This is a genomic window from Ruegeria sp. C12, assembly GCF_056537745.1.
Genome location: NZ_JBQFSA010000006.1, coordinates 173,014 through 288,356, shown reverse-complemented (window position 1 = coordinate 288,356; position 115,343 = coordinate 173,014). Strand labels below are relative to the sequence as shown.

The window sequence follows — 115,343 nt, the reverse complement described above, 5'->3', positions numbered from 1 at the left end:
CTTTGGCTCACAGGTCGAAATCACCGAAAGCGTGGCCCCGGTGATCATGTGGCGGCGCGAGTTGCTGCCGGATTCGGGCGGTGCGGGCAAATATCGCGGCGGGCTGGGGCAGAGGATCGAGATGACCTCGTCCAACGACGCGCCCTTCATCGTGTTCCTGTCGGTCGAGCGGCTGAAATTCCCCGCCTTGGGCCGGATGGGCGGGCAGTCCGGCGCGCCGGGGCGGATACGGTTTCGGGACGGGGTCAGCGACATTCCCGGCAAGGGCGAGTTGCGGGTCGAAGGCGGGGACTACCTGATCTTCGACACGCCCGGCGGTGGCGGGTTTGGTGACCCGGCAGATCGGGACCCGGATGCGCTGGCGCTGGATCTGAGGCGCGGGTTGGTGACGCCCGAAGGGGCCAAGGCCTATGGGGGCAAACCATGATCCGGGCGGTCGATCACATCCGTTCCATGGCCGCCTATGCGCTGGCCGATCTTGGGCATGCGGGCACCGTTTCGCTGGCACAGAACGAAAGCGCCTTTCCAGCCAGCCCAAAGGCGATTGCGGCGGGGCAGGCGGTGATGGGGCAGATGCCGCTCTACCCGGACCCGGACTGGCCCGAGTTGCGCGCGGCGATTGCCGAGGTCCACAAGCTTGACCCCAACACGGTCCTGTGCGGTGCAGGGTCGATGGAACTGATCGGCTGTCTGATCCGCACCTTTGCAGGGTCGGGGGACCGGGTGCTGGGTACGGATTACGGCTATGCCTATGTGGCGTCGGCCACAGCGCAGGTGCAGGCGGATTACGTGCAAGCGCGTGAGGTCGATCTGACCGTTTCCGTCGATGATATTCTGGCCGCCGTCACGCCCCAAACGAGGATCGTTTTTGTCTGCAATCCGGGAAATCCGACGGGGACGCTGATCCCTAATGCCGAGATCATCCGTCTTCGTGACGACTTGCCCAAGGATGTGCTGCTGGTTGTCGATCAGGCTTATGCGGAATTTGCGGATGATGGCCAGAACCCGGCCGAGGTTTTTGATTTGATCGAACGTGGAGACACTGTCGTCATGCGCACCTTCTCCAAGGCCTATGGGCTGGCGGGTGCGCGTGTGGGGTGGGGCGTGTTCCCGCCCGCGATTGCGGCTGAGATGCGGAAAGTGCTGAACCCGAACAATGTGTCGATCCCGTCGCAAGCCATGGCAACTTCGGCGATCCGGGATCAGGCGCATATGCGGGAAACGGTGAACCAAACGGCTGCGATCCGGGATCGCTTTGCCGAAGGGTGCCGGGCGCTTGGTCTGTCGGTTCCGCCCAGCCATACCAACTTTGTGCTGATCCGGTTCGCAGATTTTGAAACCGCCCGGAAAGCCGATCAGGCTCTGCGGGCCGAGGGCTTGCTGATGCGCGGTATGGGCGGATACGGCTTAGCTGATTGCCTGCGGGCCACGATCTGCCGGGAAGCGATCATGGATCGCTGTCTGGCCGGGCTGCGAAAGGTGACGTCATGACCCATGAAACCCGCAGGCGCGCGAAAATCGGCGTTTTGGTGCCTTTCACCAACACCAACCTCGAAGCGGATATGATGCTGATGCGCTGCCCGGATACGACGGTGCATTTTCAGCGCATGGGTGGCTATGACGTGGATGAGATTCCGGGCTCGGACCAGATGGCCGGGCTGGGGGCCTCGGATATCAGCCATGATCTGCGGATGATCGCGGGCGTCCGGCCCGATGTGGTTCTGTACGGCTGCACCTCGGCCACGCTGACCCATGGCCCCGGCTTTGACGCGCAACTGGCACAGGATATCAAGGCCGCCTCGGGTGCGATCACCTTTACCGCCGCCGGTGCGTTGGTGCAGGCGATCAAGGCGCTGGGTGTGTCGAATGTGGGTTTCTCTTCGCCCTATCTGGGCGAGATCAACACGCAGGCCATGGGTTTTCTGGCTCAGAACGGGATCGAGACGGTGCGCTGCGCAGACATAGGGCGCGAACTGGGCAATTACGGTCAGGGAGAGCTGACGCCAGAGGAGGTTTTTGACCTTGCCTGCCGGGCCGACGATCCCAAGGCCGAAGCCATTGTCCTGAGTTGCACCGATATGCGCGCGGTCGAGGCGGTTGAGCGGATCGAGGATGCGCTTGGCAAACCGGTCGTGACCTCGAACCAGGCGATGATGTTTGCGTTGGTCCAGCAGCTTGGGCTGCCACCACATGCCGGGCTTCCGGGTCGGCTGTTCGACCGATTGTAAGGAAGGTTCTGATTTGTCGACATTCGGATGCCAGCTAAACCCTTTGTGCAGAAGGATTGCCGTGAGATGACCCTATGGATCAACCCCTTGCCGCCATCGCTGACATTGACGATGGTTTCCTTTGAGATACGGATCCCACACGGGCGCAGGCCATCGCGGCCCCGACACTTGGACGCAGTGACAGGAAGTACAACATGATCAAAGACAACCCCGGTCTGATCGCGGCGATCCGCGATCGTTTTGCCCATGTGGATAGCTGCCCGTTTCAGGGCGAGCGTGTTTTCTTTGAAAACGCAGGCGGCGCGCTGACGCTGAAGAAGGTGGCCGAGACCTCGGCTTTCTATGCGGCGATCCCGGACAATCCGGGGCGGATCAATCCGGCGGGGCAGGGCACCCAAAATGTGATCAACAAGGCCAAGGCCGATCTGGGCGTGTTCATGAACGCCTCATCGGGCCAGTTCTTTGCCGGGGAAAGCGGGACTGAGTTGCTGTTCCGGCTGATCCGCACGGCCTGTCTGGTTGCGCCGAAAGGGGCGAAGGTGATCGGGTCCTCAATCGAACACCCGGCGACCCGCAGTGCTGCGCGTCGCTGGGCTTGGATTGCCGGGCTGGACTACGTGAACGTGCAGCATGACGACGAAACCGGGCTGGTCACGGCTGAGGATTATGCCGCGCGGATGACTCCGGACGTGGCGGTGGCGACAATCCTGCATGCCTCACCCGTGACGGGGATGGGCATGGATGTGGCCGCGATCTCAGCCGCGATCCGGGCTGTCTCACCCGACTGTCTGATCATCGTTGATGGTATTCAGCACGCGGCACACGGGCAGTTGGATCTGGATGCCTACAACGTCGATGGCTATGCGATCTCACCTTACAAAGTGTTCTCGCGCCACGGCTATGGCATCGCATGGATTTCCGACAAGCTGAGCGCGCTGCCCCATGACATGCTGATCGATGCGCCGGCAACAGGGTGGGAGTTCGGAACCCGCGACACCGGGTCCTACGCCACCATGTCCGACGTGATCGACTATTTCATCTGGCTGGGCGGCGAGGTGTCCGACGAAACCGATCCGCGCAAACGGATCGAGGCTGCGGGTCGCGCCATTCACGGCTACGAGACGCATCTGACGAACGCGATGATCAACGGGGTCGGAAACCTGCCGGGGCTGCGGGATATGGACCACATTCGCATTCTGGCCGGGGCGGACAACGCTGCGCGTGAGGGGTTGGTGTCGATTGTGGTGGATGGCATCCCGTCGGAACAGGTGGTCGAAACGCTCAATCAGCAGGGTATCCGCACCCATACCCGCAAGGCAGATCATTACTCGGGCAATGTGCTGACGCCGCTGGGACTGTCGGATTGCATCCGCATTTCGCTGTGCCACTACAATACCGAGCAGGAGGTGGCGCAGTTGCTGACTGCCGTGAAGGACATGACCGCCTGAACAAAAAAGCCCGGCCAGAAGGCCGGGCTTTTGGTTTGATCGGATCGCGGCTTTAGAAGTGGACCGATTTCGTTCCGGCGGGCGCTTGCACCGGCGGGGCGAATTTGGTCAGGTCGATGCCTTCGACAGCCGCCTTGTATTCGTCCAGTGTCGGGGTCCGGCCAAGGATGGCGGACAGTACGACAACCGGAGTCGAGCCCAACAACGACTCACCCTTCTTGTCGGGCGCATCCGCCACGACGCGGCCCTGGAACAGGCGGGTCGAGGTGGCCAGAACCGTGTCACCTTTGGCCGCTTTCTCCTGGTTGCCCATGCAGAGGTTACAACCCGGACGTTCGAGGTACAGGATATTCTCGTACTCGGTGCGCGCCTGGGTTTTGGGGAACAGATCGTCGAATTCAAATCCTGAATAGCGTTGGAGAATCTCCCAGTCGCCTTCCTCTTTCAACTCGTCGATGATGTTGTAGGTCGGTGCGGCCACAACCAGCGGCGCGTTGAATTCAACTTTCCCCGAGGCTTTTTCGAGGTTGCGCAGCATCTGCGCCACGATCTTCATGTCGCCCTTGTGCACCATGCACGAGCCGACAAAACCCAGATCCACATGCTTTTCAGCATTGTAGTACGAGATCGGGCGGATCGTGTCGTGGGTGTAGCGCTTGGAAACATCGGCGTTGTTGACATCCGGGTCGGCGATCATCGGCTCGACGATCTGGTCCAGATCGACGACAACTTCGGCGAAGTATTTCGCATTGTCATCGGGGCGCAGGGCAGGCTTTTCACCCGACCTGATCTGAGCAATGCGCGCATCGGCGATGTTGACCAGCTTTTGCAGCATGCCGTTTTCATGCTCCATGCCTTTTTCGATCATGATCAGAATGCGCGACTTGGCCAGTTCCAGCGAGCCGATCAGCGTCTCATCATCCGAGATACAGACCGAGGCTTTGGCCTTCATCTCGGCGGTCCAGTCGGTGAAGGTGAAGGCCTGATCCGCCAGCAACGTGCCGATATGCACTTCGATCACACGGCCCTGGAAAACGTTGTCGCCATGCTGTTCCAGCATCTGCGCCTGCGTCGCATGCACCACGTCGCGGAAATCCATGTGCTCGGCCATTTGGCCCTTGAAGGTCACCTTGACCGATTCCGGGATCGGCATCGAAGCTTCACCGGTGGCCAGCGCTAGTGCCACGGTGCCCGAGTCCGCGCCAAAGGCGACGCCTTTGGACATACGGGTGTGGCTGTCGCCGCCGATAATGACCGACCAGTCGTCCACGGTGATGTCGTTCAGCACCTTGTGGATCACGTCGGTCATCGAATGATAGACGCCTTTCGGGTCACGCCCGGTGATGAGGCCGAAATCATTCATGAACTTCATCAGACGTGGCGTGTTGGCCTGCGCCTTGGCGTCCCAGACCGATGCAGTGTGACAGCCCGACTGATAGGCACCATCGACGCTGGGGGCCACGACGGTTGCGGCCATCGCCTCAAGTTCCTGCATGGTCATCAGGCCGGTGGTGTCCTGCGAGCCGACGATGTTGACCTTCACCCGCACATCCGAACCGGCGTGCAGGGTCTTGCCCGGCGTCGCGCCCACGGCGTTTTTGTTGAAGATCTTCTCAACCGCGGTCAGGCCCTGACCCTCGTGGCTGATTTCCTTGGACAAGGCAAAGACCAAAGGTGCCTCGATGCCAAGCGTTTCGGCCGCAAATGTCTGAAGTTTCTTGCCGAAAACTATGGCGTAGGAACCGCCCGCCTTCATGAATTCCATCTTTTGCGGTGTGAAGGACGACGAGACGTCGACCAGTTCGTCACCATCCTCACTCAGCAGCTTGTGGCTTTTGGTGTCGATTTTCAGAACCGTACCGGTCGCAACCGAATATTTCTGTTCCAGAACCGGGTTGCCGTCGTTGTTGAGGATGGCGTTGCCGTCCTCGTCCACCTTCTTGACCCAGTTTTTCAGGTCGATCCCGATGCCGCCGGTGACGCCAACGGTGGTCAAAAAGATCGGCGAGATGCCATTGGTGCCCGCCACGATCGGGGCGAAGTTGACGAAGGGCACGTAGGGGCTGGCCTGCTTGCCAGTCCACAGCGCCACGTTGTTGACGCCAGACATGCGGGACGAGCCCACGCCCATGGTGCCTTTCTCGGCAATCAGCATCACGCGCGCGTCGGGGTGCTGGAGTTTCAGCGCCTCGATCTCTTGCTGCGCCTTCTCGGAAATCAGGCATTTGCCGTGCAATTCCCGGTCAGCTCGCGAATGCGCCTGATTGCCCGGCGACAGCAGGTCGGTCGAGATATCGCCTTCGGCAGCGACATAGGTGACGACCTTGATCTCTTCGTCGATGTCGGGAAGCTTGGTGAAGAACTCGGCCTTGGCATAGCTTTCCAGGATGTCCTTCGCGACCGGGTTGCCAGCCTCGAACGCGGCTTTCAGACGGTCGGTGTCGGCATCATACAGGAAGACTTGTGTTTTCAGCACCTCAGCCGCTTTGCCAGCGATCGAGGCGTCCTGACCCAGGGCCAGATCCAGCAGAACCTTGACCGAGGGGCCGCCTTTCATGTGCGACAACAGCTCGAACGCAAAATCCTGCGAAATCTCTTCGACGGCGGCTTCGCCCAGAATGATCTCTTTCAGAAAGCCTGCCTTTTCACCGGCGGCGCTGGTTGTGCCCGGCAGGGTGTTGTAGATGAAATAATGCAGCGAATCCGCGCGATATTCGTTCTGCGGATCGCGGATCTGATCAATGATTTCTTTCGTCAAAGCCCCATCATCGATGGGTTTGGGGCTGAGGCCCTGTTCTTTGCGGGTTTCGATTTCGGCAAGGTAATCTGTATAAAGGCTCATGGCGTGTTCCGACGGTTTGGGCGAGAGCGCGAGGTGCGTTTGGCACCTGGCCATTTAGTTTGTATGCCGCGGTATACGAAATGCCAGCCGGTTGCAAGCACAACTCCTGTGGCGCGTTGTCTCTGCCCTGAAATCAGCGGATGATCGAAATCCAGACATCGCCAACGCGGAACCGGCTGTTCATGCCCAGACGCGTCGGTTTTTCCGGCCTGATCTGCCGTCCACCGATGAATGTTCCGTTCGACGAGCCCAGATCGCGCAGGTAGAGCTGATTGCCCTTGGCGATCTGGATCACGCAATGCTGCCCGGACGCCTTCTTGCTACGCTCCAGCGAAAGATCGGCCCAACCGGAATCGCGCCCGATCTTGATCTGATGGGTGGATGCGATTCCCGGCACATCGCGGAAGACGATGGATTTGCCCTGATCCGGGCCGGACGAAACCGCCAGACGCCACATCTTGATCGGGCGCGGCGCCATCGGGCTGAACCAGCGCACCTCGGCGGCCCGGTCATAGCGCGCGGCCGAGTTCGGGTTCAGGCCGGTCAGGCCAAGGGTCATGATTTTTTTCATCGCCCGCGACGACCGGCGCATTGCCGAAACCGGCTTGCCGCTTTTGTCACGCATGTTCAGGCGCATGACAAACCGACCGATGGTTGCGCCGCTCAGGATGCCTTCGCAGATCAGCCAGTAGATCAGCACCAGCACCAGAAACAGGCCAATCGGCAGGGCAAGGCCCGCCTGATGCAATCGAAGCTCTTGCCGCAGTACGGGTTCAAGCGTGGCAACGACAAAGCCCAGAAACATGAAATCCAGCAGGGCCGCCGCGCTAAGCAGGCGCGCGGCGTTCTTGTCGTCCAAAGGTCCGCCGATCATCATTATCGTGTCCCCAGCAATGTCAGAACCAGAAACAGGGCCGCGCCGATTGAAAACAACAGCAGCGCGTCACAACGCAACCTCAGCGTATGTCTGCCCCCGGCGTTGGAACTGCGAAAATGGAAACCCGCCACCCAAAGCGCCAGACCCATGCCCGCGACGGTGAACAGCAGGGTTTCGGACAGGATCTGCTGTCTGAGCGATACCGCCAGCCACTCGGCCGCGCCGACGATCATTCCGCCCCACAGAATGGCCACGACATAGGCCGCGAAGCTGAGGGATTCATTGTTGGACCGGCTTAGCCACGCGACCAGAGCGCCCAGCCCCCAGCCCAGTGCCGCCGCAATCAGAATCAGCAGCGTCATGCGAACTGGCAACGAGAGGCTGGCGACTTCAACATTAAAGACCACACTGGTGGTATTGTTCGCGAAATTCGAGCTAATGCCCAAAAGCGCAAACAGCGCGCCAATTCCTGCGGCAATGTGTCCGGCAAATGCAAAAATCTCGTTTGCCAGATTCATCTTGTCCCGAATACCAAGGGGTATTTTCATCTTTAAACTCTACCTATGAACGAATCTTCGAAAGTGTTTGGTCGAAAGTGTCCCGAATCAGTATCCTGTAATCACAAGACATTCGCGAATCGTTGATTGAAAATAAAAAACATGTGAGTTCATAATCAACTACGAAGAAAAATTTGTATTACGGAGTAACGAGATGCGTACAGCCGCAGTGTCCCTTTTTGCTGCTATTTCCCTTTTCATTTCAGCCTGTACCGAAGAGACGATCCAATCCGCGTCATCATCGTCGGTGGCCGGCAAGACCCAGCAGGAAAAGCAACTTGAAAAGCAAGTCCGCAGCCTGGATCAGGTCTCGAAGGACATCATCGTGAACAACACGGTTCAGGGTGCCGTTGCGGGTGCCATTGTCGGCTGCGGACTTGGACTGCTGCTGGGTGGTGACGCCGGTGATTGCGCTGCGGGTGCCGCCGCAGGGGGGTTGATCGGCGGTGTTGGCGGCAATCAGGTCGGCAAGCAGGCCGCAGCCAAAAACGTCGAGATTGTAAACAGTAAGGCGGTTCTGGCCAATCTGTCGAATGTCAGCAAACAGCTGAACTCGGTCGAAGCGAACTTGCGTTCGGTTCTGGCCTCGCAGAACGCAGAACTGAAGTCGCTGCGTCGTCAGCTGGATGGCGGGCAATTGTCGCAATCCGCGTATAACCAGCGGGTCAAGGCGATCAAATCCAACCGTCAGGTGGTCTCGACCGAGCTCAAGCGCAGCGAACAGAATATGGACAACACCATTTCCGAACTTCGGACGGCCTCAAGCAAAGGTCAGCCCGGTTTGGGCGGTGCGACCAATGCGGCGGTCAGCAATAAAAACCGTCTGGCCCGGACCCGCGCATCCATTAATCTGCTTTAATTTCCTTTGACCCGCGTCTGTCTTTCAGGCGCGGGTTTTCCAATAGTAAGTGTGGTAAAATGACGTGTGATCTTTTCCGTTTCTCAAAACCAGTAGCTTTTGTTTCCTTGATTGCGATTGCCGGTTGTACCGGATCGACCGATCCGACAACGGCCACATTGTTCGACAATATCGCAAACCTGAATTCGGGCGAATATGACCGCCAGATCGCCAATAACAAGGCGCAGGCGGATGCCATTATTGCGCAAAACCGGGCAGCCGAGCAGCGCAACGCGCAATTGGCCGCACAACGGGATGCCAACAGTTCCGAAATCGCGTCGCTGCGTCAGCAGATTGCCGAAGTGAAGGCGCAAGGTGCGCAGGCGCGTGCGGCCTCGGCCTCGGACCCGGTGAAGCTGCAGCAGGTGCAGGCGCTGGATAACCAGCTGAGCGCGGTCGAGCGTGACGTGAACAGTGGCGCAAGTGCGTCGGTCGTGTCGTCCGAACTGAACCGGATCAAAGCGGCCTATCGCGCGTTGTCGATTTAATACCAATCACGTCAGGTCGGCGCTTGTCGACGCATGCGACGACCGGGACGTCTTGCCTGAGGGGGGTCTTGGGATCGTGACCTACGGATTTTCACGCAGATTTCTGGCGCTTGCCGCCGCTTTGGTCATTTCGGGCGCAGCCCACGCGCAAGAGGGGAAGACCCGCGCACCAGCCACCGGGCTGGCCATTTTGGATTGCGCCCCGGAAGCCCCCGCGCCCGAGGACAGTTGTCTTGTGCGCGTCCCGTCCGGCAATGAACGCGGCGGTATGAGCTTTCGGTCACTGGGCGATGCACAGGCCGATTTCGAGTTCGTCAAATCTGTGGACGATTTGCCCGGCAATCTGACGCTGTCGGCCACGATGGTTCTGATCGACCTGTCGGTGGGCGACGGCAGTGGCCGCCTGCGCAGCTGGAACCGCGAACGCGAGTTGATCTCGCGCGTTGTCAGCAACCTGCCGACGGATGAGAAAGTGGCGATCTATGGGTTTGGCAACGACATTGTCGAACTGTCGCCCTTTTCGACCAGCCGTGCCCGGGCCGAGGATGTGATCGAAGACCTTGAGATCAAGGAACAGAACACCCGCCTTGTCGCCAACGCCACCCGCGCCATCGAATTGCTGAGCCAGCAGGACGATGTGCTGCTGAAAAACCTGATCTTGATCACCGACGGTGATGAGGAAGGTTTGGCCACAGTCGAAGAAATCTCGGAAGCGGCCGAGCGTGAGGGTGTTTCGGTCTCGGCCCTTGGCATGTTCTGGCGGGCGCAGGGCAATGCGCGCACAACGCGCGGCATCGATGTTCTGAAACGCTTGACCGACCCGCAAAACGGGTTGATGGAGGAGGTGTTCCTGCAGAACCAATCCAATGCGACCTCGGTCGTGGCGGATTTCATCCGGTCTTATGGCAACGCGGTCAAAGGCTCGGGCCTGATCGTTCCCGTTGGCGATCCCGCGCCTGCGCGGATCACCATCGACATGATCCAACCGGTTGTGGGCCAGCCTGGACAGACGGAAACCAAAAGCTACTCGGCCGAATTCCAGCCCGTGGTCGATCCCACGCCGACGCCGGATCCAGTGGTCGACCCGGTTGAAGAGGATCTGATTTTCGGCCTGCCGGCGCTGTATGTGTATATCGGGGCCGGGGTTCTGTTGCTGTTGCTGATCCTGTTGATCGTGCTGCTGACCCGGCGCGGATCGGGCGATGACGGCGATGATCTGGAAGCGGGAGAGTTCGACGATGGCGACATCACCGGCATGCGCCCGCCGCAGGATGACGCGCGCACCGTGGCCACCGCTCCGCCGCCGATTGCCTATCTGGTGCGGGTCGATAACGGACATCGGTTCCCGGTGCCGTCTGGCCGCTCGACCCTTGGGCGCAGCAGTACGAACGGCGTGGTGATCCCGGATGGCGGTATCTCGCGGGTGCATGCAGAGCTTAGCGGCTCACCCGATGGGCGGTTCACGCTCAGCGATCTGGACAGCCTGAACGGGACGCTGGTCAACGAGCGCAAGATCAAGGGCGCACAAAGAGTGAATGTGGGTGACACGTTGGGCCTTGGGTCCGTTCGCCTGAAACTGGTCCGGGCATAACCCAGCGGCCAAACACACAGGAAAGGTGAAGAACATGGGCAACGACAACAAGACAAGCTGGCTGTTCGACAAGGACGAAGAAGACCTGAACGACGATATGGACTTCGGTTCGGATGACGGGTTTACCGAAAGCATTTCTCCGTCGGATGACGAGGCGACGCATGCGATGCCAAGCGGGTCGTCCTTCAGCGAAGCGCCGACGGAATATGTCGAGGATGACAAGACGCAGATCTATCACGGTGGCATGTCCAAGAATTTCTCGGACAAGGCCGAGTTCGACCCGATGGTGGATCCGATCACCGGCTGGCTGGTCGTGGTCAAGGGGCCGGGGCTGGGGCAATCGGTCAATCTGGGCTCGGGCATGAACACGCTGGGCCGCGACGGTGCTGAGCGTGTGTCGTTGGATTTCGGCGACAAGATGATTTCCGGCAATGATCACCTTCGGATCATTTTCGACGATGCCAACCGGGTGTTCTTTGCCGCCCCCGGCACGGGCCGCAATATCAGCCGGATCAATGGTCAGATCGTGGCGACGACCATGCCACTGGAAAACTACGCGTTGATCGAACTGTCCAAGCAGACGCATGTGCGGTTCGTCGCCTTCTGTAACGAGGATTTTGACTGGTCGGAACTGGCCGAAAGCTCTGACGACTGATCCAGATGACAATCATCAGCGGCAAACAGAGCCTGGGCCAGCGCGACAATCAGGAGGATGCGTTCGATCTTGTCTATCAGAACGAGCGTGATCCCAAGTCCGACATCCTGATGCTGGTCGCCGATGGGATGGGCGGCCATGCCGGGGGTGAGGTTGCATCCAACCTGGCCCTGTCGGCGTTCAAAAAGCACTTTGTCGGGGGCTCGGACGCGCCGCGCCCGCGCGACCGGCTGCAAGAGTCGCTGACGGCGGCAAACGAGGCCCTGCGCCAGCGCATCGCCACGCAGCCTGACCTTAAGGGGATGGGCTGTACCTTGGTGGCGGCGCTCAAGCTGGGGGACCGGCTGATCTGGGTGTCGGTGGGCGACAGCAGCCTGTTTCTGCTGCGGGACGGGCGGCTGAAAAAGCTGAATGCGGATCATTCGCTTTATGGTGAATTGCTGCAGATGGTGGCAGCCGGAAAACTGTCGCAGGAAGAGGCCGACAGCCATCCGCGCCGCAACGCGCTGCGCTCGGCCCTGATGGGCGACCGGATTTCGCTGACGGATGTCAACGCGATCAGCCTGAAACCGGGGGATGTGGTTCTGTCCTGCTCGGACGGGCTGGATACCCTGTCACAGGCCGAGATTCGCGAAATCCTTCAGAATGGCAAAAGCCGCGATATGCGCGGTGTTGCATCCGATCTGCTGAACGCGGTCGAGGCGAAGGGAAAGCCGAAGCAGGACAACACCACGGTTGTCGTCTACGCCCATGTTCAGGACGGCATGAGCAGCCTTTTGCGAGGTAGCCAATGGGCGTTCCACAATTCGGACAGGAATAACAAATCCCTGAAATACGCGGCGATTGGACTGGGGGCGCTGGCCGTTGTCGCAACGGCAGGGGCGTTGATTTTCAGCCAGGGCGGCGAACCCGAGGTCACGCAGGAGGAAGAGCCCGCGCCAACCCCGCCCGTGCAGCAGGAAGAACGGCGAATCGGTGACAGTTCGGTCGACGAAGATCCGGCAGTGTCAGACCCGGACGGCGATGGTCAGCCGCTGACGGAACCCGAGCCGGAGGGTCAGGAGGACCCGGATACAGGGCCCGCGACACGCTCGCCGGATGAAGCCGAGCCCGAAGCACCGGCCCCGGAAGCGCCGCAAGAGTCGGAAACCCCGCAAGTGGAAGAGGAACCAGCATCCGAACCCGTCCCGAACGAGGATGCGGCAGAGGATGGTGAACCCCTTGGTGAAGGAAGGTAGACCCAACAGTGTCCGTGCATCTGCCAAAGGGAGAAACCTTTGCCGGTTACGTTCTTGGCGACGTGCTGGGGCAGGGGGGGTTTGGCATCACCTACCGCTCGCGCAATCGCGAAACCGGCGAGCGGTTCGCGATCAAAGAGTACTTTCCGGCGGATTATGCGGATCGCGGCCCCAACAATGCGGTGTCGCCCACATCCGAGGGGCGGCAGCTGTTTCACATGGGGCTGGAAGCCTTCCTGCAAGAAGCCAACCTGCTGCGCGATCTGCCCCAGCAGCAGGGCCTGATGCGGGTGCGTGCTGCGTTTCGCAAGCACGGTACGGCCTATTGCGTGATGGAATATATCCACGGCGATCCGCTGGACCGGATGATGGCGCGCATGATCGACGCGCGGGGGTCGGTGCCGCAGGACCTGGTGATGACCTTCCTGAGGTCGATGCTGGGCGCGTTGGACGCGGTGCATGAAGTTGGCGTGGTGCACCGGGATATGAAGCCCGCGAATGTCATGATCCGCAAAGACGGTCAGCCGATCCTGATCGACTTTGGCGCGGCGCGGCTGATGGGGAAATCCAGCGGGTTGGCCTCGATGTTCACACGGAAATATGCGGCGATTGAGCAATTCCCCGCGGAAAAGACCGGTCTGGCCGGAGGCGTTCATGAAGGCCCGTGGAGCGACCTGTTCGCCTTGTCCGTGATCCTGTACGAGATGGTCTCGCAAAGCCTGCCGCCCAATGCCGAAGAGCGTTGGAAAGAAATGCGGGCCAGCGGGCGGGACCCTTATGTCCCGGTGCGTCAGAACCTGAAACGCAACCGCGTTCAGGCGCAATATGACGACGCGCTGCTGAATGCCATCGACATGGGCTGCAAGCTGCTGCCACGGGATCGCATCCGCACTGCCCGCGACTATGCGCGCGTTGTTGGTATCGACCTGCACGCGCCCCAAGCAGTCCCGCGCAATTCCGCGCCCGAACCGCGCAAAAAAGGGACCAACCGCCCAACACCGAAACCTCGAAAACGGGGTGGATCGCGGGCGGCGTCGGTACTGGTCTTGCTGTTGATCCTGGTCGTGGCTGCGGCCGTCATTGCATATGGAATCCTGATGTGAGTGTCGTGAAAGTTATCCGTTCCCTTGGCTTCGCTGCCGCCTGTTTGATCGCCATGGCTAGTGCGGCCCCGGCCCAGATCGTTCCGGAAATTGTTGCTGAGGCCGATAAGGCGATGGGGCGGACCCTGGTGGATCGGGGCGGTGGCCGGGGTGGCACCGGATCGGGCTTTGTTCTGTCGGAACTGCCCGAAGGCAACGGGTATTACTATATCACCAACCATCACGTCATTGATGGCGGCCAGTATATTCAGGTCGGGTTCAAACAGGGTGATCGGGTATTCTTTTACGACGCGCAGGTGCTGCATGCCTCGCGCGAGTTGGACTTGGCGGTTTTGCGGATCGTCCCGCAGGAAAACGGCGGGCATCGGCCCGGCATCCTGTCGCTGCGCGAAGGCAAGGCGCTGAAGGGCGAACAGGTTGCCGCCATCGGCTATCCGGGATCGTCAGATCAGATCAACGCGGGCGGCGATATGCTGCCGTTTCTGGAACCAACTCTGACCCAAGGCGCGATCAGCAAGGTGGCACCGGGATCGTTTAACGAAACCGGCCGGACGCTGGAGATTGTGCAGCACACCGCATCGGTCAATCCGGGCAATTCGGGCGGGCCGCTGATCGACTATTGCGGTTCGGTTCTGGGCATCAACACGGTGATCTCAGTCTGGAGCTCGGATGGCGTTACACCCACGAACAACACGTTCTGGGCCTCGTCCGCGAACCCCATTGCCGGGTTTTTGCGGGATACGGGTATCCCGTTCACGTCCCATCAACAGGAATGCGATCCGGAAAACCCGGAAATGGTGAACCCCGCCGGGGGTGACAACAGCCTGCTGATCATTCTGGCGGTTCTTTGCGGGGCCGGGGCCCTGGTGATCGGCGGGATCTACTATGTTGCGTCGCAAAACAAGGGCGATGACGGGTCAAAATCCTTGCGTGGCGGGGGTGTTAAATCCTCGGGCCGGGCGATTCTGGCTGTCAGCATGGACGGGCAATCGGCCAAATTCAGCGCGTCGCAGTTGCAATCCGGCGTCACCATCGGGCGGGCCAGTGAAAACACGCTGACCATTACCGATCGCAACCTAAGCCGGCGTCATGCCAGCCTGTCCTTGCAGGGGCGCAAGATGATGCTGACCGATCTGGGCTCGTCCAACGGCACCAAGGTCGATGGCCGGCGTCTGAAGCCGAATGAACCGGTGCAGATCAACACCAAGTCCAAGGTTGAACTCGGGGGGGTAGCGCTTGTCCTCAGACGTCCCTGATACGGTTCTGTCGATCCGCAACCTTGGGATCGAACGTGCGCCCGGTTTCTTCGTGGTGATCGAAGAGTTGGAGCTGAACGCGGGCGAAACCATCGTTCTGGACGCGGTTAGCGGTGCGGGCAAAAGCACCGCGCTTGGGCTGATTGCCGGGGCGTTGCCTCTGACCGACCTGCCGGACAGGCGGCATGTGATTGACGGGGTTCAGGTCACGCCCGACACCCCAAGGGCCGCGTTTGCCGGGCCGGACAAGCTGGGCTTTGTGCTGCAAACCAATACTCTGGTGCCGTATCTCAGCTTGCAGGAAAACATCGAACTGCCGGTGCGTGTTGCCGGGCAGGTACCGGATGCCGAATGGCAGGATCACCTGATCCGCGCCATGGGGCTGCGGGATCTGACCACGCGCAAGCCGGGTCAGTTGTCCGTGGGCCAACGCCAACGCGCCTCGGTCGCCCGGGCGTTGCTGGGGCAACCTGCGCTGCTGTTGCTGGATGAGCCTGTCTCGGCCCTTGATCCCGCCAATGTGGCCGAGGTCGAAGGGTTGATTGTGCATCTGGCGGCCGAGGCCGGATCGGCGGTGGTTCTGGCCAGCCATCAGGCGCAAACCGGTGAATTTGCGGACACCCCCCGCGCCGATCACCGCATATTGGATCATCAGGGGCAGTCCTACTCGATCTTCTCAACCGCAAGCCGCGCGGCGGCGAGGGTGGCGTGATGGTGCGGATACCGACCCTATTGGCCTTGCGCGAATTGCGCCATGACTGGCAATCGGCTTTGTGTTTCGTGGCCGCTTTGGCCGGCGTATTGGGCCCGCTGCTGATCATTCTGGCCCTGAAAAACGGGATCATCGGCACCATGGTGGGCCGGTTGATCGAGGATCCGTCGAACCGCGAAATTCTGGCCATCGGGGCCGAACAGCACGACGCGGCTTTCTTCGCGGCCTTAGGCGCGCGGCAGGATGTGGGGTTCATTGTGCCTGCCACCCGTTCGATCAACACATCGGCCAATGCGGTGCGGCATGAAGCACAGCGCAAGTTGGAGCGCGCGGTGCCGCTGATCCCCTCAGCCGCTGGCGATCCGCTGATCGACGGCGAAGCGGTTGCGCCGGGGCGTGTATGGATCTCAGACAAGCTGGCGCAGGATCTGTCGGTATCGGCGGGCGATACGCTGGACATGATCATCGGGCGCGAGGTGGACGGCCAGCGCGAAAACGCGCGCCGCGATCTGCAGGTCATCGGCGTGCTGCCGCCCGAGATCTGGCCCCGCCCGGCCATCTTTCTGTCGCTGCCCGATCTTCTGGCGGTCGAGCGGTTCCGGGACGATCTGACCTCGACCCCCGCGAACTGGACGGACCCTGTGGCCGAGCCCAAGACCTATGCCAGTTTCCGCCTTTATGCGCGCTCGCTTGAGGATATCGGAACCCTGTCCGCGCATCTGTCCGAGATGGGGCTGCAATCGCGCCCACGGGCAGAAAACGCGGCCCTGTTGCTGTCCTTCCGGCGCAACCTGAACATTCTGTTCACCGCGATTGCGGCGCTGGCGATGTTTGGCTTCTGGGCGGCGATGTCGGCCAATCTGCGCGGCATGGTCGAGCGGCAGCGGGTGATCTTCAGCCTGTTTTCCATGCTGACCATGCCCGACCGGCAACGCTGTGTGATCCCGGTGGTGCAAAGCCTGACGCTGGTGCTGGGCGGTGTGATTGCCACGCTGATCATCATCCTGCCCTTCCTGCTGGCCATCAACGCAACGTTTGAAACCGCCCCGGGTGAATCCGTGGCGCGCCTTTATGTGGGAAACATTCTGGCGACGCTGGTTCTGGGGGCCGTGACAGCGGTGACCGCAGCGGTCTGGGCGGTGTTTGCCGTGCGCAAAGTCGAACCTCAGGAGGTGTTGACCCATGCCTAAACTGACCCGCCTTGCCCTGGCCCCGCTGATCGGTCTGCTGACCTTCTCCGCAACCGCGCAGGCGCAGGACATCACATGGCGCGAGAAATACTATAACCCGCAGCCTGCAGATGGAGACTTGTCCCTGCCCATGCCTTGCGGCGGGGCCATGACCTTTCGAAAGGTGGCGACGCCCAATACCGATGGTGTGATCGGCGATGTTTCGGTCGTGCTGGGACAGGAAGGCAGCGATCAGCCCTATCTGAACGGTCTGCGCCGGGCCTTTGTCTCAGGCGCGTTTGCCGACCCCGAAGGCGCGGCCAAGGGCTATTTCTACATGGCCAAGTATGAGTTGGCGCAGGCGCAATGGGATGTGGTCATGGAAGGCTGCCCCGACAAGGAACCCCGCCGCCGAGGCTTTGTTCCGGCGGTTGGGCAGACCAAGCTGGACTATCAGCGCTTTGCCGAAGCCTACACCCTGTGGCTGATGGAAAACGCGCCGGACTCGCTGCCCAGAGTGGGTGATACCCGCGCCTATCTGCGCCTGCCGACCGAAGAGGAATGGGAATATTCCGCCCGTGGCGGTCTGGAAGTCGATCAGGCCCTGTTCCGGGCCCCTTTGCCGCCTGTGCCCGAAGGCACGCCGCAGGATGAATACATTGCCCATGGCGGCACAGCTTCAGCCGGGGGGAAATTGCAGGTCGTGGGATCTCTGCGCCCCAATCCGCTGGGTCTGCACGACATGTTGGGCAACGCGTCCGAGATTGTGGGCGATCCCTTTGCGCTGGTGCGTCACGGGCGTTTGCATGGTCAGGCGGGTGGCTTCGTGAAGCGCGGTGGCGACGCGCGGACGCCTTTGGCTGACATCACATCCTCGACCCGGTTCGAAGTGCCGCCCTTTGACATCCTGTCCAACACAGCCTCGGCGGACCGGTTCACCGGCACCCGGCTGGTGTTGCAGGGTCTGGCGATTACCTCGGCCGATCAGGATCAGGCGCTGAAGGACGGGCTGGACCAGTTGGCGCGCCCCGATGAAGGGCTGGCGGTGGCGGCCAGCGAGCAAGAGGCGATGGACCTCTTGGACGAAATCTCGGCAGAGACCCTGTCGGATCGTACCAAAACGCAGCTTGCGGTGATCAAGGACACGCTGAACCGGGGCCGGGTCGAGCGCAACGCGCAGCGGGACCAGTCGATCCGCCTGATCCTGACCTCGGGCGTGCTGGTCTGTGGTCAGGGCATCCGGCGCTACTTGAACGCGCTGATCTCATCCCTGACCATCGCGCCGGAACTGGACGCGCTGGAGGCGGAAGCGCGGCAAAGCGGGGATCAGGCTTTCCTTGATGAAGTGCTGGCCGCCAAGGAAGACGCCGCCGCCAAACTGGCCGAGCTGGAGGCCAAGGCCAAGGCGGATATCGTCGAATACGCCAACCTGATCGAGGGTCTTGTCGATCAGTACTCGCCCGTCCTGCTCCGCAAACAGATCGATTTCATCTACCCCACCGAGGCCGAGCGTGGCCGCGAACGGGCGACCTGTCTGGCGATGGTGCAGGATCACATCGGTGCCCGCACTGTGGCGGGTTATTCGGATTTGGATCAGATCGCAGATGACTTTCAGGCCGTTGCTCTGGGCTTTGTCGAAGAATGAATTGGAAAGGTTGAAGAATGCGGGATGTATTGAACAAATCGCTTGAAGTGCTGGTCTGGATCACCACCGGCATATCCATCGTTTTTTTTTGTTTTATCGCGGTGAACATGCTGCGCCTGTCGCCTTTGGGACCGGATACAACGACCATTATCGCGGCGTTTCTGACCGTGGTGTTCGGGATCACATCCTCGCTGGTGTTTGCGGGCATCTGCTTTCAGATCATGGATATCCGCACCTTTAGCAAACACAGCGCCATCAGCCTGAAAAACCGGAGGTAAGGACGACCATGGAACATTCGGTACTTGGCCTGAAACCCGGCAGCGTTCTGCAGGACACCTACGAGATCAAGTCCCTGCTGGGCGAAGGCGGCATGGGGGCCACCTTTCGCGGGTTGAACCGGGCCAGCGGGCATGAGGTGGCGATCAAGGTCATGACGCCCAGCTTTGCCAGAAACAAAAAAGCGGTCGACCTGTTCCGGCGTGAGGCGAACCTGCTGCGCACCGTACGCAGCGATGCGGTTGTGCGGTTCGAAACCTCGATGCTGGACAAGGATGGCCGTCTGTTTCTGGTGATGGAGTTTGTGCCGGGTCACCCTTTGGCGCACTACCTGAAGAAGGGCGCGCGGCTGTCCTCGGACGATGTTCTGAAACTGGGTTTGCGCCTGTCGCAGGGGCTTGAGGCCATTCACAAGCTGGGCATCGTGCATCGTGACGTGGCCCCGGACAACGTCATGATCTCGCACGAGGATATCAATCAGGCCAAATTCATCGATTTCGGTCTCGCCTCGGACAGTGTGGGTACGGACAAGTCGATTATCGGCGACAGTTTTGCCGGCAAGCTGCGCTATTGCGCGCCCGAGCAATTGGGCCTGTTTGGCAATGAGGTCTCAGCCGCCACCGACGCCTATGCGCTGGGGCTGGTCCTGATGCGGACATCGGGGCTGAAACTGCCGGGTGAAGGTAAGGGGTTTGCCGCCGTCGAAGATCGCAAGACGGACGTAAAGATCACCGATCCCAAGGTCGAGCCGGGCCTGAAATGGGCGTTGGAGCAGTTGTTGAAAGCCAACCCCAAGGACCGCCCCACCGATTTGCCCGGCCTGTTCCGCAAGGCGCTGAGTGGCGGGGCCAAGAAATCCGCCTCGGCTGGTGCGGCACCTGAAAAACAACCCGCCGCGACCCCCGAGGCGTCGGGTAGCAGCAAACTGCCCCTTGTTGCGGCTGCTGTTGTTGGATTGGCCGTGATTGTAGGCGGCGCGTGGTATGTTCTGAACGGCGCAGGTGGCCCCTCGGCTGAAGTCAACGAATCTGTGGGCATCGCTCAGGATGCAGTCGCTGCCGACAACCCTCTGACTGCGGCTCGTGACCTATTGGCCGCGGGCGGGTCACAGAATCTGGATGCCGCGCTTGGGGCGTTGATCGCGATCAGCAATGATCAGGAACTGCCGCAGCAGGACAGGGCTGACGCCAATATCCTGATCGCCGAGATGTACGATCCCAAGACCCATAGCACAGTGACTTCACCCTTCCCGCGCCCCGACCCTTCTGCGGCGCGGCGCTATTATCAGCGTGCGGCTGATCTGGGCTCGGACCCTGCACGCGACGCCCTGAACCGCTTGGGCGAGTGAGGAGACGGATATGATGTTGAAACGGATAGCCCTTCTTGCAACTGCCTTGATGCTGGCCGGGCCGGTGCTGGCGCAATCGAAATCGCCGTTGCCGATCGAGGGCAAAACCAGCCTGTTCCAAAGGGTGCTGATCCGCGAACGCATCGACGCGCGGGTTGAACCTGATAGTGAAGAAACGGCCACCGCCCTGTCGCCTTTGCAGGTGTTCTTTGTTTACGAACGGGACGGCGACTGGATGCAGATTGGCGCCACCGATCAGGGTGACGATCTGATGTGGGTGCCGCAGACGGCGACAGTTGACTGGAACCAGAACATCGTCGCGACGCTGGAAGGCAGCGACAATGTGGGGCGGGTTCTGTTCTTCAACGACATCGATCCGATCTACGACATCATCGAAAGCGAAAATCCAGCCGGGTTGGCCAAGGATGCCCGGGATGAGGCACTGGCGGCGGAACAGGGCGGCACGCCGTCGGAAACCGTGATCGCCCTTGGCCCGCGTGAGACGATTGACCAGCGGCAGAACCTCTATGTCATGCCGATCTTGTCCACCGAAGAGGCGGTGTTCGATATCGGCCCCTTCGTCAATCTGTTGCAGGTTGCCGTGGCCAGCGCCAACGCGCCGAACCTGCCGGACGTGACCAGCCCCGACGCGACGGGTGATCTGAAAACAGCGGTGGTGTTTGTCGTCGATACAACAATTTCGATGGAGCCCTATATCCGCGCCACACGGGATGCGCTGCAGGAAGTATATCGTCAGGCGGCATCCTCGGACGCGGCTAATGCGCTTAGCTTTGGGCTTGTGGGCTATCGCGACAGCCTGCAGGCGGCTCCGGGGCTGGGGTATGACGTCAAAACCTTTGTCGATCTGGAACAGGGCCTGAATGTCGAGAATTTTCTGGCCGGTATCGACCAGATGCAGGAGGCCGAATCCAGCAGCAAGAACTTCCGCGAAGACAGCTATCGTGGCATCGAACATGCGTTGCAGGATATGGACTGGGGTGAGTTCGGCAGCCGGTTTATCGTGCTGGTCACCGATGCCGGGCCTCGTGAGTTCGATGACGAATACTCGTCCACCGGCCTCAGCGCGGAAAGCCTGAACCGGCTGATCCGTGAACGCATTGGCGGGGCCATGGCGGTCATGCACTTGCGGACCGAGCGCGGGGCAAAAGATCACCCCTCGGCCGAGGCAGCCTATAAGCAACTGACCGCTTTCCCGAACTCCGCGCCGTTGTATTTCCCGATCGAAAACGGCGATCCGGCCATCTACAAGGACACCGCCCGTCAGCTGGGACAGTTCGTGGCGCAGCAGGCGTCATCCTATCGGCGCAGCGGTGGCGATGAGCTGCTGAACGAGGACGCGATCATCGACGAAAGTGAAGGCGGGCTGTTCAGCGGTCTGAACACCGCCAGCCGCACCATGCAACTGGCTTATCTGGGCCGGACCGAGGGCGCGAAAGCGCCCGATCTGTTCGAGGCTTACGTGGCCGACCGTGATTTTGACCGCACGGGCCTGAAACCGCTGTCGATCCGGCTGCTGATCTCCAAGGCCGATCTGAGCAATCTGGAAGAGGCCCTGCGTATCATCGTGGATCAGGCCGAACGCAACGTAGTGAACCCCGATCAGTTCTTTACGCAGGTTCTGGGTGTGGCCGCGGATATGAGCCGCCGACCCGATCAGGTGTCGCGCCAGTCCGATCCCAGCCTGGCCGAGGCGGTGGCGCTGGACGAATATCTGGCCGATCTGCCCTACAAATCGCAGATCATGGCGATTACCGAGGATGACTGGGTGCGCCTGCCGATCTCGGAACAGCAGACCATCGTGAACGGTCTATACGACAAGATCGAACGTTATCGCCGCTATAATGAGTCGACGGATCAATGGGTCGATTATCTGGGAGCCGGGCCACAGGCGGGCAATCTGCTTTATCCGATGTTGCTGGACGATCTGCCCTAGTGCCCTGCGACCAGCGTTAGTGTTCCGGGCCTCGGGAACAGACCGAGGCCCGGATACTCACCCGGCAATCGCCGCTTTTTCGTTGCCCTTCTTGAACTGCTGGTCAAACAGCTTGCGGAAGCTGCCGTCGCGGGCCATCAGCTCGTCCAGATTGCCCTGTTCGACAACCGAGCCATCCTGAACCACCATGATCTTGTCCGCCTCCAGAACCGTCGACAGACGGTGCGCAATGACGATCACGGTCATGTCTTTGGTCAGGGAATCCAACGCTTCGCGCACAAGGTTTTCGGATTCGGCATCAAGTGCGCTGGTCGCCTCGTCCAGAAGTAGAATTTCCGCTTTGCGCAGGATGGCGCGGGCAATTGCCAATCGCTGTTTTTGACCGCCAGACAGGAATGCACCGTTCTCACCCACCATCGTGTCGTAGCCATCCGGCAGTTCCGAGATGAAGTCATGCGCATAGGCGGCGCGGGCGGCGTCATAGATCTCCTCATCTGTCGCATCCGGCGCCGCGAAGCGCAGGTTTTGCATGACGGTGGTCGAGAACAGGAACGTGTCCTGGCCCACATAGGAGATCTTCTTGCGCAGAGAGTCGAAGCTTGCGAGGCGCACATCGTGGCCGTCGATCTCCACGGTACCCTCCTGCGGGTCATAGAAGCGCATGATAAGACCGAAAATCGTGGATTTCCCGCCGCCGGACTGACCGACCAGAGCCGTGGTCTTGCGGGCTTCGAAGGTCACATTCATGTCGTCGATCACCGAGATCGAGCCCTGGTAGCCAAACTTCACGTTCTTTAGCGCGATCTCACCCGGCCCGTCAGGCAGATCCTCGGCATCGGGGCTTTCGATCATGGTATCCTTCTGGTCAAGCAGGCCGAACAGGAGGCCTACGCCGACCATGGCTGCCTCGATCTGGACACGCATTTTCGACAGGCGTTTTGCGGGTTCATAGGCCATCAGCAAGGCGGTGATGAAGGACATCAGTTGGCCGGCCGTGGGCTGCTCGGTTCCGGCAATGCCGAGGGTGCTGACAATCAGAATGCCTGCAATCGCCAAGCCCGCGAGGAATTCCATCAGCGGGCTTGCAATGGCCTGCAGACGGGCAATGTCATTGGCGCGTTTTTCAACTTTTCGAACGGCGGTATCCATCCGCTCGGTCATGCGATCTTCCAGTGAAAGCACCTTGATGACCCGGATCCCGGCGGAGGTTTCCTGCAGCACGCGGATGATTTCGGCCATCGATTTGAATTCGGCCTTCATAATCGTCCGGACACTTTTCAGAAGGTACCGGACACCCAGCAAGGCAACGGGGCCCACGATCAGGAACATGACGGACAACAGCGGTTGCTGATAGACCATGACGATAACCAGCCCCAACAACGTAAGGGCATCGCGAATGAAGCCGGTCACCAGAACGTCGATCAGTTTACGGGCGGCCTGAGCGCCATTTGTCGTTCGCATCAGAAGTCCGGAGGATTCATTCTTGCCAAAGAAACCAACGCCATGGCGGATCAATTTCCGGTACACTTTTTGCTGCTGCGACGCGACGATCCGGTTCCCCGCCCGCGCAAGGTAAACCGCTTGCACGAACGAAGCCACCGCCTTGGCTAGGAACAACCCGATGACGCCAAGCGCAATCAATGGGGCCCATTCGCGCATCTCGGGGCTGGTCATGGCATCTACGATGTATTCCATCATATAGGCCGACCCGGCAGTGGTGGCTGCCACGATGATCATCGCAACAATTGCGACAGCGTACATCCAGCCCTGAGCCCGCAAACTTTCGCCCATCAGGCGGCCCATATAGCCGGATCGCCATTCATTCCAGGCGCGCTTAATCATTGCATTCTCCAGATCATGAAACCATGCGCTCGCTCAGATAACCTATAATCATTTCTGCCTAAAGGGCAGATTGTATCACGTGACAGAGTGACCGTTTTCGATGGACGAGCTTATGACGGCAATATTCGCCGCGTAGGGATGCTCAGCTAGGAATGATCCAGCAGAGTTGCAAGAGGTCGGCACATTGCCGTCTACCCCGTATGCGCAGCATATGAATGCGCAAGGGATCAGTTGGTCATCCGGTATTATGTGTCTTATCGGTCACGCCGATCACCCAATATTACAAGGTAAAGCCGTTGCCGGACGCTATGTGGGGCGGTCTGATTAAGCCTCCGTTCAGCGCAAGTATTATTGCATCTCACCAAGCGTAATTCGAAATTTGAATAAGCAGTTTCAGTGTGATAGCCTGAGATTGGCCTATCGCGGTGCATCTTTGGGGGACGGGCTTCTGAGTATTTACGCCGGGCTTGTTGTTCAGCGGAAAACCGCCATTGGGCTCAGCGCACCCAACGGCGCATGCAGGTGCCGTTTTAACGCTTGTGAATGTCATGTATGGCCCTTAGAACCCCGGCAAATTTGATTAGGTGAAAGCAAGTGTCGATCAAAGCCGTAATTCTTAGTCTGCCAAAAGACGTAGACCGGCGACGCTCCTGCGAAGACGAACTTGCGCGCCTGGGTTTGCAGTATGAATTTTCGGACGCCCTTGCCGGTGATCAGCTGAACGAAACCGACCTGGGTCGTTACTATGACGCGGACATGAACCGAAGCAAGTTCAAACGTCCCCTCAGCGCAAACGAAGTGGCCTGTGCGCTTGGGCATCGGCAAATCTGGCAAGCTATAGCAGAGTCCGAAGATCACGTTGTTCTGGTGCTGGAGGACGATGCGACTTTTGTGCAGGACCCGACGGCCTTTCTGAGTGCATTGTCAAAATGTTCCGAATGCTTTGAAGATGTCATGATCAAACTGGATGGCGTTTCTGGCCGCAATAATCAGATACTGAAACCCTTTGCGGATCAGAACCTTGTCTTGTCGGATTGTCTGCCGCCCAGAACCACGGGTTATATTCTGGGGCGCCGAGCTGCGGCACAATTGCTTCGGGTACACGCGCCGTTTGCGCGACCTGTGGACATCGATCTCAAATTCTATTGGGAACACAAAGTCCCGATCCTGACCCTGGCGGAGCAGATGGTGGCCGAGCGTGGGGTGTTTGACAGCAACATTGAAGCCTGCCGCACCAGCAAGAAAAGCGAGTCGTCTATCGGCCGGTTCGTGCGGAACCTGTTGTACCAGATCAAGTACACCTACGGGCGGCTCAGCCATCCTCTGAAGCCAGAGATGATTGAAGGGCTGGGCCCCTTGCTGCGCACGGATAACACGCTTCGGAACCGTATATGAAAAAGAACCTTGTCGTCGTCCGTGCGGGCGGCAAATCCCTCCACACCCGTTGGACGGAGATTCCCTATGAAGACCGGAACTATGACCTTCTGATCAGTTTTTTCTCGGACGAGGCTTTTGCGGCGTTCCAGCCGGAGCCTGGGGTCGAGGCGGTTCTGATCAAGGGCGGGAAGTGGGACGGGCTGTTCGCAACCCTGTCAGACCGGGATTTGGATGCGTATGATTTCTACTGGCTGCCCGATGACGATCTGGACATCAGCGCGCAGGATGTGAACGCGTTGTTTGATGCGATGAACACGCATGGTCTGAGGATCGCGCAGCCTTCGCTCAGCCCCGAAAGCTACTTCTCGCATTTCGTATTCAGCCAATGCCCCGGATTTGTGCTGCGATACACCAACTACATCGAGATCATGGCCCCCTGTCTGCATCGAGATGTTCTCAGGAAGGCCCTGCCTTTGTTCCGCGGTACGATGAGCGGCTATGGTCTGGACTATATCTGGTGCCGCTGGGACGAGGCCGGAGCATATCGCACTGCCATTCTGGACGGGATTGCAATGCATCATACCCGACCCATCGGCAAGAACCTGAAGGCGGTGATGGCTGAGACGGGCAACCTGAGCTCGGAAGAGGAAGAGGCGGTCTTGAAAGAGATGTTCGATCTGTCTCGCCGCACGGTCCCGATTGTCTTTGCCGGGATATTGCAGGGCGGTCAGCCAATCTCGGGCCGGGTACAGGTGGGCTGGCGCATGTGCCGGGGCTGGATGTCGGTTCTGCCGCGTTTTCGCAGCGCCAGCGAGGCCCGCGCCGGGATATTCAAAATCGCGCGGCGACAGCTGAGCAAACCGTTGGATATGACGACAATTTCCAAAAAGACCTGAGCGGGAACAGCAATGCGAGGGCAGAGTGCATCGGTGGAAGGGGCCCAACAAGACTCTGGTTGCAAGATATTCTGCAATCAAATATCGACACATACCGCCAACAGAAACCGAGAAGGCCGGGAATGTCTGGAAAATACTTGATGGTGGGCGCGGGCTTGTCCGGCGCTGTAATCGGTCGGCACCTGGCAGAGGCGGGCCACGACGTCACCGTCGTCGACTCGCGGGATCACATTGGCGGAAACTGCCACACGGCCCGCGATGAAAAAACCGGTGTGCTGCTGCATGTCTACGGGCCCCATATCTTTCACACAGACGACGCCGAGGTGTGGGATTACGTAAATCGGTTCGAGACCTTCCTGCCTTACAAGAACCGCGTCAAAACCACGTCGCGCGACGCGGACGGCAAACGCGGCGTATTCTCGCTGCCGATCAACTTGCACACGATCAACCAGTTCTTCGGCAAAACCCTGCGCCCGGATGAGGCTGAAGCTTTCATCACCCAAGAACAGGCAGACACCAGTATCGACGACCCCCGGACATTCGAGGAACAGGCCCTGCGCTTTGTCGGCAAGGATTTGTACGAAGCGTTTTTCAAGGGTTACACGAAAAAGCAATGGGGCCTTCATCCGTCGGAATTACCGGCATCCATCCTGAAAAGATTGCCGGTCCGGTTTAATTACGACGACAATTATTTCTTTCATCGCTTTCAGGGGATGCCGGAAAACGGTTACAGCGCGATGATCGGGGCCATTCTGGACCATCCCGGGATCACCGTGCATCTGAACACCCATTTCACCAAGGATATGGGCGCAGACTACGATCATGTGTTCTATTCGGGGCCGCTTGACGGGTATTTCGACTACCAGTTGGGGCGCCTTGGCTATCGCACGCTTGATTTCGAACGGTTTGACTATGATGGGGATTACCAAGGCTGTGCGGTCATGAATTATGGTGACGAGGACGTGCCCTATACCCGTATCACCGAGCACAAGCATTTTGCCCCATGGGAACAGCACGAAAGCTCGGTCTGCTATCGCGAGTTCTCTCGATTGGCAGAACCCGGTGACACGCCTTACTATCCAATCCGTCAGGTGAAGGAAAAGGAGTTGCTCGGATCCTACGTTGATCTTGCTCGTTCAACGGACGGAGTGACGTTCGTAGGCCGGTTGGGAACCTATCGCTACCTCGATATGGACGTGACAATCCGCGAAGCCCTCGACACCGCCCGCGCATTTGAGGCGAGTCTTAGCAAAGGCGAGAAAGCCCCTGCGTTCTTTGTTGCGCCGCTCTAAACGCCCGTTTTACAAAGCACAAAAATAAGGCTTCGGCTGCGTCCGCAAAGCTGTCGAAACATCTTGCACTGCGCTCTTGCTACTGCGTCAAAGCAGTCGGCATCGAACTCTTTTATGTGTGCCAGGTCACGGCGGACCACTTGCGAAGGGGGCTGGCGGACAAGGAGCATAGGACTCAAGCACCACTGAAACACGCAACGGCAGCTCTGCAAGCAGAATGATTGCGTAATTAGGGGACAACTTTGATTTTGGTCGGAGTGAGAGGATTCGAACCTCCGACCCCTGCCTCCCGAAGACAGTGCTCTACCAGGCTGAGCTACACTCCGACCGTGGCGGCGGGTCTATACCCGGTGTTTGGGATGTGCAAGAGGGATATTTCTATATCTCGCGGGCAACTGGAATAGGCAGGCGCGCGGGTCAAGCGCAGCTATGCGGGCCTTTAGGGCAGCGGGCCGGATTGGTAGAGTTTGATTTTCGTGCCGCCGTGATCGACCACTGGCCCGGCGGACAAATCAGGCAAGCGGGTGGATCGGGCGAGAGAAGGATTGCTGGTCACGATCCCGACGCGCCAGCCGGAAAAGCGCGCCAGCAGGGTCTTGCCGAGGCTGCCGTAAAGCGATCTGAGGCGTTTTTCATCGCCGATGCGGGCTCCGTAAGGCGGGTTGACGATGACCAGCCCGGCGGGGCCTTCGGGTGGTTTTATGTCGCTGACCGCGCGTTGGGTGAAATGGGCCACGTCCGAAACACCGGCCTGATCTGCGTTTGCGGTGGCGGCTTCGATGGCGCCTGCATTCCGGTCCGAGCCGTAGAACCTGATGGACGTCTGTACCTCAGGCCCGGTTACGCGCAGCGCGTCAAACGCTTGTGCGTCAAAGCAGGCGAGGTCTTCGAACGCAAACCGGCGCGAGCGGCCGGGGGGCAGGCTAAGGGCGATCTCGGCGGCTTCGATCACGAAAGTGCCCGAGCCGCACATGGGGTCCAGCACCGGCTCGGTCCCGTCAAAGCCGCAATTGCGCAGGAACATGGCAGCCATGGTCTCGCGCATTGGCGCTTTGGCGATGGCGGGTTTGTGGCCGCGTTTGTGCAAAGGCTCGCCCGAGGTATCCAGCGACAGGGTGCAGACGTCTTTGTCGATGCGCAGCATGACGCGCAGGTCTGCCTCGGATGAAATCGGCGCGCCCAGCGTTTCCGAGATGGCGCGTTCCACGCGTTGGCGCGCAGCTCCGGCATGATAGATGCGCGATTTGCGGCTGGTGGCCTCGACCTTCACGGGGATGCCGGGGCGCAGGAATGTGGCCCATGGAAATTTGCGGGCGCGTTTGTCCAGTTGTGCCAGATGAACAGCGGGGAAACTGCCGATCCGGACCAGAACCTTGTTTGCCCCGCGCAGGCACAGATTGGCGCGCCAGACCTCGGACCAGTCGCCCCGGCAACTGACGCCGCCGGCCACGCGATGGGCGTTTGCGAATCCGTTCTGAACGGCTTCGTCGCAGAGCGGCGCCTCGAGGCCCGGGGTCGCCGCCAAAAAGATCTCGAACTGGTCAGATGTTGTCATTTCCGTTGCTTACACCGGATAGAAACCGGGCGCGACACGGTTTTTTTTATGCTAGATTGCTGCCATTGTGCCTGTTCACACAGAAAGTGATAGGGTTTCCGCATTTTCGGCGGTAACAGGTTTGCGTTTCGCGACAGGCGCGCGTAAAGGGTCCGTGATCGAAAGAACGCCAGCGGATTTTGGCAGGGAAATGGCGCTTTTGCCCTCCCTTGGATGAGACAATTCGCGCTATCTCGGGCCATGACCCGATGGCAGAGATGGTCGGCGCAGGTAAAGAGGCTTGGAAGACAGTAGCGACATGCAAACTTTCAAACTGAAGAAGGGGATGGAATTGCCGGTTCAGGGTGCGCCTGAACAGAAAATCCATCCGGGGCCGGAATTCAAAACCGTAGCGGCGTTGGGCGCAGACTATCTGGGGCTCAAACCACGCATGCTGGTGCAGGAAGGGGATGCGGTTCAACGTGGCACGCCCTTGTTCTGTCACAAGGATGCGCCCGATGCGATGATGGTGGCCCCGCTGACCGGCAAGGTCGTGGCCATCAATCGCGGTGCCCGCCGTGTGCTGCAAAGTGTGGTGATCGAGGTATCGGACCCCAATGATACGGGCGTCGATTTCTCGGGTGTTGGCAATGCCGACAGTGCCGAAGGCGTGACCGAAAAGCTGTGCGCCGCCGGTCTGTGGACCGCGTTCCGTACGCGGCCCTATTCGAAAATGCCCGAACCCGGTACCAAACCCGCTGCAATCTTCGTGACGGCGATGGATTCCGAACCTCTGGCCGCAGATGCCGCTGTGATCATTGCGGATGCGGGGGATGCGTTTGCTGCGGGTCTTGGGGCCATTGCAAAACTGACCGAGGGCAAGACATATCTGTGCCACAAGGACGGCGACAGCGTTCCCGGTGCGGATATGCCCGGTGTTGAAGCCGCCGCCTTCGCGGGCCCGCACCCGGCAGGTCTGGCTGGTACGCATATCCACTTCCTTGAACCTCTGGCAGGCGACAAACAGGTCTGGACGATCGGCTATCAGGACGTGATCGCCATCGGTCGTCTGGTGCAGACCGGTCATCTGGACCCGAATATCGTCATCGCGATCAGCGGCCCCGGCGCGCGGCAACCGCGCCTGATCCGTACCGTCATGGGTGCCTCGACCGACGATCTGACCCGGGACGAGGTCAATGTCGACGGCACGCCCCGGATCATCTCGGGCTCGATCCTGTCGGGAACGCAGGCCGATGGACCGACCGCTTATCTGGGGCGCTTTGCCCGCCAGATCTCGATCATTCGCGAAGATCACGACCAGCATACGCTGGGCTGGATCCTTCCGATGCCGTCGAAATTCGCGGTGCAGCCGGTTCTGGGGTCTGCCCTTGCCAAGAAGCTGTTTCCGCTGACCTCGAACCTGAATGGCGGACGCCGCGCGATGGTTCCGACCGGCACGTTCGAGCAGTTGATGCCGCAGGACTACCTGCCGACACAGCTGCTGCGCGCGCTGCTGGTGATGGACACCGATACCGCGCAGGCGCTGGGTGCTTTGGAGCTGGACGAAGAGGATCTGGGCCTTGTCGGCTTTGCCTGTCCGGCGAAATATGAATACGGGCTGGCGCTGCGCGACTGCCTGACCAAGATTGAAAAGGAGGGCTGAGCCAAATGGGTTTGCGCAGCTTCTTTGATCGGATCGAGCCGAACTTTACCAAGGGCGGCAAGTACGAGAAGTACTTCCCCATCTACGAGATGGTGGAAAGCTTTATCTACACTCCGAAAACCGTAACCACCGTCGCGCCGCATGCGCGGTCGTATATCGATATGAAGCGGATCATGACCTATGTCGTGTTCGCGACAATCCCCTGTATCCTGTGGGGGATGTATAACACCGGTTATCAGGCGAACTCGGCCATTGCTGCGCTGGGGCCTGACTCGGCGACCGGATGGCGGATTGCGCTGTTGCAGATGTTTGGGATTTCGCTGGACCCCTCCAGCGTCTTTGCCAATGTGATGCACGGGCTGATGTATTTCCTGCCGATCTACATCGTGACGCTGGTTGCAGGCGGTATCTTCGAGGTCATCTTTGCCACCGTGCGTGGACATGAGGTAAACGAAGGTTTCCTTGTCACCTCAATGCTTTACACGCTGATCATGCCAGCTACTGCGCCCTTGTGGCAGGTGGCGCTGGGGATCATCTTCGGCGTTGTGATCGGGAAAGAGGTGTTTGGCGGCACCGGCAAGAACTTCCTCAACCCTGCTCTGGTGGGCCGGGCGTTCCTGTATTTCGCTTATCCAGCCAGCATGTCCGGTGACACGGTCTGGACACCGGTTGACGGGTTCTCGGGCGCCACTGCTCTGTCCGTCTCGGCCTCGCAGGGCTTTCAGGCGCTGGCCGCTGATGGCATCACCTGGTGGAATGCGTTCTTTGGCTCGATTCAGGGCAGCTTTGGCGAAACCTCGACGCTGGCCTGTATGATCGGTCTGGCCTTCCTGCTGGCCACGCGGATAGCCAACTATCGCCTGATCATCGGCTGTCTGGCGGGCACCATTGGCTTTACCCTGCTGCTGAACCTGATCGGTTCCGACACCAACCCGATGTTTGCGGTGCCATGGTATTGGCACATCGTCATCGGCGGCTACGCCTTCGGTCTGGCCTTCATGGTGACCGAGCCGGTCTCGGCCAGCCACACCAACATGGGCCGCTATATCTACGGTGCGCTGATCGGTGTCATGGTTGTGATGATCCGTGTCATCAACCCGGCTTTCCCCGAAGGCATGATGCTGGCCATTCTGTTCGGCAACGTCTTTGCACCGCTGATCGACTATTTCGTCGTTCAGGCCAACATCAAACGGAGGGCGCGTCGCCATGTCTGATACGCAATCCCCAGAACCCAAAGGCGCGATTGCCAAGTTTCTGGCGGCCTCGCCGGATTCGGTCGGCAAGACGATCTTCATCGCGGTCGCCGTCTGTCTTGTCGCCTCGATGGTTGTCTCAGCCGCGGCGGTCAGCCTGCGCCCGGTGCAAGAGGTCAACCGCCTGAAGGACAAGCAGATCAACGTGTTGCAGGTGGCAGGCGTTTATGAGCCGGGCACCGACGTGACCGAAGCTTTCGCCGCGTTCGAGCCGCATGTTGTGGAACTGTCCACCGGCGATTTCGTCGATGACCAGTTCGACCCGGCCACCTTCGACGACATTGCCGCCGCCAGCGATCCTGAGCTGAGCGTTGCGCTGGACGATGACCCGGCTGGTATTGGCCGCAAGTCGAAGTATCGCGTAATCTACCTGCTGCGCGACGATGCGGGCGATCTGGACAAGGTGATCCTGCCGCTGCACGGCTATGGCCTGTGGTCCACGCTCTATGGCTTTATCGCGCTGGAAAATAACGGCAACGATATCTACGGTCTGCAATTCTATCAGCATGGCGAAACCCCGGGCCTTGGGGCCGAGGTGGACAACCCCCGCTGGAAGGCGCTGTGGAACGGTAAAAAGCTGCGCGATGACAATGGCGATCTGCAGATCACCGTGTCGAAATCCCAGCCTGCGGCCGGACCTGATTTCTATATCGACGCGCTGGCGGGGGCGACCCTGACCTCGGTGGGTGTCGATAACCTGGTGAAATTCTGGATGGGCGACGCGGGCTACGCTCCGTTCCTGGCCAAGCTGCAAGCAGGAGAGTTCTAATGTCTCAGACCAAGAAAGAGATGCTGGTCGACCCGCTTGTCGACAACAACCCGATCACCTTGCAGGTGCTGGGCATCTGTTCCGCGCTGGCGGTGACCTCGTCGCTGCAGGTGTCGATGGTGATGGCGCTGGCGGTGATCTTCGTGACTTCGTTCTCGTCCTTCTTCATCTCGTGCCTGCGCAACCAGATCCCGGGCTCGATCCGGATCATCGTGCAGATGGTGATCATCGCCTCGCTGGTGATCCTGGTGGACCAGATCCTCAAGGCTTACGCGTTTGAGATCTCGAAAACCCTGTCGGTTTTCGTTGGCCTGATCATCACCAACTGTATCGTGATGGGCCGCGCCGAGGCGTTTGCGATGAAGAACCCCCCGGTCGCGTCCTTCATCGACGGGATGGGCAACGGCATGGGCTATGGTCTGATCCTGCTGCTGGTCGGCTTCATTCGCGAGCTGTTTGGGGCGGGTTCGCTGTTTGGCATCACCATTCTGGAGACCGTCAACAACGGCGGCTGGTACGTGCCCAACGGCATGTTGCTGCTGCCCCCGTCGGCGTTCTTCATTATCGGTCTGATCATCTGGGCCTTCCGCACATGGAAGCCGAACCAGGTGGAAGAGCGTGAATACAAAATTCAGCAGGTAGAGGCCCACTGATGGAAGGTCTGATCTCACTGGCCGTAAAGGCCATCTTTGTCGAAAACCTTGCGCTCAGCTTCTTTCTGGGGATGTGTACCTTCATCGCCGTTTCGAAGAAGATCTCGACAGCGCTGGGTCTGGGGATTTCGGTGATGCTGGTTCAGGCGATCACCGTGCCTGCCAACAACCTGCTGCTGAACTACCTGCTGAAACCGGGCGCGCTGGCCTGGGCCGGGTTCCCGGATGTGGACCTGACCTTTCTTGGCCTGATCTCGTATATCGGCGTGATCGCGGCGATGGTGCAGATTCTCGAGATGATCCTGGATAAGTATTTCCCGCCGCTCTACAACGCGCTGGGGATCTTCCTGCCGCTGATCACGGTGAACTGCGCCATCCTGGGTGGTTCGCTGTTCATGGTCGAACGCGACTATAACTTTGCCGAGGCGGCGACCTATGGTCTGTCTTCAGGCTTTGGCTGGGCGCTGGCGATCACCGCGATGGCGGGTGTGCGCGAAAAGCTGAAATATTCGGATATTCCGGACGGCTTGCGGGGTCTTGGCATCACCTTCATCACCGCGGGACTGATGGCCATGGCCTTCATGTCCTTCTCGGGCGTGAAACTGTAAGGAGGGCGCAATGGAAACCTTTAGCTTAGGCGTCATCCTATTCACTCTGATCGTTCTGGGTCTGGTTGCCATCATCATGGCCGCCCGCTCGCGTCTGGTGTCGACGGGCAACGTCAACATCACGATCAACGGTGAGAAAACCGTATCCGTTCCGGCGGGCGGCAAGCTGCTGCAAACGCTGGCGGCCGAGAAACTGTTCGTTCCTTCCGCTTGCGGCGGCGGCGGTACTTGTGCGCAATGCCGGGTGAAGGTGCATTCTGGTGGCGGGTCGATCCTGCCGACCGAGGAAAGCCACATCACCAAGCGTGAGGCATCCTGCGGCGACCGCCTGTCCTGTCAGGTTGCGGTCAAGCAGGACATGGAAATCGAAGTCCCGGAAGAGGTCTTTGGCGTCAAGAAATGGGAATGCACTGTTCGCTCGAACGAGAACGTGGCGACCTTCATCAAGGCGCTGACACTGGACCTGCCAGAAGGTGAAGATGTGAACTTCCGCGCCGGTGGCTACATCCAGATCGAGGCCCCCGCGCACCAGTTGAAATACACTGATTTCGACGTTGAGGAAGAGTATCGCGAGGATTGGGACAAGTTCAATCTGTGGCAATACGAGTCCGTCGTGAACGAGCCAATCGAACGTGCCTATTCCATGGCCAACTATCCGGACGAAAAGGGCATGATCATGCTGAACGTCCGGGTTGCTTCGCCGCCTCCGGGCTCCGAAGGGATCCCCGCCGGTCAGATGTCATCCTACATCTTCAACCTGAAACCGGGTGACAAGGTAACGATCTCGGGTCCGTTTGGTGAGTTCTTCGCCCGCGAGACGGAAAAAGAGATGGTCTTCATCGGCGGTGGTGCCGGTATGGCGCCCATGCGCAGCCATATCTTCGACCAGCTCAAGCGTCTTGAGAACCGCAACCGCAAGATCACCTTCTGGTACGGTGCGCGTTCGAAGAAAGAGATGTTCTTTGTCGAGGATTTCGATCAGCTGGCCGAGGAGTTCGACAATTTCGAATGGCACGTGGCGCTTTCGGATGCTCAGCCCGAGGACGATTGGAAAGGCTACACCGGCTTTATCCACAATGTTCTGTTCGACGAATACCTCAAGAACCATCCCGCGCCCGAGGATTGCGAGTTCTACATGTGTGGCCCGCCAATCATGAACCAGTCGGTCATCAACATGCTGCTGGATCTGGGCGTGGATCGCGAAGACATCATGCTCGACGATTTCGGCGGGTAAGATTAACGCAGGACCAAGATAGAAAAGCCCCGCTCATTCGCAGCGGGGCTTTGCTCTTTGGTGGTCTTGAGCAATTGCCGAGACGGCTTAGATCTGCGTCCAGCCAGCCTTCAGCCAGGCCGCAAATTCCGCCTCGTCAACCTGTCCTGCTGCAAGGTCCTCCATCATCTGGACACCTTTGACCGGGTCAGGCAGAAAGGCATATCCATTGAGCCTCAGAAAGGTCAGGGCGGTGACGAAAGCCGTGCGTTTGTTGCCGTCGATGAACGCATGGGCCTTGGCGATGCCGAACGCATAGGCCGCTGCGATTGCCGCCAGATCGGCGTCCTCATAGGCCGCCAGATTCATCGCCCTTGCGCAGCCCATCTCCAACAGCGCCCGGTCGCGCATACCGGGCGCACCGCCATGGCGCGAGATTTGTCGGTCGTGAATGGCGATGACTGCGGCCAGCGGAACCCAGATCCGCGGCTTCAAGCCAAGGCCTGCAGAAGGTCGCGGTTTTCATCCATGACGACCTCGGCCGCGGCCAGCGCCTCGGCCACCGAAGGGTCATGCGCCATGACTTTCAACGTGCCATCATCCCCGCGCAGCACAAAAAGGGTGTCCCCTTCCTTGGCATCAAGGATAGTCAGCATTTCGGTCGACAATGTCATAACGGCCGAGTTTCCGACCTTGCGGATCTTGGTTTCGATCATTTGGACCTCCGGTATATATGGATGTATATACTGAAAGCGGCCCCATTTTGCAAGCTTGGGGGCTTGAGGCCCCCAAGGCTTGTCGGATCTAGGCCTAAAGCCTCAGATCGCTGGCCTCACGCGGCAGGCAGGATTTGATGTCATAAACGATGCTTTGCGATTTGCCATAGGCGCGGAATTGGGCCGGATCGAGCGTTTTGTATTCCTCATGCGCGACGGCCAGAATGACGCCATCATAGGCCCCGTCCTGTGGCGCTTCGATCAGGGACAGACCATATTCCACCTGCGCCGCTGCCGGGTCGGCATGCGGGTCGTGCACATCGACGCTGACGCCATAGCTTTGCAGTTCCTCAATAATATCAACCACGCGTGTGTTGCGCAGATCCGGGCAGTTTTCCTTGAAGGTCAGCCCCAGCACCAGAACCCGCGCCGCGCCGACATTGATACCATCGCGGGTCATGCGCTTGATCAGCTGCGAGACGACATAGCCGCCCATCCCGTCATTCAGGCGCCGCCCGGCGAGGATGATCTGAGGGTGGTGCCCCACCGCCTCGGCCTTGTGGGTCAGGTAATAGGGGTCGATGCCGATGCAATGCCCGCCGACCAGACCAGGGCGGAAGGGCAGAAAGTTCCACTTGGTGCCTGCGGCGCGCAGAACGGCCTCGGTATCGATTTCCATCCGGCCGAAGATCATCGCAAGTTCGTTCACCAAGGCAATGTTCAGGTCTCGTTGCGTGTTCTCGATGACCTTTGCGGCCTCGGCGACGCGGATGCTCTCGGCCTTGTGGGTTCCGGCGGTGATGATCCGCGCGTAAAGCGCATCGACCAGATCTGCCACGTCGGGGTTCGAGCCCGAGGTGACTTTGCAGATATCCGCAATCCGGTGGGTCTTGTCACCGGGATTGATCCGTTCGGGGCTATAGCCTGCATAGAAATCGGCGTTAAACCGCAGGCCCGAGGCGCGTTCCAGCACCGGCACACAGTCTTCCTCGGTCGCGCCGGGATAGACGGTGGATTCGTAGATCACCAGATCGCCGGGTTTCAGAACCCCGCCCACCGTTTCGGACGCTGCCAGCAAAGGCGACAGGTCCGGCCGTTTGCCCGGTGTAATCGGGGTTGGAACGGTGACGATATAGGTGTCGCAGTCGGCCAGATCCGACACATTGGTGGTAAAGCTCAGCCCTGAGGCGGCGGTAAGATCTTCGGGCTCGACCTCTTGCGTGGCATCATTGCCGCCGCGCAAGGCGTCGATGCGCGGCTGGTTGATGTCGAAGCCGACGACCGGGCCGATCTTGCCAAAGGCCACGGCCAGCGGCAGGCCGACATAGCCCAGTCCAATAACAGCGATTTTGCGGGCATCCGGGTTTGTGTCCAGCATCAAGCTTTGCCCCTTATTTGCCGTGATACTCTCGGAACCACTCGACAAAGCGGGCGATTCCATCCTTGAAATCGGTTTGCGGGCGGTAACCGGTCAGGCGTTGCAGCAGGTCTGTATTGGCCCATGTGGCGGGAACATCGCCCATCTGCATCGGCATATAATTGCGGATTGCCTCTTTGCCCACCGCCTCTTCGATGGCTTCCACGAAGTCCATCAGGCGCACCTTGTCGCCATTGCCGATATTGACGACCCGATAGGGGGCGACCGGGGACAGGCTGTCGCCGTCATCGATCTCATCCGCGCTGGCGGGTCGGACCGGAGGCACATCGATCAACAATCGGATGCCACGGACAAGATCGTTCACATTTGTGAAGTCGCGATACATGTCACCGTGGTTGTAGATGTCGATTGGACGATCATCCAGAATCGCATCCACAAATTTATACAGCGCCAGATCGGGCCGTCCCCAGGTGCCATAGACGGTGAAAAAGCGGAACATGGTGGTCGGCAGGTCCCACAGATGCGCGTAGGAATGGCCCATCGCCTCATTCGCCTTTTTGGTGGCCGAGTAGATGGTCAGCTGCGTGTCGGCCTTTTCGACCTCGGTAAAGGGCATATCCTCATTCGCGCCGTAGACCGATGAAGTCGAGGCCATCAGCAGGTGATCGACCTTATGCACACGCGCAACCTCCATCACGTTGAAGGTGCCGACAACATTGGAGTTTATGTAGCTGCGCGGTTCTTCCAGGCTGTAGCGGACACCGGCCTGGGCGGCGAGGTGCACGATGACTTCGGGCTGAAACTCATCGGCGATTTTCATCAGTTGGTCGTGGTCTTCCAGCATGGCCTCGGTTGCGGTGAAGCCCGGCGTCTGCATCAGCATCTGATGGCGGCGCTGTTTCAGGGTGACGTCGTAATAGTCGGTCATCCCGTCATAGCCATGCACGCGGAACCCTTCTGACAGCAGCAGCTTGGCCAGATGGAACCCGATGAAACCCGCCGTACCGGTAATCAAAACTCGCTTCATAAAACCCTCGAACACAATAAAACCCTAGGCATCAGGGATACTCTCCTTGCTGCAAGGTCAAGTAGAATCTCCCTTTTATCCGTCATAGCAAATCTGCAACCGGATTGGTCAACATCGTGCCATGGCCCGGAATTGCCGATTGTCGGAACGCATCAGGCCGGGTAGTGAAAGACTGTGATGGTTAGGAACTGGATCAAAGGGTTGTTTGGGCAGGGTGTCGCGCAGACCGCAGAGGTTGACGCGCCGGAAATCGCGCCCGAGGAGCGGTTCATCGCAATTGGGGACATTCACGGGCGGCTGGACCTGTTACAGGATCTATTGCCTCGTCTGGATGATACGTGTCCATGGGTGTTTGTCGGCGACTACGTGGATCGCGGCGACAGCAGCGCGCAGGTTCTGCATCACCTGCACCACCTCAGCGAATCCTCGGGCGGGCGGATCATCTGTTTGCTGGGCAATCACGAAGAGATGCTGTTGCGCTTTGTCGAAGACCCAAAGCGTGTGGGTCACCTTTGGCAGCAAAACGGCGGCGTTGAGACGCTGAACTCGTTCGGAGTTGCAGGCGGGGTCGAGGTGACAGAAGGCGAACAGGCCGTTGCCGTGGCCGAAGAGCTTCGGCAAGCCATGGGAAATGAGTTGCTGAGCTGGCTGTCAAACCGCCCGCTCAGCTGGACCAGCGGGAATGTCACGGTTGTCCACGCCGCTTTGGACCCGCGCAAGGCGCTGGACGCGCAATTGCGCCAGATTTGCCTGTGGGGGCATCCGATGTTCCGGGTTCAGGCCAGAGAGGACGGGCAATGGGTTGTGCACGGGCACACGATTGTCGCCCACGCGCGGGCGCAGAACGGGGTTGTCTCAATCGATACCGGGGCCTATTCCACCAGCCGCCTGACGGCGGCTGAGATATTCAGGGGCGGGGTGCGGTTTACCTCGACCTAGCCCACAATCATCTGCTTCATGCGCAGCGCTTCGTATTCCAGTTCTTTCAGGCGGAAATGCACCACGTCGCCGATGGTGATCACGCCGCACAGGTTGCCGTCGCGCAGGACCGGCATGTGACGGAACCGGCCTTCGGTCATGGTTTTCAGAACTTCGTTCAACGGATCATCGGGCGAGCAGGTCTTGACCTCGCGCGTCATCAGATCCTCGACCGATTGCGGCAGGGTCTGGCCGGGCGTGTCCGCCATCCGGCGCACGATGTCGCGTTCCGACAGGATCCCCTGTAGCGCGCCGTTCTGATCGGTTACCAGAACAGCCCCGATCCGCTTTTCTTTCAGGGTGTTGACCACGGAATGGATCGTCTCGTTCGGGCGCACTGAAAACACCGAGTCGCCCTTGCCCTCAAGCAGTTTGGCCACGGTCGTCTGTGACTGCGCCAGATTGGACCCCGTCGTTTGGCTGTGCGTCGTCTTTTTGTCTTTATCGCCGCGCATCGGTGCCTGGTAAGAGGTTGGGGCCATAGGCAATCTCCTTCTTGGTTCTTGCAGTGTCTTTCCCTTTTACCTTAGCGCAGCTAAATGGCCTGTATAGGGTGCAAATGCCCTGATCGGCGAAAACCCGGAGTCTGACCTTGTGAGCGATCTGTACCTGACACCCCCCATCGCGGCGCTGATCTTCTTTGCAGTGGTCGTCTGCGGCCACAATTTCCGTATGGCGTGGAAACAACAGCCCGAGGGCTGGCAGAAACGCGCGTGGCTGTTCGGGCTTCCGGCGGGGATCGGCCTGTTGGTGCTGGGCTTTTTGCCGCTGAAGCTGTGAAGCCGGTTTGACTCTGACAGGGGGCGCTGGCATATGCCGGGCACTGATTTTCCCCGGAGACCGATCCATGCGTCTGTTGTCTGCACTGGCCCTTGCAACCTTTCTGACCGGCTGCCTGTTCGACAAGGAACCCGACGTGGTGCGCCTGTCGGGCGAGACGATGGGTACGACCTTCAACATCACCGCAATTGGCGAGGATCTGGACGAGGCCGCGCTGGCCGCATCGGTCGAACAGGCACTGGCCGGGGTCAACGCCAAGATGTCGAACTGGGACCCGAATTCCGAGGTTTCGACCTTCTCGGCCTCAACCAGCACCGACCCGGTGGCGATCTCGGACGAATTCGCGTTGGTTTTGGCGGCCGCGAATGATGTGCATGAGAAAACCGGCGGTACTTTCGACGTCACACTGGGCCCGCTGATCGAGCTTTGGGGCTTTGGCCCGCGCAAGCCCGAGGATCCGGTGCCATCGGATGCTGATATTCAGGCCGCCCTGAATGGTGTGGGGCAGGCGCGACTTTTGACGCTGGATGCCTCGGCTGGCACGCTGGCGAAATCTGATCCGTCTGTCGGGATCAACCTGTCGGCGATTGCCAAGGGCTATGGCATCGATGCGGTGGCAGAAACCTTGCAGGATGCGGGGATCGAGGACTATCTGGTCGAAATCGGCGGCGATCTGGTGACCAAAGGCCAGAACGATCAGGGCGAGGCCTGGCGGATCGGCATCGAAAAACCCGAGGCCGGATCGCAGAGCGTGCAGTTGATTGTGTCGCTGGATGATCGCGGCATGGCCAGCTCGGGCGATTACAAGAACTTCTTCGAGCAGGATGGCGTGCGCTATTCGCATATCATCGACCCGACCACCGGGCGTCCGATCACGCATCGCACGACCTCGGTCACGGTTCTGGCCGAAAACGCGATGATCGCCGATGCCTGGGCGACTGCCATGCTGGCGCTGGGGCAGGAAAAGGGTATGGAACTGGCCGAACAGTATAAACTTGCCGTGTATTTCATCTCGCGCGATGTGACAGGCGGCGACGATGCCTATATAACCGTCCACAGCAGCGCGTTCAAAGACGCCCTGGGAACCAACTGACCGGTAGGAACCGACATGAGCACCTTCATTCTGGCCTTTATTCTTTTGTCCCTGGTCATGGTCGGCATGTCGCTGGGTGTGATGCTGATGGGTAAGACCATCAAGGGCAGTTGCGGTGGTCTGAACGCGATCTCGGGCGCGGATAAATGCGTGGTCTGCCAAAAGGACGTTGACCCGAACAGCCCCCTGCGCGATCAGCTTCAGTGCAAGCGCGCCAAGAAGATGCTGGAACAGATGGAACGTCAGTCCTGATCTGCATTTGCGCAGCGCCGTTGGAACTGGCTAGATAGCCCCCGGACCAGTCGGGAGGCGCGCGTGGCCAAAGCCAGAAACATCCTGTTCATCATGTTCGACCAGCTGCGCTGGGATTATCTGAGCTGTTACGGGCATCCGCATCTGCACACTCCGAACATTGATCGATTGGCCGCCCGTGGTGTGCGTTTTGACCGGGCCTATATCCAGTCGCCAATCTGCGGCAGTTCCCGCATGTCTACCTATACCGGGCGCTACGTGCATTCCCACGGCGCGTCGTGGAACGGCATCCCGCTGAAAGTCGGCGAGATCACGATGGGCGATCACCTGCGCAAGGCCGGAATGGACTGTTACCTTGTCGGAAAGACCCATATGCGCGCCGATGCCGAAGGCATGGCCCGATTGGGGCTGGAACCGGACAGCCTGATCGGTGCTCGCGTGGCCGAATGCGGCTTTGATGTTTTCGAGCGAGACGACGGAATGTTGCCCGAGGGACCGGATGGTTTCTACGACCCGGATGGCGCGAAGGAATACAACAAGTATCTGAAGTCCAAAGGCTATGAGAGCGACAATCCCTGGCACGACTTCGCCAATTCCGGTCTGGATGCCGAGGGCAACGTTTTGTCCGGCTGGTTCCTCAAGAACGCAACCGAGCCCGCAAATATCGCCGACGAGGATAGCGAAACGCCTTATCTGACCGGGCGCGGCATGGAGTTCATGGAAACCCATGACGGCCCGTGGTGTTGCCATCTGAGCTTTATCAAACCCCATTGGCCCTACATCGTGCCGGAACCCTATGCCTCGATCTACGGCCCCGAACATGTGCTGCCGGTGGTCCGATCCGAGGCAGAACGCCAGAACGCGCACCCGGTGCTCAAGGCATTCATGGACACCAAGATCGGCCAGACCTTTTCTCGTCAGAAGGTCCGCGAGGCCGTGATCCCCGCCTATATGGGCCTGATCAAGCAGGCCGACGACCAGATGGGCCGCCTGTTCGACTGGATGGAACAGACCGGGCGGATGGACGATACGATGATCGTTCTCACCTCGGATCACGGGGATTTTCTGGGCGATCACTGGATGGGTGAGAAAACCTTCTTCCACGATGCCTCGACCAAGATGCCGTTGATCATCTACGACCCCTCGCCCGAGGCCGACGCCACGCGCGGTACGGTCTGTGACGCGCTGGTCGAGTCCATCGACCTAGCGCCTACTTTCGTCGATGTGGCCGGAGGGGAAGTGGCCAACCATATCCTCGAAGGTCATTCCCTGCTGCCAATCCTGCATGGGCAGGTGCAAGAGGTGCCACGGGATGTGGTGATCTGCGAATACGATTATTCCGCCTCACCCATTGCCGAGCGTCTGAATGCTTCGGTCCGGGATGCAGTGATGTTCATGGTCGCCAACAAGCGCTGGAAGCTGATCAATTGCGAGGGCGGGCACCGCCCCATCCTGTTCGATCTGGAAAACGACCCGCAGGAACTGATCGATCTGGGCGACAGTACCGATCATGCCGAGGTGATCGCTGAGATGTACGAGCATCTGTTCGCCTGGACCCGCCGCCCGTCGCAGCGCACCACCCGGTCGGAACAGCAACTGATCGAGATGCGGAGCAAAAGCCGGGGCAGGGGGATTGTCTTGGGGGTTTACGACGAAAACGAGATGCCTCTGGACCTGACGGTCAAGTACCGCAACCGCAAGGCAAAACCCTACAAAACCTACCTGAAAGACTAGCTGCGCCGCGCTTTCCATTGCACATAGCGCGCCATGCTGCGTTCCAGCAGGTTCGGTGCTTTGCCATCGTCCAGATGTAATCCGCCGCCGCCCGCGCGATACATCTCGGCAAACACATCCAGCACTTTGGATTTGACCATTCCGCGCAGGGGGACATGGGCCATCATGCCATAGGTTGCCGCCCCGCCGGTCTTGGCAAGTTCGGGATTGGCGCGCACGGTGGCGACGGCCTGCGCCAGATCAGCCAGGTATTCATCCGTTACATGCAGGTGTTTGGCGGTGACCATGCAGTGGATGCCATCGGGGTTTTGCACCCGGTTGATGTTCCAACCCGCCCGCTCCAACTGATCCGCAACGGCGTAGATGTTCAGCTTTGGGTCGCTTGACCCATAAGCCAGCAACGGCCCCTGCGGGTTGCCAAGAATGCGCAGCCCGTCGATCGCTGTGATGCCTGCTTTCAGCTTTTCGACCGCCTCGGTCGTGTCTTTGGCCAGCCGACAATAGCCCTCGACCCCCAGCTTTTGCATCACCGCCCATGCGGCAGCATAGGCTCCGCCCGGTCGGGTGCCCAGCAGAGCGGGAGAGGCGAAGACTCCGCCGGGCCAGTCCTGACAGATGAACATCTGGTGTTTCAGCAGGTCCAGATCGCGATAGAGGATGGTCGAGGCCCCCTTGGCCGCATAGCCATATTTGTGCAGGTCGGCCGAGATCGAGGTGACGCCCGGAACCCGGAAATCCCAGTCGGGCAGGTCAACCCCGTTCCGCTCCATGAACGGCAGGATCAGCCCGCCGACGCAGGCGTCGATATGCAGCGGGATGCCTTTGGACTGCGCAATCGCCCCCATTTCGGCAATCGGGTCGATGGTGCCATGCGGGTATTCCGGGGCTGAACCCAGGATCATGACCGTGCCCGCGTTGATCGTTCGCTTCAGCCGGGAAATGTCGGTCGCATAATCCGGTGCCATTGGCAGCAGGCGCGCCTTGACCCCGAAATATTCCGCTGCCTTGAACCATGCCACATGCGCCGTCTTGGGCAGGATCATGTTGGGCCGTGTCACCTTGCGCCGTTTGCGCGCCATATCGCGATAGGTTTTGACCGCCATCAGGCAGCTTTCCGTCCCACCCGCCGTCACAACGCCGCACGTGTCCGGCCCGCCATGCAGCAGACCGGCCATGGTCGAGATGATCTGGGTCTCCATCCGTTTCAGGCTTTGAAACGCGGCAGGGTTCAGGCCGTTGGCCGAAGAAAACGCGCTGTAGGCCTTGGCGGTGAAGGCGTCGTGGTCGTTATCCAGATGGTAAACCAGGCTCCAGGTCCGGCCATCGCGATAATTCGGGTCATCCTCGGCAAAGGACTTGAGCTGGTCCAGTATCTCACCCTCGGGGCGGCCGGTTTCCGGTAGTTTCTGATGGTCCATATCCTATCCCCCTTGGGCCAGCAGCAGCGCCAGAGAAATGCCCAGATAGTTCCCGATGGCAAAACCCAGAATGCCGGTTGCCATTCCCGACATCAAGATCGCCGGGTTGCGCAGGCTGCGCGAGATCATGGGCACGAAGGCAGGAGACATGACAGCAGCGACCGAGGTGATCAGAAACGTGTCCCGATCCACCCCCGCCAATCGCGCCAGCAGCGCATGCAGGGCAAAACTGCCAAAGGTTGCTATTAGGACGAACCCCAGAACGGCCAGATCCAAGTCGCGCAGCTTTGCCAGATCCATCGAGGCCGCAACGCTGAACGAAAATACATAAAGCAGATACATCCCCATATGCGGCGCGGCCCGGTTTTGGCGTAAGGACGGGGTCAGGGACCCCAGAATGCCCAGCGTCGTCAGCAGAACGACGATCATCACCTGCGGCGCGGCGAAGGTGACGAAAGGGGCCAAGGTCAATGCCGCACCGACACACATCGAGGCCCCAAGCAACGCAATCAGCCCGTGTGCGATCCAGTTGGGCCGGGTGGCCTCGGCCGGTTCCGGGGGATTGGATTCAACGTCTCCGGCAAAGGGTTTCAGGAATCGCCCAAAGACCACAGGGGCCAGCGTCAGCACAAACAGCAGGTAGGCTGCGCCAACAACGGTGTCGACGGTGGCAAACAGCAGATAGCGACCCTCGGGGATATCCAGCGCGAGCTTGATCGCGCCCATATTGGCCAGCCCGCCAGTATACATGCCGACGGCCATGCCCGACAGCTGCTCGGCCTGTTCGGTGCCGCCTGCGTTGAACGCGTAGAACAGACCGGTAGCAACAAGACTTACCGACAACACGGCCAACACCATGGACAAAAGGGCTGATCCGGCGATCCGACCCCAGGCGCGCAGATTGACGCCAAACAGCAGCAGCGGAAGGGCAAGCCCCAGGCTGGCCTCGATCACGCTGTTGCGGATGTGCTGGGCCGGTTCGGGTTGCAGGCCCGACAAACCCAGCGCCAGACCACCCATATAGCACAGCACAATCGGCCCCAGCCGCCCGGCCAGCGCCCAATGCCGCGCCAACAGCATCAGCGCGGCAGGCGCGAATACGTAGATCAGTGCAAACACCGCAATCTCTGGCTGCATGACTGTCCTCTCCCCTGTGGTCGAGACTAGGCAGCCCGACCTCAATGGCGCAAGGTGGCGTGACGTAAGGTTCGCTGCGTGTTGGGGTATGGAAATCCGGGCCTCTGTGCCCGATGAGCGGTTGATTAAATCTGCGCCAATTGCCGCAAAGGCGGTTCACCCCCCGGCGGTCACCGGGTAGAAGGTTCGCCAAGAGCAGTTACCGGAGAGTAAAATGGCCACGCCCAAACCCGTAGTCCTGTGCATTCTCGATGGTTGGGGATTGTCCGAGGACACGCAGGCCAACGCGCCTTATCTGGCGAAAACGCCCACCTTCGATGCGATCATGCAGGGCCCTCAAGCCACGCTGATCACCCACGGCCCGGATGTGGGTCTGCCCAGCGGGCAGATGGGCAATTCCGAGGTTGGCCATACCAATATCGGCGCGGGCCGGGTTGTGGCGATGGATCTTGGACAGATCGATCTGGCCATCGAGGATGGATCCTTCTTCGACAATGAGGCGTTGCAGGATTTTATCGCCAAGGTGAAGGCGGCGAGTGGTACGGCGCATCTGATGGGTCTGGCCTCGGACGGCGGCGTACATGGCCATGTGAATCACATCGTCGCTGCGGCCAAGGCAATCACCGATGCCGGGGTGCCGGTCGCGTTGCACGCGGTGACAGACGGTCGCGACGTGGCCCCGAAATCGGCTTTTGGGTACATCGCCGAGCTTGAGGATCGCCTGCCCGAAGGCGCGCGCATCGTCACCGTCAGCGGGCGCTACTTTGCCATGGATCGCGACAACCGGTGGGAGCGCGTGTCAGAGGCGTATAACGCCATGATCAAAGGACAGGGACGCGCGGCCAGTTCCGCGCATGGGGCGGTCGATCACGCCTATAACCAATCCGAGACGGATGAATTCATCACCCCGACGGTGCTGGAGGGCTATAAGGGTGTCAAAGACGGCGACGGTTTCTTTTGCCTGAACTTCCGCGCCGACCGCGCGCGGGAAATCCTGCGCGCCATTGGCGAGCCGGGCTTTGCCGATTTCGATACCGGCCCACGCCCGGCGCTGTCGGCCTTGCTGGGAATGGTCGAGTATTCCGACGGCCACAACGATTATATGACAACGGTGTTCCCGAAACGCGCCATCGTGAACACGCTGGGCGAATGGGTGGCCAAGCAGGGTCTGCGCCAGTTCCGACTGGCCGAGACCGAGAAATACCCCCATGTGACCTTCTTCCTGAATGGCGGCAAAGAGGTGCCCGAGGAAGGCGAAGACCGCTTCATGCCCAAATCGCCCAAAGTGGCGACCTATGATCTGCAGCCCCAGATGTCGTCGACCGAAGTGACCGCCAAATTCGTCGAGGCGATTGAGGCGGGCTATGATTTGATCGTCACCAACTATGCCAATCCGGACATGGTTGGGCATACAGGCGATTTGCAGGCCGCGATCAAAGCTTGCGAAGCCGTGGATCAGGGTCTGGCACAGGTCGTCGAAGCATTGAACTCCGCCGGGGGCGCGATGATCGTCACAGCCGATCACGGCAATTGCGAAATGATGGTCGATCCGGAAACCGGCGGGCCACATACCGCGCATACGCTGAACCCGGTGCCGGTTGCTCTGGTCGGTGGCCCCGCAGGTGCCGCGTTGCGAAGCGGGCGATTGTCGGATCTTGCGCCAACGCTTCTGGACCTGATGGACCTGCCCAAACCACCTGAAATGACCGGGGAAAGCCTGCTGTCATGAGGGGTCTGGCCGTCGCAGTCGCGCTGTGTCTCGCCGGTTCGGCGACGGCCCAAAGCAATCCGTCTGAGGCGGCGCTGGCAGCGGCCGAGATGCTGGAACAGGCCTCGGTTTCACTGACCGAAGCCGACAGCGCGCGGGACCGCGTGCGGGCCCTGACCCAGACGATCCAGGCCTACGAGGCCGGACTGTCCGCCATGCGCGACGGTTTGCGCATGGCCGCCACGCGTGAGGCGCAGCTGTCTGCCGAATTGCGCGCCCGCGAAAAGGATGTGGCGCAGCTGCTGGGTGTGTTGCAGACGATCGAGACCACCGCACCGCCGGTTCTGATGCTGCATCCCTCTGGCCCTTTGGGCGCGGCCCGCACCGGCATGATGCTGTCCGAGGTCACACCGGGCCTAAACGCCAAGGCCGAAGCTTTGGCGCGTGATCTGCAAGAGGTTCAGACCCTGCGCCTGTTGCAACAGGACGCCGCCGAAACCCTGACCGAAGGCCTGACCGGTGTGCAATCGGCCCGCACCCGTCTGAGCGAGGCGATTGCCGACCGCACCGACCTGCCGCAGCGCTTTGTCGAGGATCCGATCAAGACGGCGATCCTGATCTCGTCGACCGAAACGCTGGACGGGTTTGCCAGCGGATTGTCCGAAATCTCGGAAGGGGAGATTGCGGCCACCAATGCCAGCGTCTCGGGTCGCAAGGGTGATATATTGCTGCCGGTTCAGGGCATTCTTCTGCACAGGGCAGGCGAAACAGACGCGGCGGGCGTGACGCGCCCCGGTCTGGTCCTGGGCACACGGCCCCGCGCGCTGGTGACTGCGCCCACTGCGGCAACCATTCGCTATCGCGGCCCGCTGCTGGACCTTGGAAACCTGATTATTCTGGAACCGCAACCGGGGCTTTTGTTTGTTTTTTCCGGCTTGCAAGAGGTCTATGGCGACATCGGACAAGTGATCCCCGAAGGCACACCGGTTGGGCTGATGCCCGGTGAAACCCCGGAAATCGGCGCTATTTTGTCAACAACTGGTGATGGCACTGGAACTGACCGGTCAGAAACGCTCTATATAGAGGTAAGAGAAGACAACAGCCCCGTGGACCCGGAATCGTGGTTTCGGACCAGCAAGGATGGATAAACGAGTATGAAGAAATTTGTGATGGCCGGACTGGCCGGAACCGTGGCAGGCATCATTGCAACCACTCAGATTGCAGGCCCGTTGCTGGCGCAAGAGGCCGAAAAGAAAGCCGATGTGTATCAGCAACTGGACCTGTTCGGTGACATCTTCGAACGCATTCGCGCGCAATATGTCGAAGAGGTCGAGCCCGAGGAACTGATCGAAGCGGCAATTGACGGCATGCTGACCTCGCTGGATCCGCACTCCAGCTACCTGTCCCCCGATGATGCCGAACAGATGCGCGTGCAGACGCGGGGTGAGTTCGGTGGCCTTGGCATCGAAGTCACGCAGGAAGAAGGCTTTGTCAAAGTCGTCTCGCCCATCGATGACACGCCCGCCGATGAGGCCGGGATCGAGGCCGGGGATTTCATCACTCATGTGGATGGCGAAAGCATTCTGGGCCTGACATTGGACAAGGCCGTTGAGCTGATGCGCGGGCCGGTGGGCTCCGAGATCATCATCACCGTTGTCCGCGAAGGCGAGCCCGAGCCATTCGACGTCACCATCATCCGCGACACGATCAAACTGACCGCCGTGCGCGCCCGCACCGAGGGCACCAGCGTGGTGCTGCGGGTGACTACGTTTAACGATCAGACCTTCCCCAACCTGCAGGCCGGGCTGGAAGAACAGATCGCCGAAGCCGGTGGCATCGAAAAGGTCAATGGCGTCGTGCTGGATTTGCGCAACAATCCCGGCGGTCTGCTGACGCAGGCGATCCGGGTGTCGGACGCGTTCCTGAACGAAGGCGAGATCGTCTCGACCCGTGGCCGCAACCCGGAAGAGGGCGAGCGGTTCAACGCAACCCCCGGTGATCTGGCCGAGGGCAAACCCATCGTTGTTCTGATCAACGGCGGCTCGGCCTCGGCCTCGGAAATCGTGGCCGGTGCCCTGCAGGATCACCGCCGCGCCATCGTGGTCGGCACCAAGAGCTTTGGCAAAGGCTCGGTCCAGACGGTTATGCCGCTGCGGGGCGACGGGGCGATGCGCCTGACCACCTCGCGCTATTACACGCCGTCGGGACGCTCGATCCAGGCGCTTGGCGTCAGCCCGGATATCATCGTCGAACAACCACGCCCGCAGCCCGAAGCCGAGGAGGAAGAGGAAAACCGCTTTACCCGGTCCGAGGCCGAACTGCGCGGCAGCCTGGACAATGACAGCCTGAGCGAGGACGAGATTCGCCAGATCGAAGAAGACCGCGCCAAAGCCGAAGCCACCGCTGAACTGCGGGAAGAGGATTACCAGCTGGCCTATGCCATCGACATCCTCAAGGGCCTGTCGGCCTTCAATCCAAACGGGCCTTCGCAGTAGGGCGCTTGGACATTAGGGGCGCGGGGCGGCGTAGGGCCGAACCTCTGACCAAAAGTGTTGATCGTGTGCGAATAAGTGCGCGATCGACAACGTGTGAATGGTAGTTGTGGGTGCCAAAGCAAACGGTGTTCGTTTGGTGAATTTGCTCAAATGCCACAGGAATTTCCTATCAAAAACAAATATATGAATTGTTCTCTTCAAGCCTTATGATGGTGAAGTGGTTTCGCCTTTTGCCGCGAGAGGAGACAGTTGGTGATAATCAATAGCCCGATCGATTTGGGTCGCAAATTGCAGCGCGCGGCTTTGACGAGTTTAACATTCGTAAGTTTAGCTTACTTTTTGTTGTCAGCCAGCGCACAAGCCCAAAGCTCACAGGTTTGCGCTGAATTGGGATCGCCTCGAGTAGAGTATTCATCTGGATCTGAAACTACTCTTACAAACCAAACTATCTCTACAACCGAGCGTACGTGTCTTCCAATCCCGAATGGACCGATAACGGGACTTACTATTGAAAACTCATCAATAACGTCCTCTGGGGAGATCGAGATATATGTCCCGGGTCGGAACGTAGTTCCCAGTAACGCTTCAGTATTGACCCTGCTTAATGTAGATGTCGCAGCAGGTAGTGGAGACTTTGTTTCCCGAGAAGCGCTGGCTACAAACCTGAACGGCAAGCTTAGAGTAAATCTGATCAACACTTCGATTGGATCGGGCCGATCCATGACGTTTGCGCCATTCAATGGCCAAAACATCGACCCCACCGAAGTGTACTTTCAATCCGACCGTCCGTTAACCTACGACAACCTGACGGTTGTGGGAGCAACCGAAGTCGTTTTCGGTGCATATTTTATTCAAACTCGGATTGTTGAGGCTTCTGATTTTACACTGACCAATAGTTCGATTTCTTCAACCAGCGATATGGAGATTGCCGCCGGAACAACGTTGCGCCTGGATGCGTCAAGCAGTCTTTCTTCCTTTAACTTCGACAATTTTGGCACTTTGGCGGGCAATGGCACGGTAAATGCCGTCAATTTCACGGTAAAAAACGGCGGCGTACTTTCGCCGGGCTTTTCTATCGGAACGCTCCACAACACTGGAGGGATCGCCTTTGATGCCGGATCAACCATCTTGACTGAAGTTGATCCCTTAGCCGGACAAAAAGCCGACTTGGTTACATCCACCGGTCCAGTGACCGGAATCAATCGTGCGAGGATACAGGTCGAAGCAGCTCGACCCGGTTTGTCAGCACAAGACTATGCGTCTGGCAACGATTACACAGTCTTTCAAGCTTCCAGTTTCGACGGTGACACCCCCATACTTGTTGCCGGGGGTTCCTTGCCAGCTCTCTCCAGCTTGAGTATCGCAAATGTGCCAACGGCAGACGGTAGAATTGATATAGCGTTTACGACGCTGCCCGTTTCAAGCCTGCCGCAGAACCCCCTAGTTGCAGGCTCTCCCAATGCCAGTAACCTTTCCGGAGCAGTTGCGAACACGGCAAGCACTTCGCCGGGAACCATGCTTAGCAGTGGCGCGACTTTGGGCAACGCTGTCAGCACGCTAACCAATGCTGGGTTGGCCGGGTTCAATCGGGTACATGCCGAGCCCTATTCCTCAAATTTGACAATCGGGTTGGAGCAACTGGACCTGATAACCAACGCTGTGCTTAGCCACGCAGATTGTCGCAGGTATCAATCGGTTGGCTTCAGGACCCAGGACCAACCCATTGCGTCCGGTGACATCGATGCCATCCAGAACAGGACTGGTGCAATAGACTGTGCTGATCGTCGCTGGTGGATCGATACAGCTTATGTGAGTGGCAATGTCGATGGCAGTAACGGCCTCGGAACATTCGATTATTCGCTCAGCACCATTGTGGCCGGTGCGGATGTCGTAAGTTCCGATAGAGGGGTCGTTGGCGTTTACGCAGGCGTTGGGACGTCCTCCATGGATGAGCACGATCAAGTCGATCAAGACTTTTCGACCGACAGCTATCACGCTGGTGTTTACGGTCGTACGACAACCGGAACCTGGGAATTTTCCGGGTTGATCGGATACATGTTCGGTGAAACCGACGCCAGGCGGATTAACCCTTCTCTTGATGGCTTTACTGGAGGTGAGGCAAAATCGGATCTTGACCAAGAGGGAATTCACGCCGGTGTTCAGGCAAGAAAGCTGGTCAACCTGAAAAGCGGTGCAAGAATGTCCACAGTTTTTGGATTGAATTATGGTCGCATCCGGCAAGGCTCTGGGACAGAGACCGGGGGCGGTGACTTTAACTATTCAGTTGAAAATGCGGATGCGGAGTCCCTGATCGCTTCCATTGGAATTGACTATCAACAGGACTTCTTAACCGAGAATGGTTTGCTCACACCAATAGCCTTTGCCCGCTACGAGTACGACTTCTATGCCAACAAGAACAGGGAACACGAAATCACCGTTACGAGCCCGATATTTGGGACATTCACTCAAGTCGGACAAAACCGAGGAGCCAATGGGTTCGTTCTTGGGCTGGGGCTAGGGTATCAGATGTCTGAGCAAACTAGGTTCACGGCAGGGTACAGTTATTCGGCTCGTTCCAATGGCGAAGAACATGGCCTGGGAGCAAATTTAAGCGTACTGTTCTGATCAGTAAAAAAAGTCATCGATTAAACTGCGGCTTTGTTGCGCACTGCCGCCGTTCCCGGGTGCGGTACATTCCCAGAAATATGCGAGGGTTAAATTTTAGAGTAGTTTAGTACACTGTGCTTTGTATCTGGCCTCGCAATACTTCTGGTAAGTTGCTTGCAGCAGGGCGCGGACCTTCTTCATCCCTCGATCTTGTGCAGTTTGCTTTCGTCCAGCCTCAGCGCAAGAAGAATACCGACCGAGACCGAGATGGTGGAAAAGACAAAGGCCATGCTCATGCCGCTGTTGAAGGCCGCTGAAAGGGCGGATTTGACCGTTTCGACCTGATCCGCATCAAATTTGGCCAAAACCGCGCGGGCCGAGTTTGTATCGAGTGTGCCGCCGTTGATGGCGCGCAGATCGGTGTCGGACAGGGTGATCTTGGCGGCGGCCAGTTTGTCGCGCAGGCTGGACAGGGACACCACATACATGATCGCGGTGGCGCAGGCGACGGAGATCGCTCCGTAAACAAGGTGGGTCATGAAACTCAGCCCACCGACCAGACCGGCGCGTTCGGGCTTGACCGCACAAACTGCCGCGGTGCCCGACGGACCAACCGTCAGCGTTGCCCCCAGCCCGATCATCGCCATGCCGGGCAGGATCTGGAAATACCCCAACCCGCCGGGCAGAAGCACGATGCTGGCCGAGCCGATGGTGGCCAGCATGTATCCCCAGAACAACAGCCGCTTGGGCCCGAAATCATTGTAAAGCGTCCCCGACACGATCGAGCCCACGGCCAGCAGAACGGTCAGCGGAGCAAGCCCCAAAGCCGAGGCAAAGGTCGACCAGCCAAGCACCTTTTGCATGTATTGCGGGAAATACAGCAGGGCGACAAAGGCAGCGGAGACGTTGAACATGTTCAGCCCCAGTGTGATCCGGAACTGTTTGTTCTGCATCATCTGCGGCAGTAGCAGTGGTTCCTTCACGCGTTTCTCGACCTTTGGGAACAGGAAAAACAGAACCGCGCTGACAAAGAACAAAAGCAGCAGCGGAACCGAGGTCCAACCCCAATCCGCGCCGACATCAAGCCCGTAAAGCAGAAGCAGTACGGCCAGGGACAACAGGCCCATACCGGCGAAATCGATATGCTCGCCCTGCTTGTGCTGGGTCTCGCGCTCCATCAGGACCAGCGCGGTGGCCATCGAGATGCAGGAAAAAATCACATTCGCCAGGAAGAAATAGCGCCACTCGCCCAGGTTTACGGCAAGCCCGCTGATCATCGGACCAAAGACGTTGCCCGAGGTGACGCCGGCCAGGATCAGACCCATCACCAGCGCGCGGTGTTCCTGACGCGAGACTTTGGTGGCCCCGAAAGCCAGCGTGCAGGGCCAGACGCAGCCCGCGCCGATTCCTTGCAGCGCCCGCGCGCCGATCAGGAAATCGAGGCTGGGGGCCACAAAACACATCACCGACGAAAACAGAAAGATCGTCAGGCCGATGATCATGATTTTGCGGTGGCCGTACATATCGCCAAGGCGGCCCCCGGCTACCATGGTCATGGCAAAGAACAGCGCATAGATATTCAGGACCCATTGGGTGCTGGTGATATCGGTGTCAAAGCTGTTCTCGATTGCCGGGACCAGCATCAGGGCGCCGGTAAAATCGATCCCGATGCCGAAGGCGGTCACCATCAAAGCGATGACTTTTATGATGCTGCTCCGCTCCATATCCGCACCTTTTTCGATCCTGGTGGGTCAATGATGCATGAAAAGGGCTGAAAAGATAGGGAAACCGGCCCGAGGCGGTCAGGCGTCGTCCCGGCAAATCCGGCGGAAGGCGCGTTTGAGCATCTCCAGTTCGGCGCGCAACAGCTCGACCTCGGCGCGCAGATCATCGGCGGCGGGCTCGCCCGCGATTATGGTGAAACCGCCCAGCTTTTGCGTGTTGGCCGTGTCGATGATGACAAAGCTATGAACGCCTTCGGACAGGGCGGCAACGGGAACGGGCACTGTGATGGTCCAACCGCCATCGGCGGGTGAGACCTCGACCCCAGACAAGGTTTCGCCCAGATAGCGGGCCTCGATCTGAGGCTGCGTGTCTGCCTCAAGATGGCCTTGCCAGATGCCGTTTTCAAAGCTGGATGGGGTCAAGCTGGGCTGCGTCATGTCCTGGCGTCTCACAAATCGGCGCGGTGGCGGCGGCAGAAGGTCAGATCGCGCAGAACGATGCGGTTCATGCGCGGGTTTTTAAAGATCAGGTCCAGCCAGATCTTTTCGATCCGCCGCTCGTTCAGGGGCAGATGCGCCAGATCGAAATCCACCGCCACGGGGGATACGGATAAATCCATCTGCCGCAGCACCTGTTCGGTGTTTGGCCCGTGCTGGATGTTGAGGCGTGCAAACACGCCCGAGTTCTGTTCGCTGTCAATCAACGTATCGACACGCATCAGATGTTGTTTGGTCAGATCCCGTGCGGCCTCGGGCGGCAGTTCGACGGACAGTGACAGGAATGAGCCCTCGAAGCTGAACGCCTCAACCGCCAGGCTGAACGGGGCCAGATCATCGTCGCCCCGGTTGCGGACCTGCCGCACCGCGATCTCGGATTGTGGACAGTCGTGGAACAGGGTGACCTGACCGTCAATCCCGGCCTTGCGCGGGGCCGAGGCCACACCCGGTCGGGCCAGAGGTCCGCGCCACAGGTCCGGGCGCCAGGACCAGTCGGTGCCGACGGGTTTGGGAAACTGAACCGAGCCAATCTGGGGACGGATAAGACGCCCATCGGCAATATGGATCAGCTTGTTCAGATGGGCCCGCAGCCCGCGGGCCTGATCGCGCTGAAGCCGCAGTTTGGACTGCGGCACATCCTGCGCCTGCTGCGCGGCGGTGCGCCAACGCTGCATGGCCCGTCGATGAATATAGCGATCCAGAATCCTGCCCATGGTCCCATCGTCCGAAGTTGTACCTCTTTAGTCAAAGACGCGGTGCGGGACAAACCCGGAATGGCACAGTAGGGGGCGAATATTCACCAATCCTGAAGACGCACCCCCGCAGGCCCCGATTTCGTGCCAAGAAACACCCCAAGCGTTCTTGTATTACGCGGGGCCAGTGCTTACCGTCTGCCACCTGACTTAAAGTGGGTCTTTCTTAGGAACCTCGGCGCAACAATTTCATTACAGACAAGGCCAGTGCATGGAACCCACTCTGTTTTCGTTTATTTGGAAATACTCGAAGAAACAGCAACTTGTGCTGCTGGTTCTGACCGTTTTGTCATTTCCGTTCCTGTATGCCTCGCTGGAATTGCCCAAGCAGATCATCAACGACGCCATTGGGGCGCCGGGGGATACGGTGACCCTGTTGGGGATCACCTTCACACAGGTCCATTACCTGATGATCCTGTGTTGCGCCTTTCTGGCCACCGTGATCGCAAGCGGGTTGATGAAAATGCGCATCAACACGATGAAGGGCGTTCTGGCCGAGCGGATGCTGCGCCGGTTGCGGTTCACGCTGATCAACCGATCCATGCGTTTTCCAAAATCCTACTTTGCGACGACAAGCCAGGGCGAGCTGGTCTCGATGATCACCTCCGAGGCCGAGCCGATGGGCGGGTTGATGGGCGACGCCATTGCACAGCCGGTGTTCCAGTTCGGCCAGATGATGACCATCGTCACCTTCCTGTTCATGCAAAGCGTCTGGTTCGGGTTGGCCAGTATCGCCCTGATCCCTCTCCAGGCCTGGCTGATCCCCAAGCTGCAGCGCCAGATCAACCTGCTGAACAAGGACCGCATTCAGGAGGTCCGGCACCTGAGTTCCGAGATCGGCGAAAGCGCCGCCGGGATCAGCGATCTGCGCACCAATGGCGGCTGGCGCTATCGGCTGGCGCAGTTCAGCCACCGGCTGGGGAACCTGTTCGAGATCCGGTTCAAGATCTACAACAAAAAGTTCTTCATGAAGTTCCTCAACAATCTGATCACTCAGATGACGCCGTTTCTGTTCTATTCCGTCGGCGGCTATCTGGCGATCAAGGGCGAGATCACGGTAGGCGCTCTGGTCGCGGCCCTTGGGGCGTACAAGGATCTGAGTGGCCCGTGGAAGGATCTTCTGACCTATTACAATCAGGTGCAGGACATGTCGCTGCGCTGGGAAATCGTGACCGAGCGGTTTGCCCCGGACAACATGATCCCCGAGCATCTGTTTGACGGCGAACCCGAGACGATCCCGCATCTGAATGGCGATATCGAGTTGCGGAACGTAACGGTGCGGGATGGTGATGGTAAAACCATCCTTGAGGACCTTGATCTTGTCATCCCCAACGGCGCGCGCGTGGCAATCCAGTCCACCCACGCGTCCGAGCGCAGCGCTTTGGGTCAGCTGCTGACGCGCGAGATTCTGCCGGTTCAGGGTGACGTGATCATGGCCGGGTACGATTTGCGCGAATTGCATCAGTCGGTTATCGCGGCGCGCATCGGATATGCCTATTCGCGCCCTTATCTGTTTGACGGAACGCTGGGCGACAACCTGATGATGCCCCTGCGAACGCATCCCCAGCCTGAAAGCGACGACAAGAAGGCCCCGACGCGGCGACAGATCGAATCCGCGCGCTCGGGCAACCCTACGGATTCGCTCAGCGATGAATGGATCGATCCGGGTCTCGCGGGGTTGGAGAATATCGACGATATCCGCAATTGGTGGTTCGAGCTGGTCGAGGCGATGGGCATTGACGAATTCATGTTCCGCCGGACGCTGGGGTCGCGCTTTGATCCTAAGCTGCATCCCGTTCTGGCGCAGGAAATCGTCAATTTGCGGGACACCATTGCCGAACGTCTGCGCGAAAAGGGGTTGGACAAATATGTCTATCGGTTCGATCCCAACCGCTTTAACCCGGCTGTCCCGCTGGGCGGCAACCTGCTGTATGCCACCCCCACACGTCATATCTCGCCCGAAAGTCTGGCCAGTGACGGGCATTTCCTGTCCATGCTCAGGGCGCATGATCTGGCCGACGACGCGATGAGCATCTCGAAGGCGGTTCTGGATACACTAAGTCGTACCTTTGGCCGGGACGGCACCGATCACCCGCTGTTCCTGCGACTGGGGATGAGTAAAGAGATGTACCACCGCTGGCTGGACATCGAAGATCGCCGCAAGGGCAAAGGCGACGGAGAGCTGAGCGATGAAGAAAGCGCATTGCTGCTGACCGTGCCTTTCCTTCTGACCGCAGAACAGATCGGCGCGGATTTCCCCGATGAATACAAGGACAAGATCCTTGCGATCCGGCAGGGGCAGGGCGAACAATTGCGCAGTTCGATGAACGGTATGTTCCTGCCGCTGTCGCCGGACATCTATATCCCTATGCTGCCGGTTCTCGAAAACGCGCTGTATGGGCGAATCTCTCTGACCGCCGGCGTCCATGCGGGCGAGATCGAGGACGTTGTGGCCGAGGCTATGAACCAGGCCGGACTGCGGCGTCGCGCGGCGGCCATTATCTACGATCTGCCATCGGGTCTGGGCGGGAACAACCTGCCAACGGTGTTTCAGGAACGCGCCGCGTTTTCGCGCGCCGGTATCAAGCGGCCAGATGTTCTGATCCTCGACAAAGCGCTGGCCAGCCACGATTCGGAAAGCCGCCTGCGCACCCGCCTGAAACTGCGCGAGCTGCTGCCGGACTCGATCATGATCTTCATGGAGGATCACTTTGCCCATCCCGAAGCCTATGATCTGTTCATCGAGATCAAGGATGGCCGGATTGACGGTGTGTCCCGCACGCAGACCCTGCACGAAGAAAGCGTCTCGGCCGATCTGAGCCGCAAGCTTGAAATCATATCGTCGACCGAGCTGTTCTCGGGCATCGACGCGCGAAACCAGCGTCTGCTGGCATTTTCGGCGCAATGGTATGATGTCGCCGCTGGTCAGATGATCTTTTCGCGCGGGCAGGTTCCGGATGCGGCGTATCTGTGCATCAAAGGCAAGGCCAATCTGGATTGGTCCGACGAGGATGGAAACCGCCGCACGATCTCGATCATCGAACCTGGTCGTCTGATCGGTGACCTGTCGATCATCACCGGAGATCTACGGCAGCTTGATCTGACCGCCACCGAGGATTGCACCTTCCTGCGCATCGGCGCGGAAGAATTGCGTGCCGTGATCGAAAGCGACGCCGGGGTTGCCGTGCAACTGTTGCAGACTGTGGCAGGTTATCTTTCCACGCTGTCCACGCGTATCAACAACGCCAAGGACCCATCGGAAATCTTCCCGGAAGTTGCGACGACGCTTCAGGATGAAAGTGCGGGCCCTGATGCCTGAGCCAACGGCCTATTCCGCGCATGCGCAACTGGTCAGCGATGCCCGTGCCCGGCCCGAGCTGTGGCGGCTGCTGGCCGGGCTGGTCATCGTCATGGCGCTGTATCTGGCACTGAACTCGGTGTTGTTTGCCTTGATCGGGGGCCTGATCCCACCGTCCGAGATCGAGGGGTTCTTGTTGGGAACCTCGACATCCGGTGCGCTTCTTTTGCTGGCCAGCTTTGGCTTTCTGACCCTGGGCGTGGCCGTTGCAGCCCGGGTGATGCAGCACCGCCCGCTCAGCGCGATTCTGGGGCCGCGACGTTTGGTCGTTCATCAGTTTTTGCGCGTTTTTGTGGCCCTTGTGCTGCTTGGAATTGCGATGGCTGTCCTGCCGCCTTATGGCATGGGCGATCCGCTGACGCCGAATTTGCCATTGTCTGTCTGGCTGATTGTGCTGCCTTTCGCCGCCTGCGCGGTGCTGATCCAGACCAGCGCCGAAGAGATCCTGTTTCGCGGCTATCTGCAACAATCGCTGGCCGCGCGGTTCAGATCTCCGCTGATCTGGATGGGGGTGCCATCGGCCCTGTTCGCCGCCGGTCACTACGCCCCGGGTCTTGCCGGTGACAACGCCCTGATCGTGGCGGTCTGGTCCTGTGTCTTCGGCTTGTTGGCCGCTGACCTGACGGCCCGGTCCGGCACCCTGGGCCCGGCTATCGCCTTGCACTTCTTCAACAATGCGGTTGCGCTGCTGTTTATCTCGCTGCCCGACACGCTCAGCGGGCTGGCCCTGTACCTGCTGCCTTATGACATGTCCGAAACCGGCATGTTGCGACAATGGCTGCTGGTGGATTTCGTCGCAATGTTTGTCGGTTGGCTTACAGCACGGCTTGCCATCAGGCGCTGATTGCATTTCTTTCCGTAGCGTCTTATTTGACGTCAACGCCGCACAAGCAAGGTTCCGACATGAACTGGATCACAAACTACGTCCGCCCCCGGATCAACTCGATCTTCTCGCGCCGCGAGGTGCCCGAAAACCTGTGGCACAAGTGCGACGAATGCGGCACGATGCTGTTCCACCGCGAGCTGGCGGAAAACCAGAATGTCTGTACCCAGTGCGGTCACCACATGGCGATCACCCCGCGTGAGCGGTTCACCCATCTGTTCGACGGCGGTATCTTCACCGAGGTCGACGTGCCCGCACCCAAGGACGATCCGCTGCACTTCCGCGATCAGAAAAAATACCCCGATCGCATGAAAGCCGCGCAGAAAAAGACCGGCGAGAAAGAGGCGATGCTGGTCGCCTCGGGTGAAATCGGCCGTACGCCGATCGTTGCCGCTGCGCAGGATTTCTCGTTCATGGGCGGGTCGATGGGCATGTATGTCGGCAACGCCATCATCGCCGCCGCGCAAGAGGCGGTGAAACTGAAGCGCCCGCTGATCCTGTTCTCAGCCGCTGGCGGCGCGCGGATGCAGGAGGGGATCCTGAGCCTGATGCAGATGCCCCGCACCACGGTGGCTGTCGAAATGCTGAAAGAGGCGAACCTGCCCTATATCGTGGTGCTGACACACCCGACGACGGGCGGCGTAACCGCGTCTTACGCGATGCTGGGCGATGTGCATATTTCGGAACCCAATGCGCTGATCTGCTTTGCCGGCCCGCGTGTGATCGAGCAAACGATCCGCGAGAAACTGCCCGAAGGCTTCCAGCGCGCCGAATACCTGCTGGACCACGGAATGCTGGACCGTGTGACCAAACGCACCGAGATGCGCGAGGAACTGATCACCATCACCCGGATGCTGATGAAACAGCCCCCCGCGATCAAGGGCGATCTGCCCGCACCGGACCCCGAAGCACCGGCGGCTGATGCCCCGGCTGAGGATACGGACAAGAAATGACCGCGCAGACATCGGACGCCATTCTCGACCGGATGATGGCGCTGCACCCCAAGATCATTGACCTGACCTTGGATCGCGTCTGGCGTCTGCTGGACGCGCTGGATAACCCACAAACCAAACTGCCGCTGGTGATCCACGTGGCCGGAACCAACGGCAAAGGCTCGACCCAGGCGATGATCCGCGCGGGGCTCGAAGGGGCAGGGCTGTCGGCGCATGCCTACACATCACCGCATCTGGCACGGTTCCACGAACGCATCCGTCTGGCCGGAGAACTGATCTCGGAACCCGATCTGACGGCCGTGCTTGATGAATGCTACGCGGCCAATGGCGGCGAAAACATCACCTATTTCGAGATCACAACCTGCGCCGCCCTGCTGGCCTTTGCCCGCGCGCAGGCGGACTATACCCTGCTTGAGGTCGGCTTGGGCGGTCGACTGGACGCCACCAACGTGATCGAACAGCCCGCGGTCACGGTGATCACACCGGTCTCGATCGACCACGAACAGTTTCTGGGTAACACACTGGCGAAGATCGCGGCGGAGAAAGCCGGGATCATCAAGCGTGGTGTGCCCTGCATCGTCGGCCCGCAAGACGACGAGGCGATGGAGGTCATCGAACAGACCGCCGCCCGCCTCGGCGCGCCGCTGATTGCCCACGGCCAGCACTGGCATGTGGCCGAGGAAAACGGACGCCTGATCTATCAGGACGAAACCGGCCTGCGCGACCTGCCGCTGCCCAATCTGTTGGGCGCGCACCAGATCCAGAACGCGGGCGCGGCGCTGGCGGTTCTGCGGCACCTGAACCTGGGCGACGATGCCTATGAGGCTGCGGTGACCAAGGCCGAATGGCCCGCCCGGATGCAACGCCTGAAAACCGGGCCGCTGGTCGAAGCCGCGCCGCAGGCCGAGCTTTGGCTGGATGGCGGGCACAACGCCGCCGCAGGCATTGCATTGGCGGATGTGCTGGCCAAACTGCCCAAACGCCCGACCCACATGATCTGCGGCATGCTGAACACCAAAGACGTGACCGGCTATCTCGCCCCGCTGGCGGCGCAGGCCGAAACCCTGACTGCCGTGTCGATCCCCGGTGAAACAGCCACGCTCAGCGCCGAAGACACCGCTGCGGCTGCGACGAAAGTCAATCTGCCCGCCACCACAGCCAGCAGCGTTGCAGATGCGCTGAACTCCATCGTGGCCCAAGATCCACAAGCCCGCATCCTGATCTGCGGCTCACTCTATCTTGCGGGCAATATCCTGCGCGAAAACGGCTGAGGCGATCCGCCCGCAGGGCTTCATCTGGCTAAAAATACCTCGGGGGGCCGCCAAAGGCGGCGGGGGCAGCGCCCCCTAAGCCCCCCAATCCTCAGCCTGCATCTCTCTCAGGCGCGAGGCGGTACGTTCGAATTCAAACGTTCCTTCGCCCTCGACATACAGCATTTCGGGCTCGGCGGCGGCAGAACAGATCAGCCGCACCTTCGCCTCGTACAAAGCATCGATCAGCGTGACAAAGCGCTTGGCTTCATTGAAATTGTTGCGCGACAGGCGGGGGATGTCTTCCAGCACCAGAACCTTCACCTCAGCGGCAATGGCCAGATAATCCGCCGGGCCCAGCATCCGTCCGCACAGGTCATAAAACGAAGCCCGCGCGATCCCGTTGCGGAACTGGGGCAGCTCGACCGCCCGTCCCTTGACCTGCAACACCAGCGGATCGGCCGGACCACCGGCCAGATCGCTCCAGACCGCGCGGATGCTCTGCCGGGCTTCGGGGCCAATCGGCGTGAAATAGACCGGCGCGCCCTCCAGCCGGTTCTGGCGGTAATCGGTGGGTGAGACCAGTTCCCACACCTGCAACTGCTCTTTGATATGCGCGATGAAAGGCAGAAACAGCTGCCGGTTCAGCCCGTCCTTATACAGTTCATCCGGATGACGGTTCGAGGTCGTCACGACCACAACCCCGCCCTCATGCAGCAGATCGAACAACCGCCCGACGATCATGGCGTCGGTGATATCGGTGATCTGCATTTCATCAAAGGCCAGCAAACGCACGGATTTCACGACCGCTTGCGCAACAGGGGCAAGCGCATCCTCAACCCCGTCCTGCCGCGCCTTGTGCATCCCGGCATGAATTTCCTGCATGAAGGCATGGAAATGCACGCGCCGCGCGGGGATGTCCTGCAAACTGTCGACGAACATATCCATCAGCATGGACTTGCCACGCCCAACACCGCCCCACAGGTACAATCCCTGCGGTGCAGGTGGCGCCTTGCGAAACAACCCGCGTTTCACCGGCGCGGCCAGCGCGGCGCGGATCCGTTCGAAATGTGGCAGAACAGCCTCTTGCGCGTCGTCGCGGGTCAAAATGCCTTCGGCAATGCGGGTGTCGTAAAGCGAGATCAAATCCGTCATAAACCCGAGCCTTACCTTTGACCCCCAGGCTTGAAAAGCGTCATTTCGGACAATGCATCAATTTTGCGGGATCGTTGTGGTGCCCAGGTGAATGGCCCGCCCAATTGCCAGAAGGTCACGGCGCAGGCGCAGGAATTCTGTTTCAGGCCAACATAACCCGACAGGGAAGAAATACCGAAACTACAGGTTTCGAACCCCGTCCGATGTCAGGGAGCTGACCAAATCGGCATAGTCTTCGCGGGCTTTTGGCCCCGCGCCGGAATTCCACATGTAATACCAGTTCAGCATCCCAAAGACAGACATGGTGGCCCCGCGCAGCTTGTCCTTGTCATCGCCAAAGGATTTCGGCGACAGGTCCCTCAGAATGTCGCGCATGAAATTCACCAGATCCATCTGATAGCCGCGCAGGCGCTTCTGCTGATCATCTGTCAAAGCGCTCATGCCGCTGATCTGGACCCGGTGTTCGTCATCCGCACCCTGATAGGCAAACAGGATCTCGCGCACGGCCTTGTGCAGCTTTTCCTCAGGGTCCAAGCCGTTCAGATCGACGTTGCAAATCCGGTCGCGCAGTTCCCGCAGATAGGTTTCAAGGATGTCATACAGGATGGCATCCTTGCTGTCGTAGTAATGATAGATGTTGGCCTTTGAGATCCCGCATTCCTTGGCCAGCAAGGTCATCGAGGCGCGGTCAAACCCCTGATCGGCAAACACTTTGGCCGCCATTTTCAGGATCTGCTTGCGTTTCTGGTCGTGGTCTTTGGCAATTGTCCGGGCCACGGCTTATTCCTTGTCGCGATTGTCGATGACGCGCTTCGCCTTGCCCTGAGAGCGTTCGACGTCGCCGGGGTCACCTACAACAATTTCCGTGGAAACGCCAACGACGTCCTTGATCCGCTTGGTCAGCATTCGCGCCGCGGCAGTCTTGGACAGCTCATCGGTGGAATCCAGCGCCGCCTCGACAAAGACACGCATGGCGTCCATGCGACCGGATTTATAGAGTTCGATCTGGTAGTAGGGCGCAAGGCCGCCGGTCGCCATCACCTGTTCCTCGATCTGGCTGGGGAAGACATTGACGCCGCGCAGGATCATCATGTCGTCGCTGCGCCCAGTGATCTTGGCCATCCGGCGCATGGACCGCGCCGTGCCCGGCAAAAGGCAGGTCAGGTCACGTGTGCGATAGCGGATCATCGGCAGACCTTCCTTGGTCAGGGTCGTGAACACCAGTTCTCCGGTTTCGCCGTCGGGCAGGACCTCGCCGGTTTCGGGGTTGATGATTTCGGGCAGGAAATGGTCCTCCCAGATCACCGGGCCATCCTTGGTTTCAACGCATTCATTGGCGACACCGGGACCCATGATTTCGGACAGGCCGTAGATATCGACCGCGTGCATGTCAAAGGCGGCCTCAACCTCGGCCCGCATGGCGTCCGTCCAGGGTTCTGCGCCGAATACACCCACCTTCAGCGAGCTTTCGCGCGGGTCCAGCCCCGCTTTGTGGAACTGTTCGAGGATATTGAGCATATAGGACGGCGTCACCATGATCCCGTCGGGCCGGAAATCATGGATCAGGCTGACCTGCTTTTCGGTTTGCCCGCCTGACATGGGTACCACGGTCGCGCCCAGCCGTTCGATCCCGTAGTGGGCCCCAAGACCGCCGGTGAACAGCCCATAGCCATAGGCATTGTGCACCATGTCCCCCTTGCGCAGCCCCGACGCGCGCAGGGACCGTGCGCCCAGATCGGCCCAATTGTCGATGTCGGATTTTGTGTAACCCACCACGGTCGGTTTGCCCGTCGTGCCGGATGAGGCATGCAGGCGAATGATCTCGCTGCGTGGGACGGCGAACAGGCCAAACGGGTAATTGTCGCGCAGGTCGTTCTTGTAGGTAAACGGAAACTTCGCCAGATCGGAGAGCTGTTGCAGATCGTCAGGATGCACGCCCGCCTCGTCAAAGCGCTGCCGATACATCGGAACGTTGTCATAGGCGTGGCGTACCGACCATTTCAGGCGCTCAAGCTGTGTGGCGCGGATTTCGTCGATCGAGGCGATCTCGATCGGGTCCAGGTCCGCCCGGTTCGGGGAAAGGTCTTCCATCGCGTGCCTCCTCTGGTCGCGAAGCTATTCTTCGAAATTCTGACCACCAATCGCGCGGGACATGCCACGAAACTCGGCGATCAGAGTGTTGTCCTGGTTGGTAACGCGGACGTCGTAGATACCGTTGCGGCCCGCAACGGTGACTTCGGTCGCGGTCGCGGTCAATTGGTCGCCCTTTTTTCCGGGGGCGAGAAAGCTGATCGTCGTATGCTGCGCGACGGTTGCCGTGTTGCGGCTGTTGCAGGCAAAGGCAAAGGCGCTGTCGGCCAGCGCATGGGTGACGCCCCCGTGGCACATGCCGTGCCCGTTACAGTGATGGGGCGCGATGGTCAGGGTCAGGACTGCGCGGCCTTCATCGACCTCGGCGATCTCCATCCCGAACCATTTGCTGGCCTCATCATTGGCCCACATTGCGGCGGCGGATTTTTCGGCGCGTTCCTTTGGGGTCATCCTTAGCGTCCTTGAAAATTCGGTGCGCGTTTTTCCAGGAAGCTGGAAACACCCTCGGCATAATCCGCGCTTTCACCGCAGGTTTTCATCGCATCTGCTTCGATCTCAAGCTGATCGCTCAGGGATGTGGTGGCCGCGGTTTGAATGCAGTGTTTTGTCAGGCCAAGTCCAAGAGTGGGGCCGTTGGCGAGTTGCGCGGCAAGCGCGCGCGCCTCGTCCATCAGTTGATCATCGGGCAGCGCCTTCCAGATCAGCCCCCAGTCTTCGGCCTGTTTCGCGGTAAGCGGTTGCGCCGTCAGGGCCAGACCCTTGGCGCGAGCCTCACCCAAAAGACGGGGCAAGTGCCAACTGCCGCCGGTATCCGGGATCAGACCGACTTTGGAGAAGCTTTGGATGAATTTTGCGCTTTCCCCGGCCAGAACCATGTCGCAGGCCAGTGCCAGATTTGCGCCCGCGCCTGCGGCGACGCCGTTCACGGCGCAGATCACGGGAAAGTCCATCGACCGTATTAAACGGACCAGCGGCGCATAGAAACTGCGGACCGTTTTGCCCAGATCGGGCGGGCCGTCCATTTTCGACGGGTCGCGGTCGCCGAGGTCCTGACCAGCACAGAAGCCACGCTCGGCTCCGGTCAGCAGGATCGCCCTAGCCCCATTGTCGCGCGCAGATTTCAGCGCGCTCTGCAAGGCAAAGTGCATCTCTTCGTTGAACGCATTCAGCTTGTCGGGACGGTTCAGGGTTATTTCGGCCCAGTTCCCGTTGTCTTGCACAAGAATCGTATCGCTCATGACTGTCCCACCCGGTCCCGTTCCAACTTAATCATTGCATTAACCGAACGGTTGGTCAATATATAAACCCGAACCGATTCCGGGCCGATCAAAGGAATAGCTCATGTCGCTGGTGCGTGTTGATTTCAGGGGGGACGTGGCCTGGGTCACGGTTGACAACCCGCCGGTGAACGCAACCTCGACCGGGGTGCGGCAGGGGCTCTCCGATGCGGTTGACGCGGTCAAAGGCGCGCGCGTGGCGGTGCTGTGCTGCGCGGGCAGAACCTTTATCGCGGGCGGAGATATGTCCGAATTCGATGCGCCGCCGGTTGAGCCGCATTTGCCGGATGTAGTGCAGAAAATCGAAGACAGTCAGGTGCCGTTCATTGCCTGCATGCACGGCAATGTGCTGGGCGGCGGGTTGGAGGTTGCCATGGCCTGCGCCTGGCGGATTGCCGCGCCGGGTACAGGCTTTGGTCTGCCCGAGGTCAATGTGGGCCTGATCCCCGGGGCAGGGGGCACGCAACGCTTGCCGCGTCTTGTGGGGATGCAGGCTGCAATCGACATAGCGTGCTCGGGAAAAATACTAAAAGCCGAGGCTTTGGCCGAACTTGGGGGCGTGGATCTTGTCGCAGGAGACCCCAAGGCCGCGATCCCCGATTTTATTGCCAACCTGCCCGAACGTCCGATCCCTGTCAGCCAGCGCCCCGTGGCAGATTTTGCGCCTGACCTGCTGGACATCAGCCGCCAGGACCTGAAGAAACGCGCCAAAGGGCAGCAATCGCCGCTGGAGAACCTGACCGCGCTGGAATGGTCTGCCGAGCCGTTTGCAACAGCACAGCCGAAAGAGCGTGCCCGCCATCTGGACCTGCGCCAAAGCGCTGAAAGCCGGGCCCTGCGCCACGCCTTTTTTGCGGAACGCAGCGTGGCGAAACCCGCGGTGATCAAAGGCGCAACCGCGCGCGACATAAGCCGGATCGCTGTTGTCGGCGGGGGGCTGATGGGGGCCGGAATTGCCACCGCTGCCCTGAACGGTGGCCTGTCGGTCACTTTGATCGAACGGGACTCGGATGCGGCGGCAACGGCGCACAACCGGGTCGAGGGTTTGCTGCAGGGGGCCGTCAAACGGGGTAAGATGACCGAGGTGCAGCTTCGGGATCGCCTTGCCGCCTTCCGTGCCGTGGACAAGTACGCCGAGGCCGCCGATGCAGAACTTGCGATCGAGGCGGTATTCGAAGACCAGTCCGTCAAGCAACAGGTATTCGTGGAACTGGCCCGCCATATGCCCCAAGACGCAATTCTGGCGACCAACACGTCCTATCTGGACCCGCGTGAGATCTTCGAGGGCATTAAAAACCCGTCTCGCTGCATTGGTCTGCATTTCTTTAGCCCGGCCCATGTCATGAAGCTGTTGGAGATCGTGAAGACCCCGCACACCTCGGCCGAAGTGATAGCAACCGGGTTTGCGCTGGGTAAAAAGCTGCGCAAGATCTCGGTTCTGTCGGGCATTTGCGACGGGTTTATCGGCAACCGCATGCTGGCCGCTTACCGGCGCGAGGCCGATTATCTGCTGGCGGACGGGGCGCTGCCCTATCAGGTGGATCGGGCCATGCGGGCGCTTGGAATGCCCATGGGGCCGTATGAGTTGCAGGACTTGACCGGCCTTCAGATCGCCTGGGCCAATCGCAAGCGCAATGCTGCAACCCGCGATCCGGGCGAACGCTATGTGACCATCGCGGACCAGCTGTGTGAAATGGACCGGCTTGGCCAGCGCACGGGAAAAGGGTGGTATCGCTACGAAGATGGCAAGCGCGAGCCGATCCGCGATCCAGAGGTTGAGGCGCTGATCGAAGCCTATTCCGCGCAGCAGGGCATTACTCGCCGCGCTTTTTCGGATGACGGGATCTCCTCGCGCATACTCGCCGTGCTGGCGAATGAGGGGGCGTTGATCCTCGAAGAGGGGATCGCGGAAAACACCGAGGCCGTCGATATGGTACAAATCCAAGGATACGGCTTTCCGCGCTGGCGCGGTGGGCCGATGGCCTATTGCAAAGAGATCGGGCCGGACGTCACCCGCGCAACCATGGCAACCGTCGCTGCAGAAAGTCCGGGGTCTTGGCGCATCGCTGAAGGGCTTGAGGGTCTTTAACATGTTGATGGTTACAAAAGCGACCATTAACGCATTTGCGAGTCATGTTTCACAGGGAGGAGACAGAACCATGAAACTTACCAAGTTGAGCACGCTTTTGGCCTCGGCCGCGCTGGCCGTTTCGGGCACCGTAGCGCTGGCGGCGGATTACACGCTGACCATTTCCAGCTGGGCCCCGCCGACCCATGGTATCAACGCCAAAATGTGGCCGAAATTCGTCGAGATGGTTGAAGACGCCACCGATGGTCAGGTGACTGCCGAATTGAAACTGGGTCTTGCCCCTCCGCCCGCGCAGATGGACCTGATCATGGACGGCGCGGCGGATGCATCGATCATCTTCCACGGCTATCAACCGGGCCGGTTCGTCACCACCAAAATGATCGAACTGCCCGGATATGAAGGCTCGGCCGAGGATGCCTCGGTTGCCTATTGGCGCACCTATGACCAGCACCTCAAGGCAGCGGATGAACATCGCGGGGTGAAAGTGATCGCCCTGCATACCCATGGCCCGGCGCAGCTGCATTCCAGCAGCCCGGTAACCGCGCTGGACGAGGTCTCGGGCCTCAAGGTTCGTATTCCGGGCGGTGTTGGCGGTGATGTCGGCACGGCGCTGGGGGCGACCGGTATTCAGGTGCCTGCGCCGAAAGTATACGAAACACTGGCCTCGAAAGCGGCCGATGGCGTGGTCATGCCCTTTGAATCCCGCAAGGGCTTCAAGCTGACCGAGGTGGCGCAGAACGTCTACGAGGTTCCGGGTGGTCTGTATCGCGGGTCGTTCGCCTTCATCATGAACGAGGATACCTTTGCCGATCTGCCCGCCGACCTGCAGGCCGCGCTGGAAGAGAACGTCTTCGGCGAACCGCTCAGCCGCGAGATCGGCAAGATCTGGGATGAGATTGACGCGATTGGCCGGGAAGCCACCGAAGGGACCGAGGGTAATGCGATCAACACGGCCTCGGCTGAGGATTTGGAGAAGTTCAATGCAATTGCAGTGGATGTGCGCGCCAAGGTGATTGACGAGGTCAACGGTGTCGGCGTCGATGCGCAGGCCGCCTATGACATGATCGTCAATGAAATGGCTGCGCAATAACGCGCTTTGGCTGGCGGGATCGATCCGCCAGCCAGTTTCACCCACCGGGGACCAATCATGCAATCTCTCGTGACCTTTGCGCGTCGCGTCAGCATCATTCCGACGGTGCTGGCCTGTGTGGCGCTGTTCATCCTGATGGTGATGACCTTTTTCGACGTCATCCTGCGCTCTGTCTTCAATGCTCCGATTGAGGCCGCGACCGAGCTGACGCGGATTCTGATGGCGATCCTGGTGTTCTCGGTCCTGCCGATGATCTCGGCGGGGAAGGGGCAGATCGCGGTGGACCTGACGGACGGGATATTCTCGCGCCTGCGGCTGAGCCGGGTGCGCGATGCGATTGTCTATCTGGTGTCCGGCATCATGCTGATCTGGCCAATCCAGCGGGTTTGGGTTCTGGCGGAGCGCGCGCGGGATTATGGTGATGTCACCGAATACCTGTCGATCCCGGTTTTCTACGTGGGTTGGTTCATCGCCGGTTTCACTGCGATCACCGCCGTCGCAATGATCATCACCGGCCTTCTGCAGATCTTTGCCCCTCACGCTTTGTCGGAGCACGCCTGATGACTGCCGCACTGATCGGTTTTGCCCTTGTTCTTGTCCTCGTGCTGCTGCGGCTGCCCATCGTGTTTGCAATGGGCCTGGTCGGGACGCTGGGCTTTGCCTATGAACGCGGCGGCAGCATCTTGTCCGAGCGCGGGTTGAAGGCCGCGATGTCGATGGTCGGTCGTCAGATCACCGACACGGCGCAGGATTACGGCCTGTCGGTTGTCCCGTTGTTCATCCTTATGGGCCTGTTCGTGAACAAAGGCGGTCTGGCGCGTGAACTTTACGCGGTTTCGAACGCGTTTCTGGGGCACTTTCGCGGTGGTATCGCCATGGCGACGGTTGCGGCCTGCGGCGGGTTCTCGGCCATTTGCGGTTCGTCTCTGGCAACGGCTGCAACCATGTCCAAGGTCGCCATGCCCGAAATGCGTCGCTACCGCTATTCGGATGAGCTGTCGACAGCGTCGATTGCGGCAGGCGGCACGCTGGGCATCCTGATCCCGCCTTCGGTGATCCTTGTGATCTATGGCCTGTTGACCGAAACCTCGATCGGCAAGCTGTTCGTCGCGGGTATCATTCCCGGTGTGCTGGGCATCCTGTTCTACCTGTTTGCCGTGCGGTGGACGGTTTGGCGCAGGCCCGAGTCCGGCCCGGCGGGCGAACGCCATGGCTGGGGCGAGCGTCTGTCAGCACTGCGCTCGGTCTGGGCCGTGTTGTTGCTGTTCTTTCTGGTGATCGGTGGCCTGTATGGTGTGTTCGATTTCTACCCGCTGAACCTGACCTTCAGCCCGACCGAGGCTGCGGGCATGGGTGCAATGGGCGCGTTCCTGATCGCACTGTCCCGTGGTGGGCTTACGTTGGGGTCCACCTTTGAGGTGCTGAAAGAAACCTCATTTACGGCGGCGGCGCTGTTCTCGGTTCTGATCGGGGCGCAGATCTTTTCGAATTTCATCAACCTTGCCGGTCTGCCCGAAGCCTTGATCGCCTTGGTCACGGCGTATGAGGTGGAACCCTTCGTGGTCATCCTGATGATCCTCGGGATCTATATCATTCTGGGCTGCGTCTTTGAATCGCTGTCGATGTTGCTGCTGACAGTGCCGATCTTTTTCCCGTTGGTCACGTCGCTGGGCTATGACCCGATCTGGTTCGGTATTGTCGTCGTTGTCGTCACCGAGATCAGCCTGATCACGCCCCCTGTCGGTTTGAACGTGTTCATCCTGAAAGGCGTGGTCGGCGATGTATCGACCGGTACAATCTTCAAAGGGGTCACGCCGTTCTGGGTGGCGGATATCTTCCGTCTGGCTCTGATCGTTCTTGTGCCCTGGCTGGTACTGGTACTGCCCGAACATATGGGGGCGATGGGTCACTGATGTTTTCTCTGACCGCATTGCCACAAGGTTTCCACGCGGACCCGTATCCAATCTACGCCACGCTGCGCGAGGACACGCCGGTCTGCTGGCAGCCCGACGGATCTGTGGTTCTGTCGCGATATGATGATCTGGATCTAGTGTATCGGGACACGGACCGGTTCATATCTGATAAAAAGGCGGTTTTTGGCCCCAAATACGGGGTCGACAGCCCTTTGTTTGAACATCACACGACCAGCCTGGTGTTCAACGACCCGCCCCTGCACACCCGTGTTCGCAAGGTGATGGTCGGCGCGATGAACCCGCGGGCTTTGGCGCAGATGGAGCCGGGGCTGATCCAGCTGGTCGATGGGTTGCTGGACGAGATGCAGGCGAAGGGCACGGTGGAACTGATCGAGGATTTTGCCGGTGCGATCCCGATAGAAATCATCGGCAACCTTTTGGGCATTCCACGGTCCGAGCGGGGGCCGCTGCGCGATTGGTCTTTGGCCATTCTCGGCGCATTGGAGCCCAAATTGACGCCAGAGCAGGAAGAATGGGGCAACCGCTCGGTATCCGACTTCAAGGATTTCCTGAGGCATATCGTAGAAGACCGCCGCGCCAATCCCGGAGACCCCGCGACGGATGTCCTGACGCGGCTGATGCAGGACGACACCGATGGCGGGCTGACCGAGGTCGAGCTGTATCAGAACTGCATTTTCATCCTGAATGCGGGGCATGAGACCACCACCAACCTGATCGGCAACGCGCTAGAGTTGCTGGACCGCCACCCCGACAAACGGGCCGAGTTGCTGGCCGACCCCGATCTGATCACCACCGCAGTGGATGAGTTTCTGCGGCTGGAAAGCCCCAACCAGTTTGGCAATCGTTTGACCACCCAAGACGTGTCGTTTCACGGAGAAACAATCCCGGCCGGGACCGACATTCACCTGTGCATCGGCGCGGCCAACCGCGACCCTCGGCAGTTCGACCGGCCCGATGCTGTCCAGTTGAACCGCCGCCCCAACAAACATCACGCCTTTGCCGGTGGACCCCATACCTGCGTCGGCCTGACCTTGGCGCGGATGGAGGGGCGCGTTGCGGTCGGGCGTTTTCTGACGCGGTTCCCCAACTATCGTATCACGGAAGGTGCCGAACGCGGCGGGCGGATCCGGTTTCGCGGCTTCGCGCGACTGCCCGCGCAGGTTTGAGATGTTTGGTTCAGGGGAAGCGGCTCGGGAATTTATTGACCGACCGTACGGTTTAAAATATCATTTCGTCAGACCGGCAAAGGGCTGCGCGAAGATCGCCATGCAGATGAGGAGACGCTCATGACCATCCAACAGATTTCCAGCTTCGCAGCCGGTGAGTGGGTTTCGCCCGGCGAAGGGGCCCGCACCATTGCCAGCGCTGTCACGGGCGAGGTGATCGCCACGGCGGGCAACAGCGCGTTGGACGTGCAGGCGATGTTGGACCACGCGCGCAACGTCGGCGGCCCGGCCTTGCGCAAGATGACATTTCACGAGCGGGCCAAGATGCTCAAGGCGCTGTCTCTGCATTTGGGTCAGCACAAGCAGGCCCTTTATGACCTGTCCTTCAACACGGGCGCCACGCAATCGGATCACCTGATCGACATCGACGGCGGTATCGGCACGATGTTCGTCTTTGCCTCGAAAGGCCGGCGCGAGATGCCGGACGGGCATGTGTATCTGGATGGTGAGGTCGAGCAGCTATCGCGCAATGGTACCTTTCTGGGTCAGCACATCTGCACCCCGCTGCATGGCGTGGCGGTTCATATCAACGCGTTCAACTTTCCTGTCTGGGGGATGTTGGAAAAGCTGGCACCGACCCTGTTGGCGGGTGTTCCGGCGATTGTGAAACCAGCGACGAATTCCTGCTATGTGACTGAACTCTGTGTCCGGCTGATGTTGGACTCGGGTTTTTTGCCAGCGGGCGCGCTGCAACTGGTCTCGGGCGGGCTGGGCGATATGCTGGATCGCCTGACCATGCAGGACGTGGTCAGTTTCACAGGGTCTGCCGATACTGCTCTGAACCTGCGGTCCAACCCTGTAATCTTGCAGAACTCGGTGCGCTTTGTGGCGGAACAGGACAGCCTGAATTGCTCGATCCTCGGCCCGGATGCGCAGCCGGGCACGCCGGAATTTGACCTGTTCGTCAAGGAAGTTCAGCGTGAAATGACCACGAAAGCGGGTCAGAAATGCACCGCAATCCGCCGGATCATCGCGCCCGAGTCGCAAGTGCAGGCGGTGATCGAGGCGCTGTCCGCGCGGCTGGCCAAAACGGCCATCGGAGACCCAAAGCTGGAGACCACGCGCATGGGCGCGCTGGTCTCGACCAGTCAGAAACGCGACGTTCTGGAAAAGGCCGCGATCATCGGGCAAGAGGCCGAGCGTGTCTTTGGCGACCCGGATGATTTCACGGTCGATGGCGCGGATGCCGAGAAAGGCGCGTTTCTGCCGCCCATGCTGTACCACTGCGCCAACCCGGACACGGCACAGCGCGTGCACGACACCGAAGCCTTTGGTCCGGTCAGCACAGTGATGGGGTATCGCGATCTCGACCATGCGATCGAACTGGCGAACCGGGGGCAGGGGTCGCTGGTGGCGTCGGTTATCACCCATGACCCGGATGTGGCGCGGCAGGTTGCGATGGGGGCGGGGGCCTATCATGGGCGGCTTTACTTCAACAATCGCGACTCGATGACCGAATCCACCGGCCACGGCTCACCCTTGCCGCATATGGTCCATGGCGGACCCGGTCGCGCCGGGGGCGGCGAAGAAATGGGCGGCGTGCGCGGTGTGAAACACTATATGCAGCGCACCGCCATTCAGGGTTCACCCGATCTGCTGACTGCGATCGGCGGCAAATGGGTGCCGGGTGCTGCTGAAATCGAAGGTCCCGCACATCCCTTTACCCGCAGGTTCCACGACCTTGCGATTGGTGAGACCATCCACACCGACCCGCGCACCATCACGCTGGAGGACATCGAACATTTTGCCCATTTCACCGGTGATACGTTCTACGCCCATATGGATCAGGCCGCAGCGGAACGAAACCCGTTCTTCCCGGGCCGTGTCGCGCATGGCTATCTGCTGCTGTCCTTTGCTGCGGGGTTGTTTGTTGAGCCGAACGAAGGGCCGGTTCTGGCCAATACCGGCCTGGACGGGTTGCGCTTCATGAAACCGGTCGAGGCGGGGGATACGATCAAGGTGCGCCTGACGGTCAAAAGCAAGACCAAGCGCAATGACGAATATGGCGAGGTTCGCTGGCATGTCACCCTGACCCAGCAGGATGATGATATGGTCGCAGAGTACGAATTGCTGACCATGGTCGCCTACTAGACCCACAAGGCCGGATGGAAATTCCGTCCGGCCCGATTATACTTGGCCTATGAAAGATACGGCTCCTGATTGGTTCGAAACCTGCGTCAGCCAACTGACCAACACGGGCACGCAGCGGGTGTGGTCGGTTCTGGTTACGATTTTTGGCGATCTGGCGCAGAACGGGTCGGATCAGGTGAGTGGTGCGCTGATTACCACGCTCACCGCTCTGGCCGGGATCAAGGCCGAAGCGACGCGTGTCGCGCTGCACCGGTTGCGCAAGGAAGGTTGGATCGAAAGTACGCGGGTGGGGCGGAACAGTGTGCATCGCCTCACCGAATTCGGCCGCAGCCAAAGCGCGGCTGCCGCGCCGCGTATCTATGCCCGCGAAACGACTAAGCCTGATGTGTGGCATGTGCTGATTGCCAGCAATACCGAGAGTTCCCGGAAAGAATTGTCGGATTTGATGCTGACTGGAGATTATATCTCGGTGAATCCCACAACAGCCATGGCGCCCGGCCCGATCCCGGACGGGCTGGAGGAGTTGCTGGGCATCGAAAGCATCACCATCGCGGCACCCGATTGGCTGCGTGATCTGTGCGGGCCAGAGGCCCTGAAAACGGCGTATGACCAGTTCTGGAACTCGATTCAGGGTGTCGAACACCTTCTGCCCGCAAAAGGGGTGAACGATGTGCTGCGAACTGCCGTGTTGCGCGTTTTGATCGTGCACGGGTGGCGGCGTCTGATCCTGCGCCACCCGGCCCTGCCACCTGCGTTTCTGCCTTCGGATTGGAAGGGGGAAGAGTGCCGCGAGGCGGTCTTTCGGTTGCTGGACAAGCTGCCCCGCCCCGATCTTGCAACATTGGAAGCCGCGCTGGACGATTGACGCAGGGCCGGTTGCCCAGACCTGTGAAGGCACAAAACCAGCGGCTTGGGTTGGTTCGACCATTGTGGCGGCATAGGCATGGATAATCATGTTACACAATATGCGAAGCAGGCGATGATATGGTAACATAAGGCTTGCCTCGAATCGGATCTGCATTTATTAACCGACCAGACGGTTAATGACGGTTCCTGCGAACAGGAGACATTACAGATGGACGCATTCATTTGCGACGCGACGCGCACTCCGATTGGACGGTATGGCGGAGCGTTGTCTTCTGTGCGCACGGATGATCTGGCCGCCATCCCGCTGGCCGCCCTGAAGGCCCGCAATCCCCAGGTTGACTGGGCCAGCGTGGATGATGTGATCTATGGCGACGCCAATCAGGCAGGTGAAAGCAACCGCAATGTGGCACGCATGGCCGCGCTATTGGCCGGGTTGCCGATTGACGTTCCCGGAACAACGATAAACCGCCTGTGTGCCAGCGGCATGGATGCTGTCGGAATGGCCGCGCGTGGGATCAAAGCGGGGGATTACGATCTGGCCATCGCGGGCGGTGTAGAAAGCATGTCGCGCGCGCCGTTTGTGATGCCCAAGGCGACGTCCGCCTTCACGCGCAGCAATGCGGTGTATGACACAACGATTGGCTGGCGCTTTGTGAACCCCAAGATGCAGCAGGAATACGGCATCGATTCCATGCCGCAAACCGCTGATAACGTGGCCGAGGATTACGGGATCAGCCGCGAGGATCAGGATGCCTTTGCCGCGCGCAGCCAGGCCCGTTGGCAGGCCGCGCATGCAGCGGGCGTGTTCAGGGACGAAATCACCCCGGTCTCGATCCCGCAGCGCAAGGGCGATCCGATTGTCTCGGACACCGACGAACATCCGCGACCGGGAACAACGGCAGAAAAGCTTTCGGGTCTCAAAGGGGTGAACGGGCCGGACAAGACGGTTACGGCGGGAAATGCCTCGGGCGTGAATGATGGGGCCGCCGCGATCCTGATGGCGAATGAGGCGGCAGCGGCAAAGAACGATCTGACCCCTATGGCCCGCGTGGTGGGCATGTCGGTCGCGGGGGTAGAGCCGCGCGTCATGGGGATCGGCCCGGTGCCTGCGACGCGCAAGGTTTTGGCTCGTGCGGGGCTGCGCATCGAACAGATGGACGTGATAGAGTTGAACGAAGCCTTCGCGTCCCAGGGGCTGGCGACGCTGCGGGAACTGGGCCTGCCCGATGATGCACCGCACGTAAACCCGAATGGCGGCGCGATTGCGCTTGGCCATCCCTTGGGCATGAGCGGCGCGCGTCTGGTGCTGACCGCGGCCTATCAGTTGAAACGAACCGGGGGCCGCTATGCGCTCTGCACCATGTGTGTGGGTGTCGGGCAGGGCGCGGCCCTTATTCTTGAACGCGTGTGACGGAGGAGACGGAACATGTACGCTCAGATGGTAAAATCCGAAGCGTCGGACGACGATCCGGAAAAGCTGGCGGAATTTCAGGCGCGGATCGACGCGGATATCAAGATCGAACCCAAGGACTGGATGCCTCAGGCCTATCGCAAGACCCTGATCCGCCAGATCGGGCAGCACGCGCATTCCGAGATTGTGGGCCAACTGCCTGAAGGCAACTGGATCACGCGCGCGCCAACGCTGGAGCGTAAGGCGATCCTTCTGGCCAAGGTGCAGGATGAGGCCGGACATGGGCTGTACCTGTACTGCGCGGCCGAGACATTGGGGGTCAGTCGCGATGAACTGACCGAGATGCTGCTGGACGGGCGCATGAAATACTCGTCAATCTTCAACTACCCGACCTTGAACTGGGCCGATATCGGCGCGGTCGGGTGGTTGGTCGACGGGGCTGCGATCATGAATCAGGTGCCGCTGCAGCGCACGTCTTATGGCCCTTATTCCCGCGCCATGATCCGCATCTGCAAGGAAGAAAGCTTTCACCAGCGTCAGGGCTATGACGCGATCCGCAAGATGGCCGAAGGCACGCCCGAGCAGCGCAGGATGGCGCAGGACGCGCTGAACCGGTTCTGGTTCCCGTCGCTGATGATGTTCGGACCGTCCGACAAGGATTCCGTGCATTCGGCGCAGTCGATGGCGTGGAAGATCAAGATCAACACCAATGACGAGCTGCGTCAGAAATTCGTCGATCAGACCGTGCCGCAGGCCGAGTATCTGGGTCTGACCATCCCCGACCCGGACCTGAAATGGAACGAGGACCGCGGGCATTACGATTTCTCGGAACCCGACTGGTCCGAGTTCTTCGACGTGCTCAAAGGCAACGGCCCCTGCAACGTGGATCGTCTGGCCGCCCGCAACAAGGCCTGGGATGACGGCCAGTGGGTCCGCGACGGGCTACTGGCCCATGCCCGCAAGAAACGCGCCGGCAATCTGGCGGCGGAATAAGCTTGCCCAAAGGAGGAAACCCGATGAACAACGAATGGCCCCTGTGGGAAATCTTCATCCGCGGCCAGCATGGGATGAGCCACCGGCATGTCGGTTCGCTTCATGCGCCCGACGCGGAAATGGCGATCAAGAACGCGCGCGACGTTTACACCCGCCGCAACGAAGGCGTTTCGATCTGGGTGGTCGAAGCCAACAACATCTCGGCCTCTTCACCCAGCGACAAAGGCCCGCTGTATGAACCCAGTGAAAGCAAAGTGTACCGCCACCCGACCTTCTTCGACATTCCCGAAGACGTGGGGGCGATGTAATGAGTGTTTCGGTTTCCAACGACGCTTTGCTGCAATTCCTGCTGCGGATGGGGGACAATACCCTGATCCTGGGCCACCGCGTCAGCGAGTGGTGCGGCCATGCGCCCGTGCTGGAGGAGGACATCGCGCTGGCCAATACCGCGCTGGACCTGATCGGACAGACCCAGATGTGGCTTGGCCTTGCGGGCGAGGTCGATGGCGGCAAAAGCGCCGATGATCTGGCCTTTCTGCGCGATGCCTGGGATTTCCGCAATGTGCTGCTGGTCGAGGTGCCGAACGGCGATTTCGGCCGTACGCTGATGCGCCAGTTCCTGTTCGACGCATGGCATTCGATCATGCTGGGGCGTCTGATGACATCCTCGGACGAGCGGGTTGCGGCCATCGCCGCGAAAGCCAGCAAAGAAGTTACCTATCATCTGGAACGCTCGGGCGACACGGTGGTGGGCCTTGGTGACGGGACCGAGGAAAGCCACGCAAGGATGCAGGAGGCGCTGGATTACCTGTGGCCTTACGTGGGCGAGATGTTTGTCAGCGACGATATCGATGCCCAGATGGTTGCAGCGGGGATCGCGCCGAACCCGTCCGATCTGCGCGCCGAATATGACGCTTTGGTTGAACTTGTTTTGACCAAGGCAACGCTGACCATTCCGGACAACCGCTTTGCCCATAAGGGCGGGCGCGATGGGCGGATGCATACCGAGCATCTGGGCCACCTGCTGACACAGATGCAATGGTTGCAACGCGCCTATCCCGGCGCGAAGTGGTGAGATGTGATGCAGGCCTCGACCGAACAGATCTGGGGCTGGCTGGATGCCGTTCCCGACCCCGAGATCCCGGTGATCTCGGTCGTGGATCTGGGCATTGTCCGTGATGTGCGGTGGGAGGCTGAGACGGTGGTTGTTACGGTCACACCAACTTATTCCGGCTGCCCGGCGACGTCGGTGATCAGCATGGATATCGAAACCGCCCTGCGCGATCATGGGATAGGGGATGTGCGGATCGAAACCAGCATCGCCCCCGCCTGGACCACCGATTGGCTGAGCGATAAGGGCCGCGCCCGGTTGGAAGACTATGGCATTGCACCGCCGCAACCGGCGGGCGGCCCGGACCGGTGCCCCCATTGCGGCAGCAAGGCGGTCGAGAAGGTCAGCCAGTTCGGCTCGACCCCCTGCAAGGCCCATTGGCGCTGCACCGATTGCCTGGAACCCTTTGACTATTTCAAGTGCATCTGAGGAGGAGCACCGGATGGCACGTTTTCATGATCTGAAAGTCACCGACATCCACAAGACCATCCGCGATGCGGTTGTGGTGACACTTGAGCCGGTAAACGGTGCGGCGGATCAGTTCGACTTTACTGCCGGTCAGTATCTGACGTTCCGGCGTGATTTTGACGGTGAGGAACTGCGCCGATCGTATTCGATCTGCGCGGGCAAGGATGACGGTGTTTTGCAGGTTGGTATCAAACGCGTCGAGGGCGGTGCCTTTTCAAGCTGGGCCAATGCAGAACTTACCGTTGGCGACGTCGTGCAGGCGATGCCACCAATGGGCAGCTTCCACGCGCCCATCGATGCAGATGCGCAGAAACAGTATCTTGGCTTTGCCGGCGGCTCGGGCATCACGCCGGTTCTGTCGATTCTGAAAACCACGCTGGCCCGCGAGCCCAAATCCCGTTTCACGCTGATCTATGCCAACAAAGGCATCAACACGATCATGTTCCGGGAAGAACTGGAGGACCTGAAAAACCTCTATATGGGTCGCCTGAACGTGATCCACATCCTCGAAGCCGACGCGCAAGAGATCGACTTGTTCACCGGTCTGGTCACGCAGGACAAATGCGGTCAGCTTTTCAAGCATTGGATCGATATCACAAACGTGGACACCGCTTTTATCTGCGGGCCGGAACCGATGATGCTGGGGATTGCCGCCGCTTTGCGCGACCACGGGCTGGAAGACAGCCAGATCAAGTTCGAGCTTTTCGCCAGCGCCCAACCGGGCCGGGCCAAGCGCAAGGCAAGCGCGGCGCAGGCGGGCACGCAGGCTAATCAGACCAGTGCGTCGATCACGCTGGACGGGGCCACCCAGACCATGACCCTACCCAAGGATCAGTCCATTCTTGAAGCCGCGCTGGAAAACGCCATGGACGCGCCTTACGCCTGCAAGGCAGGAGTTTGTTCCACTTGCCGCTGCCGCGTGCTCGAGGGCGAGGTCGAAATGCTCGCCAATCACGCGCTTGAGGATTACGAGGTCGAAAAGGGCTATGTCCTAAGCTGTCAGGCCTATCCGGTGACCGACCGCGTCGTCGTCGACTACGATCAGTGACAGGAGGGGATTGATGAGCGATACAATGACACTCGACAGCTATCTGGCCGCAGGCGGGGTGCTGACCAATCCAACCAATGTCCCGCCGCGATACCGGGCCGAACTGATGAAGCTGATGGCCACTTTCGTCGATAGCGAACTGGCCGGGGCCGCCGGGTTTGCCGACATCATCAATCAGGGGCCGGGCATCAAGGAACGTATAGCGGCCGCCAAGATCGTGCTGGAGAAAACCGACAACGCGGATCGCGTCCTGAAGATCATGGGTGAGTTCGGGGCAGACACCGAAAGATACGCCACCCATCACCCCTGGACCGCGCGTCTGGACCGTGATGCCGACATTGGCGCGACCCGCAGCAAACACGACATGCGCCTTGCGGTGTTCAACTACCCGATCAGCGGCTGGACAGATGCCGTCGTCATGAACCTGCTGATGAGCCGAGCCGTCGCCGAGCAACTGGCCGAGTTTTCGACGATCTCGTATCAGCCGCTGGCCGAGGCTTTCCGGATCATCGCGCCTATCGAGGCGAACCACGGCGATCTGGCCTTGGAGGGCGCAACCAAGCTGATCGCTGCGGGCGAGGCGGACGCGATGCAAAGCTCGGTCGATTATTGGTGGCCCCGCGTGGCAGCCTCGTTCGGGGGCGATGATCCGAAACGGTTCGAGCTTCTGAAATCCATGAACCTGAGACGCACCGAAAACCACATGCTGCGAGAGCGGTGGAACCATGCGATGGGCGAGACCTTGGCGACGTTGAACCTTAGAAAGCCCGTCTAGACCCTGTCGTCCGACTTGGCCGCCTGTAATTCGCGACCAGACGGCCCTTTGCTTTTGAGGTTGATTAGAGCATCAATATTTCTGATGCGTGACCGCAAATCTGTTGAATTGACGGGCCGTCTGAATCCGCTAACGTCTGCCGGATCAATGCGCCCCGAGGTCCTCATGTCGCAATCCGCCCGACTGTTGAATCCGATCCTGATCGTGGGGTGTATCATCATCACGGTCAGCTTCGCTGTGCGCGCCTCGTTCGGGGTGTTTCAGATCCCGATTGCGGATGAGTTCGGCTGGCTGCGCACCGATTTTTCCCTGGCCATTGCGATCCAGAACCTGGCCTGGGGCATTGGGCAACCAATCTTTGCTGCGATTGCCGAAAAGATCGGTGATCGAAAGGCGATCATCCTGGGTGCACTGACCTATGCCGCAGGTATGGTTCTGTCGGCCTGGTCGATCACGCCCTTTGGGCACCAGATGTACGCCTGGCTGGTGGGCTTTGGTATCGCAGGCACCGGGTTCGGCGTTGTTCTGGCTGTGGTTGGCCGCGCCTCATCCGACAAGAACCGGTCGATGTCTCTGGCGATTGTGACTGCTGCGGGCAGTTTTGGTCAGGTCATCGGCGCGCCAACTGCTGAATGGTTGCTCACCTTCCTGCCGTGGCAACAGGTGTTTATCGTATTCGCCGTTGCGATCCTTGCGCTTGTTCTGACGCTGCCCTTTATGCGCGCGCCGCAACCGGTCAGCAAGGCCGAGCTGGAAGAAAGCATGAGCCAGATCCTGGGCAGCGCCTTCCGGGACCCGTCTTATGCTTTGATCTTCTTGGGTTTTTTCAGCTGTGGCTATCAGGTGGCCTTCATCACCGCCCATTTCCCGGCTATCGTGACCGAGATGTGCGGCCCTATTCAGCCCGGGGGTGTTTTGCATTCGCTTGGCATTACTACGACGTCGGCCCTCGGTGCCGTAGCGATTTCGCTTGTGGGTCTTGCCAATATCGGCGGCACGTTGCTGGCAGGTTGGGCGGGCAATCACTTCCCCAAGAAATACCTGCTCGCCGCAATCTACACAGCGCGAACCCTTGCAGCCGCAGCCTTCATTCTGATGCCGATCACGCCAACTTCGGTGATCATCTTCTCAATCGTCATGGGCTCTCTGTGGCTGGCGACGGTGCCGCTGACCTCGGGCCTTGTCGCGCATCTTTACGGCTTGCGCTACATGGGCACGCTTTACGGCTTCATCTTCCTCAGCCACCAGATCGGGGGGTTCCTGGGCGTCTGGCTGGGTGGGCGGATGTATGACGTCTATGGCGACTACACCATGGTCTGGTGGATCGGCGTCGCGGTCGGAGCGTTCAGTGCCATCGTCCATCTGCCGATCCGCGAAAACCGGGGCGCAACACCCGCAGCAGCCTAGCGGGCTTCTTCTTCGGTCAGCAAGCCTTCGGCAACCAGGCGATCCGCCCAGCCTTGCGGGCCGGTGAAGTGATGCGTCTGCCAACCACGGGACCGCGCGGTTTCGATGTTGTCGATCCGGTCGTCCGCGAACAGCAATGTCTCGGGCGGCAGGCCACAATCGGCCTCGACCTGTGCATAGATCGGCACATGGGGCTTCACCATCTTCATCCGGCCCGAGACATAGTGCCGGTCAAACTCGTTCAGAAACGGATAAACGGTGGTGGCATAGTCGAAATTCTGCACACCGAAATTCGTCAGCGCAAAAACGGGCACGCCCTTGGCGCGCAATGCCCGTTGCAACCGGACCGAATGCGGAATTTCAGGCGCGGCAAGCTCGATCCATTTGTCGTGCCACATGCGAATCTCGTCGCGCCAATTGGGATATTTCTCGGCCCAATTGTAGATCGTATCGGTGAAGTGATGGCCCTGATCCACCAGATCGTTCATGCCGTGCAGATCGACCTCGTCGAACATCGCGCGGCGGCGATCCTCGCCGATGACACGGTCATAGTAGCGCTCGGGCTGCCATTCGATCAGTACATTGCCGATGTCGAAAATGACCGCTTGGATGGGCATGTTGTGTTCCTGCTTCAAATTCCTGCCGGGCCGACTGAACCAAGCCCGGCGTCCAAGTTCAAGCACCAACCGCAGCGCGCAGCGCTGCCCGGCCCAACCGGAGAAGATGCATCTTTGATGCATCGCCGACGGGCGGGAGGGCTATGCCCGTTTTGCAGCCCTCAGTTCCCGTTCCAAGGCGTCCAGAAACCGGGACCGGTCGGCCTTGCTGAAGGGTTTGCCCCCGCCCCCTGCACCCAACGGATTTGCCGCGCGCAGGTCCGCCATCAGGTCGCGCATCGCCAGTTGCTGACCGATATTGGCGGTGGTGAACGCCTCGCCGTTGGGGCGCAGCACGCGGGTGCCGGCCTCGACACATTTTGCAGCCAAGGGGATGTCGGATGTGACCACCACATCGCCTGGCCCGCAGCGTTCGGCGATCCACTTATCCGCTTCGTCAGCCCCTTCCGAGACAATGACCACCTGCACCAAAGGGTTCGCCGAAGGCCGCAGCCCGCCATTCGACACCAGCGCCATCGGAACCTTGTGCCGTGTCGCCACCCGCTCGGCCTCGGCCTTCACGGGGCAGGCATCGCCATCGATATAGAGCGTTGTCACGCCTTCTTTGCCTCTTTCGTCGCCGCTGGCTTCTTTTTCACCTTGAACTCTTCCGGAATCGGCATTCGGTTGAATGCGTCCAGACCGGCGATCTTGTAGGCTTCGGCCAGCGTTGGATAATTGAACGTGTTCTGGACAAAGTAATCCACGGTGCCTTTCAGGTTCAGCACGGCCTGCGCGATATGGATCAGCTCGGTCGCGCCTTCACCGACGATCTGCACGCCCAGAACCCGGCGGGTTTTCAGCGAGAACAGCATCTTCAGCATGCCATGTTCCAACCCCATGATATGCCCGCGCGAGGTTTCGCGGAACCGCGCCACGCCGACCTCATAGGGAATGCCACGCTCCTGCAACTCCTCCTCGGACATGCCGCAGGTGGAAATCTCGGGTACCGAATAGATGCCATAAGGATACCAGGGGCTCTCAGGCAAGGTCGGTGTTTCCAGCGCGTGACAGGCGGCGACCCGACCCTGTTGCAAAGACGTAGAGGCCAGTGAAGGGTGCCCAATCACATCGCCGGTTGCGTAGATATGTGGCACCGAGGTTTGATAGGTCTTGCGATCCACCTTGATCCGGTTGCGGTGGTCTGTTTCCAGCCCGACCGCGTCCAGATTCAACGCCGAGGTCGCGCCCATCCGCCCGGCCGCAAACAACAGCATTTCGGCGCGAACGTGGCGACCGTTTTCCAGCGTGACTTCAACGTGGTCGCCGGTGTCTTCGATTTTCTCGACCGCAGAGCCCAATCGCAGATCGACACCGTTCTCGCGGATCTGATGGGTGAAATCGTGGATCAACCGGCTGTCGATGAAATCGAGGAAGGTATCCCGTGGTTCGATCAACGTCACCCGCACATCCAGCGCCGAGAACATGGTGGCGTATTCCACCCCGATCACCCCAGCCCCGATGACGACCAACGAGCGTGGAATCTCGGCCATCTCAAGAAAATCGTCACCATCCACGACGGTCTTGCCGTTGAAGGGCACATAATCGGGGCGATAGGTTTTGGTTCCGGTGGCGATCAGAAACTTGGCTGCGGTCAGGCGCGTTTTCTCACCGGCATCGGTGGCAACTTCGATCTCATGCGGGCCAACGAACGAGGCCAACCCGTTCAGGGTTTCCACGTGGTTGCGATTGAACTGGTGTTCCAGCACATCGACCTCATGATCCAGCGTCATATGCAGACGGGCCTTGAGGTCTTCGGCGCGGATCTGGTCCTTGACGCGATAGGACCGCCCATAAAAGCTGCGCTCGCGCCAGCCGGACAGGTTCAGCACCGTCTCGCGCAGGGTTTTCGACGGGATGGTGCCGGTATGGACCGACACGCCGCCAAACCGATCCTTGCGGTCGATCACCAACACGCGGCGCTTCAGCTTACCGGCCTGAATCGCGGCGGACCGCCCCGAGGGACCGGACCCGATGATGATCAGGTCGTAGTCATAATCGCTCATGCCTCAGTCTCCGTACAGCGCTTCGGCATGGAAGGTGATGTGGTCTTCCATGAAGGTGGACACAAAGAAATAGGAATGATCATAGCCCGGTTGCAGGCGATAAGTGGCCTGCTGGCGACGCTCGGCGATGGCGGCGGCCAGCGCTTCGGGGCGCAGCAGGTCGATGAACTGGTCGCTTGCACCGGTGTCGATCAGGATCGGGCCATCAAACCCCTTTTCCTTCATCAGCAGGGACGCATCATGTTTCGCCCAGGCCGCTTCGTCATCGCCCAGATAGGCTCTCAGTTGTTTGCGGCCCCATTCGGCCCCGGTGGGGTTCGAGATCGGCGCAAAGGCCGACACCGACCGGAAACGTCCCGGCAGGTTCATCGCCAGCGTCAGCGCACCGTGGCCGCCCATCGAATGACCGGTGATGGCTTGACGGTCCATGTCGATGGCAAAATTCTCGGCCACCAAGGCGGGCAACTCCTCGGCCACATAATCCCACATGTTGAAATGCGGGGCCCAGGGGGATTGCGTAGCGTTCACATAGAACCCGGCACCCTGGCCCAGATCGTAATCCTCGTGATCGGCCACGCCTTCGCCGCGCGGCGAGGTGTCGGGGAAGATGACTGCGATGCCCTGTTCAGCAGCCCAGGCTTGCGCCCCCGCCTTGGTCATCGCGTTTTCATGGGTGCAGGTCAGGCCCGACAGATACCACAGGATCGGAACCGGGCCGTCCTTTGCCTCGGCCGGAAGAAACAGGCCAAAGGTCATGTCGCATTGGCACGCGGTCGAAGCATGGCGGTAGACGCCCTGCACGCCACCGAAACAGGCATTTTCCGAAAGGGTTTCCATCAGGTCTTTTCCTTACGTTAGGGTTCGCCCATGGCTAACGGTCCAAGGCCCCTACGTAAAGTCCGGGCACCTTCGTCGCGCGTATTTTTCGAAAAGGTGAAGATCAGAAGGTGCCGACCCAGGCAATGACCACGGGGACGGTCAGGATGCTGGCCACAGTAGACAACAAAATCGCGGCTGACGCGCGGTGCGGAGCGACATTATAATGCGCGGCCAGCATGTAGACATTGCCCGCCACGGGCAGTGCCGCCGCAGCGATTGCGACCGCCGCCGGAAAGGCTTCGACGGGCACCAGCCATATTACGGCCACGGCCACGCAGGCGGGATGGATGACCAGCTTGCAAAAGCTGAGCCAGGCGGCGATGTGGACGCGCTCGGCGGATTTTCCGGCCAGAGAGGCTCCGATGGCGAACAGCGCGCCGGGCGTTGCGGCCCCGCCCAGAATGGTCAGGAAATCATTCAGGGGGCCGGGTACCGGCACTTGCAAGGCTGACCAGATCAGACCGGCGGAAATGGACACGATCATCGGGTTTTTCAGCAATCCGATCCCGATCAGGCGCAGCGTTGAAGGGGTCAGTTTCCCGTCCCGCCCACCGTTGATCAGTATGACAATCAGTGAGGAAAACACCACCAGATCAACCGCCAGCACCAGCATCACCGGGCCAATTGCGGCCTCGGTCAGCAGCAGGGCCAGCATCGGCAGGCCCAGAAATCCGACATTGCCAATGGCGGCACATTGCGCCTCGACCGCTGCGGTGGGGATGTCCATGCCGCGCAACCACGCGACAAAGGTGGCAAGGGAATAGACCGCCAGCGTTCCGATCAGGTAACCGATGATCAGGCGGCCGTTGAAAATCTCGGCAAAGGGCAGGGTGGCTGCGAACCTGAACAGCATTGCCGACAGTGCGAAAAAGAACACGAACTTGGTCAGATAGGCGGTGGCCTCGGCCGAGAAAAACCGGGTGCGCCCGGCCCAATAGCCCAGGCCGATGATCGCAAAGAAGGGCAGCGTGCGCAGAAAGACCTCGACCATGGGTCTTGTCCTAGCATGGTTTGGGCCTGCTGCAAGCCCGGTCTTGGGACAGGGGTGACCGTGCTGGGAGTGCCGGATTTCACAGGATCGTGACGTCAAACTGCGCGCAATGGCCAAGAATCCTTGTATCTGAACCGAACGGTTTATAAACTCGGACCACCTCAAGCATCAGGAGACGACATGACCCAGACCGCTACCATCCTGCGCACCGGCCGAAAATTCGACCAGGTTCTGCGCGGGGCCCGAGAGGTTTTCATGGCGGATGGGTTCGAAGGCGCAAGTGTGGACGACATCGCCCGTGCGGCGGGTGTGTCCAAGGCGACGCTGTACAGCTACTTCCCGGACAAGCGGCTTTTGTTTGTCGAGGTGGCACAGACCGAGTGCCGGCTTATGGCCGAGCGTGTTCTGTCGATGATCGATGAAACCAAGCCAGCACGTGAGGTGTTGACCATCACCGCAACACAGTTGGTCGGGTTTTTTGTATCGGACTTTAATCAACAGGTCTTCCGGGTCTGTGTCGCAGAACGGGATCGGTTCCCGGAACTGGGGCAGGCATTTTATGAGGCCGGACCTCAGAACGGACAGCGCAAGATTGCAGAGTATCTGGAAAAGGCCGTTGTCAGAGGTGAACTTGCGATTGAAGATGTCCAGATTGCCGCCGAGCAATTTGCCGAACTGTGCAAGGTTCGGCTGTGGGTGCGCGCTGCCTTTGGCATCCAGAAAGAGTTCAGCCAGGCCGAGATTGACGAAGTCGCGCTGCATGCCGTGGATATGTTCCTGGCCCGCTATGGTGCCTGAAAATTGATGGCCTGCACCGGGGCTTGCGGTGCAGGCCATCCTTCACTCATTAAAATGGCACTCGGTAAGTATTGGGTCTAAGGCACAGGTCTTTGGAAATCCTTTATTCGATGAAAGTTCGTGCCAGCCGGTCGCTGATGGGTTGCGCCAGATAGGCGATCACCGTGCGCTCGCCGGTATTGACGAACAGATCGGCAGGCATGCCCGGAACAAGATCGAGCGCGGTAACCGGCGCGGGTTGATCCGCATCCAGCCTGACGCGGGCCTGGTAATAGGGCTCGCCCGTCCGTTCATCCTCCAGCACGTCCGCTGATATATCGAAGATCTGGCCATGGGCTTCGGGTACATCGGCCTGCGCAAAGGCCGACAGGCGGATGCGCGTGGATTGTCCGACATGCAGCTTGTCGATGTCAGCGGTTTTCACCCGCGCTTCGACGATCAGCGCTTGGTCGGCGGGAACAATGTCCATGATATGCTCACCCGGCCGGATCACACCGCCCGTGGTCGAGGCGGTCAGGTTCACCACGCGCCCGCTGGCCGGGGCCACAAGCTCGATCCGGCTGCGTCGTTCGGCGGTGCCTGCATATTGCGGGCGAATCAGGTCCAGTTGCGCCTCGACCACCGCAAGTTCACCGGCAATGACCTCATCGCGCAGCTTTTGCTGGCTGAGCAGGGTCAGTTGTAGCTCATGAATCTGGTTCTCAGCCTGCGCCATCTGCGTCCGAAGCGAGGCATCGACGCCCGAAAGACGCTCAAGCTCGATCTGCCGGGCGCTGACACGGGTTGCGGCAACCAGACCCTTGTCCAGCAAGCCCTGCAGGTTGTCCAATTCGACCTGCGTGATCGTGATCTGGTTTTGGGTGCTCAGGCGCTGTTCGCTCAGCCCGGCGATCTGATCGCGCAGCCCTGTGATGCGTTGGGCATTGATGTCCGCCTCGGTCCGGCGGGCGCGGGCTTCGGCGTCGAACAGTTGTTTCTGGGTCAGATAGGCCGGGAACCAGTGCAGCCGGTTCATGTTGGCCGAGAACTGGGCAAGGGCTGCGGCCTCGTCAAAGCTGGTCTCGCCTGTCATCTGCGCGATCAACCGCGCGCGGCGGACCGACAGCTCGCCCAATTGGCTGCCCAACACGTTCAGATCGACTTCGATCTCGGTGCTGTCGAGCCGGATCAGAGGCTGTCCCTGTTCGACGAAATCCCCGTCCGCGATCAGGATCGAGCGGATGATGCCGCCGTCCAGATGCTCGACCGTCTTGCGGTCGCCCTCGACCACGAAAGAGGCCGGGGCCACCACCGCCCCGTCGAGTTTCGAGGCAAATGCCCAGTAGACGCTACCAGCCCCAAAAGCCACCATGGCCAGCAGTCCAAACAGGACATAGCGCGCAATACCGGGCGATGTTTCGGTGATGTCGATCATCTGCCCGTCATTCAGGGTCAGAGTGTTCTGCGATTGGGTGTGTGGAAAAAGCTGTCTCATTGTGCGGCTCCTGTGACTTGGGGGGCTGGGGCGGGCTGGGGTGTGGGTTTCGCTTGCGTCTCCAATACGTTGCGGCGGTTGACCTTCAGCACATCCTCTTTGTCACCAAACTGAGTCTGGGCCCCGTTGCGCATGACCATGACCTTGTTTGCGGCCTGAAGGGTGGCGGGGCGATGGGTCATCACGATGGCAATGGCACCGCGCGCCTGAGCGGCCAGAATAGCCTCACGCAATGCGTGTTCGCCTTCGGCATCCAGATCGGAATTGGGCTCGTCCAGGACCAGTACAAACGGATCGCCATAGAGCGCGCGGGCCAGTGCCAGACGTTGCCTCTGACCGCCGGACAGGAAGAATCCCTGACCGATGCGCGTTTCATAGCCGTCGGGCAGGGCGTTGATCATCTCGTGAATGCCCGCCTCGCGCGCGGCGCGCAGAACCTCGGCATCGTCGATGGCGACCGAGAAGCGCGCGATGTTTTCGCGGATCGTTCCGTCGAATAGCTCAACGTCTTGTGGCAGATAGCCGATCTGCTTGCCCAGATCCTCGGCATTCCATTTGGCCATCGGGCTGCCGTCCAGCAGAACCTCGCCCCGTTGCGGATGCCAGATGCCCGCCAGCATCTTGCCCAGCGTGGTCTTGCCCGAGCCGCTATGGCCGATGACCGCCAGCACATCGCCCGCGTCCAGGGCGAAATCGATCGATCGGATCGTGGCGTTGATGGCGCGGGGCGGCCCGGCCTGCGCGATGCGGACGTTCAGGGATTTGAACGCGCGGGGCAGATGCAGGTTGGGCGGGGTCTCGGCAAATTCGTCGGTCAGGGCCTTGATCTTGGCATAGGACCCGCGCGCCGCCAGAAAGCCGCGCCATTGGCCGATCAACTGGTCGATGGGCGACAGGGCGCGGGCCAGAACAATTGTGGCGGCGATCATCACGCCTGCGGTGGATTCGCCGGTAATCGCAAGGGCGGCCCCCAGTCCGAGAATCGCGGATTGCAGGCCCATGCGAATGGTTTTGGACATGACCGAAAAGCTGGCGATCCGGTCAGCGGCCTTGGTCTTGTGCCTGTGCGCATCGATCTGCAGCGCGGTCCAGCGGCGCACCAGATCGGATTTCATCCCCAGCGCATGGACCAGTTCCGCGTTGCGGTCGCTGGTGTCGAACAACGCATCCGACCGTCCCCGCGCCTGCGCGGCGTTTTGCATCGGAGTATGGGCGCGGGCGTTGTTGATCAGCGCCATGAGGGTCAGGGTTACGGCTCCGGCCAGCCCCAACAGACCCAGCAGCGGGTGCAAGACGTAAAGGACCAGCAGATAGATCGGGATCCATGGCGCATCAAAAAAGGCAGTCAGGGTGCTGCCCGAAATGAATTCGCGAAATCCGTTGACGTCTTCGACCAGATTTTCACCGGCCTGACCGTGGCCCTGAACCCGGCGGCGCATGGCCGCACCAAGGACTGGGGCGCCGACAGACATCTCGAACCGGGCGGCAAGACGGCCAAGGATGCGCATCCGCATCAGGTCGAGGCAGGCGATCACGACAAACACGCCGCCCAACAGCAGGGTCAGTGCGATCAGCGTGTCAATGTTCTGGCTGGTCAGTACACGGTCATAGACCTGAAGCATGTAAAGCGGCCCGGCCAGCATCAGCAGATTCAGAAACAGGCTGAACAGCGCGACGGCGACAAAGCCTTTGCGCAGCGCGGCCCAAGCGGTTTCGACGGGGTTGGATTTCTTGAACATCGGATAGCCCTTTCCGGTTGATCAAAAACGGGGCGACCCGAGGGCCGCCCCGATTGGAGTTGGTTACGCGACGAAGTCGTCGTCACTCAGGTCGGTGCTGTTGACACCGGCCAGACGGACCGAGCCTTCGCCTCCGAACGAGATGACAGCGTCGTTGCCATCCTGCGCGACACTCAGCGCGCCGCCGAAGTCCGGACCGAAGTCACCGAACTGGAGCTGGTCGAGACCAACTTCGAAGTCCTGGATCACGTCGTTGCCGAAGTTCGAACCGAACGAGAAGGTGTCTGCACCTGCGCCGCCGATCAGGATGTCATCGCCACCCTCACCGTTCAGCAGGTCGTCGCCTTCGCCACCGTTCAGAACGTTGGACAGATCGCTGCCAAAGATCACATCACCATCGTCCGAGCCGATGACGTTCTCGATGGATTGCAGGATGTCTGTCTCGATCTGGTTCTCGATGACGTCCTGACCGATGACACCGATGCCACCCACGGCATTGACGTCCAGCGTGGCGCCCGCGTCCACCAGCGTGTCCTGCACGACCGGGCCATTCGCGCCCGCCGGTGCATTGTGCAGGTGGATGGCAGAGACAACACCCGGGATCGGCGTGTTCAGGTCGGCTTCGTTCAGACCCACAACGCTGAGTTCGCTAGAATAGGTGACCTCGCCTGTCGCTAGGTTCTGGGTGATGACAACGGTTGCGTCACCAGTGGCGTCGCTGTCCGAGGTCGGCCCAGGCTCTTGCGCCGCGTCCAGACCGCCGCTCAGAGATACGGTACGGATGCCGTTCTCGGTCACGTCGCTATCGACCAGCAGTTGCCCGCGGATTTCACCGCCCGGGAACTCAGAGGTGTGGATGTTGTAGTACAGGTTGCCCTGAACCGCTTGTTCCACGAACTGAGCGCCATCTTCGATAGCCGACCCGAACTGACCCGGTGCTGCGACAACCGCATCGACGACCGAGATGTTGAAGCCCGTATCGCGTGTGGCGGTGCCGTTGCCGTTGGCGTCCAGACGAACCTCGACCGCGACATCCAGATCCGAGAAATCGGCTGTGTCGATGCCGTCGCCACCGTCGATGAAGTCATTGCCCAGACCGCCGGTCAGAACATTGTCCCCATCGCCTGCGATCAGCACGTCATCCCCTGCGCCGCCAACGATGTCACCGTTGGTGGTACCCAGATCGACAAAGATGTCGTCGCCATCGCTCAGCAGAACGTTGCCGTTGATCACACCTTCGTCGTCGTTGACGATGGTCACGCTGGCTGCGTCCGAGGCGTCGATTGCATTGACCGTGCCGCGAATCTCACCTTCGTTCAGGATCGCACCCAGCAGGTTCAGGCCGCCATCGATACGAATACCGGCTGCCGCGTCCGAGTCCTCGGACCCTGCGATCAGGCCTTCGTTGACAACAACACCGGCGAAAGAGGCATCATCCTGGCTGGTGAACAGGCGCAGACCGTCGCCGACCTGATTGCCCTCGACCGCGTCGCCACGACCTTGCAGCGTGCCTTCGTTCAGGATCGCGGCCGAAACCACATCGCCCGAGACGTCACCGGTTTGCAGCGAAACGGCAGACCCGTTGTCGCCGTCACCCGCATCCACCAGACCGGAGTTGTTGAAAGTGTAGTTGTCAGCGGTGCCATCAGCGTAGACAGTCCCGTTGCGCTGGTTGCCGGTACCCAGGATTTCGCCTTCGTTGACAACCTCCAGCCCTTTACCATCGATGTTCACCGCACGGCTGTCCGAGGTGACGGTGCCTCGGTTCACAAAGGAACCGCCAGCGTGATCACCGGTGCCAAAGTACACACCGTTCTGACCACCTTCGAACAGACCGCCTTCTTCGTTGATCAGCTGACCCTGGAAGTTGACGTTGTTCACCGCGCGGAATGCGCCGACGGTACCGTTAGCCCCTTCCGAGGCGACCACGCCCGCGTTGGTGATGGTGCCCGAGAAAGTCCCGGCGTTGCCGACATTGCCAATGCGGATACCGTCACCGGCTGCGTTTGTGCCTGCCGCCGCATTGCCACGGCCCTGGATTGTGCCGTCATTGTTCAGCTCGAAGGAATTCTCGCCTGCAATCTCAGCACCAAAGCCCGAACCTTCGTTGCCTTCGCCTGCGTCAACAACACCGGTTTCAAGGTTGTTGAAGGTGAAATCCTGCGCGGTGCCATCGGCATAGACCGTACCATTGCGCTGGCTGTCGGTGCCGACGATGTCACCGGCGTTGTTCACTTCTAGACCAATGCCGTCGATGTTGAACGCGCGGCTGTCCGACGAAATGGTTCCGCCTTCCAGGTTGTTGAACACACCGCCGGTGTGATCTGCGCCTTCGCCTGCAACGGGGTTGCCGAAATAGACACCGTTTTGAACGCTCGAGATATCGCCCGAGTTGTTGAACTCACCCTGGAACGAAACACCGTTTACAAAACGCACACCCGCAACGGTTCCGTTTGCCCCTTCCGAGTCGATGGTGCCGGTGTTGTTGATGATCGCGTCAGTGGTGCCGACATTGCCAACATTGCCGATCCGGACGCCATCACCCGCCGCATTGGTGCCTGCGGCTGCGTTGCCACGGCCCTGGATTGTACCGGCATTGTCCAGCGTGAACGAATTCGCGCCATCTGCGGCCCCGCCGATTTCGACGCCAAAGCCCGAGCCCTGATTGTGCTCGCCCGCGTCGATGGTCCCGGTGGCCAGGTTGTTGACCGAGAAGTCGTCGGCTGTGCCATCGGCATAAACAGTGCCGTTGCGCTGATCGTCGGTGCCGAGGATGTCGCCGCCGTTGATCAGGTTGACACCCGTGCCATCGATATTCACCGCGCGGCTGTCCGACTGAATGGTGCCAAAGTTCAGAACGTCCAGATCATGCGCGCCCTGACCGATATACAGGCCATTTGCAGCGCCTTCGATCACACCGGTCGAGGTGTTCAGAATCTCGCCTTCGGTGTTTGCACCGTCAGCGATACGGATACCAGCAGCGGTGCCTTGGGTGCTTTCCGAAGAAATCAGGCCGCTGTTGACGATCTCAGTGTCCAGAATGGTGCCTTCGGCGCCATTGTCGATGCGGATACCGTCGCCCGCCAGCGCGGTGTTCGACGCCGCCTGACCCCGGCCCTGAATGGTCGCGCCAAAGCCGTTGAACACATCGGTTTCCACACGGTCGCCGATCTCATCACCAATCTGAAGCGAAACGCCTGCGCCCTGATTGCCCTCACCGGCATCCACGGTCCCGCCCGCGAAGTTCGAGATCGAGATATCCTCGGCAGTGCTGTTGGTGTAGATCGTGCCATTGCGCTGGTCGCCGGTGCCGACGATGTCGCCGAAGTTGCGCAAATCGATGCCTTGACCTTGGATGTCCACCGCGCGGCTATCGGAACTGATCACGCCGCCCCGGAAATTGTCCAGGCTGCCCGAGCTGTCTGCGCCCAGGAATTGAACACCGTTGAAGTCGCCGGAAATGGCACCAAAGTTGCGCACAGCGGCGCTGCCGGTGACCTGAATACCGGTTGCCAGCGCGTCCGGGCCGTTATTGGCGTCGATCACGCCCGAGCGGAAATTGAAGATGTCAACATCCTGCCCCTGCGCCTGAACAGCGGCAACAGCGTTGTTGGTGACGATCTCGCCAAAGTTCAGCAGGCGCGAGAAATCATTGGCCAGAACAAAGGCGGGGGTGTCGTCCACCACCGTGCTCTGGAAGAAGTTGTTGAAAAGGGTTTGGCCGTCGCGGGTCGTCTCTTGCGCCAAGGTTGACGTGGTCAAGAGACGGGCGCGCAGGCTTTCTACGAATTGGGACAGCATGGGTCACTCCGTCAGGTTTGTTGCGTGGTGCAGGCGGCCCGAATGCTTGGGCAGCCGACGCATCAAAGGAGTAGGCCCCACCCCGAGGCGGCGGAAATTCATCGTCCAAATCGGGGCTATAACCGATGCAAATAGTCACAAAACGCGTGAGGTCTGAAACCTTCAAACCCCGAAAAACAAGGCGCCTCACGCATACACGCGACGCGGTTTGCCCTATTCATTTTCGAAAGTTGACAGATTTGTTAACGGAAGTGAGCGTTTATCCCCCCGGATTTCGGGCGCAGGTCTTCTGAATCCGGCCCCTCAGGCGTATTTTGACGGCATGAGTGTTCCCATTTCCAATTGTGACGTTTGCCAAAATGAATATCCGTGATCTGGAATACGTCCTTGCGATTGCCAAACACGGTCAGTTCAGTCAGGCCGCGCAGGCGTGCAACGTGTCCCAGCCGGCGATGTCCAACCAGATCAAGAAGCTTGAGAATGAGCTTGGCACCGAATTGTTCCTGCGGCTGAACAACGAGGTGCGCCCGACCGCCTGCGGCGCGCGGATCGTGGACATCGCAGCGCGCATTCTGGCCGACGCGCAAAAGATCCGCGATACCGCGACCGAGTTCCGCGACCCCGAGGCTGTGCCCTTCACCATCGGCATGACCCCCACGCTGGCCCCCTATCTGACGCAGTATTTCTCGGAACTGTTTAACACGCTGTTCCCGCGCATGCGTGTCACCATGATCGAAGACCTGCCGCAGAACATGCTGCAGATGGTCGAAGATCATGCGCTGGACATGGCTTTGGTGGCCAAGATCAACAACAGTGCCGCGTTGGATTTCACCTCGATCTGGTCCGAGCCGCTGTTTCTGGCGCTGCGACAGGGGCATCCGCTGTGCACCTTACCCTCGATCGCCCCGGAAGACGTGCCGCCGCATGATTTCATCCGCCTGCCGCACAGTTTTGGCTATGAGCTTGAGGAGCGGTTGCCCAAACATGACCCCTCAACCCGGATCAGCAAGCGCTTTGACCTGACTGCCCTGCGGTTCGAAACGATCTGCCGTCATATCTGCCATTCGGATGACTGCACCATTGTCTCGGCTTTGGCGGCCGAGCAATTCAAGCGCGACAACTGGCCGTTGTGCTTTATTCCGTTCGACGCGCCCGGTCATCTGCGCGATCTGGGGGCTGCTACACGCCCCAATTGCCCGAGAAAACCGATGTTGGCGCGGATAGGGGAATACATCCGGGAAAAGCCGCCGGTTGGGGTTATTCCGACCTATCGGTCCGAGCTTCCCGCCGATCAGGGGCAGTGCCCCGCACTTGCCCAAGCCTGAGTTTTCTCGAAACCGATTGTTGACGCAGGGCGGAGGGCAGTTCTATCCGTTGACCCGTGGCAATTGGGGTAGGCAGATGGCAGTGGACATTCGGAACGAAGGCATGCGCATCGGCGGGCAGGTGGTGTTCTCTGAGGCCATCATTCCGGTCCATTATCCTTACACGAACGAGGTCGTCGGCACTGTTCCCGCAGGCTCGGTCGATCACGTTCGACAGGCCTTCGAGATTGCCGCCAATTACACACCCCAACTGACCCGCTATGAGCGCAGCCAGATCTTGCAGCGTGCAGGCGACCTGATCGGTGAGCGGCGCGAGTACCTCGCGAAATGGCTGACGCTGGAGCTTGGGATTTGCCATCAGCACGCGATCTATGAAACCAAACGGGCGCAGGATGTGTTTCAGTTCGCCGCCTCTGAGGCGCTGCGCGATGATGCCGAGGTCTTTTCCTGCGACCTGACCCCCAACGGCAAGCCCCGCAAGATTTTCACCAAGCGCGAACCCGTCCGCGCCATCAGTGCGATCACACCGTTCAACCACCCTTTGAACATGGTCGCCCACAAGATCGCGCCGTCGATTGCGACAAACAATTGCATGGTCTGCAAGCCGACCGAACTGACCCCTCTGACCGCGCTCAGCCTGGCCGACATTCTGTATGAGGCCGGTTTACCGCCCGAGATGTTTCAGGTTGTCACCGGCTGGCCGCAAGAGATCGGGGATGAGATGGTCACCAATGACCATATCGACATCATCACCTTCACCGGGGGCGTTCCCGTCGGCAAAAGTATCGCGGCCAAGGCGGGGTACAAGCGGCAGGCCTTGGAACTGGGCGGAAACGACCCGCTGATTGTGCTGAACGATCTGAGCGACGCCGATCTGGACCGGGCCGCGGCCATTGCGGTTGCCGGGGCAACGGGCAATTCCGGGCAACGCTGCACCGCCGTCAAACGTATTCTGGTTCAAAACAGCGTGGCAGATCGTTTTGTGCCCTTCGTGCTGGACAAGGCTAAAGCCATCCGTTTTGGCGACCCGCAGGACCCGGAAACGGAACTGGGCTGCGTGATCCATGCAGAGGCTGCGGCGCTGTTTGAAACCCGCGTGATGGATGCCGAACGGCAGGGCGCGCAAGTTCTGTATCACCCCGGGCGACAGGGGGCCTTACTGCCCCCAATCGTGGTTGATCACGTGCCCTACAATAGTGCGTTGGTGATGGAGGAAACCTTCGGCCCCATCATCCCCATCCTGCGTGTCCCCGACGATGACGACGCGGTGATGGCAATTTCCAATGGCACGCCGTTTGGCCTGTCATCGGGCGTTTGCACAAACGATCTGAACCGCGCGATTGCCTATATCAACGGGCTGCACGTCGGCACCTGCAATATCTGGGAGCAACCGGGCTACCGGATTGAGATGTCTCCGTTCGGGGGCATAAAGGACAGCGGCAATGGTGTGAAAGAAGGTGTCATCGAAGCGATGAAGTTCTTCACCAATGTCAAAACCTACTCGCTGCCCTGGCCTCAGTAAGTGGTGCGCATCTGGTATCCCTGATGGAAGGTCATGCGCACGAATGTCACCGGTTTGGCCTGAAACCATGTCGTGCGCTCCAACTGGAACAGCGGCGTTCCGGGCGGGACGGACAGGAAATCCTGCAAATGCCCCGTGGCCGGAACCGCCGACAGGGCGATCTCCGCGTTTGAAAAGGGCACCTCGGCCAGCAGCCATTCGTTGGGTCCGGTTGCAAGGAAATCCTCGTCCACCACATGGGGGACCGCCTCGACATTGATCCAGCGTTCCTCGAACTGAAAGGGGCGGTTGTCGGCGTGGTGCATGCAGTGCAGGTGAAGGACCTGAGCCCCCTCGGCCAGACCCAGCTTGGCCTGCAACCATGCGGGACAATCAATCAGGGTCCGACTGACCAGAGCATAGCGGTATTCGGCATTCATATCCTCGATGGTTTGGCGAACCACGGTGATCGGCAGCTTGGCCTGCTTGACCGGAGTGGTCACGACGCGCGTGCCGCCCTTGCGCTTGCGGGTGATGATCCCTTGCTCGGACAATTCCCGCAGAGCGCGATTGACAGTGGCGCGGGCGCAACCGAACTCGGCTGCAAGCTCCAACTCGGTCGGCAAAAGGCTGCCTTGTGGCCAGATGCGGGTCTGGATGCGGTTCAGAACCTCGTCGCGTATGTCCTGAAAGCCCATTGTCTTTGGCACGGTCACGGGTTGCTCACTTAATATCTGCCTCTATTCATATTATGTCCGGATTAAATCTGGATGCAAAGCTATCAACCTAATCACAGCGCGGACAAAAGCCCCTCTATCGCGGTTCGGTACGTGGCGATGATCCGGTCGCGATGGATATGGCGACCGTTGCGCACCTGATGCCGCCCGGCGGACCAAAGATCGGTCACGACCGAGTCCCTGGCCGCAAAGACCAACCCGTCCAGCACCTGATCGGATCGCAGCGCACACAGCGCCGGGTTTTGACTGTCTATGGCGACCAGATCAGCCAGCTTGCCCTCGGCGATCTGGCCCGCATCGCGATCCAAAGCCTGTGCGCCACCCATGGCCGCGCCGCAATAGAGCGTTTGCCCGACCGAGCCTTCACCCACAACCAGCACATTGCGCGACAGATCACGCAGCCGCTGGGAATATTCCAACGTGCGTAGTTCTTCCGTCAAAGAAATCAGCACATTGGAATCCGAGCCGACCCCAAACGTCCCGTCAGCGGCCAGATACGTCGGGCCGTTAAACGGACCATCACCCAGATTGGCCTCGGTGATGGGGCACAGGCCTGCGACGGCCCCGCTGGCGGCCATAGCGCGGGTCTCGGCCTCGGTCATCTGGGTGGCGTGGATCAGGCACCAATTGGCATCGACGGGGGCATTGGCCAGCAGCCATTCTACCGGGCGCGCGCCCAGACCGGCCTGTACTTCGGCCACCTCTTTGGGTTGCTCGGCGATGTGGATGTGGATCGGACCAGTGCCTTGCGCGGCGATCACCTGCGCCAGATCGGCGGGTGAGGTGGCGCGCAGGGAATGCGGCGCGATGCCAACGCGGCAGTCCGGTGGCAGTTCGCCATGCGCGCCGCGCGACTGATCGACCAACGCACAGAACCGGTCCACATCATTGCCGAACCGGGCCTGTCCGGCCTCAAGAGGTTTTTCCCCGACGCCCGCGTAGCTGTAAAGCACCGGCAGGTGAGTCAGCCCGATCCCGGTCTCACCAGCGGCAGCCATGATCCGGTCACTGAGTTCGGCAAGCCGGTCATAGGGCTGCCCGCCGGGTTGGTGATGCAGGTAATGGAACTCTCCGACTGCGGCATATCCGGCCTCCTGCATCTCAAGGTAGACCAGCGCGGCACTGGCCTGCACCTGATCCGGCGTCAAATGCGCGGTAAAGCGGTACATCAACTCGCGCCAGGTCCAGAAACTGTCGCGACCCGCCAAACGGTACTCGGTCATCCCGGCCATCGCGCGCTGAAAGGCGTGGCTGTGCAGATTGGACAGCGCGGGCAGCAAGGTATCGACGCGGGTGTCGCCTTGCATGGCTGCCGCGTCCGTCGTCAGGCGTAAAATGCGCCCGTCCTGAACCTCCAGCCGCAGATTTTCGGCCCATCCATCCGCCAGCAGGGCGCGGTTTGCGAATATGGTGGTCATATTTGCCTCCGGTTTTATGGATAGACATAAAGCATAAACACCTGTACCAGAAAAGAGAGAATTTCACGAGAGGGATTCGAATGCAGGCCCCCGACCACCTGTTTACTGACCTGAATGCCGCGACCATGGCGGGTGAGGCCGCATACGGGCTGATCCATGGGGCCGCGATTGCCGTTCAGGGCGGTCGGATTGTCTGGGTCGGTGCTCAGACGGAATTGCCTGCACAGTATTCGGCGCTGCCCAGAACCTCACTGGAGGGCCGTTTGGTAACGCCAGCACTGATCGACTGCCACACCCATGTGGTGCATGGCGGCCATCGCGCGGCCGAATTCGAAATGCGCCTGAACGGGGCCAGCTATGAACAGGTCGCGCGGGCCGGGGGTGGCATCATCTCGACCGTGAAGGCGACGCGCGCGGCCAGTGTCGATGACCTGATCGCGCAGGCGCTACCCCGCGTCGACGCGATGCTGGCCGAGGGCGTTTCCGTGATCGAGGTCAAATCGGGTTACGGGTTGGATCACGAAACCGAGTTGACCATGCTGCGCGCGGCCAGGGCTTTGCCCGAACACCGCCCGGTGCGCGTGGTGACCAGTTTCCTGGGTGCCCATGCAGTGCCTGCGGAATTTGCCGATCGGCCCACAGATTACATCGCCGAAATCTGCATCCCGACCCTGCGCGCCGCCCATGCCGAGGGTCTGGTCGATGCGGTAGATGCGTTCAGCGAAGCAATAGCCTTCCTGCCCGACCAGTTGGTGCCGTTGTTCGATGTGGCGCAGCAGCTTGGTCTGCCGATCAAGGTTCACGCCGAGCAACTGTCTAATCTGGGTGGTGCAAAGCTGGCCGCTTCATATGGCGCGTTGTCGGCGGACCACATCGAATATCTGGATGAAGACGGCGTTCAGGCCATGGCTGAGGCAGGTACCGTGGGCGTCATCCTACCCGGAGCGTTCTATACGCTGCGCGAGACACAGGCCCCGCCGATCGACCTGCTGCGCAAATACAATGTGCCGATGGCGCTGGCGACCGATTGCAATCCGGGCTCTGCCCCGATGACGTCTTTGCTGCTGGCGATGAACATGGCCTGCACCTTGTTTCGCATGACGCCCGAAGAGGCCTTGCAAGGGGTCACCACCAACGCCGCCCGCGCGCTGGGTCTGAGCGCTTGCGGCCAGATTGCCCCCGGCCTGCGCGCCGATTTCGCGGTCTGGAACGTCTCGCACCCGGCGGAACTCGCCTATCGCATCGGCTTCAACCCGCTTCACGCCCGCATCATCGGAGGTGCGTTTTGACCCCGCTGACACTAACCCCCGGCGCTGTCTCGCTGGCGCAACTGGAACAGGTTTACCGCGAGGAATGCGCGGTGCGGCTTGACCCGGCCTGCCGCCCCGGCATCGAAGCGGCGCAGGCGCGCATTGCCGAGGCTGCGGCGGGTGAGGCGGCGGTTTACGGGGTCAATACGGGCTTTGGCAAACTGGCCAGCGTCAAGATTGCCGCCGAGGATACGGCGACCCTGCAACGTAATCTTATCCTGTCTCATTGCTGTGGTGTCGGTCCTGCGATCCCGCGCGCGGTTGCGCGGCTGATGATGGTGCTGAAACTGCTCAGCCTTGGGCGTGGCGCGTCCGGTGTGCGGCTGGAACTGATCGACCTGCTTGAAGCCATGCTCGACAAAGGCGTCACCCCGGTGATCCCGGCGCAGGGCTCGGTGGGCGCTTCGGGCGATCTGGCACCGCTGTCGCACATGGCGGCTGTCATGATGGGCGCGGGTGAAGCCGAATATGGCGGCGAGGTGATACCCGGCCACAAGGCGCTGATCGCCGCCGGTTTGACCCCGGTGGAACTCGGCCCCAAGGAAGGGTTGGCGCTGATCAACGGCACCCAGTTCTCGACCGCTTTTGCGCTGGCGGGTCTGTTTGGTGCGTGGCAGGCGGCGCAAAGCGCGTTGGTGACTTCGGCGCTGACCACGGATGCGATCATGGGGTCCACGGCCCCATTGCAACCGGAAATCCATACGTTGCGCGGCCATCGCGGCCAGATCGAGGCCGGGGCCACCATGCGCGCGCTGCTGGCCGGGTCGGTGATCCGCGAAAGCCATCGTGAGGGCGACACACGGGTTCAGGACCCTTATTGCATTCGCTGCCAACCGCAGGTGGTGGGCGCGGCGATGGATGTGCTGCGTCAGGCCGCCACCACGCTGGAGATCGAGGCAAATGCCGCCACCGACAACCCTCTGGTCCTGTCCGGGGCCGGGCTGATCGTCTCCGGCGGCAATTTCCATGCCGAACCGGTGGGCTTTGCCGCCGACATGATCGCGCTGGCCGTGGCCGAGATCGGGGCGATTGCCCAACGCCGCATCGCGCTGATTGTCGATCCGGTGCTCAGCTTTGATCTGCCGCCCTTCCTGACGCCCAATCCGGGGCTGAACTCGGGCCTGATGATTGCCGAAGTCACTACGGCCGCGCTGATGAGCGAGAACAAGCATCTGGCCAATCCCTGCGTGACGGATTCGACGCCCACCTCTGCCAATCAGGAGGATCACGTCAGCATGGCCGCCCATGGCGCGCGGCGTCTGGGGCAGATGGTGACCAATCTTGAACGCATTCTTGGGGTCGAGTTGCTCTGCGCCACGCAAGGCGTCGAATTCCGCGCGCCGCTGCCCACCAGCGAGACCCTGCAGGGCGTGATGGCGCGCCTGCGCGCTATGGTGCCGCCCCTGGGCGACGACCGCTATACCGCGCCGGATATCGAAGCCGCCTATGCTCTAATTGCCAACGGTGAGATTGCCCATGGCACAGGTATAGACATGCCGGAGCTTGGCGCATGATCGACCCGGTTGAGGTCACGCAGGGCGACAGCCCCATCGTGCTGGGCCTGCCCCATACCGGCACCTATGTACCGCCCGAGGTCGAGGCCCGGTTGAACGACCGGGGCAGGGCGCTGGCCGATACGGACTGGCACATTGACCGGCTGTATAGCGGTCTGATCCCCGGCACGACGACTGTGCGCGCCACATTCCACCGCTATGTGATTGATGCCAACCGCGACCCGTCGGGCGTGTCGCTTTACCCCGGACAGAACACCACGACGCTGGTGCCGCTGACGGATTTTGACGGGCAGGATATCTGGGATGATCCGCCGTCCGAGGCAGACATCGCCGCCCGCCGCGCCGCCTTCCACGCGCCTTATCACGCCGCCCTTGAGGCCGAACTGGCGCGGGTCAAGGCGATCCACGGTGTTGCGGTGCTGTATGATTGCCACTCGATCCGCAGTCATATCCCCTTCCTGTTTGACGGAACGCTGCCGGACATGAACCTCGGAACGAATAACGGCGAAACCTGCGCGCCGCAGATTGAGGCCATTGCCCATGAGTTTGCAGCCTCATCGCCCTATAGCGCAGTGCTGAACGGGCGCTTCAAGGGCGGCTGGACGACCCGCCATTATGGCCGCCCTGCCGAAGGGCTGCACGCCATTCAGATGGAACTGGCCCAATCCACCTACCTGACCGCCGAGCGCCCGCCGTGGTCCTATGACGAACGCAAAGCCACGCGCCTGCGCCGCTGGCTGAAAGATATACTCGACGCTATCCACGACACCGCATTGGAGCTTGCCCGATGACTGACCCTCGCAAAAACACCCGTGACGTGTACCCGCCCACCGGGCCCGAACTGAACGCCAAAAGCTGGATGACCGAGGCGCCGCTGCGGATGTTGATGAACAACCTGCACCCGGACGTGGCCGAAAACCCGCATGAGTTGGTGGTTTATGGCGGTATTGGCCGCGCGGCGCGGACGTGGAAGGATTTCGACACCATCGTCGCCAGCCTCAAGGATCTGGAAGAGGATGAAACGCTGGTGGTGCAGTCCGGCAAGCCGGTGGCGATTGTGCGCACCCACCCGGATGCGCCTCGGGTGCTGATCGCGAACTCGAATCTGGTGCCGCATTGGGCGAACTGGGATCACTTTAATGAGCTCGATAAGAAGGGCCTGATGATGTATGGCCAGATGACCGCTGGCTCGTGGATCTATATCGGCACGCAGGGCATCGTTCAGGGCACCTATGAGACCTTTGCCGAGGCCGGGCGTCAGCATTATGACGGCGACCTGACCGGCAAGTGGATTCTGACCGGCGGTTTGGGCGGCATGGGCGGCGCGCAGCCTTTGGCGGCGGTCTTTGCCGGGGCCTGCTGTCTGGCGGTCGAGTGCAACCCGGACAGCATCGATTTCCGTCTGCGCACCAGATATCTGGATGAGAAGGCCGAGACGCTGGACGAAGCGTTGGAAATGATCGACCGCTGGACCAAGGCGGGTGAGGCGAAATCGGTCGGCCTGCTGGGCAACGCAGCCGAAATCTTCCCCGAAATCTATCGGCGGATGCAGGAAGGCGGCATGCGCCCCGACATCGTCACCGACCAGACCAGCGCCCATGATCCGGTCAACGGCTATCTGCCATTGGGCTGGACCATGGCGCAGTGGAAGGACAAGCGCGAAAGCGATCCCAAGGCGGTTGAAAAAGCCTCGCGCGCGTCGATGAAGCAACACGTGGCGGCGATGGTCGATTTCTGGAACGCAGGCGTGCCGACGCTGGATTACGGCAACAACATCCGGCAGGTGGCGCAGGATGAGGGGCTGGAAAACGCCTTTGCCTTCCCCGGCTTCGTGCCTGCTTATATCCGCCCGCTGTTCTGTCGTGGCATCGGCCCGTTCCGCTGGTGCGCGCTGTCGGGCGACCCGGAAGATATCTACAAGACCGACGCCAAGATGAAAGAGCTGTTCCCCGAGAACACACATCTGCACAACTGGCTCGACATGGCGCAGGAGCGGATCGCCTTCCAAGGCCTGCCCGCCCGTATCTGCTGGATCGGGTTGGGCGACCGCCATCGCGCCGGTTTGGCGTTCAACGAAATGGTTCGCAACGGCGAATTGAAAGCACCGGTGGTGATCGGGCGCGATCATCTGGATTCGGGCTCGGTCGCAAGCCCGAACCGTGAGACCGAGGCGATGAAGGACGGCTCGGATGCGGTTAGCGACTGGCCGCTGCTGAATGCGCTGGTCAACACCGCCTCGGGGGCGACATGGGTGTCGTTGCACCATGGCGGCGGGGTCGGTATGGGGTTCAGCCAGCACGCAGGCGTGGTGATTTGCGCTGATGGCACGGATGAGGCTGCAAAACGGCTGGAGCGCGTTCTGTGGAACGATCCGGCCTCGGGCGTTTGGCGTCACGCCGATGCGGGGTACGAGGATGCCAAAGCCTGCGCGCGCGAACACGGGTTGCGGCTGCCGGGCATTCTGGGCTGACACCTTGTTTCTCAATTGCGTACGAGATCGTCACAGAACGACGATGCGTCATATTGGGGTGATTGGCGTAAAGAGTGTTGCGTCAAAACATTTTATCGATAATAACTCCAAAGCAACGCAAGCTGCAGGAAATTTTATAGATAAAATGATCATCCCCCATTCCGGCTGGACCCGCAAAACTGCGCAAGCTGTCTATGACCTTCCGTTGATGGATCTTCTGTTCCGGGCACAAACCGTGCATCGCGAGAACTTTGATCCCAATAAGGTTCAGACCTCAAAGCTGTTGTCGATCAAAACCGGCGGCTGTGCCGAGGATTGCGCCTATTGCTCGCAATCGGCCCGCAACGGCTCGACCCTGCCGGCGTCGAAACTGATCGAGATCCAGCGCGTTCTGGCCGAGGCGAAGAAAGCCAAGGATGGCGGCGCGACGCGGTTCTGCATGGGTGCGGCGTGGCGCGAGCCCAAGCCCCGTGACATGCCTGCACTGGTCGCCATGGTCGAAGGCGTCAAGGCGATGGGCATGGAAACCTGCATGACGTTGGGCATGCTGGATGACACTCAGGTCGTACAACTGCGCGATGCGGGGCTGGACTATTACAACCACAATATCGACACCTCGGAACGCTATTATTCCGAGGTCATCACCACCCGCACCTTCAGCGACCGGATCGACACCATGAACCGTGTGCAGGAAGCCGGGATCAAGGTCTGTTCGGGCGGTATTCTGGGCATGGGTGAGCATTCGGGCGACCGCATCGACATGTTGCTGACGCTGGCCAACATGCAGCCCGCACCGGATTCGGTTCCGATCAACATGCTGATGCCGCAGGCGGACACGCCCCTGGCCGATGCCGAGCCGATTGACCCGATTGAGTTTGTGCGGATCATCGCTCTGGCCCGGATCCTGATGCCGAAATCCTATGTGCGTCTGTCCGCCGGTCGCAGCGACATGAGCGATGAGATGCAGGCCATGTGTTTCTTTGCCGGTGCGAACTCGATCTTTGTGGGTGAGACGCTGCTGACGGCCGAAAACCCCGAAGAGGATGTGGATTCGATCCTGTTCGCCAAGCTGGGCATTCAGCCCGAGACGGCAGAAGATCACGCGCAGACGGAAGCTGCCGAATGACAGCAGTCGATCGGCTGGAGTCGATGCTTGGCACGCTGGATGCGCGCCATCGTCGTCGCCATTTGGCGGCGGCGAAAGGGCTGGACTTTGCGTCGAACGACTATCTGGGGCTGGCGAGCTCGCAACTGTTGCGGGACGCCGCGCAGGACGCGGTGGCGCGTGGCGTGCCAGTGGGGTCCGGCGGGTCGCGCCTGCTGCGCGGCAACCACCCCGAACACGAAGTGCTGGAGCATGAGGCCGCCGCGTTTTTCGGTGCCGAGGCTGCCCTGTTCATGGGCGGCGGGTTTCAGGCCAATCAGGCGATCTTTTCCACCCTTCCGGCGGCAGATGATCTGGTTCTGCACGACGCGCTGGTCCATGCCAGCGCCCATGAAGGGATGCGCGCCAGCCGCGCGGATCTGCGGTCGTTCCGGCACAATGATGTAAGCGATGCCCGGGCGGTGGCGGCAGAATGGCGTGCGGCAGGGGGCACCGGGCAAATCTGGCTTGCCGTCGAAAGCGTCTATTCGATGGAGGGTGATCTTACCCCGCTATCGGATTTCGCGACCCTTGCACGGGAATTCGATGCGATTCTCGTTGTGGACGAAGCGCACGCCACCGGCGTCTATGGCGCGCACGGAGAAGGTCTGGCGCATGATCTGGACGCGCAACTTTTGACATTGCACACTTGCGGCAAAGGGTTGGGTGTCGCCGGGGGATTGATCTGCGGACCTCGGGTGATGATCGACGCGTTGATCAACCGCGCACGACCGTTCATCTTCGCAACCGCTCCTTCGCCGCTGAACGCAGCGCTGGTGCGCGCAGCTTTGCAGGCGCTGGCCTCGGACACAGGGCTGGTACAGGCCGCGCAGGGCCGCATTCGCCATGCACATTCGGTGGCGCGCCAGCAGGGCATCGCCGAAACTGCCCTGAACAGCCAGATCATCCCGGTCATTCTGGGCGATGAGGCGCGCACGATGGCCATGGCCTCGGCCCTGCAAGAGCGTGGCTTTGACGTGCGCGGCATCCGCCCGCCCACCGTTCCGCGCGGCACGTCGCGCCTGAGGATCTCGATCACCGGCAATGTGGATCATGCCGACATCTCGGCCCTGTTCACCGCGCTGGCCCAACAGCAATCGGAGGCCGCATGAGCGCGCTGATCGTCACCGGCACCGATACGGGTGTCGGCAAAACCGTCTTCTCTGCCGGGCTGACCGCTGCCTTGTGTGCGACATACTGGAAGCCGGTGCAGTCGGGGCTGGAAGACGCCACTGACACCGACATCGTTCGGGACCTGTCCGGTGCCGAAGTTCTGCCCGAGGCCTACCGACTGAACATGCCCGCCTCACCCCATCTGTCCGCCGAGGATATGGGGCTGGAAATCGATGCAAAGCGCCTGTCCCTGCCGCAGGTTGACGGGCCCTTGGTTGTCGAAGGGGCAGGGGGCCTGATGGTGCCGCTGAACCGCAAGCTGTTCTATCTGGACCTGATCGCGCAATGGGAGGCCCCGGTTGTACTGGTCGCGCGGACCGCTTTGGGCACGATTAACCACACCACTTTGTCTCTGATGGCGCTGCGAAATGCAGGGTGCCAGGTGGTGGGCGTGGCTTTTGTGGGTGAACCCGAGCCGGATGTGGAACAGACCATCGTCCAGATGTGCGATGTGCGCCATCTGGGGCGTCTGCCCATGCTGCCCGACCTGTCGCGTGACGCTCTGGCCAACGCATTCCAGGCCATCGATGTCGATGCCATCCGGGGGGCGCTATGACCCCGCTGGATTTTGACGCCCGCCACCTGTGGCACCCCTATACCAACGTGGCTGATCCCGGCCCGATGCACCTGATCGACCGGGCCGAGGGGGTGTATCTGTACCGCGAAGACGGGGCGAAGATGATCGACGCCATGTCCTCATGGTGGTGCGCGATCCATGGGCATAAGCACCCCGAGATTACCTCAGCTATGCAGCGTCAGCTGGAGAAGATGCCGCATGTGATGTTCGGCGGTCTGACCCATCACCCGGCCATCGATCTGGGGCGCAGGATGGTCGACATGCTGCCCGAGGGGCTGGACCGGATATTCTACTGCGACAGCGGCTCGGTCTCGGTCGAGGTGTCGATGAAAATGGCGGTGCAGTATCAGATGGCCCATGGCCGCACCGGCAAGGTCGAGTTTGCGACCGTCCGGGGCGGCTATCACGGTGATACGTGGAAAGCGATGAGCGTCTGTGACCCGGTCACCGGGATGCATGGGCTGTTCCGTGGTGCATTGTCGATCCAGCACTTCCTGCCGCGCCCGCATGTGCGGCTGGACGACGAATGGCCCGAGGATTCAGCGCGAAACGGTCTTGAGCCGCTGGAACGCCTGCTTGACGAAAAGGGCGACCAGCTTGCGGCACTGATCCTTGAACCCGTCGTGCAGGGCACTGGGGGGATGTATTTCTATCACCCCGAATGGCTGCGCGCGGCGCGGGCCTTGTGTGACGCCCACAACGTTCTGATCATCTTTGACGAGATTGCAACCGGCTTTGGCCGCACCGGCAAGCTGTTTGCCATTGATCATGCGGGTGTTACACCTGACATCCTGTGTCTGGGCAAGGCGCTGACGGGCGGGCATATTTCGTTCGCGGCGACGGTGACCAGTGAGAAGATCGCCTATGGCATCGGCAACAGCGAGGCGGGCGTGTTCATGCACGGTCCAACCTATATGGCCAACCCGTTGGCCTGTGTCGCGGGTTCGGCCAGCCTTAGCCTTCTGGCCGAAGGTCGTTGGACCGGGCAGGTGGCTGCCATCGAAAACCAGATGCGGATCGAACTGGAACCGGCCCGCCACCTGTCGGGCGTCGCCGATGTCAGGGTCCTGGGCGCGATCGGCGTGATCGAGATGAAGGATACCGTTGATCCCCGGATCGCACACCGCCTTGCCCCGCAAACCGGCGTCTGGCTGCGCCCCTTTGCGCGCAACATCTACACGATGCCGCCCTACATCATCTCGGCTGATGAACTGAGCCGCGTCACGGCGGCCATGGTCGCGCTGGCCGGAGGTGCGCAGTGAAGCATCAGTGGCTGTCACGCTCGGACGGGACCGACCTGACCCTTGTCTTTGGGGGTTGGGCACTGGGGGCTGCGCCTTTTGATGGTCTGACCGATGCGGACAACCTGTTGCTTGTTCAGGATTACACGCAGATCGATGCGCCACTACCGTTGGATGGGTTTGATCGCGTTCGCCTTCTGGCGTTTTCTTTCGGGGTTGCCTCGGCAGCGCATTGGCTGGCGCAGACCGGTTTCCGGCCTGACCGGCTGGTTGCCGTCAGCGGGACGCTGAACCCGGCCAGCGCCGAATTTGGCATCGCACCCGACCTGATCCGCGCTACGGCGGACAACCTGTCAGAGGCGAGTTTCACCAAATTCTGCCGCCGGGCCGGATTGATTGGGCAGGCACCCGCGCTGGACATTGCCGCCGCACGTGCCGAACTGCTTGCCGTGATCGACAGGGGCGCGGCCCACGATCCCGGCTTTGACCGCATCTGGATACCGCAGCGGGATCGCGTCATCCCCACCACCGCGCAAGAGGCCGCATGGGCGGATCGGTCAGACATTATCCGGCGCGTCGATACCCCTCATGTCCCGTTTGCGGCGGGTCAAAGCTGGGCGGAGTGGTTTGCATGACAGTCCATCTGACAGACAAGGTGCAACGCAGTTTCAGCCGCAGTTTTCACACCTATCACGATGCGGCAAACCAGCAGGCCTGGGTGGCCGAGAAGCTGGTGGACGAGTTACATCGGCTGGGCGCGCCCAATCAGTATCGGGCGGGCTTCGAACTTGGCTGCGGCACCGGGCATCTGAGCCGTTTGTTGCGCGCGCAGTTCTCGGTTGATCACCTGAGCCTGAACGACATCGCCCCGCAGGCCCGCGAAACGGCACATGCGGTGGATGCCGGATTTATCGAAGGTGACGCGCGGCAGGTATCCTGGCCCGCGCATATCGATCTGCTGGTATCTGCCTCGATGATCCAGTGGATGGAGAACCCGGCTGATCTGTTGCGCAAAGCGGCCAAGGCTTTGGCCCCCGGCGGTTGGTTTGCCGTGTCTGGTTTCGGCCCCAAACAGTATCAGGAACTGCGGCAGATCGGATCCGCTGCGCAGGCACCGGGCCTGTGTGGGGCGGAGGAACTGCGCGCAGCTATCGAAGATGTACTGATCGTCAAATCCGCCGGTGAGAGCCTGCGGCCCTCCTACTTTGCCACCCCGCGCGACGTGCTGCGGCACCTGCGGAATACCGGCGTGAATGGCCGCGCGCAGCGTGCCTGGACCAAGTCGACGCTGGCCCGGTTCGAGCAGGAATACTGGTCGGAATTCGGCGACGGGCAGGGCGTGCCGCTGACCTACCATCCGGTCTGGATCATTGCCCAGAAACGCGAAGGCTAGTCCTTTACCACCAGATCAATTTCGTTCTCGGCCAACATGTCGCGAATGCCCTGCGACGGCTGGGTGTCGGTGAAAAACAGGTTGATCTTCGACGGAACCTCAAGCGTCACGGGGGCCCGTTTGCCCAGCTTTTCGCCATCGGCCACCACCACACGCAACTGAGCGTTGTCGATTGCGATCCGCGCCAGGTTGGCCTCCTGCAAATCATGCAGCATGAAGCCCAGATCGGCGTTTACCGCCCCGACCGACAGGATCGCAAAGCGGACGTTCAATCGCCTGATCAACTCCTGCGCTTCCACCCCGAACGCGCCGCCGTCATGGGGGCGCAGCTCACCCCCGGCCATGAACACGCGGTTGTTGTTATGCGCGGCCAGCGTGTTGGCCACGACAACTGAATTTGTCACCACAAACAGGTCCTTATGATCCCGAAGGGCCTGCGCCACATATGCTGTCGTCGACCCGATATCGAGGAACAGGGAATCCCCGTCGCTGATGATCTCGGCGACGGCTTTGGCCAGTTTTTCCTTGGCGTCGACCTTACTGTCCAACCGGCTTTCCAGCGAAGGTTCCAGCAAGTTTTCGACCAGATGAACGCCGCCATGGACTTTGCGGACGATACTGCGCTCTTCCAGATTGCGCACATTGCGGCGGATGGTTTCCAGCGTCACGCCAAGTTCATTGGCCAGCACGCTGACCCGACAGGATCCGCCCGACCGGAACAGGGCGCGCAAAATCTCATCTTCTCGCTGATTTGTGGTTTTTAGGTTCATTGGGTCCATGGTGATGGCAGTAGTTGGCACTAGGGGTACCACAACTACCACATAAAGCAACGCAATTGCCAGAATTTGCGCGGTTAAGTTTTAATTTGAGAGTATTTGTGTGGCTTAACGTGGTTTTTATTGACACAAAACCCCACAATGTGGTCGTCTTTCAATAATACCACCGATTCACAAAGAAAAACCACGACAGGGAGATGGTATAATGCAACTCAAACTGGGACTTAGCGTATTGGCTTTGGCGGTTGCGGGCGTGACCTCGGCGGGGGCTGTGGAATCCTCGGACCCGATCAAGCTGACGCTGCATGACTGGTCAGGGCAATTGATCAACACCAAGATCATGGGCTCGATCCTGCAAGAGGCGGGGTATAACGTCGAATATGTGCAGGCTGATTACATCGCGCAATTCGCGGGCCTGAAAACCGGCGATCTGCATCTGGCGATGGAGATCTGGGAAACCACCGGGCGCGAGGCGCTGGATGAGGCGACAGCCTCGGGCAACGTCGTGAACGTGGGCGAAACCGGGCTGATGGCGATCGAGGAATGGTGGTATCCGACTTACATGAAAGACCGCTGCCCTGGCCTGCCGAACTGGGAGGCGCTGAAAGACTGCGCCGAGGAATTTGCCACCGCCGAAACCGCGCCGAACGGGCGCTATGTGGGCGGCCCGGTAACCTGGGGCGGGTTCGACGAAGAGCGTGTCGAAGCGCTGGAGCTTGAGTTCGAGGTTGTCCACGCAGGCACCGATGCGGCTCTGTTTGCCGAATTGGAATCCGCCTATCAGCGCGAAGATCCAATCATGCTGTGGGTCTACGTTCCTCATTGGGCACCGGCAAAATATGATGGCGAATTCGTTGAATTCCCGCCGTTTTCCCCGGAATGCTACGCAGATCCGTCAGTCGGGGTGAACCCCGATCTGGCCTATGACTGCGGCAAGCCGCGCGGCCCGATCTGGAAGGCGGCCTGGTCCGGTTTGCAGGAAAAATGGCCGGGTGCGTATGACATCATCGAAGCCTACAGCATCAATAACGATGAGATGAGCGCGATGGTCGGCAAGGCAGATTTGGACGGCGTAGAGATTGATACCGTTGTTGCAGATTGGATGGGGGCCAATAAAGACCGCTGGTCTGGCTGGATCTCCAAGTAATCTGCATTGGCCGGAGCGGTCACCCTGTTCTCCCCAACCGCTCCGGCTTACCCGGCCTTTCAATCGGACGTCCCAGATGACCCCCAAGACCAAATTGTCCTGCCGTAACGTGTGGAAACTCTACGGTCCGAATGCGGATGCGCTGTTGCGGCAAAATCCGAACCCGTCAGCTGATGACATCCGCAAGGCGGGCGTGATCGGCGCGGTGCGCAACGCCAATATCGACATCGCAGAGGGTGAGATTTTCATCATCATGGGCCTGTCCGGCTCGGGCAAATCCACCTTGGTCCGCTGCCTGTCGCGGCTGATCGAACCCACGGGCGGAGAGGTTCTGTTCGACGATGCCGATCTGCTGCGCGCCAGCGACAAGGAGTTGATCGAGATCCGCCGTCACAAGATGGGCATGGTGTTCCAGCATTTCGCCCTGCTGCCGCATCTGACCGTTTTGCAGAACGTGATGTTCCCACTGACCATTCAGGCCACACCCAAGGCTGAGGCCGAGGTCAAAGCCCGCGAAGTGGTCGAACTGGTCGGGCTGAAAGGGCGCGAGGATTATTATCCGCGCGAATTGTCAGGCGGCCAGCAACAGCGCGTCGGCATCGCCCGCTCGCTGGTGACGGAACCGGATCTGTGGTTCTTGGACGAGCCGTTCTCGGCGCTCGATCCGCTGATCCGGCGCGAAATGCAGGATGAGTTTCTGCGCCTGCAGGAGCGGCTGCATAAGACAATCGTCTTCATCACCCACGACTTTGAAGAGGCTGTCCGTCTGGCCGACCGCATCGCCATCATGAAGGACGGAGAGGTGATTCAAATCGCCACGCCAGAAGAGCTGGTGATGCACCCGGCCACTGATTATGTGGCTGAATTTACGAAACATATACCCCGCTCGAAGGTTCTGACCGTTGGCGGCGTGATGGCCGCCGGTGCGGATGGTCAGGGCGACCCGATCCCGCAATCTACCCGCGTCTCGGACGTGGCGGAACGGATCATCGCGGCCGATGCGCCGATCCCGGTTTCAGACGACACCGGCCAGATCGTCGGGGCCATCGACCGCAAGGCCGTGGCGCATGTGCTGTTCGGTGACGGGGACGCCGCATGATCCGCCTGAGCCGCAGTCAGATTACCATCCTGTCGCTCGTGCTGATCACGATCCTGCTGGGCTGGTTCGGCCGCGATCTGGGCAAGGCTCTGGATGCGCGCTGGCTGACCAAGTTCCCCTCGGCCTGGGTGATCCCGTTCAAGACCTATATCTCCTCGGCAATGACCTGGCTGATCGAGGATGCCGCGATTGGCCCGGTCTCGTTCACCGATGTCACCCGCGCCATCGCCTGGCTGATCGAGCAGCCCTATAATCTGGTGCTGGCCCTGCTGGCCGACGGATTTGTCAGCGGTCAGGGCAATGACGCGCAGGTCATCCTGCCCGCGATCAGCTGGATCGTGGTGATCACCGCCGTGATCGCATTGGGGCAGTATTGCCGCGATTGGGGGCTGGCGGCGCTGGTTGGGGCCTGTTTCATCTATCTGGCCGTCTTCGGGCAATGGGACAGCGCGATGGTGACGCTGGCCTCGGTCCTGATCGCCGTCCCCATTGGCGCGGGCGGAGGGTTGCTGCTGGGCATTCTCGCCTATCGCCACCCACTGTTCGAAAAGATCATCTCGCCCATTCTGGACCTGATGCAGACGATCCCGATCTTTGCCTATCTGGTGCCGATCCTGTTCATGTTCGGCTTTGGCCCGATCTCGGCGCTGGTGGCGACGATCATCTACGCCACCCCACCGATGGTGCGGATCACAACGCTGGCGCTGAAGGGCGTGGACCCCGAAATCCTCGATTTCAGCCGCATGGCGGGTACAACCCAACGGCAGTTGATGTGGCGCGTGCTGGTGCCCTCGGCCAGTCACAGCCTGATGGTGGGGGTCAATCAGGTGATCATGCTGACGCTGAATATGGTCATCATCGCCTCGATGATCGGGGCCGGAGGGCTGGGGTTCGACGTCCTCGCCGCGCTGCGCCGTCTGGATATCGGCGCGGGGTTCGAGGCGGGTATCGCCATCGTGGTGCTGGCCATCGCTGTGGATCGGCTGAGTCAGGCCTTTGCCGAGCGTATGGGTCA

The 115,343-nt window shown here is 60.2% G+C and carries 101 protein-coding genes and 1 tRNA gene (2 of these 102 only partly in view); 70 read left to right on the top strand and 32 right to left on the bottom strand.

Going from position 1 to position 115,343, the window contains the following annotated elements:
* From ACR0C9_RS13810 to ACR0C9_RS13795, 4 genes are all read left to right on the top strand, one after another.
* On the top strand, positions 1–427 hold the 3' portion of the coding sequence (locus tag ACR0C9_RS13810) for a hydantoinase B/oxoprolinase family protein (protein WP_480781262.1). It extends 1,226 nt beyond the left edge of the window; only the last 427 of its 1,653 coding nucleotides appear in the window; its start codon lies beyond the left edge, outside the window; its stop codon occupies positions 425–427.
* Entirely contained in the window at positions 424–1,491 is a 1,068-nt protein-coding gene (locus ACR0C9_RS13805) for a pyridoxal phosphate-dependent aminotransferase (RefSeq protein WP_480781261.1), read from the top strand. Before ACR0C9_RS13810 ends, ACR0C9_RS13805 begins: the two co-directional genes overlap by 4 nt.
* On the top strand, positions 1,488–2,228 hold the full coding sequence (locus tag ACR0C9_RS13800; RefSeq protein WP_480781260.1) for a maleate cis-trans isomerase family protein: 741 nt from the start codon (positions 1,488–1,490) through the stop codon (positions 2,226–2,228). The genes ACR0C9_RS13805 and ACR0C9_RS13800 overlap by 4 nt, the downstream gene beginning before the upstream one ends.
* 194 nt (positions 2,229–2,422) lie before the next feature.
* Entirely contained in the window at positions 2,423–3,676 is a 1,254-nt protein-coding gene (locus tag ACR0C9_RS13795; protein ID WP_480781259.1) for an aminotransferase class V-fold PLP-dependent enzyme, read from the top strand.
* A 52-nt stretch (positions 3,677–3,728) separates the two neighbouring features.
* Here ACR0C9_RS13795 and ACR0C9_RS13790 read toward each other — a convergent pair whose 3' ends face one another.
* The 3 genes from ACR0C9_RS13790 to ACR0C9_RS13780 all read right to left on the bottom strand — a co-directional run bounded on the left by ACR0C9_RS13790 (position 3,729) and on the right by ACR0C9_RS13780 (position 7,943).
* Complete coding sequence (locus ACR0C9_RS13790) at positions 3,729–6,518, bottom strand: bifunctional aconitate hydratase 2/2-methylisocitrate dehydratase (protein ID WP_480781258.1); 2,790 nt, start codon at positions 6,516–6,518, stop codon at positions 3,729–3,731.
* Between the two features lie 133 nt (positions 6,519–6,651).
* Complete coding sequence (locus ACR0C9_RS13785; protein ID WP_170524684.1) at positions 6,652–7,395, bottom strand: FHA domain-containing protein; 744 nt, start codon at positions 7,393–7,395, stop codon at positions 6,652–6,654.
* The gene (locus tag ACR0C9_RS13780; protein WP_170453951.1) at positions 7,395–7,943 is read right to left on the bottom strand and encodes a sensor histidine kinase family protein; all 549 of its coding nucleotides are present in this window, start codon (positions 7,941–7,943) and stop codon (positions 7,395–7,397) included. The genes ACR0C9_RS13785 and ACR0C9_RS13780 overlap by 1 nt, the downstream gene beginning before the upstream one ends.
* A gap of 163 nt (positions 7,944–8,106) precedes the next feature.
* Between ACR0C9_RS13780 and ACR0C9_RS13775 the strand changes: the two genes are divergently transcribed.
* The 13 genes from ACR0C9_RS13775 (at position 8,107) to ACR0C9_RS13715 (ending at position 22,285) form a co-directional block, all read left to right on the top strand.
* Entirely contained in the window at positions 8,107–8,811 is a 705-nt protein-coding gene (locus ACR0C9_RS13775) for a hypothetical protein (protein WP_170453949.1), read from the top strand.
* A gap of 107 nt (positions 8,812–8,918) precedes the next feature.
* Positions 8,919–9,338, top strand: coding sequence for a hypothetical protein (locus tag ACR0C9_RS13770; RefSeq protein ID WP_170453947.1), 420 nt, complete (start codon positions 8,919–8,921; stop codon positions 9,336–9,338).
* A 76-nt stretch (positions 9,339–9,414) separates the two neighbouring features.
* The gene (locus ACR0C9_RS13765) at positions 9,415–10,929 is read left to right on the top strand and encodes an FHA domain-containing protein (protein ID WP_480781257.1); all 1,515 of its coding nucleotides are present in this window, start codon (positions 9,415–9,417) and stop codon (positions 10,927–10,929) included.
* Between the two features lie 34 nt (positions 10,930–10,963).
* Positions 10,964–11,584, top strand: a complete 621-nt coding sequence (locus ACR0C9_RS13760; RefSeq protein WP_480584907.1) for an FHA domain-containing protein — start codon at positions 10,964–10,966, stop codon at positions 11,582–11,584.
* A 5-nt stretch (positions 11,585–11,589) separates the two neighbouring features.
* On the top strand, positions 11,590–12,822 hold the full coding sequence (locus ACR0C9_RS13755) for a protein phosphatase 2C domain-containing protein (RefSeq protein ID WP_170453941.1): 1,233 nt from the start codon (positions 11,590–11,592) through the stop codon (positions 12,820–12,822).
* A gap of 14 nt (positions 12,823–12,836) precedes the next feature.
* Positions 12,837–13,925, top strand: coding sequence for a serine/threonine protein kinase (locus ACR0C9_RS13750; protein ID WP_480626630.1), 1,089 nt, complete (start codon positions 12,837–12,839; stop codon positions 13,923–13,925).
* Positions 13,926–13,978: 53 nt separating this feature from the next.
* A complete protein-coding gene (locus ACR0C9_RS13745; protein WP_480781256.1) occupies positions 13,979–15,181 on the top strand; it encodes a trypsin-like peptidase domain-containing protein in 1,203 nt (400 codons plus the stop codon).
* Positions 15,162–15,893, top strand: a complete 732-nt coding sequence (locus ACR0C9_RS13740) for an ATP-binding cassette domain-containing protein (protein ID WP_480781255.1) — start codon at positions 15,162–15,164, stop codon at positions 15,891–15,893. The genes ACR0C9_RS13745 and ACR0C9_RS13740 overlap by 20 nt, the downstream gene beginning before the upstream one ends.
* On the top strand, positions 15,893–17,083 hold the full coding sequence (locus ACR0C9_RS13735) for an ABC transporter permease family protein (protein WP_480708467.1): 1,191 nt from the start codon (positions 15,893–15,895) through the stop codon (positions 17,081–17,083). Before ACR0C9_RS13740 ends, ACR0C9_RS13735 begins: the two co-directional genes overlap by 1 nt.
* Positions 17,076–18,707, top strand: a complete 1,632-nt coding sequence (locus ACR0C9_RS13730) for an SUMF1/EgtB/PvdO family nonheme iron enzyme (protein ID WP_170453932.1) — start codon at positions 17,076–17,078, stop codon at positions 18,705–18,707. Before ACR0C9_RS13735 ends, ACR0C9_RS13730 begins: the two co-directional genes overlap by 8 nt.
* Before the next feature lie 17 nt (positions 18,708–18,724).
* Positions 18,725–18,985 (top strand): hypothetical protein, encoded by a 261-nt coding sequence (locus ACR0C9_RS13725; RefSeq protein ID WP_170453926.1) that lies wholly within the window; start codon positions 18,725–18,727, stop codon positions 18,983–18,985.
* Positions 18,986–18,993: 8 nt separating this feature from the next.
* On the top strand, positions 18,994–20,331 hold the full coding sequence (locus ACR0C9_RS13720) for a serine/threonine-protein kinase (RefSeq protein ID WP_170453925.1): 1,338 nt from the start codon (positions 18,994–18,996) through the stop codon (positions 20,329–20,331).
* A gap of 13 nt (positions 20,332–20,344) precedes the next feature.
* Positions 20,345–22,285: a vWA domain-containing protein gene (locus ACR0C9_RS13715; RefSeq protein ID WP_170736268.1), complete on the top strand. Its 1,941-nt coding sequence runs from the start codon at positions 20,345–20,347 to the stop codon at positions 22,283–22,285.
* A gap of 57 nt (positions 22,286–22,342) precedes the next feature.
* On the opposite strand, the gene ACR0C9_RS13710 is transcribed toward ACR0C9_RS13715, so the two are convergent.
* Complete coding sequence (locus ACR0C9_RS13710) at positions 22,343–24,127, bottom strand: ABC transporter ATP-binding protein (protein ID WP_480781254.1); 1,785 nt, start codon at positions 24,125–24,127, stop codon at positions 22,343–22,345.
* A gap of 594 nt (positions 24,128–24,721) precedes the next feature.
* Here ACR0C9_RS13710 and ACR0C9_RS13705 point away from each other — a divergent pair.
* From ACR0C9_RS13705 to glf, 3 genes are all read left to right on the top strand, one after another.
* Positions 24,722–25,522, top strand: coding sequence for a glycosyltransferase family 25 protein (locus ACR0C9_RS13705; protein WP_170453922.1), 801 nt, complete (start codon positions 24,722–24,724; stop codon positions 25,520–25,522).
* Entirely contained in the window at positions 25,519–26,400 is an 882-nt protein-coding gene (locus ACR0C9_RS13700) for a hypothetical protein (protein WP_480584879.1), read from the top strand. Before ACR0C9_RS13705 ends, ACR0C9_RS13700 begins: the two co-directional genes overlap by 4 nt.
* A 122-nt stretch (positions 26,401–26,522) precedes the next feature.
* Entirely contained in the window at positions 26,523–27,692 is a 1,170-nt protein-coding gene (gene glf, locus ACR0C9_RS13695) for a UDP-galactopyranose mutase (protein ID WP_480781253.1), read from the top strand.
* A gap of 249 nt (positions 27,693–27,941) precedes the next feature.
* Here glf and ACR0C9_RS13690 read toward each other — a convergent pair.
* Positions 27,942–28,018, bottom strand: a tRNA-Pro gene (locus ACR0C9_RS13690).
* A 113-nt stretch (positions 28,019–28,131) separates the two neighbouring features.
* Positions 28,132–29,247, bottom strand: coding sequence for a THUMP domain-containing protein (locus ACR0C9_RS13685; RefSeq protein ID WP_170622246.1), 1,116 nt, complete (start codon positions 29,245–29,247; stop codon positions 28,132–28,134).
* Positions 29,248–29,545: 298 nt separating this feature from the next.
* Between ACR0C9_RS13685 and ACR0C9_RS13680 the strand changes: the two genes are divergently transcribed.
* From ACR0C9_RS13680 to nqrF, 6 genes are read left to right on the top strand one after another with little or no spacing between them, the layout of a single operon-like run.
* Positions 29,546–30,889 carry a Na(+)-translocating NADH-quinone reductase subunit A gene (locus tag ACR0C9_RS13680; protein WP_170453919.1) on the top strand — a complete coding sequence of 448 codons (1,344 nt, stop codon included), beginning with the start codon at positions 29,546–29,548 and terminating at the stop codon, positions 30,887–30,889.
* Between the two features lie 5 nt (positions 30,890–30,894).
* On the top strand, positions 30,895–32,103 hold the full coding sequence (locus ACR0C9_RS13675) for an NADH:ubiquinone reductase (Na(+)-transporting) subunit B (protein ID WP_480781252.1): 1,209 nt from the start codon (positions 30,895–30,897) through the stop codon (positions 32,101–32,103).
* A complete protein-coding gene (locus tag ACR0C9_RS13670) occupies positions 32,096–32,911 on the top strand; it encodes a Na(+)-translocating NADH-quinone reductase subunit C (RefSeq protein ID WP_170522537.1) in 816 nt (271 codons plus the stop codon). The genes ACR0C9_RS13675 and ACR0C9_RS13670 overlap by 8 nt, the downstream gene beginning before the upstream one ends.
* Positions 32,911–33,564, top strand: a complete 654-nt coding sequence (locus tag ACR0C9_RS13665) for an NADH:ubiquinone reductase (Na(+)-transporting) subunit D (RefSeq protein ID WP_117873115.1) — start codon at positions 32,911–32,913, stop codon at positions 33,562–33,564. Before ACR0C9_RS13670 ends, ACR0C9_RS13665 begins: the two co-directional genes overlap by 1 nt.
* Positions 33,564–34,172 (top strand): NADH:ubiquinone reductase (Na(+)-transporting) subunit E, encoded by a 609-nt coding sequence (gene nqrE, locus ACR0C9_RS13660; protein WP_480781251.1) that lies wholly within the window; start codon positions 33,564–33,566, stop codon positions 34,170–34,172. Before ACR0C9_RS13665 ends, nqrE begins: the two co-directional genes overlap by 1 nt.
* Before the next feature lie 10 nt (positions 34,173–34,182).
* Positions 34,183–35,406, top strand: coding sequence for an NADH:ubiquinone reductase (Na(+)-transporting) subunit F (nqrF, locus tag ACR0C9_RS13655; RefSeq protein ID WP_170522540.1), 1,224 nt, complete (start codon positions 34,183–34,185; stop codon positions 35,404–35,406).
* Between the two features lie 87 nt (positions 35,407–35,493).
* Here the strand turns inward: nqrF and ACR0C9_RS13650 are convergent, their stop codons facing one another.
* The 4 genes from ACR0C9_RS13650 to ACR0C9_RS13635 form a co-directional block, all read right to left on the bottom strand.
* The gene (locus ACR0C9_RS13650) at positions 35,494–35,880 is read right to left on the bottom strand and encodes a type II toxin-antitoxin system death-on-curing family toxin (RefSeq protein WP_170632537.1); all 387 of its coding nucleotides are present in this window, start codon (positions 35,878–35,880) and stop codon (positions 35,494–35,496) included.
* Positions 35,877–36,101, bottom strand: coding sequence for an AbrB/MazE/SpoVT family DNA-binding domain-containing protein (locus ACR0C9_RS13645; protein ID WP_170622240.1), 225 nt, complete (start codon positions 36,099–36,101; stop codon positions 35,877–35,879). Before ACR0C9_RS13645 ends, ACR0C9_RS13650 begins: the two co-directional genes overlap by 4 nt.
* Before the next feature lie 94 nt (positions 36,102–36,195).
* Complete coding sequence (tviB, locus tag ACR0C9_RS13640; protein ID WP_480781250.1) at positions 36,196–37,479, bottom strand: Vi polysaccharide biosynthesis UDP-N-acetylglucosamine C-6 dehydrogenase TviB; 1,284 nt, start codon at positions 37,477–37,479, stop codon at positions 36,196–36,198.
* A 13-nt stretch (positions 37,480–37,492) separates the two neighbouring features.
* On the bottom strand, positions 37,493–38,506 hold the full coding sequence (locus ACR0C9_RS13635) for a GDP-mannose 4,6-dehydratase (RefSeq protein WP_480781249.1): 1,014 nt from the start codon (positions 38,504–38,506) through the stop codon (positions 37,493–37,495).
* Between the two features lie 177 nt (positions 38,507–38,683).
* Here ACR0C9_RS13635 and ACR0C9_RS13630 point away from each other — a divergent pair, with 177 nt between their 5' ends.
* The gene (locus tag ACR0C9_RS13630; RefSeq protein WP_480781278.1) at positions 38,684–39,445 is read left to right on the top strand and encodes a metallophosphoesterase; all 762 of its coding nucleotides are present in this window, start codon (positions 38,684–38,686) and stop codon (positions 39,443–39,445) included.
* Here ACR0C9_RS13630 and ACR0C9_RS13625 read toward each other — a convergent pair.
* A complete protein-coding gene (locus ACR0C9_RS13625; RefSeq protein ID WP_170453910.1) occupies positions 39,442–39,966 on the bottom strand; it encodes a CBS domain-containing protein in 525 nt (174 codons plus the stop codon). The two genes, ACR0C9_RS13630 and ACR0C9_RS13625, sit on opposite strands and share 4 nt — an antisense overlap.
* Positions 39,967–40,078: 112 nt before the next feature.
* Here ACR0C9_RS13625 and ACR0C9_RS13620 point away from each other — a divergent pair, with 112 nt between their 5' ends.
* From ACR0C9_RS13620 to ACR0C9_RS13605, 4 genes are all read left to right on the top strand, one after another.
* Positions 40,079–40,264 carry a hypothetical protein gene (locus ACR0C9_RS13620; RefSeq protein ID WP_170453909.1) on the top strand — a complete coding sequence of 62 codons (186 nt, stop codon included), beginning with the start codon at positions 40,079–40,081 and terminating at the stop codon, positions 40,262–40,264.
* Positions 40,265–40,331: 67 nt separating this feature from the next.
* Positions 40,332–41,357 carry an FAD:protein FMN transferase gene (locus ACR0C9_RS13615; RefSeq protein ID WP_170735969.1) on the top strand — a complete coding sequence of 342 codons (1,026 nt, stop codon included), beginning with the start codon at positions 40,332–40,334 and terminating at the stop codon, positions 41,355–41,357.
* 15 nt (positions 41,358–41,372) lie between these two features.
* Complete coding sequence (gene nqrM, locus ACR0C9_RS13610) at positions 41,373–41,609, top strand: (Na+)-NQR maturation NqrM (protein ID WP_170453907.1); 237 nt, start codon at positions 41,373–41,375, stop codon at positions 41,607–41,609.
* A gap of 93 nt (positions 41,610–41,702) precedes the next feature.
* On the top strand, positions 41,703–43,343 hold the full coding sequence (locus tag ACR0C9_RS13605; protein ID WP_480781277.1) for a sulfatase-like hydrolase/transferase: 1,641 nt from the start codon (positions 41,703–41,705) through the stop codon (positions 43,341–43,343).
* Here the strand turns inward: ACR0C9_RS13605 and ACR0C9_RS13600 are convergent.
* Both ACR0C9_RS13600 and ACR0C9_RS13595 read right to left on the bottom strand, forming a co-directional pair.
* A complete protein-coding gene (locus tag ACR0C9_RS13600) occupies positions 43,340–44,761 on the bottom strand; it encodes a pyridoxal phosphate-dependent decarboxylase family protein (protein ID WP_480781248.1) in 1,422 nt (473 codons plus the stop codon). The genes ACR0C9_RS13605 and ACR0C9_RS13600 overlap by 4 nt on opposite strands.
* Positions 44,762–44,764: 3 nt before the next feature.
* Positions 44,765–45,898, bottom strand: a complete 1,134-nt coding sequence (locus ACR0C9_RS13595) for a DUF819 family protein (protein ID WP_480781247.1) — start codon at positions 45,896–45,898, stop codon at positions 44,765–44,767.
* A 214-nt stretch (positions 45,899–46,112) separates the two neighbouring features.
* Between ACR0C9_RS13595 and gpmI the strand changes: the two genes are divergently transcribed.
* From gpmI to ACR0C9_RS13575, 4 genes are all read left to right on the top strand, one after another.
* Positions 46,113–47,627: a 2,3-bisphosphoglycerate-independent phosphoglycerate mutase gene (gene gpmI / locus ACR0C9_RS13590; RefSeq protein WP_480781246.1), complete on the top strand. Its 1,515-nt coding sequence runs from the start codon at positions 46,113–46,115 to the stop codon at positions 47,625–47,627.
* Positions 47,624–48,754 (top strand): peptidase M23, encoded by a 1,131-nt coding sequence (locus ACR0C9_RS13585; protein WP_170453902.1) that lies wholly within the window; start codon positions 47,624–47,626, stop codon positions 48,752–48,754. The genes gpmI and ACR0C9_RS13585 overlap by 4 nt, the downstream gene beginning before the upstream one ends.
* 6 nt (positions 48,755–48,760) lie before the next feature.
* Positions 48,761–50,101: a S41 family peptidase gene (locus ACR0C9_RS13580; RefSeq protein ID WP_170453901.1), complete on the top strand. Its 1,341-nt coding sequence runs from the start codon at positions 48,761–48,763 to the stop codon at positions 50,099–50,101.
* 591 nt (positions 50,102–50,692) lie between these two features.
* Positions 50,693–52,726 (top strand): autotransporter family protein, encoded by a 2,034-nt coding sequence (locus ACR0C9_RS13575; RefSeq protein WP_480626643.1) that lies wholly within the window; start codon positions 50,693–50,695, stop codon positions 52,724–52,726.
* Between the two features lie 179 nt (positions 52,727–52,905).
* On the opposite strand, the gene ACR0C9_RS13570 is transcribed toward ACR0C9_RS13575, so the two are convergent.
* The 3 genes from ACR0C9_RS13570 to ACR0C9_RS13560 form a co-directional block, all read right to left on the bottom strand.
* Positions 52,906–54,432: an MFS transporter gene (locus tag ACR0C9_RS13570; RefSeq protein ID WP_170453900.1), complete on the bottom strand. Its 1,527-nt coding sequence runs from the start codon at positions 54,430–54,432 to the stop codon at positions 52,906–52,908.
* Positions 54,433–54,510: 78 nt separating this feature from the next.
* Positions 54,511–54,870, bottom strand: a complete 360-nt coding sequence (locus ACR0C9_RS13565; RefSeq protein ID WP_170453899.1) for an Ig-like domain-containing protein — start codon at positions 54,868–54,870, stop codon at positions 54,511–54,513.
* Positions 54,871–54,881: 11 nt separating this feature from the next.
* The gene (locus tag ACR0C9_RS13560; RefSeq protein ID WP_480626644.1) at positions 54,882–55,643 is read right to left on the bottom strand and encodes a DUF6478 family protein; all 762 of its coding nucleotides are present in this window, start codon (positions 55,641–55,643) and stop codon (positions 54,882–54,884) included.
* A gap of 250 nt (positions 55,644–55,893) precedes the next feature.
* On the opposite strand from ACR0C9_RS13560, the gene ACR0C9_RS13555 reads away from it, so the two are divergent.
* From ACR0C9_RS13555 to ACR0C9_RS13540, 4 genes are read left to right on the top strand one after another with little or no spacing between them, the layout of a single operon-like run.
* On the top strand, positions 55,894–59,001 hold the full coding sequence (locus ACR0C9_RS13555) for an ABC transporter transmembrane domain-containing protein (protein WP_480781245.1): 3,108 nt from the start codon (positions 55,894–55,896) through the stop codon (positions 58,999–59,001).
* Entirely contained in the window at positions 58,994–59,884 is an 891-nt protein-coding gene (locus ACR0C9_RS13550) for a CPBP family intramembrane glutamic endopeptidase (protein ID WP_480781244.1), read from the top strand. The genes ACR0C9_RS13555 and ACR0C9_RS13550 overlap by 8 nt, the downstream gene beginning before the upstream one ends.
* 59 nt (positions 59,885–59,943) lie before the next feature.
* On the top strand, positions 59,944–60,876 hold the full coding sequence (accD, locus tag ACR0C9_RS13545; protein ID WP_480781243.1) for an acetyl-CoA carboxylase, carboxyltransferase subunit beta: 933 nt from the start codon (positions 59,944–59,946) through the stop codon (positions 60,874–60,876).
* Complete coding sequence (locus ACR0C9_RS13540) at positions 60,873–62,147, top strand: bifunctional folylpolyglutamate synthase/dihydrofolate synthase (protein ID WP_480781242.1); 1,275 nt, start codon at positions 60,873–60,875, stop codon at positions 62,145–62,147. Before accD ends, ACR0C9_RS13540 begins: the two co-directional genes overlap by 4 nt.
* A gap of 75 nt (positions 62,148–62,222) precedes the next feature.
* On the opposite strand, the gene zapE is transcribed toward ACR0C9_RS13540, so the two are convergent.
* The 5 genes from zapE to paaG all read right to left on the bottom strand — a co-directional run bounded on the left by zapE (position 62,223) and on the right by paaG (position 66,610).
* Positions 62,223–63,281, bottom strand: a complete 1,059-nt coding sequence (gene zapE / locus ACR0C9_RS13535; RefSeq protein WP_480781241.1) for a cell division protein ZapE — start codon at positions 63,279–63,281, stop codon at positions 62,223–62,225.
* 180 nt (positions 63,282–63,461) lie between these two features.
* The gene (locus ACR0C9_RS13530; RefSeq protein WP_170453892.1) at positions 63,462–64,058 is read right to left on the bottom strand and encodes a TetR/AcrR family transcriptional regulator; all 597 of its coding nucleotides are present in this window, start codon (positions 64,056–64,058) and stop codon (positions 63,462–63,464) included.
* Between the two features lie 3 nt (positions 64,059–64,061).
* Positions 64,062–65,372 carry a phenylacetate--CoA ligase PaaK gene (gene paaK, locus ACR0C9_RS13525; RefSeq protein ID WP_170736007.1) on the bottom strand — a complete coding sequence of 437 codons (1,311 nt, stop codon included), beginning with the start codon at positions 65,370–65,372 and terminating at the stop codon, positions 64,062–64,064.
* Positions 65,373–65,396: 24 nt separating this feature from the next.
* A complete protein-coding gene (gene paaI / locus ACR0C9_RS13520) occupies positions 65,397–65,822 on the bottom strand; it encodes a hydroxyphenylacetyl-CoA thioesterase PaaI (protein WP_170453890.1) in 426 nt (141 codons plus the stop codon).
* Between the two features lie 2 nt (positions 65,823–65,824).
* Positions 65,825–66,610 carry a 2-(1,2-epoxy-1,2-dihydrophenyl)acetyl-CoA isomerase PaaG gene (gene paaG / locus ACR0C9_RS13515; protein WP_480781240.1) on the bottom strand — a complete coding sequence of 262 codons (786 nt, stop codon included), beginning with the start codon at positions 66,608–66,610 and terminating at the stop codon, positions 65,825–65,827.
* Positions 66,611–66,713: 103 nt separating this feature from the next.
* Here paaG and ACR0C9_RS13510 point away from each other — a divergent pair, with 103 nt between their 5' ends.
* The 15 genes from ACR0C9_RS13510 to ACR0C9_RS13440 all read left to right on the top strand — a co-directional run bounded on the left by ACR0C9_RS13510 (position 66,714) and on the right by ACR0C9_RS13440 (position 83,159).
* Positions 66,714–68,738: an FAD-dependent oxidoreductase gene (locus ACR0C9_RS13510; RefSeq protein WP_480781239.1), complete on the top strand. Its 2,025-nt coding sequence runs from the start codon at positions 66,714–66,716 to the stop codon at positions 68,736–68,738.
* A 70-nt stretch (positions 68,739–68,808) separates the two neighbouring features.
* On the top strand, positions 68,809–69,828 hold the full coding sequence (locus tag ACR0C9_RS13505) for a TRAP transporter substrate-binding protein (protein WP_480781238.1): 1,020 nt from the start codon (positions 68,809–68,811) through the stop codon (positions 69,826–69,828).
* A gap of 57 nt (positions 69,829–69,885) precedes the next feature.
* Positions 69,886–70,389, top strand: a complete 504-nt coding sequence (locus ACR0C9_RS13500; protein WP_480584814.1) for a TRAP transporter small permease — start codon at positions 69,886–69,888, stop codon at positions 70,387–70,389.
* A complete protein-coding gene (locus ACR0C9_RS13495) occupies positions 70,389–71,741 on the top strand; it encodes a TRAP transporter large permease (RefSeq protein ID WP_170453885.1) in 1,353 nt (450 codons plus the stop codon). The genes ACR0C9_RS13500 and ACR0C9_RS13495 overlap by 1 nt, the downstream gene beginning before the upstream one ends.
* Positions 71,741–72,928 (top strand): cytochrome P450, encoded by a 1,188-nt coding sequence (locus ACR0C9_RS13490; RefSeq protein ID WP_480781237.1) that lies wholly within the window; start codon positions 71,741–71,743, stop codon positions 72,926–72,928. The genes ACR0C9_RS13495 and ACR0C9_RS13490 overlap by 1 nt, the downstream gene beginning before the upstream one ends.
* Before the next feature lie 120 nt (positions 72,929–73,048).
* On the top strand, positions 73,049–75,079 hold the full coding sequence (gene paaZ, locus ACR0C9_RS13485; protein WP_480781236.1) for a phenylacetic acid degradation bifunctional protein PaaZ: 2,031 nt from the start codon (positions 73,049–73,051) through the stop codon (positions 75,077–75,079).
* Between the two features lie 49 nt (positions 75,080–75,128).
* The gene (locus tag ACR0C9_RS13480) at positions 75,129–75,944 is read left to right on the top strand and encodes a PaaX family transcriptional regulator C-terminal domain-containing protein (RefSeq protein ID WP_480781235.1); all 816 of its coding nucleotides are present in this window, start codon (positions 75,129–75,131) and stop codon (positions 75,942–75,944) included.
* Between the two features lie 210 nt (positions 75,945–76,154).
* Complete coding sequence (gene pcaF / locus ACR0C9_RS13475; RefSeq protein ID WP_480626654.1) at positions 76,155–77,357, top strand: 3-oxoadipyl-CoA thiolase; 1,203 nt, start codon at positions 76,155–76,157, stop codon at positions 77,355–77,357.
* Positions 77,358–77,372: 15 nt separating this feature from the next.
* Positions 77,373–78,350, top strand: coding sequence for a 1,2-phenylacetyl-CoA epoxidase subunit PaaA (gene paaA / locus ACR0C9_RS13470; protein WP_480781234.1), 978 nt, complete (start codon positions 77,373–77,375; stop codon positions 78,348–78,350).
* 23 nt (positions 78,351–78,373) lie between these two features.
* A complete protein-coding gene (gene paaB, locus ACR0C9_RS13465; RefSeq protein ID WP_170453879.1) occupies positions 78,374–78,658 on the top strand; it encodes a 1,2-phenylacetyl-CoA epoxidase subunit PaaB in 285 nt (94 codons plus the stop codon).
* The gene (paaC, locus tag ACR0C9_RS13460; protein ID WP_170622214.1) at positions 78,658–79,425 is read left to right on the top strand and encodes a 1,2-phenylacetyl-CoA epoxidase subunit PaaC; all 768 of its coding nucleotides are present in this window, start codon (positions 78,658–78,660) and stop codon (positions 79,423–79,425) included. Before paaB ends, paaC begins: the two co-directional genes overlap by 1 nt.
* A gap of 6 nt (positions 79,426–79,431) precedes the next feature.
* A complete protein-coding gene (paaD, locus tag ACR0C9_RS13455; protein WP_170622213.1) occupies positions 79,432–79,890 on the top strand; it encodes a 1,2-phenylacetyl-CoA epoxidase subunit PaaD in 459 nt (152 codons plus the stop codon).
* Between the two features lie 13 nt (positions 79,891–79,903).
* Positions 79,904–80,977 (top strand): 2Fe-2S iron-sulfur cluster-binding protein, encoded by a 1,074-nt coding sequence (locus tag ACR0C9_RS13450; RefSeq protein ID WP_170453876.1) that lies wholly within the window; start codon positions 79,904–79,906, stop codon positions 80,975–80,977.
* 13 nt (positions 80,978–80,990) lie between these two features.
* The gene (locus ACR0C9_RS13445; RefSeq protein WP_480584791.1) at positions 80,991–81,752 is read left to right on the top strand and encodes a Phenylacetic acid catabolic protein; all 762 of its coding nucleotides are present in this window, start codon (positions 80,991–80,993) and stop codon (positions 81,750–81,752) included.
* A 165-nt stretch (positions 81,753–81,917) separates the two neighbouring features.
* Complete coding sequence (locus ACR0C9_RS13440; RefSeq protein WP_480781276.1) at positions 81,918–83,159, top strand: MFS transporter; 1,242 nt, start codon at positions 81,918–81,920, stop codon at positions 83,157–83,159.
* Here ACR0C9_RS13440 and ACR0C9_RS13435 read toward each other — a convergent pair.
* From ACR0C9_RS13435 to ACR0C9_RS13415, 5 genes are all read right to left on the bottom strand, one after another.
* The gene (locus ACR0C9_RS13435) at positions 83,156–83,776 is read right to left on the bottom strand and encodes an HAD family hydrolase (protein WP_170453874.1); all 621 of its coding nucleotides are present in this window, start codon (positions 83,774–83,776) and stop codon (positions 83,156–83,158) included. The two genes, ACR0C9_RS13440 and ACR0C9_RS13435, sit on opposite strands and share 4 nt — an antisense overlap.
* Positions 83,777–83,917: 141 nt before the next feature.
* Positions 83,918–84,373, bottom strand: a complete 456-nt coding sequence (locus ACR0C9_RS13430; protein WP_480626657.1) for a YaiI/YqxD family protein — start codon at positions 84,371–84,373, stop codon at positions 83,918–83,920.
* Complete coding sequence (gene sthA / locus ACR0C9_RS13425) at positions 84,370–85,821, bottom strand: Si-specific NAD(P)(+) transhydrogenase (protein ID WP_480781233.1); 1,452 nt, start codon at positions 85,819–85,821, stop codon at positions 84,370–84,372. The genes ACR0C9_RS13430 and sthA overlap by 4 nt, the downstream gene beginning before the upstream one ends.
* Before the next feature lie 3 nt (positions 85,822–85,824).
* Positions 85,825–86,658, bottom strand: coding sequence for an S-formylglutathione hydrolase (gene fghA / locus ACR0C9_RS13420; RefSeq protein ID WP_480781232.1), 834 nt, complete (start codon positions 86,656–86,658; stop codon positions 85,825–85,827).
* A gap of 103 nt (positions 86,659–86,761) precedes the next feature.
* Positions 86,762–87,691 carry an AEC family transporter gene (locus ACR0C9_RS13415; RefSeq protein WP_170622208.1) on the bottom strand — a complete coding sequence of 310 codons (930 nt, stop codon included), beginning with the start codon at positions 87,689–87,691 and terminating at the stop codon, positions 86,762–86,764.
* Positions 87,692–87,871: 180 nt separating this feature from the next.
* Between ACR0C9_RS13415 and ACR0C9_RS13410 the strand changes: the two genes are divergently transcribed.
* Complete coding sequence (locus ACR0C9_RS13410) at positions 87,872–88,489, top strand: TetR/AcrR family transcriptional regulator (RefSeq protein ID WP_170453869.1); 618 nt, start codon at positions 87,872–87,874, stop codon at positions 88,487–88,489.
* A 103-nt stretch (positions 88,490–88,592) separates the two neighbouring features.
* Here the strand turns inward: ACR0C9_RS13410 and ACR0C9_RS13405 are convergent, their stop codons facing one another.
* The 3 genes from ACR0C9_RS13405 to ACR0C9_RS13395 form a co-directional block, all read right to left on the bottom strand.
* Positions 88,593–89,963, bottom strand: a complete 1,371-nt coding sequence (locus ACR0C9_RS13405) for an HlyD family type I secretion periplasmic adaptor subunit (RefSeq protein WP_480781231.1) — start codon at positions 89,961–89,963, stop codon at positions 88,593–88,595.
* A complete protein-coding gene (locus tag ACR0C9_RS13400; RefSeq protein ID WP_480584772.1) occupies positions 89,960–91,702 on the bottom strand; it encodes a type I secretion system permease/ATPase in 1,743 nt (580 codons plus the stop codon). The genes ACR0C9_RS13405 and ACR0C9_RS13400 overlap by 4 nt, the downstream gene beginning before the upstream one ends.
* A 63-nt stretch (positions 91,703–91,765) precedes the next feature.
* Complete coding sequence (locus tag ACR0C9_RS13395; RefSeq protein ID WP_480781230.1) at positions 91,766–95,503, bottom strand: beta strand repeat-containing protein; 3,738 nt, start codon at positions 95,501–95,503, stop codon at positions 91,766–91,768.
* Positions 95,504–95,847: 344 nt separating this feature from the next.
* Here ACR0C9_RS13395 and ACR0C9_RS13390 point away from each other — a divergent pair, with 344 nt between their 5' ends.
* Together ACR0C9_RS13390 and phnY are read left to right on the top strand one after the other, a co-directional pair.
* Complete coding sequence (locus ACR0C9_RS13390; RefSeq protein WP_170756596.1) at positions 95,848–96,828, top strand: LysR substrate-binding domain-containing protein; 981 nt, start codon at positions 95,848–95,850, stop codon at positions 96,826–96,828.
* A 76-nt stretch (positions 96,829–96,904) separates the two neighbouring features.
* Positions 96,905–98,350 carry a phosphonoacetaldehyde dehydrogenase gene (gene phnY, locus ACR0C9_RS13385; RefSeq protein WP_480781229.1) on the top strand — a complete coding sequence of 482 codons (1,446 nt, stop codon included), beginning with the start codon at positions 96,905–96,907 and terminating at the stop codon, positions 98,348–98,350.
* On the opposite strand, the gene ACR0C9_RS13380 is transcribed toward phnY, so the two are convergent.
* Both ACR0C9_RS13380 and ACR0C9_RS13375 read right to left on the bottom strand, forming a co-directional pair.
* Positions 98,344–99,045: a GntR family transcriptional regulator gene (locus ACR0C9_RS13380; RefSeq protein WP_480584762.1), complete on the bottom strand. Its 702-nt coding sequence runs from the start codon at positions 99,043–99,045 to the stop codon at positions 98,344–98,346. The genes phnY and ACR0C9_RS13380 overlap by 7 nt on opposite strands.
* 74 nt (positions 99,046–99,119) lie before the next feature.
* The gene (locus ACR0C9_RS13375) at positions 99,120–100,484 is read right to left on the bottom strand and encodes a formimidoylglutamate deiminase (protein WP_170453863.1); all 1,365 of its coding nucleotides are present in this window, start codon (positions 100,482–100,484) and stop codon (positions 99,120–99,122) included.
* A gap of 80 nt (positions 100,485–100,564) precedes the next feature.
* Here ACR0C9_RS13375 and hutI point away from each other — a divergent pair, with 80 nt between their 5' ends.
* From hutI to ACR0C9_RS13325, 10 genes are all read left to right on the top strand, one after another.
* Positions 100,565–101,773, top strand: a complete 1,209-nt coding sequence (gene hutI, locus ACR0C9_RS13370) for an imidazolonepropionase (RefSeq protein ID WP_480781228.1) — start codon at positions 100,565–100,567, stop codon at positions 101,771–101,773.
* Positions 101,770–103,308, top strand: coding sequence for a histidine ammonia-lyase (hutH, locus tag ACR0C9_RS13365; RefSeq protein ID WP_480781227.1), 1,539 nt, complete (start codon positions 101,770–101,772; stop codon positions 103,306–103,308). The genes hutI and hutH overlap by 4 nt, the downstream gene beginning before the upstream one ends.
* Positions 103,305–104,099, top strand: coding sequence for an N-formylglutamate deformylase (hutG, locus tag ACR0C9_RS13360; protein ID WP_480781226.1), 795 nt, complete (start codon positions 103,305–103,307; stop codon positions 104,097–104,099). The genes hutH and hutG overlap by 4 nt, the downstream gene beginning before the upstream one ends.
* Positions 104,096–105,778 (top strand): urocanate hydratase, encoded by a 1,683-nt coding sequence (hutU, locus tag ACR0C9_RS13355; protein WP_480781225.1) that lies wholly within the window; start codon positions 104,096–104,098, stop codon positions 105,776–105,778. The genes hutG and hutU overlap by 4 nt, the downstream gene beginning before the upstream one ends.
* Positions 105,779–105,923: 145 nt before the next feature.
* Positions 105,924–106,904 (top strand): biotin synthase BioB, encoded by a 981-nt coding sequence (gene bioB, locus ACR0C9_RS13350; RefSeq protein ID WP_170453854.1) that lies wholly within the window; start codon positions 105,924–105,926, stop codon positions 106,902–106,904.
* Positions 106,901–108,034 carry an 8-amino-7-oxononanoate synthase gene (locus tag ACR0C9_RS13345; RefSeq protein WP_480781224.1) on the top strand — a complete coding sequence of 378 codons (1,134 nt, stop codon included), beginning with the start codon at positions 106,901–106,903 and terminating at the stop codon, positions 108,032–108,034. Before bioB ends, ACR0C9_RS13345 begins: the two co-directional genes overlap by 4 nt.
* Positions 108,031–108,651, top strand: coding sequence for a dethiobiotin synthase (gene bioD, locus ACR0C9_RS13340; protein WP_170453851.1), 621 nt, complete (start codon positions 108,031–108,033; stop codon positions 108,649–108,651). The genes ACR0C9_RS13345 and bioD overlap by 4 nt, the downstream gene beginning before the upstream one ends.
* Positions 108,648–109,934, top strand: a complete 1,287-nt coding sequence (bioA, locus tag ACR0C9_RS13335; RefSeq protein ID WP_480781223.1) for an adenosylmethionine--8-amino-7-oxononanoate transaminase — start codon at positions 108,648–108,650, stop codon at positions 109,932–109,934. Before bioD ends, bioA begins: the two co-directional genes overlap by 4 nt.
* Positions 109,931–110,548: a pimeloyl-ACP methyl esterase BioG family protein gene (locus ACR0C9_RS13330; RefSeq protein ID WP_170453848.1), complete on the top strand. Its 618-nt coding sequence runs from the start codon at positions 109,931–109,933 to the stop codon at positions 110,546–110,548. Before bioA ends, ACR0C9_RS13330 begins: the two co-directional genes overlap by 4 nt.
* Positions 110,545–111,306: a methyltransferase domain-containing protein gene (locus tag ACR0C9_RS13325; RefSeq protein ID WP_480781222.1), complete on the top strand. Its 762-nt coding sequence runs from the start codon at positions 110,545–110,547 to the stop codon at positions 111,304–111,306. Before ACR0C9_RS13330 ends, ACR0C9_RS13325 begins: the two co-directional genes overlap by 4 nt.
* On the opposite strand, the gene ACR0C9_RS13320 is transcribed toward ACR0C9_RS13325, so the two are convergent.
* Positions 111,303–112,106, bottom strand: a complete 804-nt coding sequence (locus tag ACR0C9_RS13320; protein ID WP_480781221.1) for a DeoR/GlpR family DNA-binding transcription regulator — start codon at positions 112,104–112,106, stop codon at positions 111,303–111,305. The genes ACR0C9_RS13325 and ACR0C9_RS13320 overlap by 4 nt on opposite strands.
* A 181-nt stretch (positions 112,107–112,287) precedes the next feature.
* On the opposite strand from ACR0C9_RS13320, the gene ACR0C9_RS13315 reads away from it, so the two are divergent.
* The 3 genes from ACR0C9_RS13315 to ACR0C9_RS13305 all read left to right on the top strand — a co-directional run.
* Positions 112,288–113,229: an ABC transporter substrate-binding protein gene (locus tag ACR0C9_RS13315; RefSeq protein WP_170453845.1), complete on the top strand. Its 942-nt coding sequence runs from the start codon at positions 112,288–112,290 to the stop codon at positions 113,227–113,229.
* A 76-nt stretch (positions 113,230–113,305) separates the two neighbouring features.
* Positions 113,306–114,328, top strand: coding sequence for a quaternary amine ABC transporter ATP-binding protein (locus tag ACR0C9_RS13310; RefSeq protein ID WP_480781220.1), 1,023 nt, complete (start codon positions 113,306–113,308; stop codon positions 114,326–114,328).
* A protein-coding gene (locus tag ACR0C9_RS13305; protein ID WP_480781219.1) for an ABC transporter permease crosses the window boundary here: on the top strand, positions 114,325–115,343 show its 5' portion. It continues 973 nt past the right edge of the window; 1,019 of the gene's 1,992 nt are visible here — the first part of the coding sequence; its start codon is at positions 114,325–114,327; the stop codon falls past the right edge of the window. Before ACR0C9_RS13310 ends, ACR0C9_RS13305 begins: the two co-directional genes overlap by 4 nt.

Bases quoted from the DNA above. Each gene is read 5' to 3' on its own strand.
- ACR0C9_RS13805 (WP_480781261.1), top strand. From the start codon at position 424: ATGATCCGGGCGGTCGATCACATCCGTTCCATGGCCGCCTATGCGCTG.
- ACR0C9_RS13800 (WP_480781260.1), top strand. From the start codon at position 1,488: ATGACCCATGAAACCCGCAGGCGCGCGAAAATCGGCGTTTTGGTGCCT.
- ACR0C9_RS13795 (WP_480781259.1), top strand. From the start codon at position 2,423: ATGATCAAAGACAACCCCGGTCTGATCGCGGCGATCCGCGATCGTTTT.
- ACR0C9_RS13790 (WP_480781258.1), bottom strand. From the start codon at position 6,518: ATGAGCCTTTATACAGATTACCTTGCCGAAATCGAAACCCGCAAAGAA.
- ACR0C9_RS13785 (WP_170524684.1), bottom strand. From the start codon at position 7,395: ATGATGATCGGCGGACCTTTGGACGACAAGAACGCCGCGCGCCTGCTT.
- ACR0C9_RS13780 (WP_170453951.1), bottom strand. From the start codon at position 7,943: ATGAAAATACCCCTTGGTATTCGGGACAAGATGAATCTGGCAAACGAG.
- ACR0C9_RS13775 (WP_170453949.1), top strand. From the start codon at position 8,107: ATGCGTACAGCCGCAGTGTCCCTTTTTGCTGCTATTTCCCTTTTCATT.
- ACR0C9_RS13760 (WP_480584907.1), top strand. From the start codon at position 10,964: ATGGGCAACGACAACAAGACAAGCTGGCTGTTCGACAAGGACGAAGAA.
- ACR0C9_RS13755 (WP_170453941.1), top strand. From the start codon at position 11,590: ATGACAATCATCAGCGGCAAACAGAGCCTGGGCCAGCGCGACAATCAG.
- ACR0C9_RS13745 (WP_480781256.1), top strand. From the start codon at position 13,979: ATGGCTAGTGCGGCCCCGGCCCAGATCGTTCCGGAAATTGTTGCTGAG.
- ACR0C9_RS13735 (WP_480708467.1), top strand. From the start codon at position 15,893: ATGGTGCGGATACCGACCCTATTGGCCTTGCGCGAATTGCGCCATGAC.
- ACR0C9_RS13730 (WP_170453932.1), top strand. From the start codon at position 17,076: ATGCCTAAACTGACCCGCCTTGCCCTGGCCCCGCTGATCGGTCTGCTG.
- ACR0C9_RS13725 (WP_170453926.1), top strand. From the start codon at position 18,725: ATGCGGGATGTATTGAACAAATCGCTTGAAGTGCTGGTCTGGATCACC.
- ACR0C9_RS13720 (WP_170453925.1), top strand. From the start codon at position 18,994: ATGGAACATTCGGTACTTGGCCTGAAACCCGGCAGCGTTCTGCAGGAC.
- ACR0C9_RS13715 (WP_170736268.1), top strand. From the start codon at position 20,345: ATGTTGAAACGGATAGCCCTTCTTGCAACTGCCTTGATGCTGGCCGGG.
- ACR0C9_RS13710 (WP_480781254.1), bottom strand. From the start codon at position 24,127: ATGATTAAGCGCGCCTGGAATGAATGGCGATCCGGCTATATGGGCCGC.
- ACR0C9_RS13700 (WP_480584879.1), top strand. From the start codon at position 25,519: ATGAAAAAGAACCTTGTCGTCGTCCGTGCGGGCGGCAAATCCCTCCAC.
- glf (WP_480781253.1), top strand. From the start codon at position 26,523: ATGTCTGGAAAATACTTGATGGTGGGCGCGGGCTTGTCCGGCGCTGTA.
- ACR0C9_RS13685 (WP_170622246.1), bottom strand. From the start codon at position 29,247: ATGACAACATCTGACCAGTTCGAGATCTTTTTGGCGGCGACCCCGGGC.
- ACR0C9_RS13680 (WP_170453919.1), top strand. From the start codon at position 29,546: ATGCAAACTTTCAAACTGAAGAAGGGGATGGAATTGCCGGTTCAGGGT.
- ACR0C9_RS13675 (WP_480781252.1), top strand. From the start codon at position 30,895: ATGGGTTTGCGCAGCTTCTTTGATCGGATCGAGCCGAACTTTACCAAG.
- ACR0C9_RS13670 (WP_170522537.1), top strand. From the start codon at position 32,096: ATGTCTGATACGCAATCCCCAGAACCCAAAGGCGCGATTGCCAAGTTT.
- ACR0C9_RS13665 (WP_117873115.1), top strand. From the start codon at position 32,911: ATGTCTCAGACCAAGAAAGAGATGCTGGTCGACCCGCTTGTCGACAAC.
- nqrE (WP_480781251.1), top strand. From the start codon at position 33,564: ATGGAAGGTCTGATCTCACTGGCCGTAAAGGCCATCTTTGTCGAAAAC.
- nqrF (WP_170522540.1), top strand. From the start codon at position 34,183: ATGGAAACCTTTAGCTTAGGCGTCATCCTATTCACTCTGATCGTTCTG.
- ACR0C9_RS13645 (WP_170622240.1), bottom strand. From the start codon at position 36,101: ATGATCGAAACCAAGATCCGCAAGGTCGGAAACTCGGCCGTTATGACA.
- tviB (WP_480781250.1), bottom strand. From the start codon at position 37,479: ATGCTGGACACAAACCCGGATGCCCGCAAAATCGCTGTTATTGGACTG.
- ACR0C9_RS13635 (WP_480781249.1), bottom strand. From the start codon at position 38,506: ATGAAGCGAGTTTTGATTACCGGTACGGCGGGTTTCATCGGGTTCCAT.
- ACR0C9_RS13630 (WP_480781278.1), top strand. From the start codon at position 38,684: ATGGTTAGGAACTGGATCAAAGGGTTGTTTGGGCAGGGTGTCGCGCAG.
- ACR0C9_RS13625 (WP_170453910.1), bottom strand. From the start codon at position 39,966: ATGGCCCCAACCTCTTACCAGGCACCGATGCGCGGCGATAAAGACAAA.
- ACR0C9_RS13615 (WP_170735969.1), top strand. From the start codon at position 40,332: ATGCGTCTGTTGTCTGCACTGGCCCTTGCAACCTTTCTGACCGGCTGC.
- nqrM (WP_170453907.1), top strand. From the start codon at position 41,373: ATGAGCACCTTCATTCTGGCCTTTATTCTTTTGTCCCTGGTCATGGTC.
- ACR0C9_RS13605 (WP_480781277.1), top strand. From the start codon at position 41,703: ATGTTCGACCAGCTGCGCTGGGATTATCTGAGCTGTTACGGGCATCCG.
- ACR0C9_RS13600 (WP_480781248.1), bottom strand. From the start codon at position 44,761: ATGGACCATCAGAAACTACCGGAAACCGGCCGCCCCGAGGGTGAGATA.
- ACR0C9_RS13595 (WP_480781247.1), bottom strand. From the start codon at position 45,898: ATGCAGCCAGAGATTGCGGTGTTTGCACTGATCTACGTATTCGCGCCT.
- gpmI (WP_480781246.1), top strand. From the start codon at position 46,113: ATGGCCACGCCCAAACCCGTAGTCCTGTGCATTCTCGATGGTTGGGGA.
- ACR0C9_RS13585 (WP_170453902.1), top strand. From the start codon at position 47,624: ATGAGGGGTCTGGCCGTCGCAGTCGCGCTGTGTCTCGCCGGTTCGGCG.
- ACR0C9_RS13580 (WP_170453901.1), top strand. From the start codon at position 48,761: ATGAAGAAATTTGTGATGGCCGGACTGGCCGGAACCGTGGCAGGCATC.
- ACR0C9_RS13570 (WP_170453900.1), bottom strand. From the start codon at position 54,432: ATGGAGCGGAGCAGCATCATAAAAGTCATCGCTTTGATGGTGACCGCC.
- ACR0C9_RS13565 (WP_170453899.1), bottom strand. From the start codon at position 54,870: ATGACGCAGCCCAGCTTGACCCCATCCAGCTTTGAAAACGGCATCTGG.
- ACR0C9_RS13560 (WP_480626644.1), bottom strand. From the start codon at position 55,643: ATGGGCAGGATTCTGGATCGCTATATTCATCGACGGGCCATGCAGCGT.
- ACR0C9_RS13555 (WP_480781245.1), top strand. From the start codon at position 55,894: ATGGAACCCACTCTGTTTTCGTTTATTTGGAAATACTCGAAGAAACAG.
- ACR0C9_RS13550 (WP_480781244.1), top strand. From the start codon at position 58,994: ATGCCTGAGCCAACGGCCTATTCCGCGCATGCGCAACTGGTCAGCGAT.
- accD (WP_480781243.1), top strand. From the start codon at position 59,944: ATGAACTGGATCACAAACTACGTCCGCCCCCGGATCAACTCGATCTTC.
- ACR0C9_RS13540 (WP_480781242.1), top strand. From the start codon at position 60,873: ATGACCGCGCAGACATCGGACGCCATTCTCGACCGGATGATGGCGCTG.
- zapE (WP_480781241.1), bottom strand. From the start codon at position 63,281: ATGACGGATTTGATCTCGCTTTACGACACCCGCATTGCCGAAGGCATT.
- paaK (WP_170736007.1), bottom strand. From the start codon at position 65,372: ATGGAAGACCTTTCCCCGAACCGGGCGGACCTGGACCCGATCGAGATC.
- paaI (WP_170453890.1), bottom strand. From the start codon at position 65,822: ATGACCCCAAAGGAACGCGCCGAAAAATCCGCCGCCGCAATGTGGGCC.
- paaG (WP_480781240.1), bottom strand. From the start codon at position 66,610: ATGAGCGATACGATTCTTGTGCAAGACAACGGGAACTGGGCCGAAATA.
- ACR0C9_RS13510 (WP_480781239.1), top strand. From the start codon at position 66,714: ATGTCGCTGGTGCGTGTTGATTTCAGGGGGGACGTGGCCTGGGTCACG.
- ACR0C9_RS13505 (WP_480781238.1), top strand. From the start codon at position 68,809: ATGAAACTTACCAAGTTGAGCACGCTTTTGGCCTCGGCCGCGCTGGCC.
- ACR0C9_RS13500 (WP_480584814.1), top strand. From the start codon at position 69,886: ATGCAATCTCTCGTGACCTTTGCGCGTCGCGTCAGCATCATTCCGACG.
- ACR0C9_RS13495 (WP_170453885.1), top strand. From the start codon at position 70,389: ATGACTGCCGCACTGATCGGTTTTGCCCTTGTTCTTGTCCTCGTGCTG.
- ACR0C9_RS13490 (WP_480781237.1), top strand. From the start codon at position 71,741: ATGTTTTCTCTGACCGCATTGCCACAAGGTTTCCACGCGGACCCGTAT.
- paaZ (WP_480781236.1), top strand. From the start codon at position 73,049: ATGACCATCCAACAGATTTCCAGCTTCGCAGCCGGTGAGTGGGTTTCG.
- ACR0C9_RS13480 (WP_480781235.1), top strand. From the start codon at position 75,129: ATGAAAGATACGGCTCCTGATTGGTTCGAAACCTGCGTCAGCCAACTG.
- pcaF (WP_480626654.1), top strand. From the start codon at position 76,155: ATGGACGCATTCATTTGCGACGCGACGCGCACTCCGATTGGACGGTAT.
- paaA (WP_480781234.1), top strand. From the start codon at position 77,373: ATGTACGCTCAGATGGTAAAATCCGAAGCGTCGGACGACGATCCGGAA.
- paaB (WP_170453879.1), top strand. From the start codon at position 78,374: ATGAACAACGAATGGCCCCTGTGGGAAATCTTCATCCGCGGCCAGCAT.
- paaC (WP_170622214.1), top strand. From the start codon at position 78,658: ATGAGTGTTTCGGTTTCCAACGACGCTTTGCTGCAATTCCTGCTGCGG.
- paaD (WP_170622213.1), top strand. From the start codon at position 79,432: ATGCAGGCCTCGACCGAACAGATCTGGGGCTGGCTGGATGCCGTTCCC.
- ACR0C9_RS13450 (WP_170453876.1), top strand. From the start codon at position 79,904: ATGGCACGTTTTCATGATCTGAAAGTCACCGACATCCACAAGACCATC.
- ACR0C9_RS13445 (WP_480584791.1), top strand. From the start codon at position 80,991: ATGAGCGATACAATGACACTCGACAGCTATCTGGCCGCAGGCGGGGTG.
- ACR0C9_RS13440 (WP_480781276.1), top strand. From the start codon at position 81,918: ATGTCGCAATCCGCCCGACTGTTGAATCCGATCCTGATCGTGGGGTGT.
- ACR0C9_RS13435 (WP_170453874.1), bottom strand. From the start codon at position 83,776: ATGCCCATCCAAGCGGTCATTTTCGACATCGGCAATGTACTGATCGAA.
- sthA (WP_480781233.1), bottom strand. From the start codon at position 85,821: ATGAGCGATTATGACTACGACCTGATCATCATCGGGTCCGGTCCCTCG.
- fghA (WP_480781232.1), bottom strand. From the start codon at position 86,658: ATGGAAACCCTTTCGGAAAATGCCTGTTTCGGTGGCGTGCAGGGCGTC.
- ACR0C9_RS13415 (WP_170622208.1), bottom strand. From the start codon at position 87,691: ATGGTCGAGGTCTTTCTGCGCACGCTGCCCTTCTTTGCGATCATCGGC.
- ACR0C9_RS13410 (WP_170453869.1), top strand. From the start codon at position 87,872: ATGACCCAGACCGCTACCATCCTGCGCACCGGCCGAAAATTCGACCAG.
- ACR0C9_RS13405 (WP_480781231.1), bottom strand. From the start codon at position 89,963: ATGAGACAGCTTTTTCCACACACCCAATCGCAGAACACTCTGACCCTG.
- ACR0C9_RS13400 (WP_480584772.1), bottom strand. From the start codon at position 91,702: ATGTTCAAGAAATCCAACCCCGTCGAAACCGCTTGGGCCGCGCTGCGC.
- ACR0C9_RS13395 (WP_480781230.1), bottom strand. From the start codon at position 95,503: ATGCTGTCCCAATTCGTAGAAAGCCTGCGCGCCCGTCTCTTGACCACG.
- phnY (WP_480781229.1), top strand. From the start codon at position 96,905: ATGGCAGTGGACATTCGGAACGAAGGCATGCGCATCGGCGGGCAGGTG.
- ACR0C9_RS13375 (WP_170453863.1), bottom strand. From the start codon at position 100,484: ATGACCACCATATTCGCAAACCGCGCCCTGCTGGCGGATGGATGGGCC.
- hutI (WP_480781228.1), top strand. From the start codon at position 100,565: ATGCAGGCCCCCGACCACCTGTTTACTGACCTGAATGCCGCGACCATG.
- hutG (WP_480781226.1), top strand. From the start codon at position 103,305: ATGATCGACCCGGTTGAGGTCACGCAGGGCGACAGCCCCATCGTGCTG.
- hutU (WP_480781225.1), top strand. From the start codon at position 104,096: ATGACTGACCCTCGCAAAAACACCCGTGACGTGTACCCGCCCACCGGG.
- bioB (WP_170453854.1), top strand. From the start codon at position 105,924: ATGATCATCCCCCATTCCGGCTGGACCCGCAAAACTGCGCAAGCTGTC.
- ACR0C9_RS13345 (WP_480781224.1), top strand. From the start codon at position 106,901: ATGACAGCAGTCGATCGGCTGGAGTCGATGCTTGGCACGCTGGATGCG.
- bioD (WP_170453851.1), top strand. From the start codon at position 108,031: ATGAGCGCGCTGATCGTCACCGGCACCGATACGGGTGTCGGCAAAACC.
- bioA (WP_480781223.1), top strand. From the start codon at position 108,648: ATGACCCCGCTGGATTTTGACGCCCGCCACCTGTGGCACCCCTATACC.
- ACR0C9_RS13325 (WP_480781222.1), top strand. From the start codon at position 110,545: ATGACAGTCCATCTGACAGACAAGGTGCAACGCAGTTTCAGCCGCAGT.
- ACR0C9_RS13315 (WP_170453845.1), top strand. From the start codon at position 112,288: ATGCAACTCAAACTGGGACTTAGCGTATTGGCTTTGGCGGTTGCGGGC.
- ACR0C9_RS13310 (WP_480781220.1), top strand. From the start codon at position 113,306: ATGACCCCCAAGACCAAATTGTCCTGCCGTAACGTGTGGAAACTCTAC.